The 109,671-nt window shown below is 69.8% G+C and carries 116 protein-coding genes and 2 tRNA genes (2 of these 118 only partly in view); 56 read left to right on the plus strand and 62 right to left on the minus strand.

The window, feature by feature from the left end:
* The 5 genes from crtY to DM480_RS06150 all read left to right on the plus strand — a co-directional run.
* On the plus strand, positions 1–1,015 hold the 3' portion of the coding sequence (gene crtY, locus DM480_RS06130) for a lycopene beta-cyclase CrtY (protein ID WP_115378045.1). The gene continues 152 nt to the left of window position 1, outside the view; 1,015 of the gene's 1,167 nt are visible here — the last part of the coding sequence; its start codon lies off the left edge, out of view; its stop codon occupies positions 1,013–1,015.
* Positions 1,015–2,496, plus strand: coding sequence for a phytoene desaturase (locus DM480_RS06135; RefSeq protein WP_115378046.1), 1,482 nt, complete (start codon positions 1,015–1,017; stop codon positions 2,494–2,496). Before crtY ends, DM480_RS06135 begins: the two co-directional genes overlap by 1 nt.
* 54 nt (positions 2,497–2,550) lie before the next feature.
* Complete coding sequence (locus DM480_RS06140) at positions 2,551–3,267, plus strand: MgtC/SapB family protein (protein WP_115378047.1); 717 nt, start codon at positions 2,551–2,553, stop codon at positions 3,265–3,267.
* Positions 3,268–3,516: 249 nt separating this feature from the next.
* Positions 3,517–4,098, plus strand: coding sequence for a TIGR00730 family Rossman fold protein (locus tag DM480_RS06145; protein ID WP_115378048.1), 582 nt, complete (start codon positions 3,517–3,519; stop codon positions 4,096–4,098).
* The gene (locus DM480_RS06150; protein WP_115378049.1) at positions 4,095–5,045 is read left to right on the plus strand and encodes a phytoene/squalene synthase family protein; all 951 of its coding nucleotides are present in this window, start codon (positions 4,095–4,097) and stop codon (positions 5,043–5,045) included. The genes DM480_RS06145 and DM480_RS06150 overlap by 4 nt, the downstream gene beginning before the upstream one ends.
* A gap of 180 nt (positions 5,046–5,225) precedes the next feature.
* On the opposite strand, the gene DM480_RS06155 is transcribed toward DM480_RS06150, so the two are convergent.
* Positions 5,226–5,456 carry a hypothetical protein gene (locus DM480_RS06155; RefSeq protein ID WP_115378050.1) on the minus strand — a complete coding sequence of 77 codons (231 nt, stop codon included), beginning with the start codon at positions 5,454–5,456 and terminating at the stop codon, positions 5,226–5,228.
* 94 nt (positions 5,457–5,550) lie between these two features.
* On the opposite strand from DM480_RS06155, the gene DM480_RS06160 reads away from it, so the two are divergent.
* On the plus strand, positions 5,551–7,383 hold the full coding sequence (locus DM480_RS06160; RefSeq protein ID WP_115378051.1) for an ABCB family ABC transporter ATP-binding protein/permease: 1,833 nt from the start codon (positions 5,551–5,553) through the stop codon (positions 7,381–7,383).
* 20 nt (positions 7,384–7,403) lie between these two features.
* On the opposite strand, the gene DM480_RS06165 is transcribed toward DM480_RS06160, so the two are convergent.
* The 7 genes from DM480_RS06165 to sucC all read right to left on the minus strand — a co-directional run bounded on the left by DM480_RS06165 (position 7,404) and on the right by sucC (position 13,239).
* A complete protein-coding gene (locus DM480_RS06165) occupies positions 7,404–7,673 on the minus strand; it encodes a GNAT family N-acetyltransferase (RefSeq protein WP_115378052.1) in 270 nt (89 codons plus the stop codon).
* Positions 7,674–7,843: 170 nt separating this feature from the next.
* Positions 7,844–8,782, minus strand: coding sequence for an alpha/beta hydrolase (locus DM480_RS06170; RefSeq protein ID WP_115378053.1), 939 nt, complete (start codon positions 8,780–8,782; stop codon positions 7,844–7,846).
* 25 nt (positions 8,783–8,807) lie between these two features.
* Positions 8,808–9,467: an SdpI family protein gene (locus DM480_RS06175; RefSeq protein WP_115378054.1), complete on the minus strand. Its 660-nt coding sequence runs from the start codon at positions 9,465–9,467 to the stop codon at positions 8,808–8,810.
* On the minus strand, positions 9,449–9,772 hold the full coding sequence (locus DM480_RS06180; RefSeq protein ID WP_115378055.1) for a metalloregulator ArsR/SmtB family transcription factor: 324 nt from the start codon (positions 9,770–9,772) through the stop codon (positions 9,449–9,451). The genes DM480_RS06175 and DM480_RS06180 overlap by 19 nt, the downstream gene beginning before the upstream one ends.
* A gap of 285 nt (positions 9,773–10,057) precedes the next feature.
* Positions 10,058–10,987, minus strand: coding sequence for an electron transfer flavoprotein subunit alpha/FixB family protein (locus DM480_RS06185; protein WP_115378056.1), 930 nt, complete (start codon positions 10,985–10,987; stop codon positions 10,058–10,060).
* Between the two features lie 111 nt (positions 10,988–11,098).
* A complete protein-coding gene (locus DM480_RS06190) occupies positions 11,099–11,845 on the minus strand; it encodes an electron transfer flavoprotein subunit beta/FixA family protein (protein WP_115378057.1) in 747 nt (248 codons plus the stop codon).
* Positions 11,846–12,039: 194 nt separating this feature from the next.
* Positions 12,040–13,239 (minus strand): ADP-forming succinate--CoA ligase subunit beta, encoded by a 1,200-nt coding sequence (sucC, locus tag DM480_RS06195; RefSeq protein ID WP_115378058.1) that lies wholly within the window; start codon positions 13,237–13,239, stop codon positions 12,040–12,042.
* A gap of 131 nt (positions 13,240–13,370) precedes the next feature.
* On the opposite strand from sucC, the gene DM480_RS06200 reads away from it, so the two are divergent.
* Together DM480_RS06200 and DM480_RS06205 are read left to right on the plus strand one after the other, a co-directional pair.
* The gene (locus DM480_RS06200) at positions 13,371–13,889 is read left to right on the plus strand and encodes a sterol desaturase family protein (RefSeq protein WP_115378059.1); all 519 of its coding nucleotides are present in this window, start codon (positions 13,371–13,373) and stop codon (positions 13,887–13,889) included.
* 25 nt (positions 13,890–13,914) lie between these two features.
* Entirely contained in the window at positions 13,915–14,247 is a 333-nt protein-coding gene (locus DM480_RS06205) for a pilus assembly protein PilZ (RefSeq protein ID WP_115378060.1), read from the plus strand.
* Positions 14,248–14,445: 198 nt separating this feature from the next.
* Here DM480_RS06205 and DM480_RS06210 read toward each other — a convergent pair whose 3' ends face one another.
* Positions 14,446–15,381: a ribose-phosphate pyrophosphokinase gene (locus DM480_RS06210; protein WP_115378061.1), complete on the minus strand. Its 936-nt coding sequence runs from the start codon at positions 15,379–15,381 to the stop codon at positions 14,446–14,448.
* A 203-nt stretch (positions 15,382–15,584) separates the two neighbouring features.
* Between DM480_RS06210 and gltX the strand changes: the two genes are divergently transcribed.
* The 10 genes from gltX (at position 15,585) to DM480_RS06260 (ending at position 23,014) form a co-directional block, all read left to right on the plus strand.
* On the plus strand, positions 15,585–16,919 hold the full coding sequence (gene gltX, locus DM480_RS06215) for a glutamate--tRNA ligase (RefSeq protein WP_115378062.1): 1,335 nt from the start codon (positions 15,585–15,587) through the stop codon (positions 16,917–16,919).
* A 74-nt stretch (positions 16,920–16,993) separates the two neighbouring features.
* Positions 16,994–17,512 carry a hypothetical protein gene (locus DM480_RS06220; protein ID WP_115378063.1) on the plus strand — a complete coding sequence of 173 codons (519 nt, stop codon included), beginning with the start codon at positions 16,994–16,996 and terminating at the stop codon, positions 17,510–17,512.
* Positions 17,513–17,649: 137 nt separating this feature from the next.
* Positions 17,650–18,327, plus strand: coding sequence for an energy transducer TonB (locus DM480_RS06225; RefSeq protein WP_115378064.1), 678 nt, complete (start codon positions 17,650–17,652; stop codon positions 18,325–18,327).
* Positions 18,328–18,422: 95 nt separating this feature from the next.
* Positions 18,423–18,770, plus strand: coding sequence for a hypothetical protein (locus DM480_RS06230; RefSeq protein ID WP_115378065.1), 348 nt, complete (start codon positions 18,423–18,425; stop codon positions 18,768–18,770).
* 20 nt (positions 18,771–18,790) lie between these two features.
* On the plus strand, positions 18,791–19,864 hold the full coding sequence (gene ribD / locus DM480_RS06235) for a bifunctional diaminohydroxyphosphoribosylaminopyrimidine deaminase/5-amino-6-(5-phosphoribosylamino)uracil reductase RibD (RefSeq protein WP_115380912.1): 1,074 nt from the start codon (positions 18,791–18,793) through the stop codon (positions 19,862–19,864).
* Positions 19,849–20,472, plus strand: a complete 624-nt coding sequence (locus DM480_RS06240; RefSeq protein ID WP_115378066.1) for a riboflavin synthase — start codon at positions 19,849–19,851, stop codon at positions 20,470–20,472. The genes ribD and DM480_RS06240 overlap by 16 nt, the downstream gene beginning before the upstream one ends.
* A complete protein-coding gene (gene ribB, locus DM480_RS06245; RefSeq protein ID WP_115378067.1) occupies positions 20,456–21,586 on the plus strand; it encodes a 3,4-dihydroxy-2-butanone-4-phosphate synthase in 1,131 nt (376 codons plus the stop codon). Before DM480_RS06240 ends, ribB begins: the two co-directional genes overlap by 17 nt.
* 21 nt (positions 21,587–21,607) lie before the next feature.
* Positions 21,608–22,027: a 6,7-dimethyl-8-ribityllumazine synthase gene (ribH, locus tag DM480_RS06250; RefSeq protein WP_115378068.1), complete on the plus strand. Its 420-nt coding sequence runs from the start codon at positions 21,608–21,610 to the stop codon at positions 22,025–22,027.
* A 40-nt stretch (positions 22,028–22,067) separates the two neighbouring features.
* Positions 22,068–22,574: a GNAT family N-acetyltransferase gene (locus DM480_RS06255; RefSeq protein ID WP_232834141.1), complete on the plus strand. Its 507-nt coding sequence runs from the start codon at positions 22,068–22,070 to the stop codon at positions 22,572–22,574.
* Entirely contained in the window at positions 22,571–23,014 is a 444-nt protein-coding gene (locus tag DM480_RS06260) for a hypothetical protein (RefSeq protein WP_125471482.1), read from the plus strand. Before DM480_RS06255 ends, DM480_RS06260 begins: the two co-directional genes overlap by 4 nt.
* Positions 23,015–23,053: 39 nt before the next feature.
* On the opposite strand, the gene DM480_RS06265 is transcribed toward DM480_RS06260, so the two are convergent.
* On the minus strand, positions 23,054–24,127 hold the full coding sequence (locus DM480_RS06265; protein ID WP_115378071.1) for an alkene reductase: 1,074 nt from the start codon (positions 24,125–24,127) through the stop codon (positions 23,054–23,056).
* 54 nt (positions 24,128–24,181) lie between these two features.
* On the opposite strand from DM480_RS06265, the gene DM480_RS06270 reads away from it, so the two are divergent.
* From DM480_RS06270 to DM480_RS06295, 6 genes are all read left to right on the plus strand, one after another.
* Positions 24,182–25,165 (plus strand): DMT family transporter, encoded by a 984-nt coding sequence (locus tag DM480_RS06270; RefSeq protein WP_115378072.1) that lies wholly within the window; start codon positions 24,182–24,184, stop codon positions 25,163–25,165.
* A 95-nt stretch (positions 25,166–25,260) separates the two neighbouring features.
* Positions 25,261–25,815: a COQ9 family protein gene (locus DM480_RS06275; RefSeq protein ID WP_443026402.1), complete on the plus strand. Its 555-nt coding sequence runs from the start codon at positions 25,261–25,263 to the stop codon at positions 25,813–25,815.
* A gap of 177 nt (positions 25,816–25,992) precedes the next feature.
* Positions 25,993–26,253, plus strand: a complete 261-nt coding sequence (locus tag DM480_RS06280; RefSeq protein WP_232834142.1) for a FeoA family protein — start codon at positions 25,993–25,995, stop codon at positions 26,251–26,253.
* A gap of 2 nt (positions 26,254–26,255) precedes the next feature.
* Positions 26,256–28,121, plus strand: a complete 1,866-nt coding sequence (gene feoB / locus DM480_RS06285; protein ID WP_115378075.1) for a ferrous iron transporter B — start codon at positions 26,256–26,258, stop codon at positions 28,119–28,121.
* Between the two features lie 9 nt (positions 28,122–28,130).
* Positions 28,131–28,721, plus strand: coding sequence for a single-stranded DNA-binding protein (gene ssb, locus DM480_RS06290; RefSeq protein WP_115378076.1), 591 nt, complete (start codon positions 28,131–28,133; stop codon positions 28,719–28,721).
* A 2-nt stretch (positions 28,722–28,723) separates the two neighbouring features.
* A complete protein-coding gene (locus tag DM480_RS06295) occupies positions 28,724–30,265 on the plus strand; it encodes a sensor histidine kinase (protein ID WP_232834143.1) in 1,542 nt (513 codons plus the stop codon).
* Here the strand turns inward: DM480_RS06295 and DM480_RS06300 are convergent.
* The 3 genes from DM480_RS06300 to metX all read right to left on the minus strand — a co-directional run bounded on the left by DM480_RS06300 (position 30,252) and on the right by metX (position 32,458).
* Positions 30,252–30,656, minus strand: a complete 405-nt coding sequence (locus DM480_RS06300) for a response regulator (protein WP_198665909.1) — start codon at positions 30,654–30,656, stop codon at positions 30,252–30,254. The two genes, DM480_RS06295 and DM480_RS06300, sit on opposite strands and share 14 nt — an antisense overlap.
* A gap of 72 nt (positions 30,657–30,728) precedes the next feature.
* Positions 30,729–31,328 carry a methionine biosynthesis protein MetW gene (metW, locus tag DM480_RS06305; RefSeq protein WP_115378079.1) on the minus strand — a complete coding sequence of 200 codons (600 nt, stop codon included), beginning with the start codon at positions 31,326–31,328 and terminating at the stop codon, positions 30,729–30,731.
* Positions 31,325–32,458, minus strand: a complete 1,134-nt coding sequence (metX, locus tag DM480_RS06310) for a homoserine O-acetyltransferase MetX (protein WP_115378080.1) — start codon at positions 32,456–32,458, stop codon at positions 31,325–31,327. Before metX ends, metW begins: the two co-directional genes overlap by 4 nt.
* A gap of 186 nt (positions 32,459–32,644) precedes the next feature.
* Between metX and hisC the strand changes: the two genes are divergently transcribed.
* Together hisC and DM480_RS06320 are read left to right on the plus strand one after the other, a co-directional pair.
* The gene (hisC, locus tag DM480_RS06315; protein WP_115378081.1) at positions 32,645–33,736 is read left to right on the plus strand and encodes a histidinol-phosphate transaminase; all 1,092 of its coding nucleotides are present in this window, start codon (positions 32,645–32,647) and stop codon (positions 33,734–33,736) included.
* Between the two features lie 2 nt (positions 33,737–33,738).
* A complete protein-coding gene (locus tag DM480_RS06320; RefSeq protein WP_115378082.1) occupies positions 33,739–34,644 on the plus strand; it encodes a prephenate/arogenate dehydrogenase family protein in 906 nt (301 codons plus the stop codon).
* Between the two features lie 116 nt (positions 34,645–34,760).
* Here DM480_RS06320 and DM480_RS06325 read toward each other — a convergent pair whose 3' ends face one another.
* From DM480_RS06325 to ftsE, 4 genes are read right to left on the minus strand one after another with little or no spacing between them, the layout of a single operon-like run.
* Positions 34,761–35,447: a lysophospholipid acyltransferase family protein gene (locus tag DM480_RS06325; RefSeq protein WP_115378083.1), complete on the minus strand. Its 687-nt coding sequence runs from the start codon at positions 35,445–35,447 to the stop codon at positions 34,761–34,763.
* On the minus strand, positions 35,444–35,980 hold the full coding sequence (locus DM480_RS06330) for a YdcF family protein (protein WP_115378084.1): 537 nt from the start codon (positions 35,978–35,980) through the stop codon (positions 35,444–35,446). The genes DM480_RS06325 and DM480_RS06330 overlap by 4 nt, the downstream gene beginning before the upstream one ends.
* Positions 35,977–36,867, minus strand: coding sequence for a cell division protein FtsX (locus DM480_RS06335; RefSeq protein ID WP_115378085.1), 891 nt, complete (start codon positions 36,865–36,867; stop codon positions 35,977–35,979). Before DM480_RS06335 ends, DM480_RS06330 begins: the two co-directional genes overlap by 4 nt.
* The gene (ftsE, locus tag DM480_RS06340; protein ID WP_115378086.1) at positions 36,864–37,574 is read right to left on the minus strand and encodes a cell division ATP-binding protein FtsE; all 711 of its coding nucleotides are present in this window, start codon (positions 37,572–37,574) and stop codon (positions 36,864–36,866) included. Before ftsE ends, DM480_RS06335 begins: the two co-directional genes overlap by 4 nt.
* A gap of 177 nt (positions 37,575–37,751) precedes the next feature.
* Here ftsE and DM480_RS06345 point away from each other — a divergent pair, with 177 nt between their 5' ends.
* Entirely contained in the window at positions 37,752–38,507 is a 756-nt protein-coding gene (locus DM480_RS06345) for an MJ0042-type zinc finger domain-containing protein (RefSeq protein ID WP_115378087.1), read from the plus strand.
* Here the strand turns inward: DM480_RS06345 and DM480_RS06350 are convergent.
* Positions 38,431–39,849 carry an MATE family efflux transporter gene (locus tag DM480_RS06350; protein WP_232834144.1) on the minus strand — a complete coding sequence of 473 codons (1,419 nt, stop codon included), beginning with the start codon at positions 39,847–39,849 and terminating at the stop codon, positions 38,431–38,433. The two genes, DM480_RS06345 and DM480_RS06350, sit on opposite strands and share 77 nt — an antisense overlap.
* Positions 39,850–39,978: 129 nt before the next feature.
* Here DM480_RS06350 and DM480_RS06355 point away from each other — a divergent pair.
* Positions 39,979–40,065: transfer RNA gene (locus DM480_RS06355), tRNA-Leu, on the plus strand.
* Between the two features lie 93 nt (positions 40,066–40,158).
* Here the strand turns inward: DM480_RS06355 and DM480_RS06360 are convergent.
* The 3 genes from DM480_RS06360 to DM480_RS06370 all read right to left on the minus strand — a co-directional run bounded on the left by DM480_RS06360 (position 40,159) and on the right by DM480_RS06370 (position 41,994).
* A complete protein-coding gene (locus DM480_RS06360; protein ID WP_198665910.1) occupies positions 40,159–40,677 on the minus strand; it encodes a homogentisate 1,2-dioxygenase in 519 nt (172 codons plus the stop codon).
* Positions 40,678–40,769: 92 nt separating this feature from the next.
* Positions 40,770–41,375: a PilZ domain-containing protein gene (locus DM480_RS06365; RefSeq protein WP_198665911.1), complete on the minus strand. Its 606-nt coding sequence runs from the start codon at positions 41,373–41,375 to the stop codon at positions 40,770–40,772.
* A 151-nt stretch (positions 41,376–41,526) separates the two neighbouring features.
* Positions 41,527–41,994, minus strand: coding sequence for a hypothetical protein (locus DM480_RS06370; protein ID WP_115378089.1), 468 nt, complete (start codon positions 41,992–41,994; stop codon positions 41,527–41,529).
* A gap of 243 nt (positions 41,995–42,237) precedes the next feature.
* On the opposite strand from DM480_RS06370, the gene DM480_RS06375 reads away from it, so the two are divergent.
* Genes DM480_RS06375 through DM480_RS06395 form a run of 5 tightly spaced genes read left to right on the plus strand, consistent with a single transcriptional unit; the run spans position 42,238 to position 47,660 of the window.
* Positions 42,238–43,287 (plus strand): type III polyketide synthase, encoded by a 1,050-nt coding sequence (locus DM480_RS06375; protein WP_115380919.1) that lies wholly within the window; start codon positions 42,238–42,240, stop codon positions 43,285–43,287.
* Positions 43,284–43,973: a methyltransferase domain-containing protein gene (locus DM480_RS06380; protein WP_115378090.1), complete on the plus strand. Its 690-nt coding sequence runs from the start codon at positions 43,284–43,286 to the stop codon at positions 43,971–43,973. The genes DM480_RS06375 and DM480_RS06380 overlap by 4 nt, the downstream gene beginning before the upstream one ends.
* Positions 43,952–45,028 carry an NAD(P)/FAD-dependent oxidoreductase gene (locus DM480_RS06385; protein ID WP_115378091.1) on the plus strand — a complete coding sequence of 359 codons (1,077 nt, stop codon included), beginning with the start codon at positions 43,952–43,954 and terminating at the stop codon, positions 45,026–45,028. Before DM480_RS06380 ends, DM480_RS06385 begins: the two co-directional genes overlap by 22 nt.
* A gap of 37 nt (positions 45,029–45,065) precedes the next feature.
* Positions 45,066–45,470, plus strand: coding sequence for a peptide-methionine (R)-S-oxide reductase MsrB (msrB, locus tag DM480_RS06390; RefSeq protein ID WP_115378092.1), 405 nt, complete (start codon positions 45,066–45,068; stop codon positions 45,468–45,470).
* Positions 45,471–45,515: 45 nt separating this feature from the next.
* Positions 45,516–47,660: a transglycosylase domain-containing protein gene (locus DM480_RS06395; protein ID WP_115378093.1), complete on the plus strand. Its 2,145-nt coding sequence runs from the start codon at positions 45,516–45,518 to the stop codon at positions 47,658–47,660.
* On the opposite strand, the gene DM480_RS06400 is transcribed toward DM480_RS06395, so the two are convergent.
* The 3 genes from DM480_RS06400 to DM480_RS06410 are packed head-to-tail and all read right to left on the minus strand — an operon-like array spanning position 47,633 to position 49,348.
* On the minus strand, positions 47,633–48,307 hold the full coding sequence (locus tag DM480_RS06400; protein WP_115378094.1) for a M48 family metallopeptidase: 675 nt from the start codon (positions 48,305–48,307) through the stop codon (positions 47,633–47,635). The two genes, DM480_RS06395 and DM480_RS06400, sit on opposite strands and share 28 nt — an antisense overlap.
* A gap of 10 nt (positions 48,308–48,317) precedes the next feature.
* Positions 48,318–48,746, minus strand: coding sequence for a YcgN family cysteine cluster protein (locus DM480_RS06405; protein ID WP_115378095.1), 429 nt, complete (start codon positions 48,744–48,746; stop codon positions 48,318–48,320).
* Positions 48,743–49,348, minus strand: a complete 606-nt coding sequence (locus DM480_RS06410) for an SCO family protein (protein WP_232834145.1) — start codon at positions 49,346–49,348, stop codon at positions 48,743–48,745. Before DM480_RS06410 ends, DM480_RS06405 begins: the two co-directional genes overlap by 4 nt.
* A gap of 61 nt (positions 49,349–49,409) precedes the next feature.
* Here DM480_RS06410 and DM480_RS06415 point away from each other — a divergent pair, with 61 nt between their 5' ends.
* Positions 49,410–50,021, plus strand: coding sequence for an ankyrin repeat domain-containing protein (locus DM480_RS06415; protein ID WP_115380921.1), 612 nt, complete (start codon positions 49,410–49,412; stop codon positions 50,019–50,021).
* 44 nt (positions 50,022–50,065) lie between these two features.
* On the opposite strand, the gene DM480_RS06420 is transcribed toward DM480_RS06415, so the two are convergent.
* On the minus strand, positions 50,066–50,731 hold the full coding sequence (locus DM480_RS06420) for an HAD family hydrolase (protein ID WP_115378097.1): 666 nt from the start codon (positions 50,729–50,731) through the stop codon (positions 50,066–50,068).
* Positions 50,728–51,399, minus strand: a complete 672-nt coding sequence (locus DM480_RS06425) for a YggS family pyridoxal phosphate-dependent enzyme (protein WP_115378098.1) — start codon at positions 51,397–51,399, stop codon at positions 50,728–50,730. Before DM480_RS06425 ends, DM480_RS06420 begins: the two co-directional genes overlap by 4 nt.
* Positions 51,400–51,420: 21 nt before the next feature.
* Here DM480_RS06425 and DM480_RS06430 point away from each other — a divergent pair, with 21 nt between their 5' ends.
* From DM480_RS06430 to recQ, 5 genes are all read left to right on the plus strand, one after another.
* Complete coding sequence (locus DM480_RS06430; protein WP_232834146.1) at positions 51,421–51,993, plus strand: thiamine phosphate synthase; 573 nt, start codon at positions 51,421–51,423, stop codon at positions 51,991–51,993.
* A gap of 85 nt (positions 51,994–52,078) precedes the next feature.
* Positions 52,079–53,050, plus strand: coding sequence for a serine O-acetyltransferase EpsC (epsC, locus tag DM480_RS06435; RefSeq protein WP_115378099.1), 972 nt, complete (start codon positions 52,079–52,081; stop codon positions 53,048–53,050).
* Positions 53,050–53,832, plus strand: a complete 783-nt coding sequence (locus DM480_RS06440; protein WP_198665912.1) for a gamma-glutamyl-gamma-aminobutyrate hydrolase family protein — start codon at positions 53,050–53,052, stop codon at positions 53,830–53,832. Before epsC ends, DM480_RS06440 begins: the two co-directional genes overlap by 1 nt.
* Before the next feature lie 8 nt (positions 53,833–53,840).
* Complete coding sequence (locus DM480_RS06445) at positions 53,841–54,071, plus strand: hypothetical protein (RefSeq protein WP_157968777.1); 231 nt, start codon at positions 53,841–53,843, stop codon at positions 54,069–54,071.
* 110 nt (positions 54,072–54,181) lie between these two features.
* Positions 54,182–55,948 (plus strand): DNA helicase RecQ, encoded by a 1,767-nt coding sequence (recQ, locus tag DM480_RS06450; RefSeq protein WP_115378101.1) that lies wholly within the window; start codon positions 54,182–54,184, stop codon positions 55,946–55,948.
* Between the two features lie 166 nt (positions 55,949–56,114).
* Here the strand turns inward: recQ and DM480_RS06455 are convergent.
* Together DM480_RS06455 and DM480_RS06460 are read right to left on the minus strand one after the other, a co-directional pair.
* Positions 56,115–56,875, minus strand: a protein-coding gene (locus tag DM480_RS06455; protein WP_115378102.1) for an IS5 family transposase whose coding sequence is annotated in 2 segments (ribosomal slippage) — positions 56,115–56,542 and positions 56,542–56,875 — 762 coding nt in all. Because the reading frame shifts where the segments join, the coding sequence is not laid out codon by codon here.
* Positions 56,876–56,944: 69 nt separating this feature from the next.
* The gene (locus DM480_RS06460) at positions 56,945–57,376 is read right to left on the minus strand and encodes a hypothetical protein (protein ID WP_115378103.1); all 432 of its coding nucleotides are present in this window, start codon (positions 57,374–57,376) and stop codon (positions 56,945–56,947) included.
* A gap of 348 nt (positions 57,377–57,724) precedes the next feature.
* On the opposite strand from DM480_RS06460, the gene DM480_RS06465 reads away from it, so the two are divergent.
* Together DM480_RS06465 and DM480_RS06470 are read left to right on the plus strand one after the other, a co-directional pair.
* Entirely contained in the window at positions 57,725–58,204 is a 480-nt protein-coding gene (locus tag DM480_RS06465) for a TIGR01244 family sulfur transferase (protein ID WP_115378104.1), read from the plus strand.
* The gene (locus DM480_RS06470) at positions 58,201–58,611 is read left to right on the plus strand and encodes a hypothetical protein (RefSeq protein ID WP_115378105.1); all 411 of its coding nucleotides are present in this window, start codon (positions 58,201–58,203) and stop codon (positions 58,609–58,611) included. Before DM480_RS06465 ends, DM480_RS06470 begins: the two co-directional genes overlap by 4 nt.
* Before the next feature lie 140 nt (positions 58,612–58,751).
* Here DM480_RS06470 and DM480_RS06475 read toward each other — a convergent pair whose 3' ends face one another.
* From DM480_RS06475 to DM480_RS06485, 3 genes are all read right to left on the minus strand, one after another.
* Positions 58,752–60,191 carry an ammonium transporter gene (locus DM480_RS06475; RefSeq protein WP_198665913.1) on the minus strand — a complete coding sequence of 480 codons (1,440 nt, stop codon included), beginning with the start codon at positions 60,189–60,191 and terminating at the stop codon, positions 58,752–58,754.
* Between the two features lie 10 nt (positions 60,192–60,201).
* On the minus strand, positions 60,202–60,540 hold the full coding sequence (locus tag DM480_RS06480; protein WP_115378106.1) for a P-II family nitrogen regulator: 339 nt from the start codon (positions 60,538–60,540) through the stop codon (positions 60,202–60,204).
* 140 nt (positions 60,541–60,680) lie between these two features.
* Positions 60,681–60,881 (minus strand): putative signal transducing protein, encoded by a 201-nt coding sequence (locus DM480_RS06485; protein ID WP_115380929.1) that lies wholly within the window; start codon positions 60,879–60,881, stop codon positions 60,681–60,683.
* 48 nt (positions 60,882–60,929) lie between these two features.
* Between DM480_RS06485 and DM480_RS06490 the strand changes: the two genes are divergently transcribed.
* Together DM480_RS06490 and DM480_RS06495 are read left to right on the plus strand one after the other, a co-directional pair.
* Complete coding sequence (locus tag DM480_RS06490) at positions 60,930–61,187, plus strand: type II toxin-antitoxin system CcdA family antitoxin (protein WP_115378107.1); 258 nt, start codon at positions 60,930–60,932, stop codon at positions 61,185–61,187.
* Positions 61,175–61,471: a CcdB family protein gene (locus tag DM480_RS06495; protein ID WP_157968778.1), complete on the plus strand. Its 297-nt coding sequence runs from the start codon at positions 61,175–61,177 to the stop codon at positions 61,469–61,471. The genes DM480_RS06490 and DM480_RS06495 overlap by 13 nt, the downstream gene beginning before the upstream one ends.
* Here DM480_RS06495 and tldD read toward each other — a convergent pair.
* Together tldD and DM480_RS06505 are read right to left on the minus strand one after the other, a co-directional pair.
* Positions 61,465–62,892: a metalloprotease TldD gene (gene tldD, locus DM480_RS06500; RefSeq protein ID WP_115378108.1), complete on the minus strand. Its 1,428-nt coding sequence runs from the start codon at positions 62,890–62,892 to the stop codon at positions 61,465–61,467. The two genes, DM480_RS06495 and tldD, sit on opposite strands and share 7 nt — an antisense overlap.
* Before the next feature lie 199 nt (positions 62,893–63,091).
* Positions 63,092–63,334 (minus strand): zinc-finger domain-containing protein, encoded by a 243-nt coding sequence (locus DM480_RS06505; protein ID WP_115378109.1) that lies wholly within the window; start codon positions 63,332–63,334, stop codon positions 63,092–63,094.
* Positions 63,335–63,429: 95 nt separating this feature from the next.
* On the opposite strand from DM480_RS06505, the gene DM480_RS06510 reads away from it, so the two are divergent.
* Genes DM480_RS06510 through nadB form a run of 3 tightly spaced genes read left to right on the plus strand, consistent with a single transcriptional unit; the run spans position 63,430 to position 66,469 of the window.
* Complete coding sequence (locus DM480_RS06510; RefSeq protein ID WP_115380933.1) at positions 63,430–64,374, plus strand: ABC transporter ATP-binding protein; 945 nt, start codon at positions 63,430–63,432, stop codon at positions 64,372–64,374.
* 43 nt (positions 64,375–64,417) lie between these two features.
* A complete protein-coding gene (locus DM480_RS06515) occupies positions 64,418–64,885 on the plus strand; it encodes an endonuclease domain-containing protein (protein ID WP_232834147.1) in 468 nt (155 codons plus the stop codon).
* Positions 64,886–66,469: an L-aspartate oxidase gene (nadB, locus tag DM480_RS06520; protein ID WP_115378111.1), complete on the plus strand. Its 1,584-nt coding sequence runs from the start codon at positions 64,886–64,888 to the stop codon at positions 66,467–66,469.
* Positions 66,470–66,478: 9 nt separating this feature from the next.
* On the opposite strand, the gene DM480_RS06525 is transcribed toward nadB, so the two are convergent.
* The 7 genes from DM480_RS06525 to DM480_RS06555 all read right to left on the minus strand — a co-directional run bounded on the left by DM480_RS06525 (position 66,479) and on the right by DM480_RS06555 (position 72,942).
* Positions 66,479–67,186, minus strand: coding sequence for a GIN domain-containing protein (locus tag DM480_RS06525; protein WP_115378112.1), 708 nt, complete (start codon positions 67,184–67,186; stop codon positions 66,479–66,481).
* Positions 67,187–67,251: 65 nt separating this feature from the next.
* Positions 67,252–67,977, minus strand: coding sequence for a head GIN domain-containing protein (locus DM480_RS06530; RefSeq protein ID WP_115378113.1), 726 nt, complete (start codon positions 67,975–67,977; stop codon positions 67,252–67,254).
* Positions 67,978–68,073: 96 nt separating this feature from the next.
* A complete protein-coding gene (locus DM480_RS06535) occupies positions 68,074–68,808 on the minus strand; it encodes a head GIN domain-containing protein (RefSeq protein ID WP_115380936.1) in 735 nt (244 codons plus the stop codon).
* A 118-nt stretch (positions 68,809–68,926) separates the two neighbouring features.
* Positions 68,927–69,460 (minus strand): CarD family transcriptional regulator, encoded by a 534-nt coding sequence (locus DM480_RS06540; RefSeq protein ID WP_115378114.1) that lies wholly within the window; start codon positions 69,458–69,460, stop codon positions 68,927–68,929.
* A gap of 252 nt (positions 69,461–69,712) precedes the next feature.
* Positions 69,713–70,054 carry a ferredoxin FdxA gene (gene fdxA / locus DM480_RS06545; RefSeq protein ID WP_115378115.1) on the minus strand — a complete coding sequence of 114 codons (342 nt, stop codon included), beginning with the start codon at positions 70,052–70,054 and terminating at the stop codon, positions 69,713–69,715.
* Positions 70,055–70,133: 79 nt separating this feature from the next.
* Positions 70,134–70,454 carry an RNA-binding S4 domain-containing protein gene (locus DM480_RS06550; RefSeq protein ID WP_232834149.1) on the minus strand — a complete coding sequence of 107 codons (321 nt, stop codon included), beginning with the start codon at positions 70,452–70,454 and terminating at the stop codon, positions 70,134–70,136.
* Positions 70,447–72,942, minus strand: a complete 2,496-nt coding sequence (locus DM480_RS06555) for a helicase-related protein (protein ID WP_115378116.1) — start codon at positions 72,940–72,942, stop codon at positions 70,447–70,449. The genes DM480_RS06550 and DM480_RS06555 overlap by 8 nt, the downstream gene beginning before the upstream one ends.
* Positions 72,943–73,187: 245 nt before the next feature.
* Between DM480_RS06555 and DM480_RS06560 the strand changes: the two genes are divergently transcribed.
* Entirely contained in the window at positions 73,188–74,717 is a 1,530-nt protein-coding gene (locus DM480_RS06560) for a M23 family metallopeptidase (RefSeq protein ID WP_115378117.1), read from the plus strand.
* A gap of 148 nt (positions 74,718–74,865) precedes the next feature.
* Here DM480_RS06560 and DM480_RS06565 read toward each other — a convergent pair whose 3' ends face one another.
* The 8 genes from DM480_RS06565 to DM480_RS06600 all read right to left on the minus strand — a co-directional run bounded on the left by DM480_RS06565 (position 74,866) and on the right by DM480_RS06600 (position 86,449).
* Positions 74,866–76,554 (minus strand): ATP-binding protein, encoded by a 1,689-nt coding sequence (locus DM480_RS06565; protein ID WP_405053254.1) that lies wholly within the window; start codon positions 76,552–76,554, stop codon positions 74,866–74,868.
* Positions 76,555–76,658: 104 nt separating this feature from the next.
* Positions 76,659–77,429: a TIGR02186 family protein gene (locus tag DM480_RS06570; RefSeq protein WP_115378119.1), complete on the minus strand. Its 771-nt coding sequence runs from the start codon at positions 77,427–77,429 to the stop codon at positions 76,659–76,661.
* The gene (locus DM480_RS06575) at positions 77,426–78,340 is read right to left on the minus strand and encodes a sulfite exporter TauE/SafE family protein (protein ID WP_115380940.1); all 915 of its coding nucleotides are present in this window, start codon (positions 78,338–78,340) and stop codon (positions 77,426–77,428) included. Before DM480_RS06575 ends, DM480_RS06570 begins: the two co-directional genes overlap by 4 nt.
* A 42-nt stretch (positions 78,341–78,382) precedes the next feature.
* On the minus strand, positions 78,383–79,381 hold the full coding sequence (locus DM480_RS06580) for a hypothetical protein (RefSeq protein WP_232834150.1): 999 nt from the start codon (positions 79,379–79,381) through the stop codon (positions 78,383–78,385).
* Positions 79,378–80,760, minus strand: a complete 1,383-nt coding sequence (locus DM480_RS06585) for a glycosyl transferase family protein (RefSeq protein WP_332871313.1) — start codon at positions 80,758–80,760, stop codon at positions 79,378–79,380. Before DM480_RS06585 ends, DM480_RS06580 begins: the two co-directional genes overlap by 4 nt.
* Positions 80,761–80,863: 103 nt before the next feature.
* A complete protein-coding gene (locus DM480_RS06590; RefSeq protein WP_115378121.1) occupies positions 80,864–84,244 on the minus strand; it encodes an error-prone DNA polymerase in 3,381 nt (1,126 codons plus the stop codon).
* Complete coding sequence (locus DM480_RS06595; protein WP_232834151.1) at positions 84,241–85,794, minus strand: Y-family DNA polymerase; 1,554 nt, start codon at positions 85,792–85,794, stop codon at positions 84,241–84,243. The genes DM480_RS06590 and DM480_RS06595 overlap by 4 nt, the downstream gene beginning before the upstream one ends.
* Positions 85,688–86,449 (minus strand): hypothetical protein, encoded by a 762-nt coding sequence (locus DM480_RS06600; protein ID WP_115378123.1) that lies wholly within the window; start codon positions 86,447–86,449, stop codon positions 85,688–85,690. The genes DM480_RS06595 and DM480_RS06600 overlap by 107 nt, the downstream gene beginning before the upstream one ends.
* A 140-nt stretch (positions 86,450–86,589) precedes the next feature.
* Here DM480_RS06600 and DM480_RS06605 point away from each other — a divergent pair.
* Both DM480_RS06605 and DM480_RS06610 read left to right on the plus strand, forming a co-directional pair.
* Positions 86,590–86,664 (plus strand) — tRNA-Gly (locus DM480_RS06605).
* A 123-nt stretch (positions 86,665–86,787) separates the two neighbouring features.
* Positions 86,788–87,774 (plus strand): hypothetical protein, encoded by a 987-nt coding sequence (locus DM480_RS06610; protein WP_125471483.1) that lies wholly within the window; start codon positions 86,788–86,790, stop codon positions 87,772–87,774.
* A gap of 60 nt (positions 87,775–87,834) precedes the next feature.
* Here the strand turns inward: DM480_RS06610 and DM480_RS06615 are convergent, their stop codons facing one another.
* The 3 genes from DM480_RS06615 to DM480_RS06625 all read right to left on the minus strand — a co-directional run bounded on the left by DM480_RS06615 (position 87,835) and on the right by DM480_RS06625 (position 89,441).
* The gene (locus DM480_RS06615; RefSeq protein WP_115378125.1) at positions 87,835–88,539 is read right to left on the minus strand and encodes a hypothetical protein; all 705 of its coding nucleotides are present in this window, start codon (positions 88,537–88,539) and stop codon (positions 87,835–87,837) included.
* A 126-nt stretch (positions 88,540–88,665) separates the two neighbouring features.
* On the minus strand, positions 88,666–89,256 hold the full coding sequence (locus tag DM480_RS06620; protein WP_125471484.1) for a hypothetical protein: 591 nt from the start codon (positions 89,254–89,256) through the stop codon (positions 88,666–88,668).
* A complete protein-coding gene (locus DM480_RS06625) occupies positions 89,235–89,441 on the minus strand; it encodes a VOC family protein (protein WP_115378127.1) in 207 nt (68 codons plus the stop codon). Before DM480_RS06625 ends, DM480_RS06620 begins: the two co-directional genes overlap by 22 nt.
* A 185-nt stretch (positions 89,442–89,626) precedes the next feature.
* On the opposite strand from DM480_RS06625, the gene DM480_RS06630 reads away from it, so the two are divergent.
* Positions 89,627–90,427 (plus strand): DUF72 domain-containing protein, encoded by an 801-nt coding sequence (locus DM480_RS06630; RefSeq protein ID WP_115378128.1) that lies wholly within the window; start codon positions 89,627–89,629, stop codon positions 90,425–90,427.
* Between the two features lie 17 nt (positions 90,428–90,444).
* Here the strand turns inward: DM480_RS06630 and DM480_RS06635 are convergent, their stop codons facing one another.
* From DM480_RS06635 to hemC, 3 genes are read right to left on the minus strand one after another with little or no spacing between them, the layout of a single operon-like run.
* Entirely contained in the window at positions 90,445–91,362 is a 918-nt protein-coding gene (locus DM480_RS06635; RefSeq protein WP_232834152.1) for a hypothetical protein, read from the minus strand.
* Entirely contained in the window at positions 91,359–92,042 is a 684-nt protein-coding gene (locus DM480_RS06640; RefSeq protein ID WP_115378129.1) for a uroporphyrinogen-III synthase, read from the minus strand. Before DM480_RS06640 ends, DM480_RS06635 begins: the two co-directional genes overlap by 4 nt.
* A complete protein-coding gene (gene hemC, locus DM480_RS06645; protein WP_232834153.1) occupies positions 92,042–92,956 on the minus strand; it encodes a hydroxymethylbilane synthase in 915 nt (304 codons plus the stop codon). The genes DM480_RS06640 and hemC overlap by 1 nt, the downstream gene beginning before the upstream one ends.
* Before the next feature lie 185 nt (positions 92,957–93,141).
* Here hemC and tsaD point away from each other — a divergent pair, with 185 nt between their 5' ends.
* On the plus strand, positions 93,142–94,170 hold the full coding sequence (tsaD, locus tag DM480_RS06650) for a tRNA (adenosine(37)-N6)-threonylcarbamoyltransferase complex transferase subunit TsaD (protein WP_115378131.1): 1,029 nt from the start codon (positions 93,142–93,144) through the stop codon (positions 94,168–94,170).
* On the plus strand, positions 94,167–95,138 hold the full coding sequence (locus DM480_RS06655; RefSeq protein WP_115378132.1) for an NAD(P)H-dependent glycerol-3-phosphate dehydrogenase: 972 nt from the start codon (positions 94,167–94,169) through the stop codon (positions 95,136–95,138). Before tsaD ends, DM480_RS06655 begins: the two co-directional genes overlap by 4 nt.
* A gap of 164 nt (positions 95,139–95,302) precedes the next feature.
* Here the strand turns inward: DM480_RS06655 and DM480_RS06660 are convergent, their stop codons facing one another.
* Both DM480_RS06660 and DM480_RS06665 read right to left on the minus strand, forming a co-directional pair.
* Positions 95,303–97,135, minus strand: a complete 1,833-nt coding sequence (locus DM480_RS06660) for an AsmA family protein (protein WP_115378133.1) — start codon at positions 97,133–97,135, stop codon at positions 95,303–95,305.
* A gap of 130 nt (positions 97,136–97,265) precedes the next feature.
* Positions 97,266–97,427 carry a DUF1674 domain-containing protein gene (locus DM480_RS06665; protein ID WP_115380946.1) on the minus strand — a complete coding sequence of 54 codons (162 nt, stop codon included), beginning with the start codon at positions 97,425–97,427 and terminating at the stop codon, positions 97,266–97,268.
* 60 nt (positions 97,428–97,487) lie between these two features.
* On the opposite strand from DM480_RS06665, the gene DM480_RS06670 reads away from it, so the two are divergent.
* The 4 genes from DM480_RS06670 (at position 97,488) to purH (ending at position 103,024) form a co-directional block, all read left to right on the plus strand.
* Positions 97,488–98,801, plus strand: a complete 1,314-nt coding sequence (locus DM480_RS06670) for a transcription antitermination factor NusB (protein WP_198665914.1) — start codon at positions 97,488–97,490, stop codon at positions 98,799–98,801.
* A 74-nt stretch (positions 98,802–98,875) separates the two neighbouring features.
* The gene (gene rpe, locus DM480_RS06675) at positions 98,876–99,535 is read left to right on the plus strand and encodes a ribulose-phosphate 3-epimerase (protein ID WP_115378135.1); all 660 of its coding nucleotides are present in this window, start codon (positions 98,876–98,878) and stop codon (positions 99,533–99,535) included.
* Entirely contained in the window at positions 99,532–101,268 is a 1,737-nt protein-coding gene (locus DM480_RS06680; protein ID WP_115378136.1) for a heparinase II/III family protein, read from the plus strand. Before rpe ends, DM480_RS06680 begins: the two co-directional genes overlap by 4 nt.
* Positions 101,269–101,461: 193 nt before the next feature.
* Positions 101,462–103,024 carry a bifunctional phosphoribosylaminoimidazolecarboxamide formyltransferase/IMP cyclohydrolase gene (gene purH / locus DM480_RS06685; protein ID WP_115378137.1) on the plus strand — a complete coding sequence of 521 codons (1,563 nt, stop codon included), beginning with the start codon at positions 101,462–101,464 and terminating at the stop codon, positions 103,022–103,024.
* Positions 103,025–103,050: 26 nt separating this feature from the next.
* Here the strand turns inward: purH and DM480_RS06690 are convergent, their stop codons facing one another.
* From DM480_RS06690 to DM480_RS06715, 6 genes are all read right to left on the minus strand, one after another.
* On the minus strand, positions 103,051–104,211 hold the full coding sequence (locus tag DM480_RS06690) for an MFS transporter (protein ID WP_232834154.1): 1,161 nt from the start codon (positions 104,209–104,211) through the stop codon (positions 103,051–103,053).
* Between the two features lie 46 nt (positions 104,212–104,257).
* Complete coding sequence (locus tag DM480_RS06695; RefSeq protein ID WP_115378139.1) at positions 104,258–105,262, minus strand: histone deacetylase family protein; 1,005 nt, start codon at positions 105,260–105,262, stop codon at positions 104,258–104,260.
* Positions 105,259–106,458, minus strand: a complete 1,200-nt coding sequence (nhaA, locus tag DM480_RS06700) for a Na+/H+ antiporter NhaA (RefSeq protein WP_115378140.1) — start codon at positions 106,456–106,458, stop codon at positions 105,259–105,261. Before nhaA ends, DM480_RS06695 begins: the two co-directional genes overlap by 4 nt.
* Positions 106,455–107,669, minus strand: a complete 1,215-nt coding sequence (locus DM480_RS06705) for an MFS transporter (protein WP_115378141.1) — start codon at positions 107,667–107,669, stop codon at positions 106,455–106,457. The genes nhaA and DM480_RS06705 overlap by 4 nt, the downstream gene beginning before the upstream one ends.
* A gap of 99 nt (positions 107,670–107,768) precedes the next feature.
* On the minus strand, positions 107,769–109,349 hold the full coding sequence (locus tag DM480_RS06710; protein WP_115378142.1) for a lysine--tRNA ligase: 1,581 nt from the start codon (positions 109,347–109,349) through the stop codon (positions 107,769–107,771).
* Positions 109,350–109,523: 174 nt separating this feature from the next.
* Positions 109,524–109,671: the end of a hypothetical protein gene (locus tag DM480_RS06715; RefSeq protein WP_115378143.1), read on the minus strand. It continues 158 nt past the right edge of the window; the window shows 148 of its 306 coding nt (coding positions 159–306); the start codon falls outside the window, past its right edge; it ends in the stop codon at positions 109,524–109,526.

A 109,671-nucleotide genomic window follows, 5' to 3' on the forward strand; every position in this document is an offset into this window, starting at 1 on the left:
CTTCGGCAGCGACGTCGCGGACGCCGACCGCGCGTTGCTCGCGCCGCTCGTCGTCCATGCGTGGCGTGCGTACGACATCGCCTTTCCGGCGCATGCCCGCACGCTGGATGCGACCTATTATTCGATCACCAGCGACCGGCTGGACGCGGTGGTGCGCGAACGGTTGCCCGCACACGCGGTGATGACCGGGCGGCGCGTGCTCGCCTGTTCCGCCACCGCGGTCGTGCTCGCCGACGGCGACCGGGTGGAGGCGCGCGGCGTCATCGACGCGCGGGGGCCGGGCGACCTCACGTGCCTCGACCTCGGCTGGCAGAAGTTCGTCGGGCGCGCCCTCGACCTGTCCGAACCGCACGGGATCGAACGCCCGACGGTGATGGACGCGACCGTCACGCAGATCGACGGATACCGGTTCGTCTATTGCCTGCCCTTCTCCGCGACGCGGATGTTCGTCGAGGATACCTATTACAGCGACACGCCCGACCTCGACGTGCCGGTGATCCGCGGCCGGATCGACGCTTATGCGACGCAGCGCGGCTGGCACGGCAACGACGGCGGCGCGCATGAGGAGACGGGGGTGCTGCCCGTCGCGATCGGCGGCGATTTCGACGCTTATTGGCGATCGGGCGGCGCGGGGGTGGCGAAGGTCGGCATGCGCGCCGGCCTGTTCCACCCGACGACGGGCTATTCGCTGCCCGATGCGGTGCGTACCGCGGCGCTGCTCGCGGCGACGCGCGACCTGTCGGGCGCGGCGCTGCACGCGACGACATACGGCCACGCAAAGGCCGTCTGGCGTTCGCGCGGCTTCTACCGCATGCTCGACGCGATGCTGTTTCGGGCGGCAGAACCGGAGGAACGCTACCGCGTGCTGGAGCGCTTCTACCGGCTCGATGCGGGCCTGATCGGCCGATTCTATGCGGGACGTTCGACGATGATGGACAAGGCCAGGGTATTGATCGGCAAGCCGCCGGTGCCGATCGCACGCGCGGTGCGCGCGCTCGCGGGGGGCGCGCGCTGATGGCCAAGCCGCGCCGCGCCATCGTCGTCGGATCGGGTTTCGGCGGGCTCGCGCTCGCCATCCGGCTGCAATCCGCGGGCGTCGAGACGACGATCGTCGAGGCGCGCGACAAGCCGGGCGGCCGCGCCTATTTTTGGGAGAAGGATGGCTTCACCTTCGACGCGGGGCCGACCGTCATCACCGATCCCGCCTGCCTTGCCGAATTGTGGGCGCTGACCGGGCGCGACATCGCCGACGACGTGGCGCTGGAGCCGGTGACGCCCTTCTACCGGCTGAACTGGCCCGACGGCACCAATTTCGACTATTCGAACGACGACGTCGCGCTGAAGCAGGAGATCGCGCGCCTCAACCCGGCGGACGTCGCGGGCTATGCGCATTTCCTCGATTACGCCGCGGGCGTCTATCACGAGGGGTATGAAAAGCTCGGCCATGTCGCCTTCCTCGACTTCGCGTCGATGGTGAAGGCGGCGCCCGCGCTGGCGAAATACCAGGCGTGGCGATCGGTCTATTCGATCGTGTCGAAGTTCGTCAGCGACGAACGGCTGCGCCAGGCGCTGAGCTTCCACACCCTGCTCGTCGGCGGCAATCCGATGACGACCAGCGCGATCTACGCGTTGATCCACAAATTGGAGCGTGACGGCGGCGTCTGGTTCGCCCGCGGCGGCACCAACCGGCTGGTCGCAGGGCTGGTGTCGCATTTCGAGCGGATCGGCGGCACGCTGCGCCTGGGCGATCCGGTCGTGCAGATCGAGACGCTGGGCGACCGCGCGACGGGGGTCGCCTGCGCGAGCGGCTGGCGCAGCGACACCGATGCGGTCGCATGCAATGCCGACATCATGCACAGCTATCGCGACCTGCTCGCCACCTCGCGCAGCGCGCAGCGCACGCGCGCGCGGCTGGAGCGCAAACGCTATTCGCCGTCGCTGTTCGTCGTCCATTTCGGCATCAAGGGCACGTGGCCGGGCATCCCGCACCACATGATCCTGTTCGGCCCGCGCTATAAGGGCCTGCTGGAGGACATTTACGACCATGGCGTGCTGGCGGAGGATTTCTCGCTCTACCTGCACCATCCGACCGTCACCGATCCGGCCCTCGCGCCCGAGGGGCATTCGACCTTCTACGCGCTCGCGCCGGTGTCGCACCTGGGCAAGTTTCCGGTCGACTGGGACGAGATCGGGCCGATCCTGGAAAAGCGCATCCTCGACGAGGTCGGCCGCCGCCTGATCCCCGACATCCACGAACGGATCGTGACGAAGTTCAGCTATGCGCCGTCGGATTTCGCGAGCGACCTCAATGCGCACATGGGCTCTGCGTTCAGCCTGGAGCCGATCCTGACGCAGAGCGCGTATTTCCGCGTCCACAATCGCGACGATGCGATCCCCAATCTGTTCTTCGTCGGCGCGGGCACGCATCCGGGCGCCGGCATCCCCGGCGTCGTCGGCAGCGCCAAGGCGACCGCCGCGCTGATGCTGGAGGGGTGACCGGCTGACCGGCCGCCGCTATAGGGCCGCCGCGGTTCTGCCGGGGCGGCCCTTATGCACTTTACCCAGACGTTCGACCTTCACGCCTATCTCGACACGCTTGTCAGCTATGCCGCGGCGCTGATCCTCGGCGCGCTGATCGGGGCGGAGCGACAGTATCGCCAGCGGACCGCGGGGCTGCGCACCAATGCGCTCGTCGCGCTCGGCGCCGCCGCCTTCGTCGACCTGTCGCAGCGGCTGGCGGGCAATGCGGAGGCGATCCGCGTCATCGCCTATGTCGTCTCGGGCATCGGCTTCCTCGGCGCGGGCGTCATCATGAAGGAGGGGATGAACGTGCGCGGCCTCAACACCGCCGCGACGCTCTGGTGCTCCGCCGCGGTCGGCGCGGCGGCGGGGACCGACATGGTGGCAGAGGCCGCGACGCTGACCGTCTTCGTCATCGCGGGCAACACGCTGCTGCGCCCGGTGGTCAATGCGATCAACCGCATCCCCTTGGTCGGGGGCGTGCTGGAGGCGACCTATTCGGTGACGGTCAGCACCGATCCCGAACGCGCGCCCGCGGTGCGCGATCTGCTGGTCGATCACCTGGAACTGATGCGCTATCCCGTCGCGGACACCGATCTGGTCGAGCGGACGGCGGAGCATGTCGACATCGTCGCGACCCTGGTCAGCACCGCCGCGATCGACGCCGACCTCGACGCGATCGTCGCGCATCTGGCGGCGCACCACGGCATCGACCATGCGACGTGGGAGGTACAGACGCACGATTGAGGGGGGATGCACAGGCCTTTGGAAGGCGGCGCATTATCAAGGGCCGTTTGCCCCTCCACGATCGTCATCCCCGCGCAGGCGGGAATCCAGAGACGCTGACGTCCATGATGGAGCCGCCGCCGTCCGCGCGTCTGGATCCCCGCCTGCGCGGGGATGACGAAGGGGCTTAGGCGCGACGGTGTCCATCGATGACGTCGCACGCCGCGGTCGCGCTTGCCCCGCGCCCGCCCATCGCCTAGCGCCGGGGGCATGAAGCGCCTTGCCATTTACTGCGGGTCCGCGACCCCTGCCGACCCGCTCTACATCGACACCGCGCGCGCGATCGGTGCGACGCTGGCGCAGCGTGGCATCGGCGTCGTCTACGGCGGCGGGCGGCTGGGGCTGATGGGCGCGGTCGCCGACGGGGCGCTGGCGGCGGGCGGCGCGGTGATCGGCGTCATCCCCCAGGCGCTGGTCGACGCCGAGGTCGCGCACCGCGGCCTGACCGAACTGCACGTCGTCGACGGCATGCACAGCCGCAAGGCCGCGTTCACCGACCTGTCCGACGGCTTCGTCACCATCCCCGGCGGCACCGGCACGATGGACGAATTGTGGGAGGCGCTGAGCTGGGCGCAGCTGGGCTATCACGCCAAGCCGGTCGGCCTGCTCAACACCGCGGGTTATTACGACCATCTGATCGCGTTCTGGGAAAAGATGGGCGAGGTCGGCTTCCTGCGCCCGCAGCATCGCGACCTGCTGATCGTTGGCGATACGCTGGATGGGTTGCTGGACGGCATGGCGGCGCACGTGCCGACGCAGCCGATCGTCCGCATGAGCCACAGCGACCTTTGAGCGGCGTCGGCGCCGCGCCTTCGCGCGACGCCATCGTCGCGACCGCGCACGAGTCGATCGCGCGCGGGTCGAAGAGCTTCGCCGCCGCAAGCCTGTTGTTCGACCGCCCGACGCGCGAGCGCGCCTGGCTGCTTTATGCTTGGTGCCGCGCGTGCGACGACATCGCCGACGGGCAGGACCACGGCCATGGCATGACCGTCGTCGACGACGCGCCCGCGCGGATCGCGGCGATGGCGACGCTGACCGATGCGGCGCTGGCGGGCCACACGATCGGCATCCCCGCCTTCGACGCGCTGCGCATCGTCGCCGCCGAGACCGGGCTGCCGGCGCGGTTCGCGCACGATCTGATCGCCGGCTTCCGCCTGGACGGCGATGGGTGGCGACCGCGCACCGAGGACGACCTGTACCTTTATTGCTACCACGTCGCTGGCGTCGTCGGGTGCATGATGGCGGTCATCATGGGCGTCGCGCCGGACGACGAGGCGGTGCTCGACCGCGCGTGCGACCTGGGGATGGCGTTCCAGCTCGCCAATATCGCGCGCGACCTCAGCGAGGATGCGGCGGCGGGGCGGTGCTACATCCCGCAGGACTGGCTGGCCGAATTCGGCGTGCCGCACGACGATTACATGGCATCCGCGCATCGGCCGGCGCTGGTTGCGATGGCGCGGCGGATGACCGATACGGGCGCCGCGTTCGAGGCGAGCGCACGAGTGGGGACGCGCGCGCTGTCGATGCGCTCGGCATGGGCGGTGCTGGCGGCCGCGCATATCTATGGCGCTATCGGACGGACGGTCGCGGCACGCGGGAGCGCGGCATGGGACCGGCGCGTGACGACGTCGAAGGCGGAGAAACTGGCGTTCATCCTGCGCGCGCGAGGCGAGGCGGCGCGACGGATGGACATCGCGGAGACGCCGCGGCCCGCGGGGTTGTGGCGGCGGCCGCGGTAATCGCCCTACTCTCTGCCCGAGAACGGGATTTCTGCGGACATCCTTGTCCGTTATGCCGGACGTGTTCCGGCATCCACCGCGCCGCGTACGCACGGCAGTTTGCGTTTGCGGGACAGTCGAGCCCGGAACCAGTCCGGGGTGATGCGTTGTTAGTGTTCGGAGCGACGTCGCTGCGCGGCGTTATGACCGTGCGGGCTTCGTATCCGCCTTGGCGACCTGCGCGCCCGCCGAGCGGCACAGCGCACTGATTTCCGGAAAGTCGATGTCGGTGTTGCGCGACAGCTGGACCGGCAGTGCGGCGCGGCATTCGGCCATGGAATGGTATTGCACCGGGACGACCCGAGCCTCGCTGCACTGGACGTTGCCGTCGCCGCAGCCCATGATCGCCATGACGTAGAATACAGCCTGCATAACCGCCTCCACTCGCTGGGAAAAACCAACGAGGGCCGCCTTCTGTTCCGCCCGCGCTTTCGTAAGGGAGGCGCGCATCCTACATGCAGGTGCGATGCCGCCCGATCCCACCGTCCAGACGCGCGCCGACCAGCCGCTGCTCCCCACGCTCCGCCGCTTCCTCCCCTACCTCTGGCCCGCCGGGCAGACGGCGTTGAAGGCGCGCATCGTGGGCGCGATGCTGCTCGTCGTCGTCAGCAAGTTCGTCCAGGTGTTCGGCGTATCCTATTCGCTGAAATATGCGGTCGACCGGCTGGCCGCGGGCGATCGCAGCGCGACGACGCTGATCGTGCTGCTCGTCTTCGGCTATGCCGCGGCGCGGTTCGGCACGACGCTGTTCGACAATCTGCGCAACGCGGTGTTCGAGCGCGTCGGCCAGGACGCGACGCGGCGTCTGGCCGCCGCGGTGTTCCGCCACCTGCACGGCCTGTCGCTGCGCTTCCACCTCGAACGGCGCACCGGTGCGGTGACCAAGGTGGTGGAGCGCGGCACCAAGAGCATCGACACGATGCTCTATTTCATCCTGTTCAACATCGCGCCGACGATCCTCGAGCTCGCACTCGTACTATCGATCTTCGGCAAGAGCTTCGGCTGGCAATTGGTGCTGGCGACGATCGCGATGGTCGCGGCCTATATCGTCTTCACGCGGATGGTCACCGACTGGCGCAACGCGCTGCGCGCGCGGATGAACGACCTCGACACCGGCGCGGTCGCGCATGCGGTCGATTCGCTGCTCAATTTCGAGACGGTGAAATATTTCGGCGCCGAAGAGCGCGAGGCGCGCCGGTACGAGGCGGCGGTGACCGCCTATGCGCAGGCGGCGACCAAGTCGGAAAACAGCCTGGCGTGGCTCAACATCGGCCAGGCGCTGATCACCAACCTGATGATGGGCGCCGGCATGGCGTTCGTCGCGTGGCGCTGGTCGCAGGGGCAGGCGTCGTCGGGCGACGTCGTGCTGGTGTCGACGCTGCTCAGCCAGCTGTTCCGGCCGCTCGACCTGCTCGGCATGGTCTATCGCACGATCCGCCAGGGCGTGATCGACATGGCGGCGATGTTCGAGCTGATCGACACGCCCGCCGACGTCGTCGACGCGCCCGGTGCGGCGCCACTGGTCGTGACCAGCGGGCATGTCCGCTTCGAGGGCGTGCGGTTCGGCTATGATGCGGATCGCGGCATCCTCAATGGCCTCGACCTCGACGTACCCGCCGGGGCGACCGTCGCGGTGGTCGGTCCGTCGGGCGCGGGCAAGTCGACGCTCGCGCGGCTGCTGTATCGCTTCTACGATATCGGCGGGGGGCGGATCACGATCGACGGGCAGGATATACGCGACGTGACGCAGGCGAGCTTGCGCGCCGCGATCGGCATCGTGCCGCAGGACACGGTGCTGTTCAACGACACGATCGGCTATAACATCGCCTATGGCCGCGCCGGGGACGAGGGGGGCGCCGACGCGGCGGAGGTCGCCGCCGCCGCGCGCGGCGCCGCCATCGCCGGGTTCATCGATCGCCAGCCCGACGGCTATGCGACGCGCGTCGGCGAACGGGGCCTCAAGCTGTCGGGCGGCGAGAAGCAGCGCGTCGCGATCGCCCGCACGCTTCTCAAGAACCCGCCGATCCTGATCCTGGACGAGGCGACGAGCGCGCTCGACAGCCGGACGGAGGACGAGATCCTCGGCACGCTCGAGGCGATCGAGCGCGGGCGTACGACGATCGTCATCGCGCACCGGCTGTCGACGATCGTCCATGCCGACCGTATCGTCGTGCTGGACGGCGGCCGCGTGCGCGAGAGCGGTACGCATGCCGAGCTGTTGCAGCAGGGGGGCCTGTATGCCGAAATGTGGGCGCGCCAGGCGCAGGAACGCCGGACGCAGGCGCTCGCCGCCGAATAGGCGTCAGGCCCCGACTGGCGTCAGACGACGTCCGCCGCATCGGGGTGCCGCCTGAGGTATGCGGCGACGAACGCGCAGGCGGGCACGACCTTCAGCCCCGCGGCGCGCACCTGCGCAAGCGCGCCGGCGATCAGGCGGCTGCCGATCCCCCGTCCCTCCAGCGCCGCCGGTACCTCGGTATGCGTGAAGACGATCGTATCGCCGCGCCGGGTGTAGGCGGCGATCGCGGTGCCGCCCGGGACGGCGAGTTCGAAACGGTGCGCGGCGCGATTGTCGATGACGTCGGTCATGGCGGCGTCAACGCCCGGCGGCGGCGCGGGCTCCGCATGCGTCAGGCGCAGCTCAACCGGATGACGCCGCCCGGGCGATCGAACACGATCGACGAACAGCGCGCCATCCTGCTCTCCCGACCGTCACCGGCGGCAGGAGCGCGCCGGCACGAGTCGTTTCGGCGGCGCAATCATCGCCGATCCGGCGCGGAGACGAATTTGGCGACCGTATCGACGACCCCGGGTGCAAGCGGCAGGTTGGGGTCGGCATAGGTCGCAAGGTTCGCACCGCGCGCATCGCCGTCGACGTGCTTCAGCACATGGTTGACGTCGGGCAGCAGCGCCAGCGTGGCGCGCGGCGCCGCCGCCTTCAGCATTTGGGCGTCGGCGACCGATACCTGCAGGTCGCGCGTTCCCTGCACGATCAGCATCGGCAGCGTGACGCGCGCGGCGCGTGCCGCCGGGTCGACGCCGAGCACGCTGATCAGATAGCCCTGCACCGCGGCGGAAAACAGCATCGGCAGCGGCGCGGGCAGACTCGCCGGATCGACGCGCTTGCCGGCGACCAGCGAATCGATCGCGGCATCGGCCGCGGCGAGCAGCGGCGCGTTCGCCGGATTGGCGCGGAGCTGCGCCTTCATCACCACGCCCAGCGGCCGCCCCGGCGTCGCGACCAGCACCAGCCCACAGATGTCGCGCGTCCCGCCCGCCGCGGCGGCGAGCGCGATCAGCCCGCCCTCGCTATGCCCGAGCAGCCAGACGCAGCGCGCGCCGGTGCGCGCGCGCGTCACGGCGATCCAGGCGGCGGTGTCGCGGACGTAATCGTCCAGCGTCACGGCATTGCCGTCCGCCACCGCGCCCGCGCTGGCGAAGGCGCCGCGTTTGTCGATGCGCACGGTGGAGACGCGCTGCGCCGCCAGTCCTTCCGCGAGCAGGCGGTACGGCGCGGCCTTGATCCCCATCGGGTTGTTGCCGTCGCGATCGGTCGGACCCGATCCCGGGAGGATCAGCACGACGGGCGCGCCCTTGCCCGCGTCGACGTACGTCCCCTTCAGCGGCCCCTGCGGCCCGGCGGCGGCGATATCGGCACCCGTGACGGATGCGGCCAGCGCCACGGCGATCAGCAACATGCTTTTCCTCCCCCTCTAGCAGCGATCAGCCACGCACCGCGCGGCGCCGCCAGAACCACCATGAAAAGACGACCGGCGGCACCACCGCGACGCCGATCGCGGCGAACAGCAGCGCCATGCGCGCATCCGCCGACACGGGCAGCATCGCCGCCGCGATCAGCAGCACCCCGCCCAGGATCATCGTCCGCCCGCCGAGCCGGTGCGTCGCCACCCAATTGTCGGTGTCGGTCAACGTCCACGGCGTGCGGATCCCGACGAAGAAGCTGGGCCGCGACTTGGGCAGCACATTGCCGATGACGATCAGCAGCAGCCCCGCGCCCGCCAGCGGCAGCATCGCGGGCAGATCCCAGCCGAACGCCGGCGCCGCGATCTTCGCCTCCACCACCGCCATCAGCCCCAGCGTCCCTGCCCAGGCGGCGCGATAGACGGGCGCGCTCGCCGCCATCCTGTCCTGCAACGGTTCGAGCGCGGGCACCGCGGCGAGCACCAGGCTGATCGCCGCGGTGACGCCGACGCCGAAGAACAATGCGGCGGCGGCGGGCATCGTGCCGTTGACCGTCCCGTCCATGTCCCAATGCGTCGGCAATTGCGTCCCCGGCGGCAGGCGGTGCAACGCGAGCGCGGCGACCAGCGCCATCCCTGCGACGACGAGCGCCGATGCGGTCTTCAATCCCCGGTATGCCATGCGTCCTCCTGCGTCCTGCCCGCCGTCCCCGCCGCGGGATCGCCCGCGCCCACGCCCAGCCGCGCCATGAAGGCCATCATCACCTCTTCCAGCGTCGACAGGTTGAGCGTGTAAATCGTGCTGGTGCCGCGCGTTTCCGCCTGCACCAGCCCCGCGGCGCGCAGCTTGGCGAAATGCCCCGACATCGTCGGCTTCGACACGTCGAACCGCTCCGCGATCGCACCCGCACTCATCCCACCGCCCTTCAACAGTTCCAGAATGCGGCGGCGCGTCGGATGCGCCAGGGCTTCGAAGATGGTGTCCACGTCGGCAGCAAATCGTTAGGGATTTGCCTAATAAGCTGATCGCCTAACGATGGCAAGGGGGATGAGTGTGGGTTTCTGAGAAGGTCGCAGGCGGACAGGGCACTGGTGCGGCAACCGCATCGGCTTCGAGCGATCGAAAAGAGGCTGCCGCCAAACAAAAACGACGCGGGGGTGAATCCCGCGTCGCATGACGTCAGACGGCGCTGCAGCGCCGCTGGCCGAGCCGGCGGCTGGCAGCGAGGCTACGCCCGCTGCCATCGGCGGGGCGTGGCCCGCCCGCCGCCGTCAGAGCTTCTCCGTCAACTCTGGCACGACCTTGAACAGGTCGCCGACCAGGCCGATGTCCGCGACCTGGAAGATCGGCGCGTCTTCGTCCTTGTTGATCGCGATGATCGTCTTCGAATCCTTCATGCCGGCGAGGTGCTGGATCGCGCCGGAGATGCCGACGGCGATATAGACTTCGGGGGCGACGATCTTGCCGGTCTGGCCGACCTGATAGTCGTTGGGGACGAAGCCCGCGTCGACCGCGGCGCGGCTGGCACCGACGCCCGCACCCAGCTTGTCGGCGAGCGGTTCGATCAGCGCGTGGAAGTTCTCGCCGTTCTGCAGCGCGCGGCCGCCCGAGACGATGATCTTCGCGCTGGTCAACTCGGGCCGCGCGTTCTGCGCGATCTCGGCGCCGACGAACTTGGACACGCCCTTGTCGCCCGTCGTGGCGACCGGCTCGATCGTCGCCGATCCGCCGTCTGCCGCCGCCTTTTCGAAGGCGGTGCCGCGCACGGTGATGACCTTCTTGGCATCCGACGTCTGCACCGTCGCGATCGCGTTGCCGGCGTAGATCGGGCGGGTGAACGTATCCTCGCCCTCCACCGACAGGATGTCGCTGATCTGCATGGCGTCGAGCAACGCGGCGACGCGCGGCGCGACGTTCTTGCCCGTCGTGGTCGACGGCGCGACGAACGCGTCGTGGTGGCCCATCAGCTCGACGACGAGGGGCGCGACATTCTCCGCGAGCGCATGCGCATAGGCCGCGTCGTCGGCGACGTGGACCTTGCCGACGCCGGCGATCTTCGCCGCACCTTGCGCGACGGCATCGACACCCTCGCCCGCGACGAGCAGATGCACCTCGCCCAGCTTCGCTGCGGCGGTGACTGCCGACAGCGTGGCGTCCTTGACGGCGGCGCCGTCGTGTTCGACCCAAACCAGAGTCTTCATCGTTTCGATCCTCTCACCCCGTTCGGGCTGAGCTTGTCGAAGCCCTGCCCTTTTCGAACCGGTGTCTAAGTACAGCCCTTCGACAAGCTTAGGGCGAACGGAAAAGGGTGCCTATTTGGCGATGCCCATTGCATGCAGCTTGGCGACGAGCTCGTCGACGTCGGCGACCTTGATCCCCGCGCTGCGTTTCGCCGGCTCGACGACCTTGAGCGTCTTCAGTCGCGGCGTCACGTCGACGCCGTAATCGGCCGCCGTCTTCTGCGCGAGCGGCTTCGACTTGGCCTTCATGATGTTGGGGAGCGACGCATAGCGCGGCTCGTTGAGGCGCAAGTCGGTGGTGACGATCGCGGGGAGCGTGAACGTGTCCGTCTCCAGCCCGCCGTCGACCTCGCGCGTCACGGTGACGCCGTCGGCCGAAAGCTCGACCTTGGACGCGAAGGTGCCCTGGCCCCAGCCTAGCAGACCGGCGAGCATCTGGCCGGTCTGGTTGTTGTCGTCGTCGATCGCCTGCTTGCCGAGGATGACGAGTTGCGGCTGCTCTTCCTCGACGATCTTGGCGAGGATCTTGGCGACGCCGAGCGGCTCGACCTTTTCGTCGGAGGTCACCAGAATGCCGCGGTCGGCGCCCATGGCGAGCGCGGTGCGGATCGTTTCCTGCGCCTTGGGCTCGCCGATCGACACGACGACGATCTCGGTGACGCCCTTATCCTTCAGGCGGATGGCTTCCTCGACGGCGATCTCGTCGAACGGGTTCATGCTCATCTTGACGTTGGCGAGGTCGACCCCCGTCCCGTCCGCCTTCACCCGGGGCTTCACGTTATAGTCAAGCACGCGCTTGACCGGGACCAGCACCTTCATCAGCGTCCTTCCAGTCTTGCCGCCGGAGCCGTTCGAAGGCTCCGTATCGACGGCCGATATGGCGGTTTTCCGCCGTTTTCGCAAGTTCAGTATGGAAAAGCCTGCCGCTACGGCATCCTTGCCGCCCCAAACGCATTGGGCCCGGACATGGTGTCCGAGCCCGCGCGATTTCACCTGTCAGAGGGCGGAGACGATCACGCCGCCTTCTGGACCTCCGCGACGATCTTCTTCGCCGCATCGCCCAGGTCATTGGCCGGCACGATGGCGAGGCCGGAATTGGCGAGGATCTCCTTGCCCTTCTCGACGTTCGTGCCCTCGAGCCGGACGACGAGCGGGACCTGCAGGTTCACCTCCTTCGCCGCCGCGACGATGCCGTCGGCGATGATGTCGCAGCGCATGATGCCGCCGAAGATGTTGACCAGGATGCCCTTCACGTTGGGATCCTTGAGGATGATCTTGAACGCGGCCGTCACCTTTTCCTTGTTGGCGCCGCCACCGACGTCGAGGAAGTTGGCCGGGAACATGCCGTTGAGCTTGATGATGTCCATCGTCGCCATGGCGAGGCCGGCGCCGTTGACCATGCAGCCGATGTCGCCGTCGAGCTTGATGTAGGCGAGGTCGTACTTCGACGCCTCGATCTCGGCCGGGTCTTCCTCGGTCTCGTCGCGCAGTTCGGCGAGGTCCTTGTGACGGAACATCGCGTTCGAATCGAAACCGACCTTGGCGTCGAGCACCATCAGCTTGTTGTCGTCCGTGACGGCGAGCGGGTTGATCTCGATCTGCGCTGCGTCGGTGCCGAGGAACGCGGCATAGACTTTCGACGCGAGGCTCTGCGCCTGCTTGGCCAGATCGCCGGTCAGGCCGAGCGCCTTGGCGACGGCGCGGCCGTGGTGCGGCTGGAAACCCGTCGCCGGATCGACCGCGAAGGTGTGGATCTTCTCCGGCGTCGAATGCGCGACCTCTTCGATGTCCATGCCGCCCTCGGTCGAGACGACGAAGGCGACGCGGCCGGTGGCGCGGTCGACGAGGAGCGCGAGGTAGAATTCCTTGGCGATGTCCACGCCGTCGGTGACGTACAGGCGATTGACCTGCTTGCCGGCCTCGCCCGTCTGGATCGTCACCAGCGTGTTGCCGAGCATCTCGGTCGCGGCGTGGCGGACCTCGTCCTCGGTCTTGGCGAGGCGGACGCCGCCCTTCGCCTCGGCGGGCAGTTCCTTGAACTTGCCCTTGCCGCGGCCGCCGGCGTGGATCTGCGCCTTCACGACGTAGAGCGGTCCGGGCAGCTTCTTGGACGCCTCGACCGCCTCCTCGACGCTCATCGCGGCGAAGCCGGCCGGAACGGGCACGCCGAACTTCGCCAGCAGTTCCTTGGCTTGATATTCGTGAATGTTCATGGCCTGCCTCGCCTCATGCTACTATATGGAGAGTTGGCGACGCCCTTCGCACAGGCGGCCAGATGAATCCACCCCGGATTTGCGGGCGCGCCCCGCCTTAATGCAAGTGCATCGCAATAGACGGAACATCTATGGCCTGGCCGTTCGGCATTCTCCTCTTCCTTGGCACGGTGACCGGCATGGAGGCGTTCGCCTATGCCGCCCACCGCTGGATCATGCATGGGCCGGGCTGGTTCCTGCATGAAAGCCATCATCGGCCGCGTCACGGCAACTGGGAACTGAACGATCTGTATGCCGCGATCTTCGCGGTGCCGTCGTTCGTGCTGCTGCTCGGCGGGGTGCAGCTGGGCTGGTGGCCGGGCTGCGCGTGGATCGGCTCGGGGATCGCGGCCTATGGCGCGATCTATTTCGGGTTCCACGACGTCATCGTCCACAGGCGGCTGCCGACGCGATACCTGCCCAGATCCGCGTACATGAAGCGGATCATCCAGGCGCACCGGCTGCATCACGTCGTCGAGACGAAGGAGGGCACGGTCAGCTTCGGCTTCCTCGTCGCGCCGAAGCCCGAGGCGCTGAAGGCGGAGCTGAAGCGGCGCCAGCGCGCCGGCGTGCGCGCGCCGGCGCGCGAGGCGTCGTTGGCAGAAAAGTAACCTTCGCAGGCCTATACCGGGCGCCATGGAACAGCCGAGCTTCAACGGGCCGATCGAATCGCTGGATGGCGGCGACCATCGCCAGTCGCTGCGCAAGGCCGTGCGGATGCGCGCGCACCTGCGCGACCGGGGACAGACCCGCTTCGAGATCGACGTCACCGACCTGTCGCTGTCGGGCTTTCGCGCGGAAACGAGCTTCACGTTGTGGCCGGGCACCGTCGTGTGGCTGACGCTGCCGGGCCTCGCCGGGCTGGAGGCGGTGGTCGCGTGGCGCGACAAGTCCCAGTACGGCTGCGCCTTCGCCAAGCCGCTGCACCCGGCGGTGTTCGAGCATATTATTGCGCTCAGCCAGCGCTAGGCGCGGCCACGCCCGCGCCGATGCGCGATAGCGCAAGCGCTGGCTCGGCCGGCGGGTCGGCCTCAGCCGAGCCCGTCCGACGTCATGACGACGGCTTCGCCGGCGTCGTCACGTCAGACGGATCGCGCTTTCGCGCGCCCGCTGGCCGGACTGACCGCTGCGCTTTGCGCATCGGCGCGGACGTGGCCGCGCCTGCGGTCAGTCGAACAGACTGCTCACGCTGGTTTCGTCCGCGATCCGCTTGATCGCCTCGCCGAGCAGCGGCGCGATCGGCAGGTGGCGGATCTTGCCCGCTTTTCCGATCGATTCGTGGTTGCCGATCGAATCGGTGATGACGAGTTCGCGCAACGCCGATCCCTCGACCCGCGCGACCGCGCCGCCCGACAGCACGCCGTGCGTCACATAGGCGACGACGTCCTCCGCCCCCGCCTCGCGCAGCGCCGCCGCCGCGTTGCAGAGCGTGCCGGCCGAATCGACGATATCGTCGATGAGGATGCAGAAACGCCCCTCGACGTCGCCGATGATGTTCATCACCTCCGATTCGCCCGCGCGCTCGCGGCGCTTGTCGACGATCGCGAGCGGCGCGTTGTCGAGCCGCTTGGCGAGCTGGCGCGCGCGCACCACGCCGCCGACGTCGGGCGAGACGACCATCAGGTTCTTGCCCGAAAAGCGCGCGTGGATGTCCGCGCTCATCACCGGCGCGGCGTAGAGATTGTCGGTCGGGATGTCGAAGAAGCCCTGGATCTGCCCGGCGTGCAGGTCGACCGACAGCACGCGATCGGCGCCTGCGACGGTGATCAGGTTGGCGACGAGCTTCGCCGAGATCGGCGTGCGCGGCCCAGGCTTCCGATCCTGGCGGGCATAGCCCATGTACGGGATGACCGCGGTGATACGCTTTGCCGACGCGCGCTTCAGCGCATCGATGATGATGAGCAATTCCATCAGATTGTCGTTCGCGGGAAAGCCGGTCGACTGGATGACGAACACGTCCTCGCCGCGCACATTCTCCTGGATCTCGACGAAAATCTCTTCGTCGGCGAAACGGCGCACCAGCGCCTCGGTCAGCGGCAATTCCAGATAGCCCGCGATCGCCTTCGCCAGCGGAAGGTTCGAATTGCCGGTCATCAATTTCATGCGCTACGCTCCCGCCCGAGATGCGAGGCGCCTTAGTCGTCGAATCGCAATTGCGCAAAGGGAAGGGTATCGCGTGGCGGGACAGGCGACGTTCCGGATCGGCGAGGCCGACCGGCTGGTCGCGACGGTGCGCCGGCCTGCGCGCGACCGGCGTTGAGCGGCACGCTTGTCCATGCGCGCCGCGCTGATAAGGCGCTGGCGGTATGACCGTCACCCGCTTCGCCCCCTCGCCCACCGGCCTGCTGCATGTCGGCAACATCCGTGCCGCGCTTCACAACTGGATGCTGGCGCGGCAGGGGGGCGGGCGGTTCGTGCTGCGTATCGACGATACCGATGCGGAACGGTCGGAGGAGCGGTACGTCGACGCGATCCGCGCCGACCTTGCCTGGCTGGGGCTGACCCCCGACCTGGAAGTGCGCCAGTCGGAACGGTTCGCGCTGTATCAGGCGCGGTTCGACGCGCTGGTCGCGGCGGGGCGCATCTATCCGGCGTATGAAAGCGCGCAGGAGCTCGACCTGAAGCGAAAGGTGCTGCTGGGGCGCGGCCTGCCGCCCGTCTACGACCGCGCCGCGCTGTCGCTGACGCAGGCGGAGCGCGACCGGCTGGAGGCGGACGGCGTGCGCCCGCACTGGCGATTCCGGCTCGACCATGACGCGCCGCTGGCGTGGGACGACCTGATCCGCGGGCCACAAAGGTTCGACCCGAAGACGATGAGCGACCCCGTCGTGCGCCGCGCCGACGGATCTTGGCTGTACATGCTGCCCTCCGCGATCGACGACGCCGACCTCGGCATCACGCATGTGGTGCGGGGCGAGGACCACGTCTCGAACACCGCGCTGCAGCTGCAGATGTTCGCCGCGATGGGCGTCGCTCCGCCGCGCTTCGGCCATGCCGCGTTGCTGACCGGGGCGGAAGGCAAGTTGTCGAAGCGGCTCGGCTCGCTGGGCGTCGATCATTTCCGCGAACAGGGGATCGAGCCGCAGGCGGTGATCGCGCTGCTCGCGCGGATCGGCACGAGCGATCCCGTCGAGCCCGTGATCGACCCCGCGCCGCTGATCGAAAGCCTCGACTTCGCGCGCTTCGGCCGCGCGCCCGCGCGCTTCGACGAGGCGGAACTGGCGCAGGTCAATGCGCGCATCATCCATCAGCTGCCGCATGCGGCGGTGGCGGACCGGCTGCCCGCCGGAATGGGCGCAGCGGAATGGGATGCGGTGCGCCCCAATCTGTCGCGCGTCGCCGACGCCGCCGACTGGTGGCACGTGATCGAGGGGCCGGTCGATGCCCCAGCCTTCGACGCGGAAACGCGCGCTTTCCTGGCGCAGGCGGCCGAGGCGGCGGAGTCGATCGACTGGGGCGGCGACCCGTGGCACGCGCTGACCGATACGCTGAAGGCGCGGACGGGGCGCAAGGGCAAGGCGCTGTTCCTGCCGCTGCGCCAGGCGCTGACCGGCCGCGACCAAGGCCCGGACATGGCGGCGCTGTTGCCGCTGGTCGGGCGCGACCGGGCGGTGGAGCGGCTGCGCGGCGCCGCTACGTGACGCGATCGTCATGGAGCGCGCACCGCCGCGGCACGTTGGGCGCGATATCGACCCTTTGCTTTGCGGAGCCCGCCATGCGCCACCGTCTTGCCGCTGTCCTGCTGTCCGCCGGCCTCCTTGCCACAGCGCCCGCGAAGGCGGCCTGCCTGCCCGGTCCGCTGTGGGTCGACCTGCCGCCGCAGCGGATGGACAGCCGGCTGCAGGACGTCGCGCACAAGACGGGGTGCTTCGTACGCTTCGACAGCGCCCGCATCGGCAGCGTCATGGCGCCGCGCGTCCGCGGGCGGCTGACCAGCCCGGCGCTGTTCGTCCGCTCGGTGCGCGGCACCGGGCTGGAGGCGAACCGGACCGGCGGCGCGTGGCACGTCGACCGGATGCAACAGGATCGGTTCGGGCAGCGAATCGCCGCCCTGTCGCATGCGATCGACGCGCGGCGGCTGCCGCCGCATCGCGCGGCGATGCTCCACCGCGACCTGCGCCGGGTACGCGACGGCGTCGCCGGCGCAGTCCGGGCGCAAGGTTTCCTGAGCGCGGCGGAGCAGGCGGGCTATCAGCGCGCGCTGGATGGCGTAGCGGCGCGCCTGCGCGGCTAGGCTCTTTCAACACGACAGCGGACGAGATCGCGGTCGCCCGATGACGAACACGCATGTCTTGACGATGATACGTGATGATGTAACATTATATGTCCTGCAGGAGAATGACCCGCCATAAGATCGTCAGGAGAGGTTCCATGTACGCAGACCGCTACGCCAGACCGACCCGCTTCAGCCCGACCGGCCTCACCGCCGCCGTGGCGATCAACGCCGCGCTCGTCGCGGCCCTGATCTTCGCCGCCCCGCACGTCCTGCCGACGCCGCCGGCCGACGGCCCGCTCGACACCTACACCGTCCCCAGCGACCCGCCGCCGCCCCCGCCCACGCCGCAGCCCGAGCCGCACGAGAAGAGTGCGCGCGTGCCCGACGAGGTCATCGTCGCGCCGCGGCCGGACGTGCCCGTCATCCGCGACACGATCGTGCCGACGGTCGATCCGACCTTTGCTCCGCCGACGTACGGCGACCGGATCGGCGCCGACCCCGTCGTCCGCGTCGATCCGGGTCCGGTCGCGACGCCGCTCCCGCCGCTGGTCGCGCCCAGCATCGACCCACGCTACGCCGACGCGCTGCAGCCGCCCTATCCCGCCGCCGAGCGGCGCGCCAATCGCGAGGGCCGCGTCACCGTACACGCGCTGATCGGCGTCGATGGCCGGGTGAAGCAGATCGAGCGGGTCGACGCGACCAGCGACGCCTTCTGGAAGGCGACCGAGGCGCAAGCGCTGTCGCGCTGGCGCTTCCGTCCCGGCACCCGCGGCGACGTGCCGGTCGAGGCGTGGCGGACGATGACGCTGCGCTTCGTGCTGGAGGACGATTGATACCGCACGTCCGGCCGGCGCCGGGCGGATCGGATCGGATCGGATCGGATCGGGAGGGCTGGTCGCGGCGCGCCGGTCCTCCTATCTTTGCTGCCATGCAGTTCTTCAGCCGCTTTTCGCCGGTTCGCGCCTACAAGGATCTGCGCCTGTTTCTGGCAGGCCGGCAGCGGCACGAACTGGGCTTCCTCGCCGCCGCGGTCGCGATCACCGGCTTCTTCATCTACGCCTTTGCGCGCAACGATTACGACATTCCGCCCAAACCGCCGGAGATCATCTACGTCCAGCAATGGACCGCGGACCGGACCGACGCGCAGATCAAGGCGCAGCAGGCGATCGACAAGTTGAAGAAGGACAAGGAGATCGACGCCTATAACGCGCGCGTCGACAAGATGCGCGCGCAGTTCAAGGCGGTCGACGACACGATGAACAAGTGGGGGCTGTAGGCGCGGACGACCGGCGCTGGATGGCCGCCGCGCTGACGCTCGCCGCGCGGTCGCGCGGTCGCACGGCGCCCAACCCCAACGTCGGCTGCGTCATCGTCCTGAACGGCCGCGTCGTCGGCCGCGGCTGGACGCAGCCGGGCGGCCGCCCCCACGCGGAGGCGATGGCGCTGGCAGAGGCCGGCGACGCGGCGCGGGGCGCCACCGCCTATGTCACGCTCGAACCCTGCGCCCATGAAAGCGCGCGCGGTCCGGCTTGTGCGTCCCTGCTCGTCGCGGCCGGTGTCGCGCGCGTCGTCGCGGCGCTGCGCGATCCCGATCCGCGCACCGATGGCGACGGCTTCCGACGCCTGCGCGCCGCGGGAATCGCGGTGGCCGACGGGGTGGGCGGCGACGACGCGCGCCGCAGCATGGCGGGTTTCCTGACCCGGCGCCGGCTCGGTCGCCCGTTCGTGACGCTGAAACTCGCCACCTCGCTCGACGGCCGCATCGCGCTTCCCGACGGGGCGAGCCGCTGGATCACCGGCCCCGAATCGCGCGCGCATGCACACCTCGAGCGCAGCCGACATGAGGCGATCCTGGTCGGACGGAGGACATGGGATGCGGACCGGCCGGCGCTCGACGTGCGGCTGCCCGGGCTGGCGGCACGGAGCCCGCTGAGGGTGGTGCTTTCCTCCACTCGCTCTGATGTCATTCCGGCGGACGCCGGGACCCATGGATCCGGTATGGCCGGAGGCGAAAGCACGCCGCCATCCGTCGGTCCCAGCGTTCGCCGGGATGACGAGGGATTGGCAGATGATGGATTGGGCAGCGTGGTCGTCATCCCCTCCCCCCATGCCATCGCCAGCCTTCCCGGCGACCACATCCTCGTCGAGGGCGGTGCCGGGACGGCGGCCGCGTTTCTCGCCGCCGACCTCGTCGACCGCCTGCTGCTCTATCGCGCGCCCGTCATCGTCGGCGCGGGGCTGGCCGCGATCGGCGACATCGGCCTGACCGACCTCGCCGCCGCGCACGGGCGCTGGCGCTGCATCGACGCGCGCCCGCTTGGCAGCGATCGGCTCGAGGTCTACGAGCGCATCCTATGTTCACCGGCATAGTCAGCGACGTCGGCACGATCGACGCGGTCGAGCACCGCGGCGACACCCGCGTCCGCATCCTCACCGCCTACGATCCCGCCGGCATCGACCTCGGCGCGTCGATCGCCTGTTCGGGCGTCTGCCTGACCGTCGTCGACAAGGGCACCGATACGGGCGGCGCGCACTGGTTCGCGGTCGACGTCTCGGGCGAGACGATCGCGCGCACCGCCGACCAGTGGCGCGAGGGGCAAAGGCTCAACCTCGAACGCGCGATGAAGCTGGGCGACGAACTGGGCGGCCATATCGTCACCGGCCATGTCGACGGCGTCGCGACCGTCGTCGGAATCCGTCCCGACGGCGATTCGCACCGCATCGGCTTCGCCATCCCCGCGGACCTCGCGCCCTTCGTCGCGACCAAGGGGTCGATCACGGTCGACGGCGTCTCGCTCACCGTCAACGCGGTCGAGGACAAGGGCGACACAACCCATTTCACGGTCAACCTGATCCCGCATACGCAGGCGGTGACGACGCTGGGCGATCTTGCCGAGGGCCAGCGCGTCAACATCGAGATCGACGTCCTTGCCCGCTACCTCCAACGCATGGAACATTATCGTGGCCAGTCCCGCTAAGGTGGCATCGCTCCGCCACGCCTTCCTCTCCAGCCCCGAGGAGATCATCGACGAGGCGAAGAACGGCCGGATGTTCATCCTGGTCGACGACGAGGATCGCGAGAACGAGGGCGACCTCGTCATTCCGGCGCAGATGGCGACGCCGGAGAAGATCAACTTCATGGCGACGCACGGCCGCGGCCTGATCTGCCTCGCGCTGACCAAGCGGCGGGTCGAGGAACTCGGCCTGTCGCTGATGAGCCGCAACAACGGCACGCGCTACGAAACCGCCTTCACCACCTCGATCGAGGCGCGCGACGGCGTGACGACGGGCATCTCCGCCGCCGACCGCGCGCGCACGGTCGCGGTCGCGATCGACGCGTCGAAGGGTCGCGAGGAGATCGTGACGCCGGGCCACGTCTTCCCCCTCGTCGCGCGCGACGGCGGCGTGCTGGTGCGCACCGGCCATACCGAGGCGGCGGTCGACGTCTCGCGCCTCGCCGGGCTCAACCCGTCGGGCGTGATCTGCGAGATCATGAACGACGACGGCACGATGGCGCGGCTCGACGACCTCGTCGCCTTCGCACAGCGCCACAACCTGAAGATCGGCACGATCCGCGACCTCATCGCCTATCGCCGCCGCCACGACCATCTCGTCGAGAAGCGCGCGGAAGCCCGCTTCAGCAGCGAATGGGGCGGCGAGTGGACCGCGATGACCTTCTGGAACCGCGCCACCGGATCCGAGCAGATCGCGCTGGTGAAGGGCAAGGTCGATCCGGCGACGCCGACGCTGGTGCGCATGCACGCGCTCTCCCCGTTCGCCGACATCTTCGGCGAGGGCGGCGGGCGCGCCGAATTGCTGCGCCGGTCGATGGAGATCATCGGCGAGGAAGGCGCGGGCGTCGTCGTCGTCATCAACCGCCCCCGCCCCGACCAGTTCACCGTCGCGCTGCAGGCGAAGGCGGGCACGCTGCCGCCGGCGGAGATGGAGGAATTGCGCGACTATGGCGTCGGCGCGATGATCCTGACCGAGCTGGGCGTCGAGGAGATGGTGCTGCTTACCAACACGCATCACACGCTCGTCGGCCTCGACGGCTACGGCCTGTCGATCGTCGGCGAACGGCCGATCGACTGATCTTTCGAAAGACGAACGCTCATGGCCCATATCCTCATCGTCGAGGCGCGCTTCTACGACCATCTGAACGACATGCTGCTCGCCGGCGCGCGTGCCGCGATCGAGGCCGCCGGCCACAGCCACGCGACGGTGACCGTCCCCGGCGCGCTGGAGGTGCCCGGCGCGATCGCGATGGCCGCGGAAACCGGCCAATATGACGCCTTCGTCGCGCTCGGCGTCGTCATCCGCGGCGAAACCTATCATTTCGAGATCGTCTCGAACGAGAGCGCGCGCGGGATCATGGCGCTGACGATGGATGGCCTGGCCATCGGCAACGGCATCCTGACGACGGAGAACGAGGACCAGGCGATCCGCCGGGCCGACCCCGCGCAGCTCGACAAGGGCGGCGGCGCGGCCGAGGCGGCGCTTGCGATGCTCGCGCTCAAGCACCGGCTCGGCTGAGGCGATGCGCGCAGGCCCGGTTCTCTTCACGCCGCGGCTGATGCTCAGGCCGCTTAGCGGGGAAGATTTCGAGGGCTGGGCCGCGTTTCATGCCGACGCGGAGACGATGCGCTTCCTCGGCGGCGTGCAGTCGCGCGAAGTCGCCTGGCGCAGCCTTTGCGGCATGGCAGGCGCGTGGATGATCCGCGGCTTTTCGATGTTCGCGGTGATCGAGCGCGACAGCGGCGACTGGGTCGGCCGCGTCGGCCCGCATCAGCCCGAGGGCTGGCCGGGAACGGAAATCGGCTGGGGCATCCAGCGCGGATTCGCCGGCCGCGGCTATGCCTATGAAGCGGCCTGCGCGGCGATGGACTATGCGGTCGACGTGCTCGGCTGGACGCGCATCATCCACACGATCGATCCCGACAACCACGCCTCGATCGCGCTCGCACGGCGGCTGGGCGCGAGCAACGGCGGACCCGTGACGCTGCCGCCCCCGCTCGCCGATTTCCGCGTCGACGCCTGGGGCCAGAGCGCCGCCGACTGGCGCGCGCGGCGCCGCGCATGATGACGCCGCCGCCCTCGCGCTGGAAGGTGGTGGAGCGCGGGCGACGGCTCGAGGTGATCGACACGCATACCAGCGCGCGGGCCACGTCTCACGCGCGCGCCGCGCCTCCATCGACACCGCGCGCCACACCTCTGACGACGCCGGGGTCGCCCCATGCCTGGCTGCGCAAGGTCAGCTTCGACGGCACCGCCGATCTGACCACCCATCGGCTTTATGACGACCACGGGCCGCGCACGATCCGCCTCGATCCCGGCAGCGCGCGGATCGTCAACGGAGCTTTTGCGGGCCTGATCGCGCTCGCGGTGGCGTTGGTCGTCGCCGCGGTATTCTGGCCCGCTATCCTCCTCGTCCTGGCCGCGCTGGCGCAGAACAAGGTGCGAGCTGGTGTGCGTCGGCGGGTGACAGAGTGGCTGGATCGGGTGGCGCGGGAAGCGTCGTGAAAAATGATATCCTCCCCGCAAGCGGGGAGGATTAGATCGTCAGGCCGCCTCGGTTTCCAGCGCGGGATAGTCGGTGTAGCCTTCCGGGCCCTTCGTATACCAAGTCTTGGGATCGTCCTGGTTGAGCGGCGCGTCGCGGCGCAGGCGCTCGACGAGGTCGGGGTTGGCGATGAACTTGCGGCCGAAGGCGATCGCGTCGGCGACCCCCGAATCGAGATCGGCCTGCGCCGTGTCCTTCTCGTAATCCTGGTTGAGGATCAGCGGGCCGGTGAACACCTTGCGGATTTCGGGGCTCAGCTTGGGCACGTCGGTCTTGCCGAACGTGCCGTCCGGACCCTGCTCACGCAGTTCGAGGAAGGCGATGCCGAGGTCGTTCAGCGCCTTGGCCGCAGGTACGAACACGCTGGCCGGATCGCTGTCGTCCGCGCCTTGCGTCTCGCCGTTGGGCGACAGGCGAATGCCGGTACGCCCCGCGCCGATCGCATCGACGACGCGCGCCACCGCCTCGCGCATGAAGCGGATGCGGTTTTCCGGGCTGCCGCCGTAATCGTCGTCGCGATGGTTGGTGCCGTCGCGCAGGAACTGGTCGATCAGATAGCCATTGGCGCCGTGCAGCTGCACCCCGTCGAAGCCGGCGCGGATCGCCGCGCGCGCCGCATCGGCATACTCATCCTGCGCGCGGGCGATGTCGTCCAGCGTCGCCGCCTTCGCCTCGGCATAGGGGTTTTCCGGTTTGTGATAGGGCGCGCGCGTCGCCGACGACGACAGGGGCTGCTGCCCGGTGACGTCGGGCCGTGCGAGACGCCCCATGTGCCATATCTGCGCGACGATCTTGCCGCCGGCCTGATGCACCGCCTCGGTCACGGGCTTCCACGCTTCGACCTGTTCGTCCGTCCACAGCCCCGGCGCGTTGGGCCAGCCGAGGCCCAGCCGGCTCACCCCCGTGCCTTCGGTGACGATCAGGCCGGCGCCGGCGCGCTGGCGATAATAATCGATCATGATCTCGGTCGGCACGTGATCGTCGGTCGCGCGGCCACGCGTCAGCGGCGCCATCACCACGCGGTTGGCGGCGGCGATATCGCCGTAGCGGATAGGGTCGAACAGACTCGTCATCGAACACTCCGTTTTGTTGCCTGACGCGGGGCAGATAGGACGCTACAGGGAGGCATGCACCAGGATAGGTCGCAAAGAAAAACTGTTGGCCCCCTAACGCAGATCGGCGGAGCCGGGTCCGTCGCGGCGACACCGGCGCCGGCGACGCCGCCCGCGCACCCGCTCGCCTTCGCCGCGCTGGTGCTCGCGAACGTCGCGCTCGCCTTCGGGCCGTGGTTCGTGCGGCTGGCGGACGTCGGACCCGTCTCCGCCGCCTTCTGGCGGATCGCGCTGGCGGTCCCCTTCCTCGCCGCACTGGCCATCGCCAGCGGCGCGCGGCCGGCGCGCCTGCCGCGCGGGCTCGTCGTGCTGCTGATCGTATCGGGCGTCGCCTTCGCCGGCGATCTCGGCAGCTGGCATCTCGGCATCGTGCGCACCACGCTCGCCAACGCCACGCTGTTCGGCAATTGCGCGATTCTGATCTACCCGCTGTACGGGTTCCTCGTCGCGCGCGCCTGGCCGACGCGGGGGCAGGCGGTCGCGCTGGCGCTCGCCGCGGCGGGGGCGGCTTTGCTGCTCGGCCGCTCATACCAGCTCGATCCGCGCAATCTCGCGGGCGACCTGCTCTGCATCCTCGCCGGGCTGCTCTACACGCTCTACATCGCGATGATGGCGCGCATTCGCGTGCGCATGGCGCCGCTGCCGACGATTGCGCTGGCCAGCGCGACGAGCGTGCTGCCGCTGCTGCTCTACGCCTGGGCACTGGGCGAGACGATCCTGCCGCATCACTGGACGCCGCTGATCGCGCTGGCGCTGGTCAGCCAGGTGATCGGCCAGGGCCTGATGATCTTCGCGATCGGCCAGCTGTCGCCGCTGGTCGTCGGCATCGCCCTGCTCATCCAGCCGATCGTCGCGGGCACGATCGGCTGGATCGCCTATGGCGAGCGGCTGCACGGAGCCGACTGGGTCGGCGTCGCGTTGGTGGCGGCGGCATTGGTGCTGGTGCGCCGCGGCGAGGTTGCGCCCCGCCCGCAGGAAGCGCAGGAGGAACGGGCATGACCGAGGACATGACACTCGACGAAATCCGACTGGCGCTGGCGCCGGGCATCGCCGCCAACGCCGCATTCGACGGCTGGGGCGATGCGGCGCGCGACATGGCGGCGGATGCGGCCGGCGTCGACCGCGACATTGCGCGACTCGCCTTCCAGGACGGCGCGGTCGGCATGATCGACGCATGGTTCGCCCACGTCGATGCGGCGATGACCGCGGCGCTCCCGGCCGAGACGCTGAAAGCGATGCCGATCCGCACGCGGATCAACGAACTGGTCACCGCGCGCCTGACCGCGATGGCGCAGGATCGCGAGGCGCTGCGCCGCGCGCTCGCCATCCTCGCGATGCCGCAGAACGTCGGCCGCGCCGCGAAGCTAGGCTGGCGCAGCGTCGATGCGATGTGGCGGCTCGCGGGCGATACCGCGACTGATTACAACCATTACACCAAGCGCACGATCCTGCTCGGCGTCTATGCCGCGACGTTGACGGTGTTCCTCGATGACGACAGCGATGGCTTCGCCGACACGCGCGCCTTCCTCGGCCGGCGGATCGAGGGGATCATGCGATTCGAGAAGGCGAAGGCCGGGATGATCCGCCGCGCCGAACACCGGCCCAGCCTGTCGCGGTTCATCGGCCGGTTGCGGTATCCGGTGGTGTAATTCCCCCTACCCTCCCCGCTCGCGGGGAGGGGGACCAGCGAAGCTGGTGGAGGGCGGCCGCCACGCAGCGCAACGCCTGCCGCACGCCCCCTCCACCGCCTGCGGCGATCCCCCTCCCCGTGCCGGGGAGGATAAACGGTAATTGATAATCAATCGCACCGCGCTTATAGAGGTGTGGTGTTGTCCAAGCTGAACCTCGAGACGCTGCCGCGCCATCACGCCGCCACGGTCGATGCGATCGACTGGACCCGCCTGTCCCAGCCGGAGGCGCGCCGTCTGCGCGAGCTCGGCTTCGACGAGGGCGTGCCGGTGGAGGTGCTGCATCGCGCGCGCCTGGGCGGCGGGCCGATCGCGTGCCGCATCGGCCGGATGACGGTGGCGCTGCGCCGCGCGGTCGCCGCCGCGATCCAGGTCTCGGTCCCGCTTCCCGCCGAATAGGGATGAACCAAGCGCCGCTGGTCGCGCTGGTCGGCAATCCCAACGCCGGCAAGAGCGCGCTGTTCAACGCGCTGACGGGCGCCCGGCAGAAGGTCGGCAATTATCCCGGCGTGACGGTGGAGCGCCATTCCGGCCGACTAGCGCTCGACGACGGTCGCCCGGTCGAGCTGATCGACCTGCCCGGCGCGTACAGCCTCGATCCGTCCAGCCCCGACGAGCGCGTGACGCGCGACGTCGTCACCGGAAAGAGCGGGCTCGAGCGGCTGCCCGACGCCCTGGTCGTCGTCGTCGACGCCGCCAACCTCGACAACCATCTGCGCTTCACGCTGCAGCTGATCGCGCTCGGCCTGCCCGTCGTCGTCGCGCTCAACATGATCGACCTTGCCGAACGCGACGGGCTGACGCTCGACCCGGCGGTGCTGGAGCGCGAGCTGGGCGTGCCGGTGATCCCGACCGTCGCGGTGCGCCGCCGCGGGCTCGATGCGCTGCGCGCCGCACTCGGCCGCGCGATCGTGCCGACGACCGGCGTCGTGCCCCTGCGCTCCTCCGACGGCAGCGTGCAGGACGATATCGTCACGCTGCAACGCCGCGCGCGCAAGATCGCGAGCGCGGCGACCGTGGCGGAGACGAGCGGACGGCGCTGGATGCACCTGCTCGACGCGGTGGCGCTGCACCCCGTCGCCGGGCCGTTGCTGCTCGCGACGATCCTGTTCGTCATGTTCCAGGCGGTTTTCAGCTGGGCGAAGGTGCCCGCCGACGCGATCGACGCCGGCTTCGCGGGGCTGCAGGGTCTGGTGACGACGCATCTGCCCGACGGCTTCTTCCGCTCGCTGCTCGCCGACGGCCTGATCGCCGGCGTCGGCGCGGTGGTGGTGTTCCTGCCGCAGATCCTGATCCTGTTCCTGTTCATCCTGATGCTCGAATCGTCGGGCTATATGGTCCGCGCCGCCTTCCTGATGGACCGGCTGATGGCGACGGTCGGCCTGTCGGGGCGCGCGTTCATCCCGCTCCTGTCCAGCTTCGCCTGCGCGGTGCCCGGCATCATGGCGACGCGCACGATCGAGGACGAGAAGGACCGGCTGACCACGATCCTGATCGCGCCGCTGATGACGTGCAGCGCGCGCTGGCCGGTCTACACGCTGATCATCGGCGCGATGATCCCCGACGTGCAGGTGCTGCCCTTCGTCCGCCTGCAGGGACTGGTGATGTTCGGCCTGCTGCTGATCGGCATCGTCGGCGCCTATGTCGCCGCGCTTATATTGCGCCGCACGGTGACGAAGGGCGCCTCGTCCGGCTTCATGATGGAGATGCCGAAGTATCAGGTGCCGCGGATCGGCGACATCGCGCTCGGCCTGTGGCAGCGTGCGCTCGTCTTCCTGAAGCGCGCAGGGACCACGATCGCGGCGACGACGATGGTGCTGTGGTTGCTCCTCTCCTTCCCCAAGCCTCCGCAAGGCAGCGGGATCAGCCCGGTCGATTATTCGATCGCCGGGCGGATCGGCCACGGCATCGAACTGGTGGTGAAGCCGATCGGCTTCAACCGCGACATCGCGCTCGCCTTGCTGCCCGCGATGGCGGCGCGCGAGGTCGCGGTATCCGCGATCGGCACCGTCTATGCGATTGACGACACCGACGGGAAGGGGACCGACCGGATCACCGACCAGATCCGCGGTCGCTGGACGCTGCCGACCGCGCTCGCCTTCCTGATGTGGTTCGTCTTCGCGCCGCAGTGCATTTCCACCATCGCGGTGACGCGGCGCGAGACCAACGGCTGGAAGTGGCCGCTCTTCATGGTCGGCTACCTTTTTGCGGCGGCCTATGTCATGGCGGGGATCACATTCTGGCTGGCAACGTTGGCCGGCCTCTAAGAGGGTTTCATGGCAGGCAGCGTCAACAAGGTCATTCTCGTCGGCAACCTGGGGCGCGACCCCGAGTCGCGCACGTTCCAGAACGGCGGCAAGGTGGTGAACCTGCGCATCGCGACGTCCGAATCGTGGAAGGACCGCAACACCGGCGAGCGCAAGGAAAAGACCGAATGGCATTCGGTCGCGATTTTCAACGAAGGCCTCGCCAACGTCGCCGAACGCTTTCTGCGCAAGGGGTCGAAAGTCTATATCGAAGGCCAGCTGCAGACCCGCAAATGGCAGGATCAGCAGGGCAACGACAAATATTCGACCGAGGTCGTGCTGCAGGGTTTCAACTCCGTGCTGACTATGCTCGACGGGCCCGGCGGCGGTGGCGGCCAGGGCGGCGGCAGCCGTAGCGGCGGCGGCGACGAATGGGGTGGCGGTGACGATTTCGGCGGCGGCGCCGCGGGCAGCTATGGCGGTGGCGGTGGCAACCGCGGCGGTGGCGGCTTCGGCGGCGGCCAGTCGGGCGGTAACCGGGGTGGCGGCAATGCCGGTGGCTTCGGCGGTGGTCAGCCGGGTGGCTTCGCCGACGATCTCGACGACGACGTACCGTTCTGATCGTGGACCCCGCTCCTACGCCTAGCGCACCGGGCTGGCGGATCGACGAGCGCGCGCGGCTGGCGCTTCTGGCCAGCTACCAGCCCCGCTCGCTGCGCGATTCGGCCGCGCTCAAGCAGATCACCGACTTCGCCGCCGCCTTGTGCGAGACGCCGATCGCGCTCGTCACGCTGATCGAGGACGATGACCAGCTGTTCCTCGCCAAGACCGGGCTGGCAATGGAGAGGACGCCGCGCGCCATCTCCTTCTGCGACCACACGATCCGCATGGAACGGGCGCTCGTGGTGCCCGATACGCACGACGACCTCCGGTTCGCCACCAACCCGCTCGTCACCGCGGCGCCGTTCATCCGCTTCTACGCCGGGGTTCCGTTGCGGGGCGACGGCAACGTGCCGCTCGGCGCGCTGTGCGTGCTCGACGATCACCCGCGCGCAGGGCTGACCCCCCTGCAGCTGCAGGGGCTGGAGGTGCTCGCCGCCAACGTCATGGCGCGGCTGACCGATCACCGCGACGCGACGCAGCGCCGCGACCAGGCCAATGTCGCGGCACGCGCGCTGACCGACAGCGAGGACCGGTTCCGCACGCTGGCCGACACGATGCCGCAGATGGTCTGGTCGACGCTGCCCGACGGCTATCACGATTATTACAATGCGCGCTGGTACGAATTCACCGGTACCCCGCCGGGGTCGACCGATGGCGAGGGGTGGAACGACATGTTCCATCCCGACGACCAGGATCGCGCGTGGAGCGTCTGGCGGCACAGCCTGGCGACGGGCGATCCCTATCAGATCGAATATCGGCTGCGCCATCGTGACGGCACGTACCGCTGGGTGCTGGGCCGCGCGCTGCCGATCCGCGATGGCGAGGGGCGGATCACGCGCTGGTTCGGCACCTGCACCGATATCCATGAGCAGAAACTGGCGCTCGAGGAGCGGGAGATCGTCAGCCAGGAGCTGTCGCACCGTATCAAGAACATCTTTGCCGTCGTTTCCGGCCTGATCTCCTTCGCCGCGCGTGGCAAGCCCAACTTCGCCGCGACCGCCGCGGACCTGCGCGAACGCATCACTGCGCTCGGCCGGGCGCACGATTTCGTGCGCCCGCACAGCGCGACCAGCGCACGGCCGTCTGTCCGCCAGGACAGCCTTCACGGATTGCTCGCCGAACTGTTCGAACCCTATCGCCGGGACGGGCGGCTGCCGATCGCGATCGAGGGCGAGGACATCGTCATTGACGATCGGTCGACGACACCGCTCGCGCTGCTGTTCCACGAGCTGGCGACCAACGCGAGCAAATATGGCGCGCTGTCGACCGACGGGGGCACGGTGACGCTGACCGTGAGGCGCGGTGACGAGGCCGTGACACTCGCCTGGGTGGAGCGCGGCGGACCGCGGGTCGAGGTGCCCGAAAAGTCCAATGGCTTCGGCAGCCAGCTGATCGAACTGGCCGCGGTGCGTCAGCTCGGCGGCGAGGTCCAACGGGATTGGGACGAGGGCGGGTTCGCCGCGACCGTGACGATCCCGACCGCCGCGTTCAGCCGGCGCTAGGGCGCAGCATCACGACTCCGTCGGTCGCGCCGGCGGCCGGCGTGCCGTCGGTCGCCATGGCGGCGGCGGCCAGGATCGCCGCTTCGCTGAACGGCTTGCGGATGTAGCCGAGCGCGCACTCGCCCGCGTCGTCGATCTGCGCGGGATTGGCGGTGACGAACACCACCTTGACGCCGTAATCATTCGCGATGCGGCGTGCGATCTGCGGGCCCGTGGGCCCATCGCGCAGGTTGACGTCGACGAAGGCAAAGCCGCAGGCGGGCGCCGCCTCGAGCGCACTTGCGCTGTCCGCCGCGATCGCTGCGACCTGATAGCCGGCGTCGAGCAGGATCCGCTCGAGATCGAGCGCGACGAAAATCTCATCTTCGACGATCAGGGCGGTCTTGCTCATCACACTTTCCGGCTTTGGCTTTGCCAAACCCATGTTAAGCTCATTTGTTCCGCAGCCCCGCGCATATGTCCGTCAATTCCGGCCCGGGCGTTGCAGCAGGAACACGGCATGCTGCGCAAACAGATTGGCGGCGGCGGAGCTGCGCTGGCGGTCGCCTGACAGGAACCACGCACCCTCGACGCGAATGCCGCGATCTTTCAGAAAGGCGCGGAAATCGTCGATCGTCAGATGATGGATGTTGGGCGTATCGTACCATTGCTGCGGCAGCTGGCGCGTCACCGGCATCCGCCCGCCCCAGAGCAGCGACAGCCGCACGCGCCATTGCGCGAAATTGGGAAAGCTGACGAAGGCGCGCCGGCCGATGCGCAGCAACTCGTCCAGCACCAGGTCGGGCGCGCGCGCGGTCTGCAGCGTCTGGCTAAGGATCGCATAGTCGAAACTGTCGTCGGGATAGCCGGCCAGGTCGACGTCGGCGTCGCCCTGGATCACCGACAGGCCGCGCGCCACCGCGGCGGCGACGTTGCCGGCGTCGATCTCCAGCCCGCGCGCGTCGCAGCCGCGTTCGTCGCGCAGCGCCGCCATCAGCGCGCCGTCGCCGCAGCCGACGTCGAGCACGCGCGTGCCGCGGGCGACGTGGCGCGCGATCATCGCAAGGTCGGGGCGCAAGGTCATGCCCGCCCGCCCTTCAGGAAGCCGTCGACGACGCGGTTCATCTCGGGCGCGTCGAGCAGGAAGGCGTCGTGGCCATAGGGGCTCGACAGTTCGACGAAGCTGACCGCTGCGCCCGCGGCATTGAGCGCATGGACGATGTTGCGCGATTCGAGCGTCGGATACAGCCAGTCGGTATCGAAGCTGACCAGGCAGAAACGCGTGCGCGTGCCCCGGAACGCGTTGGCGAGCCGCCCGCCATGCTCCTCCGCCAGATCGAAATAATCGAGCGCGCGGGTGATGTAGAGATAGCTGTTGGCATCGAACCGGTCGACGAAGGCGAGGCCCTGATGGCGCAGATAGCTTTCCACCTGGAAATCGGCGTCGAAGCCGAAGCTCTTCGCGCCGTCCTGCCTACCGGGGCGCGCCTGCAGGCGGCGGCCGAACTTCTCGGTGAGCCCGGCTTCGGACAGATAGGTGATGTGCGCCGCCATCCGCGCGACCGCAAGGCCCGCGGCGGGCGGCTCGCCGTCGTAATAGTCGCCGGCGTTCCACTTGGGATCGGCCATGATCGCCTGGCGCCCGACCTCGTGGAACGCGATATTCTGCGCCGAATGGCGCGCGGTGGCGGCGATCACCACCGCCGCGCGCACGCGGGCCGGAAAGGTCGCGGCCCAGCTCAGCGCCTGCATGCCCCCCATCGACCCGCCGACCACCGCCTTCAGCGTCGCGACGCCCAGATGATCGAGCAACAGCGCCTGCGCCCGCACCATGTCGCGGATCGTAATGACAGGAAAGCGCATCGCCCATGGCCGCCCGGTCGCGGGGTCGATCGTCGCGGGGCCGGACGATCCCATGCAGCTGCCGATGACGTTGGTGCAGATGACGAAGTCGCGCGCCGGATCGATCGGCCTGCCCGGCCCGACCATCCGCGTCCACCAGCCCGGCTTGCCGGTGCGCGGATGGACGGAGGCGACATGCTGGTCGCCGGTCAGCGCATGGCAGACGAGCACCGCATTGCCTCCGTCCGGGGCGAGCGTGCCGTAGGTTTCGTACGCGATCTCGACCGGCGACAGCAGCGCGCCGCCGTCGAGCCGAAGCGGCCCGGGCAGCGTCGCGTGGCGCTGCGGACCGAAGCGCTGGTCGTCAGACATGCAAGGTTCGCTAGGGCGCGGCGGCCGGCAACACAAGGCGCACGACTCTCCTCCTGCTCTCCCCGCCTGCGGCTGCAGCGCCTTCTGCTCCTCCCGCAGGCGGGAGGGGAGCTTTGCCGTTCCGGCGGTCGGCGAGCGCGCCCCGGCCATTGGCTTGCCCGCCATTCCCGCCTAGAGCACGCGGCCATGAACGCTCCTGCTCCCAAGCCCTGGATCCTGGGCATCGCGCCCTATATTCCCGGCCGCGCGACCGCGGACGATGGCCGCAAGGTCATCAAGCTGTCGTCGAACGAAAACCCGCTCGGCACGCCCGAGGCCGCGCGCGAGGCCTATCGCAGCGCGGCGGGCGAGCTGGAGCGCTACCCGGACGCCGCCGCGGTCGAATTGCGCGCGAAGCTCGCCGCGCATTACGGGATCGAGGCGGATCGGATCGTCTACGGCACGGGCAGCGACGAAGTGCTGCACCTCGCCGCCGGCGCGTTCGCGGGGCTGGGCGACGAGATCATCCACGTCCGCTACGGCTTTGCGGTCTACGAGATCGCGACGCGCCGCGTCGGCGCGACGCCGGTGATCGCACCTGACAAGGATTATGCGACCGACGTCGACGCGATCCTCGCGGCGGTCACCGACCGGACGCGCATCGTCTTCGTCGCCAATCCCAACAATCCGACCGGCACGTATACGTCCCGCGCCGACATCGCACGGCTGCACGCGGGCCTGCGCAAGGATATCCTTCTGGTTCTCGACCAGGCCTATACCGAATATCTCGACGCCGAGGACGACGACGGCGGACTGGAGCTCGCGCGTACCGAACCAAATGTCCTCGTCACGCGCACCTTCTCGAAGATCTTCGGCCTCGCTGCGGAGCGGATCGGCTGGGGCTATGCCGCGCCTGCGATCATCGATGCGATGCACCGGATCCGTGCGCCCTTCTCGTTCGGGATCGGAGCGCAACGCGCCGCGATCGCCGCGCTGGCCGACACCGATTTCGTCGCGCGCAGCCGCGAGCACAATCGCGAATGGCGCGGCTGGTTCGCGCGTGCGGTGGACGCGATCCCCGGCCTGCGCGCCGTGCCGTCCAAGGCGAATTTCGTGCTGGTGACGTTCGACGGCGCGCTGACCGCCGAAGTGGCGTATCAGGCACTGATGACGGCGGGCTATGCGACGCGCTGGCTGCCGGGGCAGGGCCTGCCGAACGCGCTGCGCATCACGATCGGCACGGAGGCTGAGATGCGCGCGGTGGTCGAGGTGCTGCGCACCGAGGCCGCCCGGGCCTGACCATGCTGCCGTTTGCGCGGGTCACCGTCATCGGGCTGGGGCTGATCGGATCGTCGATCGCGCGGGGCTTACGCGCTTATGCGCCGACGGTGCGCGTCACCGGCTATGACGCGGACCCTGCGGTGCGCGAGGTCGCGGTGCGCATCGACCTGTGCGACGATGTCGCGGACACCGCCGGCACCGCGGTGATCGACGCCGACCTCGTCGTCCTGTGCGTACCCGTCGGCGCGATCGGCGCGGCGGCGGCGGCGATCGCCGACGACCTGCCGCCCGACGCGATCGTCACCGACGTCGGCGGCGCGAAGGCGATGCCCGCGGCGGCGATGCGCGCCGCTTTGCCCGATGCGACGATCGTCCCCGGCCATCCCGTCGCGGGCACCGAGCACAGCGGCCCCGAATCGGGGTTCGCCAGCCTGTTCCGCGGGCGCTGGTGCATCCTGACGCCCGACGAGGCGACGTCCGACGTCGCGACCGCGCGCGTCCGCGCCTTCTGGGAATTGCTGGGCGCGAAGGTAGAGACGATGACCGCGGAACATCACGACCGCGTGCTTGCCGTGACCAGCCATGTGCCGCACCTCATCGCCTATGCGATCGTCGGCACCGCATCGGACCTCGAACAGGTGACGCAGAGCGAGGTGATCGCCTATTCCGCCGGCGGTTTCCGCGATTTCACGCGCATCGCCGCGTCGGACCCGACGATGTGGCGCGACGTCTTCCTCAACAATCGCGACGCGGTGCTGGAAATCCTGCAGCGGCTGACCGAGGATGTGACGATGCTGCAGCGCGCGATCCGCTGGGGCGACGGCGACGCCTTGTTCGACCTGTTCACCCGCACCCGTGCGATCCGCCGGGCGATCATCGACCAGGGCCAGGACGACCCCGCGCCGGACTTCGGCCGCAGCCATTAGAGTTTGATCCACTGACGTGGAGACGGCACCGGCCCGCTCCCCACCCGACCTCCCACAGCGTATCCTGATTGGGAGGTCGGGTGGGGGAGCGGGCCGGTGCCGCGCCTCAACAAGCCTCAAATATCCAGCGCGTTGATCGCGGCGTGGACGCGCGCCTCGATCTCGGCGCGCGGCAGGCCGGGCGGGATCGGGTCGCCGATCCGAATCGTGACGACGCCCGGCCGCTTCGCACCCCGGCGCGGCCACACCCGGCCGGCGTCGAGCGCGACCGGCACCACCGGCAGGCCGAGCGTGCGGTACAGGCCCGCGAACCCCGACTGGAGCGGCGGCCGCTCGCCCGGCGCGACGCGCGTGCCCTCCGGATAGATCAGGATCGATCGCCCTTGCGCGGTCAGCGCGCGCGCATCGCGCATCATGCTGCGCAGCGCCGCGGCCGACGCATCGCGATCCGCGACGATCGCGCCGTATCGCTGCGCCGCCCAGCCCCACAGCGGAATGCGCGTCAGCTCGCGCTTCAGCACCATCGCCGGGCCATGCAGGATCAGCTGTAATTCCAGCGTCTCGAACATCGCCTGATGCTTGGCGGCGTAGAAGACGGGGCGATCGGGCACCACGCCTTCCACCCGCACGCGGATGCCGAGCAGGCGCCGCGTCAGCACGCGGTGCACCCGCGCCCAGGCGTGCGCATGCGCCATCATCGCGCGCCGTCCGAACAGCGCGGAGATCGGCGTCGCGAGCACGATCGGCACCGACAGACCGTAAAAGGCGACGCGGAACGCCAGGGTGCGCAGCGTCGCGGTCACAGCCCCACCCCCAGCCACAGCGCGACCCGGCGCAGCAGCAGCTTGTTGTATTCGTTGACCACCGTTCCCATCCGCGGGCTGCTCGGCACGCCGTCGCCCAGGATCGTCACCTTCGGCCCCAGTACCGCAGCGAGCTCCATCTTCGCGCGCGGCACGTGCCAGTCGGAAGAGACGAGGCGGATCGTGCGATAGCCGTGCGCCGCGACCCACGCCTTCGTCTCCTCCGCATTGGTGCGCGTATCCACCGCATCGGCGCCGAGGTCGATGCAGCAGGCGAACAGCGCGGGCGACGTCCGGTATTCGTGCGCAAGGTCGATCGGCCGCACCCCCGGCGCGACGCCCGTCACCAGCATGCGCCGCGCCTGATGCGCCTCGAGCAGCGCGATGCCGCGGTCGATCCGCCCCGCGCCGCCGGTCGGCACCACGATCGCATCGGTGGTATAGCCGTCGAGCGGGCGCGGCAGCAGCAGCATGAACGCGGCAAAGCCCAGGCACCAACCGAGCGCGACGAGGCCGAGCGCACGGACGATCACAGCGTCCGCCTCAGCGCGGCGAGCACCGCGATCCGCGCCGCCAGCGTCGCCAGCGCGACGAAGCCGAACGGCAGCGCGACCAGCACCGCCCAGTCGCCCGGCGCGAGCGCGGTGCTGCCGAGCAGGTCCGATCCCACCGCCGCGACGCGCGCGGCGACCAGCGCGAGCACGCCGAGCGCGGCGATGCCGCCGACGCCCGCGCCCAGCACCGCGTCGCGCGCGATGCGGCGCTGGAACAGGCGCGCGACCTGCACGTCGGTGCTGCCCAGCATGTGCATCACCTCGATCGTCGCGCGATGCGTCTCCAGCCCCGCCCGCGCGGCGAGCACGACGACCGCCGCGGTCGCCGACAGCATCAGCACCACGAGGCCGAGCGCCAGCCAGGTCAGCGTCGCGAGCAGGCCACTGACAGGGGACATCCAGCTTTCGTGACGGTCGACGCGGCTCGCCGCGCTCACCCGCCGCACCGCCGCGGCGACGGCGGCGGCGTCCGTGCCGGGGACAAGGTCGACGTCGATCATCGCGGGCATCGGCAGGTCCGCGTCCGCCCCCGCCGCGCCGAGCCACGGCGCGAGCAGGCGGGTGAGCTCCGCGCGATCGACGGGGACGGCCCGCCGCACCGCGGGCAGCGTGCGCAAGACGGCGACGGTGCGCGCGGCGATCGCGTCGCGCGTTTCGGGGCTGCCCTCCACCACCTGCACCGTCAGCCGCCCGGCGAGCTGGCGTTCCAGCACGACCGCCGCCTGCCGCGTGCCGAGCCCGGTCGCGGCGGCGAGCAACGTCAGGAACAGCATGATCGCCATCACCCAGGTCATCGCGCGCAGCGACCCCGCCTCGTCGAGCACGCGGCGATCCGCGCTCCCGCGCCGGACGGCGCCCACACTCATGCCTCGCCCCGCGGCGGCGGCGGATAACGCAGCGCGCCGGTCGGATCGAGCAGCCGCCCCTTGTCCAGCCGCATCATCTGCGCGCCGGGTACGCGGCTGAGCAGCTGGAAATCGTGCGTCGCGACGACGACGGTCGTGCCCAGCCGGTTGAGCGAATCGAACAGATGGATCAGCCGGTCCGCCATGTCCGGATCGACGTTGCCCGTCGGCTCGTCCGCGACGAGGATTTCCGGCCGGCCGATCACCGCGCGCGCGATCGCGACGCGCTGTTGCTCGCCGCCGGACAAGGTGGCGGGCTTCGCCTGCGCCCGCTCACCCAGCCCGACCCAGCCCAGCATCTCGCGCACCGGCTGTTCCAGATCCTCTTCCGCGACCCCCGCGACGCGCAGCGGCAGCGCGATATTGTCCCAGGCGGACAGGTGCGGCACCAGCCGGAAATCCTGAAAGACGACGCCGATGCGTCGGCGAAAGCCGGGCAAGCGACCGCGCGGCATCGTCACCGCATCCTCGCCGAACAGGCGAATGACGCCGCGGCTCGGCCGCTGCGCCAGATAGAGCAGCTTGAGCAGCGACGTCTTGCCCGCGCCGCTCGCCCCGGTCAGGAAGTAAAAGGCGCCGCTGCCCAGCGTGAAGCTGATGTCGGACAGCGTCTCCGCCCCCGTGCCGTAGCGGAGCCCCACATTCTCGAACTGGACGATGTTCGCCATGCGCTTGGGCGGGACCGCTTCTCTCAAAAGGTGCCGTCGCAGGCCGTCCTGCCGGTTTCGCCAGCCTTCGCATGCCCGGCGTGCGGCTTCAAGCTTGCCACGGGGCGCAGACGCGTGCTTAGATTCGTACCGTTCGTGGCCACTTGCGGCCGCCGGTTCCCGTAAAGCGCAGCTCGCATGATCCTCGAATGTCCCGAATGCCGCACGCGTTATCTGGTGCCCGACAGCGCGATCGGCATCGAGGGGCGCACGGTGCGCTGCGCGAACTGCCGCCACAGCTGGTTCCAGGACCCGCCGCCGCCCGCCGCCGCCCCGCAACCGATCGCCGTCGATGCCGAACCGGTCGCCGCAGCGCCGCTTGCCGCGCCGGGATACGCGGACCAGCCGCAGGGCATGTCGCCGCTGCCCTTCGCCCCGCCGCCGCCGATCGCGCCGACCGACCCCGATCCGATCGTGACCGCGCCCGCCTATGACGCCTTCGCGCATCGGCCGCCGTTCCGCCCGCGCCGCGACCCGTCGAAGCGGCGCACGCTGATCGCGATCGTCGCAGGGTTGCTGATGCTGGCGGGCGTCGTCGCGATCGTCTGGGTCGGCGCGCCGGGCCTGCTGTCGCGGGCCGGCCTGCCCGTCGCCGCCGAATCGCCGCTGAAGATCAAGGACAATCCGATCGAGCGGCGCGAGCTGGAGAACGGGTCGGAACTGTTCGCGGTCAGCGGCCAGATCACCAATCCGTCGGGCGAGCGCCAGCGCGTGCCCGACATCCGCGCCGAATTGCGCGATGCGCAGGGGCGGATCGTCTACAGCTGGACGATCACGCCGCAGCAACGCACGCTCAACCCCGGCGCCGCGCTCGACTTCAACTCGGCGAAGCTGGATGTGCCGTCGAACTCGAAGCGGCTGGAGCTGAGCTTCGCCGGCGAAGACGGGCGCTGATCACCGCAAAGCGCGCGCCGTGCAGGATCGCGGCGGTCAGCATCCCCGCGCCCGACGCCCACACCAGCGCCATCGGCCCGGCGCCGGCATGGACCAGCCACCAGCCGAGCCCGCCCGAGACCGCGAAATAGGCGAGGATCGAATTGACGCCCGCCGCCACCTGGTCCCCCAGGCTGCGCAGCGCATAGACCAGCACCACCTGCACCCCGTCGAAGACGACGAACGGCGCCCAGACGGCCAGCATCGCGGCCGCCATCCCGTGCACCGCCGCCGCCGCGGGGAATAGCGTCGCGATCGGCGCCGCGCACAGCGCGAGGATCGCGGCGCCCAACCCGAGCGCCGCGATCGTCAGCATCACTGCGATCAGCGTCCGGCCGATTGCGGCGACCGGCGCACCCTCGCCCACCGCATTGCCCGCGCGCACGCCGGCGGCGGAGCCGAGGCCGATCGCCGTCGCGAAGGTGACGTTGTGGATCGAAAAGACGATCTGGAAGGCATGCGCACTCGCATCACCCAGCTGCGTCGACAGCGCGATCAGGATCGAGAAGCCCGCCAGTTCCAGCCCCGACGCGATCGCCGGGACGATGCCGAACCGCGCCAGCCGCCACGCGCCCGCCGGCACACCCGCCCAGGCCGCGCGATCGAACCGTCGGATGCCGCGCGGGCCCGCGCGCGGCAGCGTCAGCACGCTCGCCACCATGCCGACCGCGCCGAGCAACGACGCCGCGCTGGTGCCGAGTGCCGCGCCCGTCGCACCCAGCGCGGGCAGGCCGCATTGCCCCGTCGCGAGCAGCCAGGTCAGCAGCGCATTGACCGGCAGCACCGACAGGTTGACCAGGGTCACCCGCCCCGGCCGGCGCACGCCCTCCAGGAAATAAGCGGCGGCGACGTTCACCAGCTGGCACGGATAGGCGACGGCGAAGGCGCGCGTCACGCGCGCGCCTTCCGCGATCCGGTCGGGCGCGACGCCGAGCAGCGCGAGCAGCGCTTCTGCGAACAGCAAAAACGCCACGCCGATCGCCAGCCCCAGGAGGAGGCCGAGCAACACGCCCTCGCGCAGCACCGCGCCGGTGCGCGGCAGGTCGCCCGCGCCGTCCGCGCGCGACGTCATCACCAATACGCCCGACAGCCACGACAGGCCGGTGACGATCCCGACGAAGCCGAGCGCGCGCGCCGCGCCGAGCGCCGCCACCTCCTCAGCCGATACCGTGCCGACGACGACCACGTCGGTGACCTGCAGCAACGTCCAGTTGAGGCTGGTCAGGATCACCGGCCACGCCAGCGACAGCAATAGCCGCGTCTCGGGGCCGATCGTGCGGAGGCGGGGCGCGATCATCGCCATCGCGCTACCCCATTTCGCAGCCTTGGCAAAAACGAAGCCCGCGGACAAAACGGGCGTTGCGCTACCCGATCGCCTTTGCTAGGGGCCTGCGCCTGCCAGACGCCGGTCGATCCGGTGTTCTTTTCACGTGCGGTCGTGGCGGAACTGGTAGACGCGCAACGTTGAGGTCGTTGTGGCCGAAAGGCCGTGGAAGTTCGAGTCTTCTCGACCGCACCATTCTCTTCGCCGGCGGCGAGAGAGAGCGAACAGGCCGGGCGATCGGGATATGATCGGCCCGGCGTTTTCGTCTTTGGGCAGATGCGATCGGTGTCAGCCCGGCAATCGCACGATCATCAGCGGCAAGGTCGCGGCATCACCCGTCACCTGTATCAGATAGCGGCCGGGCGACAGATCGAAATCGACCATCTTGCGGATGCCGCTGCACGCGGGCCCGTGGCTGTGCGCGACGCTGGTGAGCGGCCGCCCGTCGGCGGCGACATCGATCCACGCCGCCGAGCCGGCCGCGATGCGATACCGCCCCGCCGCGCTGACGCTCACCGCGAACAGCCCGCCCTGCTCCGCCGGCTTGGCCGTCCGGGCAGACGCGGCGGCGGTCGTGACGGTGGCGACCGGCGACAGCGTCGCGGTCACCGCCTGCCCCGGCGCCAATGTCGGTGCATGCGCGGCGTCCCGCCCGGCGACGAGGGGAACGGGACGAACCCAGCCGGCAAGGTCGGCGGGCGGCGCGACCGGGGTTTCGGGACAGGAATGGGCTTCATGCCCCGTTGCCGGCGCGCCGGCCTGAGCGGCGGACAGCATCAGCGCGACCGATGCGAGTACGGACATCATGGCAATCTTCCCTCAACGTCCACGCGGCGATCCGTCGTGGCCGGGCAAGATTACAGGATCGTGCCGCGCTGCCCAGTAGGATCCGGGCGCGATCAGTGGCAGCCGAGGACGCGGGCGAGCTTGTCGAGCGACAGCGGCGTCGAGAATTTGAACCCCAGCCGGTCGCCGGCCGCCCAGCAGACGACGCCGAACACGGGCTCGCCCAGGTCGGGCAAGGTGATGCTGCCCGCCTGGCCGATCTGCACCGCCGCATCGCCGCCCAGCTTCGCGCCGCCCGGCGACACGTCGAGGATATCGACCGCGAACCGCCGCTCCAGCACGCGCAACGTGCCGCTCGCCTCCATCGCGAAACGGGGCGTGCGCATGACATGGCCGGTTTCGTCGCGCGTGCAGAAGACACGGGAAATGTCCTGCGGCGTGTCGAATTCGACACCCGCCTTGCACCCGTTGACCCAGCGTACCGTACCGCGCACCGCGGGCAGACCGCGCACCTCGATCTGCAACCGGCCGCCGACCTGATGCGGTTCGGTGAATCGCACCTTCAGGCCGCCGGTGGAAATGTCGTGGACCAGGCACGCCGCCTCGCGACCCGCCTGGCGGACCTTGCCGATCAGAAGGACCAGCGCGTGGCGCTGCCCGCTGCGGCGGTCGCCCGCGTCCTGCCCGTCGGGCACGATATTGTGCAGCGGCGCGGTCATGCCGAACATCCGATCGTTGCCAGAACCATCATGCGCGCCATGATCGCCGCTCGGGCTTAAATAAACGCTACCGTACCGACGACTGGTGATTCGTGTCGCATGGAGAGCATGCGCGCTTACCGAATGCGTGAGCCGGCGCCGGAATCGGTCGTCAATGCCCGGCCGCGCCCAGCCGCCGGAGATAGGCCAACACCGCCGCATGACCGGTATCGCTGAGCGAGATTTCCATCCGCCGCCGGTCGGTCGGATCGATGACGCGATCGATCAGCTTCAGCTTGTGAAGATGATCGATCCAGCGCTGCGACGTGGTGACCGGCGCATTGGCACTGCCGACCAGCGTCTTCACGTTCATCGTCTGGCGTTCCTCATGCGCGACGAACAGCGCCAGCAGCATGTCCCAAGCGGGTTCGTGGAACAGTTCCGCAGGAAAATAGTCGAAGCGCGCGCTGCGTTGTGCGAGCAGCTGGCGTGCGACGTCGGACGCATCGCGGTTGTGCCCGGAGGATGCCAGCGACGTCTGCTGCGCCAACCTATCCGCCCGATGGCCGAACTCGACCGCGATCGCAGACAATTGCGTGCTAAGCTGTCTGACGAGCACCGCGATCGATTCTTCCGCCACGAAGCACTCCCCAGTTGCAAGCGTGATGCTTACCTATTCACGGGACGCACAAAAAAACAAGTTCCTCCCGATATATCGCCATTGTGCCCGATGGTTCCACTTGCATCATAATGGAGGTTGTTGGGTGCCCGGGCGACGGTTGCGTACCCGCCGAAACGATGCGGCGTTCCGCGCGGCGGCGCGTTATAGCACCGGCGCGTGGCGATCGCCGCCTTTTCCGCGCTGAAATTCCGTCATGAAAGGATCGCGTTGTCCGCCTATCTTCACGCCGTCGGCACCGCGACGCCGCCGCATGATATCCACGCGGCGTTCGCGAGCTGGGCGGCGACGCGTCTTGCGCCCCGGGACCGTCCCCTGTTCGCACGGATGGCGGCGCGGGCGGGCATTGCGCATCGCTGGTCGGTGCTTGCCGACCCGGTCGGGCCCGACGGTTTCTACGCCGGTCCGATGCCCGGGACGGGCACGCGCATGCAGGTCTACGCCGAACACGCGCCCACGCTCGCGCTCGCTGCGATCGCCGCGCTGCACCGCCGCGCCGACTGCGCCGGCATCACGCACCTGGTGGTGGCAAGCTGCACCGGTTTCGTCGCGCCGGGCATCGACCAGTTGCTGGCGGCGGCGCTGGGCCTGTCGCCCGAGGTCGAGCGCACGCTGATCGGGTTCATGGGCTGCTACGCCGCGGTCGCCGCGCTGCGCACCGCCCGCCACATCGTCCGCTCCGAACACGCGGCGCGCGTGCTGGTCGTCACCGTAGAACTGTCCACCCTGCACCTGCAGGACATTGCGGAGGTCGCACCGCTGCTCGCGATGCTGCAGTTCGGCGATGGCGCCGCGGCGGCGCTGGTCACCGGCGAGCCCGGCGGCATCATGCTCGGCCAGCCGTTCGCGACGACACTGGCCGACAGCGCCGACCTGATCCGCTGGACGATCACCGACCAGGGTTTCGCGATGCATCTGGACGGCGCGGTGCCCGGCCGCATCGGCCAGGCGCTCGCCGATCCCGCGCTCGTCGCACGCATCACACAGGGCGCAGTGCCCGCCGACCTGTTCTGGGCGGTGCATGCCGGCGGGCGGTCGATCCTCGATGCGGTGGAACAGGCGTTGGGCCTGTCGCCCGACGCGCTCGCCGCCTCGCGCCGCGTGCTGGCGGAGCGCGGCAACATGTCGTCGACGACGCTGATGGCGGTACTGGAGGCGATGCTCGCCGACCCGCCCGCGCAGGATCGCGGCGTCGCGCTCGCCTTCGGACCGGGCCTCGCCGCCGAGGGGCTGGCGCTGGAGCGCGTCGGATGACCCTGTCGCGCCGCGCCGAAGCGGAAGAGCTGATGGATGCCGACGACCTGCCCGTGGACACCTATGCCGCGGTCGTCGCCGATCTCGCGCGGGTCAACACGGTCACGCTCGCGCGCCGTCCGACGCTCGCCTTCCTCGCCCGCGCCGCGCGGGGCCGCGACCGTCTGCGCGTGCTCGACGTCGGTTTCGGCGACGGCGATATGCTGCGCGCGATCGCGGTCTGGGCGCGCCGGCGCCGGCTCGCGGTCGATCTGGTCGGCGTCGATCTCAACCCGCGCAGCGAGGCGGCGGCGCGACGCCACACGCCGGCCGACGCGCCGATCCGCTACGTGACGGGCGACTATGCCGACCTCGCCGGCCAGCGATGGGACGTCGTCGTCAGCAGCCTCGTCGCGCATCACATGACCCGCGAGCAGCTGATTGCGTTTTTGCGCTTCATGGAGGCCGAATCGCGGATCGGCTGGTTCGTCAACGACCTCCATCGCCACGGCGTCGCGCATGCGGGCTTTCCGCTGCTCGCCCGCCTTGCCCGCTGGCACCCGATCGTGCGCCACGACGGCCGGTTGTCGATCGCGCGCAGCTATCGCCCCGCCGAATGGCCGCCGCTGCTCGCCGCCGCAGGCGTTGCCGACGCGCGCGTCTTTCGCGCCTTTCCGTTCCGGTTATGCGTCGAACGCCGGCGCTGATCGTCGGCGGCGGGCCCGCGGGCAGCGCGGCGGCGATCACGCTGGCGCGCGGCGGCGTGCGGCCGCTGGTGCTCGAACGCTATGCGGCGGCCGATGCGATCTGCGGCGGGTTCGTCAGCTGGCGCACGCTCGCGCGGCTGGAGGCGCTGGGCGTCGACCCGGCCGCGCTCGGCGGTGATCCGATCGATCGCGTGACGCTGTTCGCCGGGCGCCACCGCCGCACCGCGCCGCTGCCCGGCGGCGGCATGGGCGTATCGCGCCGCCGCCTCGACACGATGCTGCGCGCCGCCGCGGCGCGGTCCGGCGCCGCGATCGAGGCGGGGGTTACGGTACGCACGATCGCGGACGGCATCGCGCGCCTCGCCGACGGCGCGGACATCGCGGGCGAGGCGATCTTCCTCGCCACCGGCAAGCACGACCTGCGCGGCCTGGCGCGCCCGGCACAGGCGCGGGGCGAAGACCCGACGCTCGGCCTGCGCGTCCGCCTGTCGCCTTCGCCCGCGAATCGCGCCGCGCTCGCCGGGCGGGTCGAATTGCACCTGTTCGATCGCGGCTATGTCGGCATCGTGCTGCAGGAGGACGGCAGCGCGAACCTGTGCCTCGCGGTCCACCGCTCGCGTCTTGCGGCCGCGGGCAGCCCCGCCGCGCTGCTCGCCAGCCTCGCGGCCGAGGCGCCCGTGCTCGCCGAGCGGCTCGCCGATCTCGACGACGACCTGCCGATCGATGCCATCGCCAACGTCCCCTATGGCTGGCGCGCGCGCGGGACGGAGCCCGGCTTGTACCGGCTGGGCGATCAGGCGGGCGTCATTCCCTCGCTCGCGGGCGAGGGCATGGGCATTGCGGTCGCCAGCGGTGTCGCCGCGGCGGACGCCTGCCTTGCCGGCGAATCCGCCCCGGACTGGCAGGCGCGCTTCGCCCGCCGCCTTGCGGCACCGATCGCGATCGCGGGCGCCGCGCGCACGCTGGCGGAAAGCCGCTGGGCCGCGCCGTTCGTGCCGCTGCTGCCGCCCGGACTGATCGGCATGGTCGCGCGCGCGACGCGCGTCGGACGATGATCTTGACGCGCTGCCCCGCGCCCGGAACAACCGACGCATGGACCAGCTGAATCTGTCCGAGGTGGAGTGGCGCAAGCGCCTGTCACCCTCGCAATATCATGTCCTGCGCGAGGCGGCGACGGAGCCCGCCTTTTCCGGCACGCTGACCGATCACGCCGCCGACGGCCTCTACCATTGCGCCGCCTGCCACCTGCCGCTGTTCGACGCGGCGGACAAATACGATTCGGGATCGGGCTGGCCCGCCTTCACGCAGCCGATCGATGCGGAGCGGACGACGGACCACGTCGGCGAGTATCAGGGGACGACCCGGACGGAGACGCGATGCGCGCGATGCGACAGCCACCTCGGCCATGTCATCGCCGACGGGCCGCCGCCCACCGGCCTGCGCTATCGCATCAACAGCATCGCACTGGAATTTCGCGGTCGCCCGGCGACCGCCTGATCGCTTGCCGCCGTACCCGTTAACGCGTATTCGCCACGACTGCTCATGGCCCGTGCGCGTACTCCCCGCTCCGCCCCGCGATCCCCCTGGCGCCGCCGGCTGATCGTCACGCTGCAATTGCTGGTCGGCCTTGCCGTGCTCGCCATCGGCGCGCTCGTCATCGCCGTCTATGTCGCGCGCTCGCAACTGCCCAGTTTCGACCAGCTCAAATCCTCGCCGAACGGCCAGATGATCCGCGTCCACGCCGCGGACGGGACGGTGATCGCCGCGCTCGGCCCCAGCTACGGCGAATGGCTGACCTACGGCCAGATCCCGCAGGTGATGCGCGAGGCGACGGTCGCGGTCGAGGATCGCCGCTTCCGCAGCCATCCCGGCGTCGACCCGATCGGCATTCTGCGCTCGGTTCAGGTCCGCTACGAACGCGGCCGCTGGGTGCAGGGCGGATCGACCATCACGCAGCAGCTCGCGCGCAACGTCTTCCTCAACAACCAGAAGAAGTTCGGCCGCAAGTTCCGCGAATGGATCCTCGCGCTCGCGCTCGAACGCAAATTCTCGAAGGACGAGATCCTCGAGCTGTACTTGAACAAGATGTATTATGGCGGCGGCACCTATGGCATCGACGCCGCGTCTCGGAAGTTCTTCGGCCACAGCGCGAACAGCCTGAGCCTGGGCGAGGCGGCGGTGATCGCCGGCCTGGTCAAGGCGCCGTCCAACTATTCGCCGACCGCAGACGTCGACGCCGCCAAGGGCCGCGCGGGCGTCGTGTTGCAACAGATGGTCCGCGCCGGCGACATCACGCAGGCCGAGGCCGACGGCGCCGATGTCGCCGACCTCAAGTTGACGCCGGAGAAGCAGCAGAATTCGGCGCGTTACTTCACCGACTGGGCGCTGCCGCAGCTCGACACGCTGATCGACGAGACGCAGGCGCCGCTGGAGGTGTGGACGACGCTCGACCCGGCGATGCAGCGGTCCGCCGACGCCGCGATCCGCGCCAATGCCCCCGACGGTGTGCAGGGCGCGCTCGTCAGCCTCGATCGCGACGGCGCGGTGCGCGCGATGGTCGGCGGCAAGGACTATATCACCTCGATCTACAACCGCGCGACGCAGGCGGTGCGCCAGCCCGGGTCGGCGTTCAAGCTGTTCGTCTACCTCGCCGCGCTGGAGGCGGGGCACAAGCCTGAGGATACGATCGTCGACGAACCCGTCACGATCAACGGCTGGAGCCCGCGCAACGATTCGCGCCGCAATTCCGGCCCGGTCAGCCTGCGCACTGCCTTCGCCTATTCGCTCAACACGGTCGCGGCGAAGCTGGGGCAGGAGGTGGGCTTCACCACCGTCGCCGACATGGCGCGCCGGTTCGGCATCACCACGCCGATCAACACGCATCCCGCGATGGTGCTCGGCACGTCGGACGTGCGGCTGATCGACATGACGCGCGCCTTCGCCAGCGTCGCGGCAAAGGGCGTCGCGATCGCGCCTTATGGCATCACCCGCGTCACCGCGAACGGCCAGACGATCTACACGCACGAGGTCGATCGCAGCCACGTGCTCGTCGCGCCCTATGTCGCCGCCGAGATGATCGACCTGCTTCAGACGACGGTCAACACGGGCACGGGCCGCGCCGCGCAGATCGGCCGCCCGGTCGCGGGCAAGACCGGGACGACCACCTCCTTGAAGGACGGCTGGTTCCTCGGATTCTCGTCGGGGCTGACGACGGGGGTGTGGATGGGCCGCGACGATGCGCGCCCGGTCACGGGCCTGCACGGCGGCACCGCGCCCGCCCGCGCCTTCGCCGATTTCATGAAGCAGGCGGTCGCCAATCGCCCGATTGAACAATTCGACACGCAGGTGACGCTGCCCGAATGGCAGCTGGAGCCCGACGAGGAGAGCTATTTCGGCCAGCCCGACAACGGCGCCGCGATGGTCGATCCCGACGGCAACCCGCTGCCCCCGCAACAGCCGGTGGTGGGCGACGAGCAGGACGGCGACGGGACCACGCCGCCCGCGCCGGGTCAGCCGCAACAGCCGCGCAGCCAGCCGCAACAGCAGCTCGACGATCTGATCGATCGCGTCACCGGCCGCGACGGCCAGCCGCGCGACGATCGGCGCGACGTGCCGCCCGGCCGCCAGCCGCTACCGCGCGGCGAGTTGCAGCAGCAGCGTCAGCCGGACGACCGCCCGACCCAGTGAAGCGCCGCGCCGTGGCTGCGCAGCCACGCGCGCGCCGCGCCCGCATCGCCTTCGAAGATGCGCGCGACCACGCCGTGGAAGGCGGGCGAATGGTCCATATGGACCCGGTGCGCGACCTCGTGCGCCACGGTCGCGCGCCGCACCCAGCCGGGCGCAAGGATCAGCCGCCAGCTGTAACGGATCGCCCCGTCGCCTGCGCAGCTGCCCCAGCGCCCGCGCGGATCGCCGACCGCGACGCTGGCGACGGAAACGCCGGCGCGGGCGGCATATTCGCCGGTCTCGTCGGCGAGCACCGCAAGCGCGCGCTTGCGCAGCCAGCTCTCGACGCGGCGCGGCACCGTCTCGACCGGCCCCGACAGCGACAGCGTATCACCGATCCGCTCGACGCGCCGTCGGCTGCCCGACGTCCAGGCGATCGTCAGCCTCTCGTCAGCGACGGTCAGTGTCGCGCCCGGCGCGAACGGCACCGCCTGCGGCAAGGCCGCCCGCTGCGCCGCGATCCAGTCCGCCTTGCCTTCCGCCCAGGCGAGCGCGGGCTTCAGCGCTGCACGCCTGGGCAGCACGAGGCGCACCGCCCCACTCGCCGGATCGACCACCAGCCGGATGCGCCGCGCGGTCGGGTGGCGGACGACGTCGATCCCGGTCATTTCGGCCGCCTCACAATTCCCGATCGACGACGTGGTTCTCCATATCGCCGACATCGTCCTCGCTCACCGTCCAGCCGCGCACCGACTGGCCGGCGGCGTGGACGCTCTCGCGATCCCCGGAAATCAGATAATGCCAGTCGGGCAGCGGTCGCCCGTCGGCACGCAGACGATAGGCGCAGGTCGACGGCAGCCAGTCGATGTCGCGCACATTGCCCGCGGTCAGTCGCACGCATTCGGGCACATAGGCGCGGCGATGCTTGTAGTCGGAACAGAAGCCGGTGCGCCGGTCGAGCAGGCGGCAGGCGACGTTGGTCGGATAGACCTCGCCCGTCTCCTCGTCCTCCAGCTTGTGGATGCAGCATTTGCCGCAGCCGTCGCACAACGCTTCCCACTGCCCGCGGTCGAGCTGCTCGATCGGCAGCTCCCAGAATTTGGTCATTTCGCCCAGCGTTCGATCTCGTCGGCCACGGCCTGCGGCCCCTTGTCGGCGGGCAGCAACGCCAGCGGCTTGCCGTCCGTATCCATCAGATAGGTCGCGCGGCTGTGGTTCACCAGATAGCCGCCGCCAGGCTGCGTCGCGCCCTTGCCGGAAAAGACGCCGAAGGCCTTCGCGACCGCGGCGATCGTCTGCGGGCTGCCGGTCAGCCCGACCATTTTCGGCGAGAAGGCCGCGACGAACCGCTTGAGCACCGGCGGCGTGTCGCGTTCGGGATCGACGCTGACGAAGATCGGGACGATCCTTCCCGCCAGCGCCGGATTCTTCTTTTCCAGCAACGTCATCGCCTGGCCCACCGTCGCCATGTCGGTCGGGCAGACATCGGGACAGAAGGTATAGCCGAAATACATGATGCGATATTTGCCCGCGAAACTGCGGTCGGTGACGGTGCGCCCGTCCTGATCGGTCAGCGTGAACGGCCCGCCGATCCTGGCCCCCGCCAGCGGCGGCGCGGTCGGCGTCGTGCCCGCATCGTGGCAGGCGACGAGCAGCAGCAGGGCGGCGATCGGGGTGCGGCGCAGAATGTTCATGACCGTGCCAGCCATGATCTGTTACCGGGGCACGAGCAAGCCTGCTTCACCGCTCATGCCTTTCAAGGGATCATCGATGCACGCCCGCCGCCTCAGCCTCGCCCTGTTCCTCGCCGCTCCCCTTGCCCTCGCGACCGCCGTTCCTGCCGCGGCGCAGCAGCAGTCGGAAAGCTACAAGTTCCTGTCCGCGATCGACAAGGAGGACGGCAAGGTCGTCACCGACATGATCGAGGCGCCGGGCAGCACGATCATCAACACGAAACAGGTGACGACCGGCAAGGGCGCGCTCCACATCCTGACCAGCCACGCCGGCTCGCTCTACATGCAATATCTGCTGCAGCATAAGGCGGACCCGAACATCCGCGACGCGAAGGGCAACACGCCGCTGATCCTCGCGACGATGGCGGGGCGCGAGGACCTCGTCTCGCTGCTGCTCACCTACAAGGCGAACCCCAACCTCGCCAACGGCCAGGGCCAGACGCCGCTGATCCTCGCGGTCAACAACCGCGACGTCGACCTCACCCGCCTGCTGCTGAGCAAGGGCGGCGACCCCGACCAGACGGACAATCTGGCGGGCATGTCCGCGCGCGATTATGCGATCCGCGACGCGCGCAACCCGGCGCTGGTCGCGCTGTTCAAGGACCTGCCGAAGAAGACCCGCGCCGCGGTGGCGGGCCCGAAGCTTTAGGCCCCTCTCGGTTATCCCGGCCCATTAGCCGGGCTAACGGCAAGTCAAACCCCGACGAGCGCCGCCACTTCGCCGAAGTCGCTGGCGATCGCATCGACGCCGATCGCGCGCAGCCGGTCGGCATGGTCGACCCCGCAATGCGTCCCCGCGCACAGCCCGATGACGAAGCCGCCCGACGCGACCGCACCCGTCGCACCGACCGGCGAATCCTCCAGGATCGCGCAGCGTTCGATCGGCACGCCGATCGCCGTCGCCCCATACCAATAGAGGTCGGGCGCGGGCTTGCCCTTCGCGACATGCTCGCGCCCGCTGTAGACATGGTCGCCGAACACGTCGGCAAGGCCGATATGGTCCAGATGCCGGCGGATCCATGTGGTGTAGCTCGAGGATACAACCGCCTTGGGCAGGTCGCGCGGCAACGACCGGACGAAGGCGACCGCGCCGGCGACCGCATCGACCCCGTCCGCCATCGCACGCGCATCCTCCGCCGCACGCGCTTCCTCGAAATGCGCCGGCAGCGGCCCGCCGATCCAGCGGCGGATCGCGTCGCGGAAATCCTCGCCGGCGAGGCCCATGAAATGTGCCATCGAATCTTCCGGCGTCGTCGGATGGCCCGCCGCGGTCAGCAGGTCGGCGAGATGCCGGTTGCCGGCAAATTCGCTTTCGATCAGCACGCCGTCGAAGTCGAAGAGGATGCCGTCGAACCTCATGCCACGTTCCCCCGCGCCCCGAACAGCGCGCTGCCGACGCGCACGTGCGTCGCGCCCAGCGTCACCGCAGTCGGATAGTCTGCGGACATGCCCATGCTCAGGCGGTCGAGGCCGTGGTCGCGCGCCAGCTTGGCGAGCAGGGCGAAATAGGGCGCGGGCTCGACGTCCGCGGGCGGTACGCACATCAGCCCGGCGACGGGCAGCCCCACCGCCTTCGCCTGGCCCAGCAGGCCGGGCAGATCGTCGATCGCGCAGCCGCCCTTCTGCGCCTCGTCGCCGATGTTGACCTGGACGAAGCACACGGGGCGCCGGCCGGCCTTGTCCATCGCCTTGGCGAGCGCCGCGACCAGCGACGGGCGATCGACACTGTGGATCGCGTCGAACAGCGCCACCGCCTCGTCCGCCTTGTTCGACTGCAACTGGCCGACGAGGTGGAGTGCGACGTCGGGATAGGCCGCGCGCAGCGCCGGCCATTTCGCCGCCGCCTCCTGCACGCGATTCTCGCCGAACACCCGGTGGCCGGCGGCGAGCAGCGGTTCGATCGCAGGCGCGTCATGCGTCTTGGACACCGCGATCAGCGTCACGTCGCCCGGCGCGCGGCCGGCGGTCTTCGCGGCCTGCGCGATGCCGGCCCGGATCGCGTCGAGGGGAGAATTGGTCTCGGTCATGCGCGCCGCTATAGCGGCAGCGTGCGCGATCTGAACCGCAATCTGAACCCGAAACGCGCCGCCTGGCTGATGACCGACCCGCGCATGGCCGGCGACCTGTTCGCGGCCCTGCACGCGCTGCCGCCGGGCGCAGGCGTCGTCTTTCGCCACCAGCACCTTCCGCGCGCGGAGCGGCATGCGCTGTTCCTGCGCGTTCGCCGCTTGGCGAAGGCACGGCGGTTGCGGGTCAGCGTGGCGGGCGACCTGCCCGGCGCGGGGGCGCACAACCGCCCGCGCGCGCTGACCCATGCCGCGCACGACCGGCGGCAGGCGGTCGCCGCCGCCCGCGCCGGCGCGCGCCATCTGTTCGTCTCCCCCGTCTTCCCCACCCGCTCGCATCCGGGCCATGCCGCGCTCGGCGTCACCCGCGCGCTCTCCGTCGCCCGCAGCCTGCCGGCGCAGGCGGTCGCGCTCGGCGGGATGACGCCGCGCCGCTTCCTGCGACTACGGCACCTGGGCTTTGCGGCATGGGCGGCAATCGATGCGCTCGCGCCCCGCTCGTCATCGGCGGGTCGTGATCCGCAGGTGATCGACGCCGTGCCGTCTCGCCCCTGATCCAGCCGCGAAACCGAGTCGGCCTTGATCCGGCTAAAGCTTTTCTTCCTATTCCGACTATTCCGATAGGATAAGCTCGGCGGCAATGGCGACCGCTTTACCTTCCGCTGCCGCAGCCCCCTATGCCGGGGCGTCGATCAGCGATGCGGTGGCCGCGCTCGGTCAGGCCCGCGACGCATGGCGGGCCCGGCAGAACGCGGCGCATCGCGAGGCGCGCTTCCCTTCGCTCGACGCGATCGACCGGATCGTCACCCTGCTGTCGGAGGCGCTCTACCCGCGCCGCATCGGCCAACTGCGCGGCACGCGGGCGGAGGAGGATCGCTTCGTCGCGGCACGCATCACCGCCGCCTTCGCCGAGCTGGAGCGCGAGGTCGCGCACGAGCTCGGCTATTGGCAGGCCGAATCGGACGCGCGCTTCGATGCCGATCAGCCCGCGACGATCGTGCGCCTGTTCGCCGCGCAGCTCGCCGACATCCGCCGTCTGGTCGACAGCGACATCGACGCCGCGTTCGTCGGCGATCCCGCCGCGCGCAGCACCGACGAAATCCTGCTCTGCTACCCCGGCGCGATCGCCAGCCTGCATCACCGGATCGCGCATCCGCTGCACACGCTCGGCGCGCCGATCGTCGCGCGGCTGATCTCCGAACTCGCCAATGCGCGCACCGGCATCGACATCCATCCCGGCGCGACGATCGGCGAGCGGTTCTTCATCGACCACGGCACCGGCGTCGTGATCGGCGAGACCGCGATCGTCGGGGATCGGGTGCGGCTCTACCAGCATGTCACGCTCGGCGCGCGTACGCCGCTCGGCCTTGGCGGTGATGGCCCGCGCACCCGCTACGCCCGCCACCCGATCGTCGGCGACGACGTCGTCATCTACGCCGGCGCGACGATCCTCGGCCGCGTCACGATCGGCACGGGCGCGACGATCGGCGGCAACGTCTGGCTGCTGTCCGACGTGCCGGCGGGCGCGGTGGTGACGCAGCCGGAGGCGCACGTCCTGCCGCACGGCGCCGCGCATGCCCTGCTCGGCACGCTGGCGGAGCCCGCCGCCTGATGGCCCGCGCCATTCCCTCCGGCCACCGGTCCGAAGGACGCGCGCGCCCGCTCGTCGGCATCGTCTGCTGCAACGAACAGGCGGGCCGCCCGGTGCAAGCGGTGGCGAGCCGCTTCGTCGCCCCGCTCGCGCAGCTTTCCGATGCCGGCGTGTTGCTGATCCCCGCCGTCCCCGAGGCGGTAGACCTCGCCACGCTCGCCGCGATCCTCGATGGGCTGCTGCTCACCGGCGCGCGTTCGCACGTCGCCCCCGCCCGCTACGGCGGCGCCGCGCTGCCCGACGGGCAGCACATCGATCCGGACCGCGACGCGGTCGCGCTCGGGCTTGCGGCGCGGATGATCGAGGCGGGCAAGCCCGTCTTCGGCATCTGCCGTGGTCTTCAGGAGATCAACGTACTGTTCGGCGGATCGCTCGCCCCCACCGCGCGCCATCACCCCGGATCGTGGGACGGCGATTACGATGCCCTGTTCGGCCATGGTCACGACGTCCGGCTCAGCCCCGCCGGCCATCTCGCCGGGGCAACCGGCACGCACCGGCTGCGCGTCAATTCGGTGCATCAGCAGGGGATCGACCGTCTCGGTACCGGCCTGTCGGTCGAGGCGACGGACATCGACGACGGGCTGATCGAGGCGGTGTCCGCCCGCCCCTGCGGCGGCGCGGTACTCGGCGTGCAATGGCATCCCGAATGGGACGTCGACCGCTCGCCCGCCAGCCGCGCCTTCTTCACCCTGCTCGGCGCCGGCGTGCGCGGGCAATGCTTTCACCACGGAGACCAATTATGAAGACACGCATGATCCTGCCGCTCGCGCTCGCGACGACATTCGGGCTCGCCGCCTGCAACGGTGGCAGCAGCGCTGCGAACAACGCCGCCGCGGCGGACGAGACGGTGACGCTCACCGAAGAGGGCGGTGCGGGCAACGACGCGATCGTCGCCGACACGGGCAACCTCGATGCGCCCGCCGACAATCTGGTCCTCCCTGCCGACACGCCCGGCAACACCGGCGCCACCAACGCGCTCTGACCTTTTCACGGACACGCCAAGGATAGCTCCCTAGGCGTCACTGGCGGCCCGGCAATGCTGGTGCCGGGCCGCCTTTTTCCTGCCGCCGCGCCCCTCTATATCGCCGCGCGATGGATCCCCTCCCCACCCTGCAACGCGTGTTCGGCTTCCCCGCTTTCCGGGGGGTGCAGGAGGCGGTGGTCAGCCGCGTCCTCGCCGGCGAGCGCACGCTTGGCGTGATGCCGACCGGCGCGGGCAAGTCGCTCTGCTATCAATTGCCCTCGGTAATGCTGGACGGCACGTGCGTGGTGGTCAGCCCGCTGATCGCGCTGATGCACGACCAGCTCCGCAGCGCGCAGGCGGTCGGCATCCGCGCGGGCACGCTGACCAGCGCCGACGACAATCGCGCCGAAACGATCGCCCGCTTTCGCGCCGGCGAGCTCGACCTGCTGTATGTGGCGCCCGAACGCGCTTCTTCGGGTCATTTCCGCGACCTGCTGGCCAGCGCGAGGCTCAGCCTGTTCGCGATCGACGAGGCGCATTGCGTCAGCGAATGGGGCCACGACTTCCGCCCTGATTATCGCCTGCTCGAACCGTTGATGGATGCGTTTCCCGACGTGCCGCGCCTCGCGCTCACCGCGACGGCGGACGCGCATACCCGCGCCGACATCCTGCAACAGCTCGGCATCCCGCGGGACGGCCTGATCGTCTCCGGCTTCGACCGGCCCAACATCCGCTACACGATCACCCCCAAGGCCAACACCAATAAGCAGATCGCCGACGTCATCGCCGCGACGCCCGGCCCCGGCATCGTCTATGCGCAGACGCGCGCCGCGACCGAGAAACTGGCCGAAGCGCTGGGCCGCACCGGCCGCCCGACGCGCGCCTATCATGCCGGGCTGGAGCCGCACATCCGGGCGAAGAACCAGGCCGATTTCGTGGCATCCGAAGACATGGTGATCTGCGCCACCGTCGCGTTCGGCATGGGGATCGACAAGCCCGACGTCCGCTTCGTCGCGCATGCCGGCCTGCCCAAGTCGATCGAGGCTTATTACCAGGAAACCGGCCGCGCCGGGCGTGACGGCGACCCCGCGGTCGCGCATCTGTTCTGGGGCGCGGAGGATTTCGCGCGCGCGCGCCAGCGGATCGGCGAGGTCGAGCCCGAGCGGCAGGTGGGCGAGCGCACCCGCCTCACCGCGCTCGCCGCGCTCGTCGAAACCGCCGGCTGCCGCCGCCGTATCCTGCTGCGCCATTTCGGCGAGGAGCTGGCGGAGGATTGCGGCAATTGCGACAACTGCCTGGGCTCGCCCGATGCGGTCGATGCGACGACGACCGCGCAGAAATTCCTGTCGGCGGTGTTCCGCACCGGCCAGATGTTCGGCGCGGGCTATATCGAGCAGGTGCTGCTTGGCCAGTCGACCGAGCGCAGCCTGACGAACGGCCACGAAAACCTGTCCGTCTGGGGGATCGTGGAGGGCGAGGAGGCGGCGCTGGTCAAGCCCGTCCACCGCGCGCTGCTGCTGCGCGACGCGCTGCGCACCAATGCGCATGGCGGGCTGGAGTTCGGCCCCGGCGCGCGCGGGTTGCTCAAGGGCGGCGAGCGGCTGTCGCTCGTCATCCCGCCCAAGCGCGTGCGCTCGAAAAAGCGCGGCGAGGCGCCCCCCGTCGCCAACCCCGCCGACCATCCGTTGTTCGAGGCGCTGCGCGCCTGCCGCCGCGATCTCGCCAAGGATGCGGGCGTCCCCCCGTACGTCATCTTCCACGATTCGGTGCTGCGCGACATGGCGGCGCAGCGCCCGACCAGCCGCGCCGCGCTCGCGCTCCTGTCGGGCATCGGCGCGCGCAAGCTCGACGCCTATGGCGAGGCGTTCCTGACCGTGATCCGCGACGCGGCCTGACCGGTGTTCGCGGGCGCGGCGTTTCGCGCGGACCCAGCGTGGCAAATGGGCCGCCGGCCGACCCGCATGGGATGGACCAAACCTCCGGCCCTTTCCCCGATCCTTCCCGACTTGAAGGCGTCACCTTCCCGATCGTTACCGTCCTGCTGGCGTCTAGGCTCAGGACTCATTGGTTGATCCAGAAGATGACGGTTGCAGCGAGAGCGATGGCGGACATGAAGGCGTGAGCGCATCGGTCGTAGCGGGTGTGGATGCGTCGCCAGTCCTTGAGGCGGCCGAACATGTTCTCGATCCTGTGGCGACGCCGGTAGAGGACGGCATCATGCGGGATCGGTGCCTTGCGGCCTTTGCGTGACGGGATGCAGGCGGCAGCGCCGCGTGCGGCGAGCGCCTGACGGAACCAGTCGGCATCGTAGCCGCGATCGGCGAGCAGCACCGGGGCGGGTGGCATCGCCTCGAACATGAGGGCCGCGCCCTTGTAGTCGCTCATCTGCCCTTCGGTGAGCAGCATGACGCGCGGGCGACCACGATCATCGCAGACGGCGTGCAGCTTAGAGTTCAGGCCGCCCCTGGTGCGTCCGATACATCGGGGAAGAGCCCCTTTTTGAGCAGGCTGGCCGCCGTCCGGTGCGCTTTCAGATGCGTGGCATCGATCATCAACTGGTCCGGCGCTCCGCCCTCAGTCGCCAGTCCGGCAAATATCCGGTTAAAGACACCCATCCGGCTCCAGCGGATGAACCGGTTGTAGATCGTCTTGGGCGGGCCGTAAGCCGCTGGCGCATCCCGCCAGCGCAGGCCATTGCGGATCACGAAAATGATCCCGCTGACGATCCGCCGATCATCCACACGCGGCACGCCATGCGACAGCGGAAAGTACGGCTCGATCCGCTGCATCTGCTTGTCCGTCAGCCAGAACAGGTCACTCATTGGCGGCTCCTCCAACGCCAATGAATCAACCCGCAACCCCACACGCAAGCGATTTAATAGGTCCTGATCCTAGAAGGGCAGCGTCGCGAGATCGGGTTCGATCCAACCCCGTCGCGCCGGCACGCTGAACAGCCTCTCGCGGCTCCAATACGCGAAAAGCCAGTCTGGATGACCAAAGCGAGACGCCATCAAGCCTGCATGCACGACATGAAGGGGCGTGTTATCCGGGTGGCTGGCCAAATAGTCGGCCGCGCCGCGCATCGACGCCAAAGTGATCGTATGGTGATAACCGCCCATATCGGTGTTCGCGGTGTTGGTCGCCTCGTTGTACCGGGAAATGAGCGTTCGTATTTCGTCTGCTTCGGTAAGCGCGCGTCGATAGCGACAGAGCCAAAGTGCCGCAGCGAATTGACCCGCATGTGTCCATTCGCTCTTCGGCAGGGTGCGATCGATCACGCCCGACGCGACACGTTCAATCGCGGCTTCGTCCAGAATATGCATTGCCCTGTCGTCTTTGTAAGTAGGCCCAACCGGCATAAAAAAACCCCGCCGATCGGGCGGGGTGGTCAGCGTTTCGTGCTAAGGGATAAGGTCTTCAGCTATCCCATGAGCCGAACGCGCGCGCAAACACCGCCGTATTATTGCGGCCGTGTTGTTGAGCGTTTGCGGTGACGCGGATCATGAGAACCGCGTAACATCGCTCGATGCCGCGCTCAAGCCGATACCAATTCCCCATGCCAACGGGGACGGTCGCGGGGCTTCGCATATGGTTTCGACCATCCTTATCGCTCACCCCGCTGCCCCCCAATTTCGGCTGACGCCCTTCGACCGATCGCGTAAAGGGCTCGCATGGCCGACATCCGCACGATCAACGACAGCATCAGCGTCGCTCCGCAGATCACTCCAGACGACATCGCCGGGCTGAAGGCGGCGGGGTTCGTCGCGATCGTCAACAACCGTCCCGACGACGAGGAGCCCGGCCAGCCGTCGGGCGAGGCGATCCGCGTCGCGGCCGAGGTCGCCGGCCTCGGCTACACCGCGATCCCCGTGACGCATGCGGGCTTCTCGCATCCGCAGCTCGACGCGATGGCACAGGCTTTGGTCGCTGCCGACGGCCCCGTCCTCGCCTATTGCCGGTCGGGCACGCGCAGCTGCAACCTGTGGGCTCTGGCTGCGGCCAAAGCGGGGCGCAATCCGGAATTGCTGGTGATGCAGGCACGCGCCGCGGGCTACGACCTTGGCGGTATCCGCCCGACGCTCGACGCGCTCGCCGCCGCCGCGCCCGCGACCCCCGTGTCCGCGACTGACGCGACGCCGCGCCCGGCATGACCGACCCTGCCTTGCCGATTGCCGCCGCCGGTGCGGGCGCGGCGGTGCCGATCCTCGTGCTCGCCGTCTGGCTGTGGCGTCGCAACCGGCCGGGGCGGCTGTCGACCCCCGAAGAGGCGGCGGCCGCCGCCGACGCCGCGCTCCCCGGCTTTGCGACGCAGGGGGCGGTGATCGGCGCGGACGGCGGCGCCGCGCTCGCGGTCGATGCGCATGGCCGCGTCGCCGCGATGCGCCGGCTAGGCAAGCGGATTATCGTGCGCGAGACGCCGTGGGACAGGTTGCGATCGACGCCGGCGGGGATCGTCGTCGAAACCGGCGACCGCATGCTCGGCACCGTGACGATCGCGGGCGTCGACGCACTCGACATCCGCCGCCTCGCGCCCGCCGATCTGCGCAAGACGGGCTGAGCGCCGGCGCGCCGGCCGCCCGCAACGACCGCTTTTCACGCACGACAAAAAAAGACCCGGTACGTCGCCGTACCGGGCCAAGGTCGTCCGCAGGAGGAACGTCGTGGGGGCGGGGCTCTTTCGGCCCCGCGCCCGATCCGTCAGTAATTGTAGGCGCGCTCGCCATGCTCGTTGATGTCGAGCCCTTCGGCTTCGACTTCCGCCGTCGGGCGCAGGCCCGTCGTCAGCTTGAGCGCGTAGAACAGCACCGCCGAGACGCCGCCCGACCAGACGAGCGTGATGACCACCGCCTCGAGCTGCTTCACGAACTGCGCCGAGATGCTGTAGCTCGCCGCGTCGAACGCCGCCGGGAAGACGGTGTAGTCGAACACGCCCTGGCCGCCGAGCGCCGGCGAGGCGACGACCGCGGTGCCGAGCGCGCCGACGATGCCGCCGACGCAGTGGACGCCGAACACGTCGAGCGTGTCGTCATAGCCGAACTTGTTCTTCACCGTGGTGACGAAGAAGAAGCAGACCGCCGAGACGACGAAGCCGAGGACGATCGAGGTCATCGGTCCGCCGAAGCCCGAGGCCGGGGTGATCGCGACGAGGCCGGCGACCGCACCCGTCGCCGCGCCCAGCAGCGAGGGCTTCTTATGCACGACCTGCTCGATCACCGCCCAGGCGACTGCCGCCGCCGCCGTGGCGACGAAGGTATTGATGAAGGCGACCGCGGTGACGCCGTTCGCTTCCAGGTTGGAGCCCGCGTTGAACCCGAACCAGCCCACCCACAGCAGCGAGGCGCCGATCATCGTCATGGTCAGCGAGTGCGGAGGCATCGGATCCTTCTTGTAGCCCAGCCGCGGCCCCATGATGAGGCAGCCGACCATGCCCGCGATCCCGGCGTTGATGTGCACCACCGTGCCGCCCGCGAAGTCGAGCGCGCCCAGGTTGAACAGGAAGCCGCCATCCGTCTTCGCATCGGGCAGGAAGTCCGGGCCCGCCCAGTACCAGACCATGTGCGCGATCGGGAAATAGACGATCGTCAGCCATGCGACCACGAACAGGATCAGCGGCGTGAACTTCACCCGTTCCGCAAACGCGCCGACGATCAGCGCCGGCGTGATGCAGGCAAAGGTCATCTGGAAGCAGACATAGGCGAATTCGGGGATGTAGACGTTGTTCGAGAAGGTCGCGGCATAGGTCGTGCCGCTGACACCCATCAGAAACGCCTTGGACAGGCCGCCGAAGAAGTGGTTGTCCCCGCCAGAGGTGAAGGCGATGCTGTAGCCCCAGCACACCCAGACCAGGCTGGCGACGCTGACGATCATGAACACCTGCATCAGCACGCTGAGCATGTTCTTGGTCCGCACCAGGCCGCCGTAGAACAGCGCCAGCGCGGGAACCGACATCATCAGCACCAATGCCGACGAGATCAGCATCCAGGTGGTGTCGCCCTTGTTGACCATCGTGGCCATCTGCGTGGCGGTAGGCGCCTTGATCGGCGCGGCCGCGGCGGCGGCCTGCGCCCAGGCGGGCGCGGTGGCCAGCAACCCGGCGAGCGTCGCGCCGGCCGCTGCGATTCTGTGCATCAACGTCATCTTACCCCCCTCAGAGCGCCGAATCGTCGGTTTCGCCGGTGCGGATGCGCACCGCCTGACCCACGTCGAGCACGAAGATCTTGCCGTCGCCGATCGCGCCGGTGTTCGCTGCCGCCTGGATCGCCTCGACCGCACGGTCGGCGAGGCTGGCGGCGCAGACCACCTCGATCTTGATCTTGGGCACCATGTTGGTGCTATATTCCGCACCGCGGTAGATTTCGGTCTGGCCCTTCTGTCGGCCGAACCCCTTGACCTCGGTGACCGTCATCCCCGCCACCCCCAACGTGGTGAGCGCTTCCCTCACCTCGTCGAGCTTGAACGGCTTGATGATCGCAATGACCAGCTTCATCCACGCCCCCTCGCGTTGCACGTCGTGCTGCGTCGCAACGATCGTGCCATTTACGATTTGGCAGGAATTGCGCGGTTTTCGTGCGCGCGGTCGCGCAATCCCGTCAGATTATTGTGCAGATCGCGTCGACTGCCCGAAAATCAGGCAGTACCGACGATCGCCTGCGCCGCGTCCAGCTCGTCCGCGTCGACCATCACGCGTACCGGGATCAGCAGATAACTGCCGTCGGCGATGCTTGCCCCGCCGTCGAAAGCGATCGCCGCAATCCCCTCCGCCGCCAGCCGCCCGACCAGGATGTTGGCAAGGTTGCGGTCGTAGCGACCGAGTTCCACGAGGGCCATGGATGCGCTTTCGTTGACGCGCATCAATCATGCGCATAGTTCTGCCGCATGAAGCACGATCCGATCCGCACCGGCAAGCGAAAGGCCGTGAATTTGTCCCTCGACACGGGCATCGTCGACTTCGCACGCGAACAGGGCATCAACCTGTCGCAAGTGAGCGAAGCGGCGTTGCGCGAGGCGGCCAAGCAGGCGCGCGACAAGCGCTGGATCGAAGAAAACCGGACGAAGATGGAAGGCTGGAACGCCTGGTTCGAGGCGCACGGCATGCCCTTCGAGGAGTTGAGGGTGTGGCCGTGGCGCGACTAGACGTCGTCCGGCTGAAGGGAGGGTCGATCGCAATCGACTGTCAGGCGGATATCCTGAGCCACCTGTCGACGCGTTTCACCGTCCCTCTGCTCCCGCCAGAGCAACTTCCCGACCGGATCGTCGGGCTGCATCCAAGCTTCGACGTCGCGGGACGTCAGTGGATCATGGCCTCGCATCTCGCCGGTGCGATACCGGCGCGCGCGGTAGAAGCGACGATCGCTTCGCTACGTGGTGAAGAATATGCCGTGCAACGCGCACTGGACATGCTGACCGGCAGTTACTGAGCCGTCCCGCCCACCGTCAGCCCCTCGACCAGCAACGTCGGCTGGCCGACGCCCGCCGGGACGCTCTGCCCGCCCTTGCCGCATACGCCGATGCCCTCGTCGAGCGCGAAATCGTTGCCGATCCCGGTCACCTTGGTCAGCACCGTCGGGCCGTCGCCGATCAGCGTCGCACCCTTGATCGGCGCGCCCAGTTTGCCGTCCTCGATCCGATACGCCTCGGTGCAGGAAAAGACGAACTTGCCCGACACGATATCGACCTGCCCGCCGCCGAAGCTCTTGGCGAAGATGCCCGTCTTGACGCGCGACAGCAGCTCGGCGGGATCGTCGCGGCCCCCCTTCATGAACGTGTTGGTCATCCGCGGCATCGGCGCGTGCGCGAAGCTCTCGCGGCGGCCGTTGCCCGTCGCCGCGACGCCCATCAGCCGCGCATTGAGCCGGTCCTGCATGTAACCCTTGAGGATGCCGTCCTCGATCAGCACCGTCTCGCGCGTCGGCGTGCCCTCGTCGTCGATCGACAGCGAGCCGCGCCGGTCGGGAATCGATCCATCGTCGACGATGGTGATCCCCGCCGCGGCTACGCGCTCACCGATCCGGCCCGAAAAGGCGCTGGTGCCCTTGCGGTTGAAATCGCCCTCCAGCCCGTGGCCGATCGCCTCGTGCAGCAGCACGCCCGGCCAGCCCGGCCCGAGCAGCACCGTCATATCGCCCGCCGGCGCCGCGACCGATTCGAGGTTGACCAGCGCCTGCGCCAGCGCCTCGTCGATCGCGCGGTTCCACGTCGCCGGGTCGACCAGCCGGTCGTAGAGATACCGCCCGCCGATCCCGAAGCTGCCCGTCTCGCGCCGGCCGTTGGACTCCGCGACGATCGTCACGTTGAGCCGCACCAACGGCCGCACGTCGGTGGCGACAAAGCCGTCGGGGCGGACGATCTCGACGACGCTCCAGCTGCCCGACAGGCCGACCGAAACCTGCGCGACGCGCGGGTCGCGCGCGCGCGCCGCCGCGTCGATCGTCTGGCACAGGTTCACCTTGTCGACGAAGGGCACGAGGTCAAGCGGATCGGCATCAGTGTAGAGCCGGTGGTTGGTCCCCTGCGGCGCGGGTGCGCGCGCGGCGGTCGAGGGATCGATCAGCGCCATCGTCTCGCCTGCGCGGCGGATCGCCGCCTCGGACAATTCGTTGGCATGCGCGAAGGCGGTCATCTCACCCGACACCGCGCGCAGGCCGAAGCCCGCACCCGTGTCGTAGCTCGCCGTCTTCAGGCGCCCGTCGTCGAAGCCGAACGCCTCCGACCGGCGATATTGCAGATAGAGTTCGCCATCGTCGGCGCGGCCCAGCGTCTCGGCGGTCAGCCGCAACGCCGCCTCCGGGGTCAATTGGTCACGATAGAGGAACGAGCGCGGGTCGGCGGTGACGGTCATGCCCGCCAATATAGGGTGACGTTCGCGCGCGGCTAGCGTTCATGAAGCGGAGCGGACTTTGGGGACGCCGGTCGCTCACCTCGTGTTCCTGCGAAAGCAGGAACCCAGAGCCAAGCAACGCAGCGCATCCGGCCCTGGGCTCCTGCGTCCGCAGGAGCACGGCGGAGGGCTATCGTGACGATCGGCGCGCCAGTCGCGCTCAGCGCAATTCGGGGCTCGCGCCTTCGGAAATGTCGGGCAGGCGCGCCGGATCGACGCCGTCCGCCGGGCCGCCGATCAGCACGAAGCGCCGGTCGCAATAGCCGCAGTCGATATAGCCATGCTCGTCGATCTGCAGAAAGACACGCGGGTGGCCGAGCGCCGCCCCGCCGGGAATGTCGGTGGCGCCGTCGCAGGCGACGCGGCGGTGGGAGACACGGACGACTTCGGGCGGCGGCAGCATGGCGCGCGCGATAGCGCGTTCGCCCCCGCCCTCGCAAGTCCCCGCGGATGCCCGAGCGCTTCCACCGCGCCGCGCTTGCGCCTATGCGAAGCGCCATGACCGAGCCAACCGAAGCCGCCATCTCGATCCGCGGCCTTTGCAAGACCTACGCCGGGGTGAAGGGCGGCCCGCCCAAGCAGGCGCTCGACGGCGTCACCTTCGACGTGCCGCGCGGCCAGATCTTCGGCCTGCTCGGCCCCAATGGCGCGGGCAAGTCGACGCTGATCAACATCCTCGCCGGCCTCGTCAACAAGACGAGCGGGTCGGCGAGCATCTGGGGCTTCGACATCGATGCGCACCCGCGCAACGCCAAGGCGTCGATCGGCATCGTCAATCAGGAAATCCTGTTCGACCCCTTCTTCACGCCGGTCGAGACGCTGGAGATCCAGGCCGGCCTCTACGGCGTGCCCAAGGCCGAACGCAAAAGCCTCGACCTGCTGCGCGCGGTGCATCTGGAGGACAAGGCGAACGCTTATGCCCGCACCTTGTCGGGCGGCATGAAGCGGCGGCTGATGGTCGCCAAGGCAATGGTCCATTCGCCCCCCGTCCTCGTCCTCGACGAGCCGACCGCGGGCGTCGACATCGAATTGCGCCAGCAATTGTGGGCTTACGTGCGCCAGCTCAACGACGCCGGCGTCACCGTGGTCCTGACCACGCACTATCTCGAGGAGGCGGAGCAATTGTGTGATCGCATCGCGATCATCAACCAGGGCCGCCTCGTCGCCAACGAACCGACCCGCGACCTCGTCGGCAAGGCGCAGGAAAAGCTGGTCGCGGTGACGGTCGACCGCGACCTCGCCGAAGCGCCCGCCGCGCCCTGTTTCGAGAAGATCGTGCTGAAAGGCGCGCGCACGCTCGAGATCACCTACAGCAAGGACAAGGTCAACGCGGGCGAAGTGCTCGCCGCGGTGACGCGCGAGGGCCTCGGCATCGTCGACGTGACGACGCGCGAGGCGGACCTGGAGGACGTGTTCCTCAGCCTCACCCGGTCGCATGGGTAAGGGCGAACCCAAAAGCTCCTCCTGTTCAGGGCCCCAGGTCGGCGTGAACGACGATCCGGCGGGTGAGCACGAAGCCAGAAGCCCCTCCCCTTCAGGGGAGGGGTTGGGGTGGGGAACGCCCGCGGACTTAGATGCGCGGGCAAAGACGATGCGCCGTCAGCCGACTGAACCGGAAATGCGGCTGTGGCGGCAACTATCGAACAGCCAACTTGGCGGCTTCAAGTTCCGGCGACAGGCAAAGCTCGGCTGGCGCATCGCCGACTTCTTCTGCCCCTCGCTCGGGCTGATCGTCGAGGTAGACGGCCATACACATGATTCGGAAACCGACGCACGCAAGGACGCGATCGCTCGGCAACGGGGATTTCACGTCATCCGTTTTACCAATACGGATGTCTTGCAGAACATGGAGGGCGTGCTGACTTCGCTGCTGATCTTCGCGCAGACATTGCCACCGCGCGCTCGATGGCGACTGCCCCACCCCAACCCCTCCCCTGAAGGGGAGGGGCTTTAAGTGGCTAACCAATCCGACATCCTCATCGTCGGCTCCGGCGCCGCCGGGCTTACCGCGGCGCTGACGCTCGCCGATCGCTTCCGCGTCACCGTGCTCGCCAAGGGCGCGCTCAACGAAGGATCGACCGCCTGGGCGCAAGGGGGAATCGCCGCGGTGCTCGAACCCGGCGACACGTTCGACCATCATGTCGAGGATACGATGGTCGCGGGCGCAGGGCTCAACGACCGCGACATCGTCGAATTCGTGGTCGAGAACGCGCCCGCCGCGATCGAGCGGCTGATCCAGCTGGGCGTTCCCTTCGCCACCGAAGGCAATGCGCTCCACCTGACGCGTGAGGGCGGCCATTCGCACCGCCGCATCGTCCATGTCGCCGACGCCACCGGCTGGGCGGTGCAGGAGGCGCTGCAGCGCGCGGCGGAGGCGCATCCCAATATCACGCTCGTCCCCGACCAGATCGCGATCGACCTCGCCACCAGCCGGCACGAGGAACGCTATTCGGGCGCGGGCAACGTCTGGGGCGTCTATGCGGTCGATCGCGGCACGGGCCGCGTCAACCTCTACACCGCGAAGGCGACGATCCTCGCCACCGGCGGCGCGGGCCGCACCTATCTCTTCTCCACCGCGCCGCGCGGCGCGACGGGGGACGGCATCGCGATGGCGTGGCGCGCGGGCGCCCGCGTCTCCAACATGGAGATGATGCAGTTCCACCCGACCTGCCTCTACAATCTCGAGGTCAAGAACTTCCTCATCACCGAGGCGGTGCGCGGCGAGGGCGGTCGGCTGATCAACCCGACCACCGGCAAGCGCTTCATGACCTATTACGACGCGGCGCGGATGGAGCTGGCGCCGCGCGACGTCGTCGCCCGCGCGATCGATGCCGAGATCAAGCGCTACGGCCTCGACTACGTCCATCTCGACATCAGCCACATGCCCGCCGATTTCATCCGTGGCCATTTCCCCAACATCTACGACAAGTTGATCGGCCTGGGCATCGACATGACGACGCAGCCGATTCCCGTCGTGCCCGCGCAGCATTACACCTGCGGCGGCATCGTCATCGACCGCGACGGGCGCACCGATCTGCCCGGCCTCTATGCCGCCGGCGAATGCACCGAAAGCGGGCTGCACGGCGCGAACCGGCTGGCGTCCAACTCGCTGCTCGAATGTTTCGTCTTCGGCGAGGCGGCGGCGAACCATATCGCCGCGCACTGGGACGCATTGCCGCCGGTGCCGAAGATCCGCGGCTGGGACGAAAGCCGCGTCACCGATTCGGACGAAGAGGTGGTGATCAAGCAGAACTGGACCGAGATCCGTCGCTTCATGTGGAATTACGTCGGCATCGTGCGCACCACCAAACGGCTGGAGCGCGCGCAGCATCGCATCAAGATGCTGACCGAAGAGGTCGCCGATTATTACGGCCATTTCCGCGTCACGCCCGATCTGATCGAGCTTCGCAACCTGCTCCAGACCGCCGAGCTGATCGTCCGATCCGCGCTCCACCGCCACGAAAGCCGCGGCCTGCATTACACGCGCGACTGGCCGGAAACGTTGCCCGAGGCGGTCGACACCGTGCTCGTGCCCTGACCGCCGTCGCTACCGCTCCGTTCCACAGGTGACGGTGCCCGTCGGCTGTCCGACCAGACGGCATTTCGGCTGGCCCGCGACGCTCACCATGCCCAGCCCTGCGTTGGACACCGTCGCGGTATAGCGCGCCCGCGCGGCGATCGCGCCCGATCCGGCAAGATGCACGACGGCGTCGCCCGCATCGATGCTCCCCGCGTCGATCCCGCCCGTTCCGCTCGCGGTGAGACGCAGTGTTCCGACCTTGCCCGCGCCGAAACGGATCTGCCCGTCGCCGATCAGCTGCGCGTTGAGCTGGTCGCCCGCTACCGTGTCAATCGCGATCCGGCCCGAACCGCCCAGCGTCACGTCGATCCGCGGCGCCGCCATGCGGGTGACGCTCACCTCGGCGCCTCCGGCTGCGGACAGGCCGGCGAGCGCGGGCGTGGTCAGCGCGACGGTCACCGGGCCGCCCGCCGCCGTGCGCCGCTCGCCCCAGCCCGCACTGGCCGCACGGCGCAGCATCAGCGTCCCGCTCTCGTTATGCAGTTCGACGCCGTCGAGGCTGCCGTCGCTCCGCAGCACCGCGCCCGGCGATCCGCCCGTCGCGATCGTCACGCGATACGGCCCTTCGATCCGCACGCGGTCGAAACTGCCCAGCCCGACGCGGCGCTCCTCCGCGTCGGCAGATACGGGCAGCAACAGCAGCAGGGCGAGCGTGAAAGGCTGGCGGATCGTCATGGCCGCCAGCCTCGCACCACCCCTGCCCCCCGGCAAGCCTTTGCGGCGTCGGTTCCGGGTCGGCGTCAGCGGCCGCAGCGCACCGAGCCCGATCCCATCTTCGACACCTGGCACTTCGCCGCCGCGCCCAGGTCGACATCGCCGGACCCGACCAGGTCGACCTTCGCCGATCCGGTCACCGCAGCGCGTACGTCGCCCGATCCCGCGACGCTGACGGTCGCCTCCTCGGCGCGCAGACCCGCCGCATCGAGGCTGCCCGATCCCGCGACCGCTACCTTCAGCCGCTTCACCGCGCCCGCGGCGTGGACGTTGCCCGATCCCGCGACGGACAGGTCGACCGCGTCACTGGTCAGTGCGGCGATGTTGAGGTCGCCCGACCCGGCCACGTTGCCGTCGAAGCTGCCACCCTCGATCCGATCGACCGCCATCGTCGCCGATCCGGCCAGCGTCGCCTCGGCAAGACGCGGCATCGTGACATAGACCTTCACGTCCCGCGCGCCGCTCTGCCATCCGATGCCCAGCCGCTGGCGTCGCCCGATCACCAGCGTGTCGCCGTCGCGCGCGATGCGCACCTGGTCGAGCGCCTTGCCCGGCCCCTCGGCACGCACCGAGAAGCCGGTGCCGACGCGCACGTCGATATCGTCGCCACCCGTCACCAGCAGCTTGGTGAAATCCTGCGCCGCATAGCTGCGCGACGGCCCGCTGCCCGATGCGGCGATCTCGTCACCCTTGTCGTGCGCCGAACAGGCCACCACCAGGCCTGCCGCCATCAGCATCGCAACCGTCCGCATCGTGTATCTCCTAGCGTGTATTGTACTTATAATACACGCTAGGAGCGTACGCAAGCGTACTCAGGCCGTTTCGGCAAAGCCGATGCGGATCGAGCGCTAGCGCGCGCAGCGCACCGTGCCGCTGCCGATCTTGCTGACCTGGCACCGCGCCTGCGGGCCCAGATCGACGTTGCCGCTGCCGGCCATCGACACGTTGGCCGGACCGGCGACGTGTGCGCGTACGCTGCCCGATCCGCCGACGCTGACCTCGGCGCGTGTCGCGCGCAGCCCTGCCGCATCGATGCTGCCGGAACCGCCCAGATTGGCCTCCAGCGTGCCGACCTCGCCCGCCGCGGTGAGCGATCCCGATCCGCCGACGTTGAACTCCGCCGTCTTCGCCTCGACCCGGCCGATCGCGACGCTGCCCGATCCGCCAACGCTCACCGACGCCTTGTCGCCGCCGACGCGGTCGACGCGCATGCTGCCCGATCCGCCCAGCGCGACGCTGGCAAGGCGCGGCGTCGTCACGCGCACGACGATCTGCTTCTGCAGCGCGCTATCGTCGCGCCCTTCGTAGCGGCGGCCGAGTTCCAGATTGTGGTCGCGCACCGCGACGCGGAAATTGGCGAGCGCCGCGGCCGGGCCTTCCACCGTCACCGACCAGGCCGGGCCGCTGCGCACCTCGACGCGCGACGCGCCGCCCAGCGTGACGCCGTCGAAGCCGCGCGCCTCGGGATAGACCAGCCCGGCCCCCTGGCGCTGCCCGGCCAGGCCGGGCCCGCGATCGCGCTCCGCGGCGGCAGCGCCGGCAAGCGGCAGGGCGACGGCAAGAAGCAGGGTCACGGCACGCATCATCATGGGCACTCCAGCTGTTATAGACAGATAGTACAGCTCGGATTTACGCGTGTAAACGAAAAAGGCGGCCCCTCGCGGGACCGCCCTTTTCATCGTTCGGGGAACGGCGCGCAGCTCAGGCCGGCACCTTCTCCTTGTTGTAGATCGCGGCGGCGGCGCGCAGGATTTCCAGGATCTTCTCCTGTGCCTTGGGCTCGTCGATCTGCTCCATCGCGGCCAGTTCGCGCGCCAGGCGGCTGCACGCCGCCTCGAAAATCTGGCGCTCGGAATAGCTCTGCTCGGGCTGGTCGTCCGCGCGGAACAGGTCGCGCACCACCTCGGCGATCGACGCGAGGTCGCCCGAGTTGATCTTCGCTTCATATTCCTGCGCGCGGCGCGACCACATGGTGCGCTTGACCTTGGGCTTGCCCTTCAGCGTTTCCATCGCCTCGCGCATCGTCTTGTCCGACGACAGTTTGCGCATGCCGACCGATTCGGCCTTGTTGGTCGGAACGCGCAGCGTCATGCGCTCCTTTTCGAAGCGGAGCACGTAGAGCTCCAGACTGGTCCCGGCGATCTCCTGCTTCTGCAGTTCGATCACACGGCCGACGCCATGCTTCGGGTAAACAACGTAATCACCGACATCGAAGGACAATGCCTTGGCAGCCATGAACGGGCCTTTCTACAAAGTCCCATCGCCCGCAAAGGAAAGCCGCCCGGCCCCGTGGGAAAATCCGTGGAGCCAAACGGCGCGAGGATGGTTGGTACGAACGTCTCCGGCGGGCGGCGCGTAAACTCGCGCCCGTCGCGGACCATTTAACACGCCCGCAACAAAATTACCAGCGTCGATGAGACAGATCGCCTGTCTCACCGCCGGTTTTGCTCCATAATCCGATGGCTTGGCGCCGAAAAAACGCGGCGGTCAGTCGCCCTTGCCGGGCTCGGGCGAGAAGAATTTGTCGTACTTGCCCTCGACGCCCTTCATCGCATCCGCGTCGGGCGGCGTCTGGTCGAGCTTGCGCGTGACGTTCGGCCATTGCGCGGAGAAGGTGGTGTTGAGCTCTAGCCATTGTTCCAGCCCGCTTTCGGTGTCGGGCAGGATCGCTTCGGCCGGGCATTCCGGCTCGCACACACCGCAGTCGATGCATTCGGACGGGTTGATGACGAGCATGTTCTCGCCCTCGTAGAAACAGTCGACCGGACAGACCTCGACGCAATCCATATACTTGCAGCGGATGCAGGCATCGGTGACGACGTAGGTCATGGGGACTCCCTCATGCGCCCGAACCCGATGGGCGCCTTGTTCACGAACGGCCGGCTGCTATGCCGCGTTCCGCGATCCGTCAATCGATCGCGCTCGCTTGCGAGACGTTAGCAGCATCGCCCGTCACCAGATCCTGGTAGCACGCGCGCGCTTCGGGGGCTGGCCCACGCCGCGCGGGCAGCGCCTCCACGCGCAGCACGCGCACCTCGCCGTTGAGCGCGAAGGTCAGGATGTTGCCGACGCGCACCGGCGCATGCGCCCGGTCGATTGCGCGCCCGTCGATCCGCAGATGGCCGTCGCACGCCATGTCCTGCGCGCGCTCGCGCGTCTTCGCCAGGCGGACGAACCACAGGAACCGGTCGAGCCGCATCGCCACGCTGGCGTCGCCCCGTTCAGCCATGCCGTCCTCCCGCCTGCTCCCCCGTCTGCCCCCATCCGGCGAGCGCCGCGAAGGCGCCCGTCGCGGGCGGCGGCGGGCGCAGGTCGCGGCGCGGCGCACGCCGCCCGCGCCACACCCAGGTCGCCCCCTCGCCCCGCGCCGGCTGGAAGCCCAGTTCCGCCATCAGCCGCGCCAGCGTCGCCGGCTCCAGCCCCATCGACGTCGCCAGCGCCGGATCGGGCGCGAAGGGCTTGCGCCCCTCGCGCGCGTCATGCGCGGCGCGCGCGATCCGTTCGACCAGGTCGACGCGCACCGCCTGCGCCGCCAGCGGCCGGAATCCCGTCGCCAGCATCGCCCCCGGCGCGCCGCGCACCAGCACCGTCGCGCCCTCGGGGGGCAGCATCGGAACCGGTCCGCGCAGCCCGATCAGCGTGCGCCGCCACGCCGCCGCCGCAGGCTTGAGCAGCCGCGGATCGAACAGGTCGAGCGCCCCGATCGTCACCCCCGCCTTGCGCAACCTTTTGCGCTCGTCCGGCGTCAACGCGGCGAGCGGCTCGTGCAGCGCGACGCGCGGCGCGAGGCCGCCTGCCGCCTCCAGCTCGCCCGCGACGACGCGCAGCGCCGGCGTCGCCGCCGGATCGCGCGCCAGCGTCGCGAGCGCGACGAGCGCGGGGACATGCCGCGCCAGCATCGCCGTCAGCCATTGGTCCAGCCGTGTCTGCACGCCGCCGCGCTGCGCCTTGTCGAGACAGTCGAGATCGCGGTCGAGCTTCAGCATCGGGCGCGCGGGCGACGGCCCCGCGACCAGCCGCGCGACCGGATGCCCGCGCCACAGCACCGAATCGTCGACCAGCGTGAAGGCCGCATCCTCCGCCTCCGACAGGGCCTGCACGCGCCGCCCGCGCTCGCCGACCAGCCGTTTCTCCGCCGCCGCGAGCAGCAGGCGCCGGTCGCCCGCCCGCGCCGCGGGATCGACGGTGAAGCGAAAGCCGTCGAGTCGGCCGATCGCATGGTCCTCGACCAGCACCTCCCCCTCCGGCCCGATCGTCACCGGCAACGCGCCCGCGTCCGCGCCGATCTGGCGGATCAGCGCGGTCGTGCGCTTGTCGACGAACCGTTGCGTCAGGCTGGCGTGCAGCCCGTCGGACAGACGCTCCTCGATGCTGCGCGTCCGCTCCGCCCACAGCTGCGGCTCGGCCAGCCAGTCGGGGCGGTGCGCGATATAGGCGAAGGTGCGGATCGCCGCGATCCGGCCCGCGATCGTCTCGACGTCGCCCGCGATCGTATCGAGCCGCGCGATCTCGTCCGCGAACCATTGGTGCGGCGCGACCATCCGCCCCTCGCTGAGATAGCCGAACAGCCGCGACACGAACCGCGCATGCGGATCGAGGCCCAGTTTGCGGAAATCGGGCAGGCCGCACGCCGCCCACAGCCGTTTGACCATCGCGGCGCCCCGCGCGCGGTCGCGCACCCACGCCTCCTCGGCCAGCCGCTTCAACACCGCCAGGTCCATCGCCTGCGGCGCGGCGATCAGCACGCCGGGCTCGGGCCGCCGCTCCAGGCTGGCGATCAGCGCATCGACGCTCGAAAAATCCGGCTCGCCGCTGCGCCAGTACATCTGCTCGATCGGCTTGAAGCGATGCTCCTCGATGGCGAGCACCTCTTCGGGCAGGAACGCGCCCGGCCCGTCTTCAGTGATCGCGCCGAACGTGCCGTCGCGCTGGTGCCGCCCGGCGCGCCCGGCGATCTGCGCCATCTCCGCCACTGTCAGCCGCCGCTGCCGCCGCCCGTCGAACTTGGTGAGCCCGGCGAAGGCGACGTGCGCGACGTCCATGTTGAGGCCCATGCCGATCGCATCGGTCGCGACGAGATAATCGACCTCACCGGCCTGGAACATCGCGACCTGCGCGTTGCGCGTGCGGGGGCTGAGCGCACCCATCACCACCGCGGCGCCGCCGCGCAGCCGGCGCAGCATCTCGGCGACGGCATAGACTTCCTCGGCGCTGAACGCGACAATCGCGGATCTCTTGGGCAGGCGGCTGATCTTCTTCGCGCCCGCATAGGTCAGTTTCGAAAAGCGCGGCCGGCCGATGATCTCCGCATCGGGCACCAACGCGCGCACCATCGGGCGCAGCGCCTCCGACCCCAGGATCATCGTCTCCTCGCGCCCGCGCCGGCGCAGCAGGCGGTCGGTGAAGACGTGGCCGCGTTCCGGATCGGTGCCCAGCTGCGCCTCGTCGAGCGCGACGAAGGCGGCGTCATGTTCGGGCATGCTCTCCGCGGTGCACAGGAACCAGCGCGCGTTCGCGGGAACGATCTTTTCCTCGCCGGTCACCAGCGCGACCTGGTCCGGCCCCTTCTGGGCGACGACGCGGTCGTAGACTTCGCGGGCGAGCAGCCGCAACGGAAAGCCCATGATACCGCTCGAATGACCGCACATCCGCTCGACCGCGAGGTGGGTCTTGCCGGTATTGGTCGGTCCCAGGACCGCGGTGACGCCACCTGCCATGGCGGCAACATCGGCATTCGCGCGGACGAACGCAATAACGCAGAGCTACTCAGCCGCCTTCCGCGCCCGTCCCGACCGGCCCGACCGATACGCGCGCTCGTATCGCCGCAGCCCCGCCACGCCCCACCGCAGCGAACCCCGCGGATTCGCGCGGTTAATTTGACTTTAGCACCTGCGCGCCACAACGATTCGACCCACGCCGGGGGGAAACGCGGCGACCTTAAGGCTCTCGGGGCGTCGCACGCGTGTTCCTGCGCAACGATCATGGTCTGGAACTCGCCGGTGGCGGCGCGTCGCGCGCGCTGCCGCACCTTGCGGCGTCCGGCAGGGCCGCCGACCGCCCGTTGCTCGCCCGCCTCCACACCGCCGCGCTCGACGCGACGCACGACATCGACTGGGTGCCCGACCTCGGCTCGCAGATCGGCAGCCGCGCCTGGTGGCGCGGGCTTGCGACGCTCGCCGGCCTTGTCGGCGCCGCCTGGATGCTGTCGCCCGGCTTCGACCGACCGCTCGTCGGCGCCGTCCCCGCGCCGCTCGCCGGCACCGCATGGGAGGAAACGCGTGCGCAGGGGATCGCCCCGCTCGCCTGGGGCGCGGACACCGGCCGGCGCATGGCGGCGAGCGACCTCGTCGTTCCGCTCGCCGAGGCGCCGGAACGGCCGCAGGTCGAACTCAGCGCGACGCTGGGCGAAGGCGATACGCTTGATCGCGTCCTGATGCGGGCCGGCGTCGGGCGCGCCGACGCCCGCGCCGCCGCCGACCTGATCGGCGGCACCACCGACCTCAACCAGATCGCGCCGGGCACGCGCATCGCGCTGACGCTCGGGCGCCGCGCGTCGAAGACGGTGGCGCGCCCGCTGGACAGACTCGCGATGCGCGCGCGCTTCGACCTCAACGTCACGCTCAACCGGGCCGGCGACGGCCTCGCGATGACGCGCCAGCCGATCGCGATCGATACGACGCCGCTGCGCATCCAGGGGCTCGTCGGGTCCAGCCTGTATCGGTCCGCGCGCGCCGCGGGTGCGCCCGCGCGCGTCGTCGAAAGCTATGTCAAGGCGCTGGCGACGCGGCTGTCGATCGGCCGCGACATCCGCGCCGTCGATACGTTCGACCTGATCGTCGAGCGCGAACGCGCCGCGACGGGCGAGGTCCGGCTCGGCCAGTTGCTGTTCGCCGGCATCGACCAGCCGCACCGCGCGGTGCGGCTCGTTCGCTGGCGGCAGGGTGGCGACTATGGTGCGGGCGGCGGGGACGGCGACCACGCCGGCTGGTTCGACGCCAACGGCCAGACGGAGCGCCGCGGCACGATGGGGATGCCCGTCGCCGGGCGCATCACCTCCTCCTTCGGGCTGCGCATGCACCCGCTGCTCGGCTTCATGCGCATGCACAAGGGGCTCGATATCGGCGCCCCCTATGGCGCGCCGATCTATGCGGTGCTCGACGGCGTCGTCCAGTCCGCGGGACGGTCGGGCGGCTACGGCAATTTCGTCCGGCTCGCCCATCCTGCCGGCCTCGCCAGCGGCTACGGCCATATGAGCCGCATCGCGGTGGCGCGCGGCCAGCATGTGCATCAGGGACAGGTGATCGGCTATGTCGGGTCGACCGGCCTGTCGACAGGCCCGCACCTCCATTGGGAAGTGTGGCGCAACGGCCAGACGATCAATCCGCGCTCGATCTCTTTCGCGACGGTACAGACGCTGTCCGGCGCCGAGCGTCGTCGCTTCCGCAACTGGGTCGCGGGCCTGCTGTCGGTGCGGGTCGACCACGCCGGCTGAACCGCGGGCGGCCGGCGGCGTCGCGATTTTCCTACATCGACGCGCTATGCTACAGGGGCTTTGCTCTTTCTCATCACGCAATAAACCTATCGCCGGACTTGGCGAAGATTGCATGAGTTGGTGTCAATTTTGTCAAGACTCGCGCCGGTCAGCGTCCCTGCGCGCGCCAGCGGCGGATCGTCCGCTGCAGGATCGCGTCCTCGTCGCCGACGTCGCGCCACAGTTGCGAGAACAAAGGATCGCCCGAGGCGGGACGCTTGTTTTCCTCGAGCGGATCGAAACCGACACGGATCGGCACGGACACGCCCTCGCCGCAGATGATGCACTCGCGGTTGCGCAGCGCGGGGATCGCATCCAGGAAGCCGCGCGCGCCTTCGGGCATAGCGGCGCGGACGAAAGCCTGGTCGCGTTCGTTGTTGAGGCGCATGGCGATGATCGTGCCGCATTGCGACAGCACGCCTTCCTCAAGGTCCGACGGTCGCTGCGTGATCAGGCCCAGGCTGACGCCGTACTTGCGCCCCTCCTTGGCGATACGGCTCAGGATACGGCCGACCGCGGTGCCGCGGTCGTTGCGCCCTGTCGGGATGTAGCGATGCGCTTCTTCGCAGACGAGCAGGATCGGCCGCTGCGGCTCGTTGCGCGACCAGATCGCATAATCGAACGTCATCCGGCTCAGCACCGCGACGACGACCGCGGTGATCTCCGACGGCACGCCGGACACGTCGACGATCGAGATCGGCCGCCCGTCGCCCGGCATGCGGAAAATGCGCGCCAGGAAATCGGCCATCGTGTCGGCGACCAGCATACCCGAAAACATGAACGAATACCGCGGATCGCCCTTGATCTCGTCGATCTTGGTTTTCAGCCGCAGATAGGGCGCGGTGTCGCCCGCGCGGTCCAGCTTGCCCATTTCCGCCTGGATGATCTGGGTCAGGTCGGACAACAGATAGGGGATCGGCGCATCGACCGTCAGCTTGGCGATCTCCTGCCCCAACCGGTTCTTGGCGCGGGCGGCGAGCAGGCATTTGGCAAGGATGTCGGCATCGATCTGCCGTTCGGCCTCGCTGCTCGTCACGAAGACCTCGCAATGCTCCTCGAAGTTCATCAGCCAATACGGCATCGCGAGGTTGCCGACGTCGAAGATCGCGCCCGTGTTGCGGAACGCCGCCGCATATTCGCCGTGCGGATCGATCATCACGATATGCCCCTGCGGCGCGAGCGCGCAGATGCGATGCAGGATCAGCGCCGCCGCGGTCGACTTGCCCGTACCCGTCGATCCGACCAGCGCGAAATGCTTGCCCAGCATCGCATCGACGTACAGCGCGGCGCGCACGTCGCGGGTGGGATGGACGTGGCCGATCTCGACGTGCGGCTGGTCGGTCGCGGAATATATCTGGCGCAGGTCCGCGGTGCTGATCGGAAAGACCTCGCACCCCGGCACCGGATAGCGGGTGACGCCGCGGCGGAAATTGTAGAGCTTGCCGGTCAGCCGCTCTTCGTCGCCCTCGCCCAGGAAGTCGATGTCCGCGACGATCCAGTCCTGCCCGCCCTGCTGAAGCGACAGGTTGCGCACGTTCGCGATCAGCCAGGCGCCGGCGACGCGCATCTTGATCTGGCCGCCGACCTGCCCCGCCGCCGCGACCACCGGGTCGCCGTCCTGCGCGACGAGGTCGAGGCTGGCACGGTCGAGCAGCACGCGGCTGCCGCCGCCACCAACGGCGGTCACGCAGCCGACGGGGGTCAGCGGGCCCGCCGCAATGCCCGTTCCGGCAACGGCCGGCGACGATCCCAGCGGCATCGCACCATCGAATGCCCGTGGGCCCGGCATGTCACTCATCCTGTCGTGCCTCTGAAGCATTACGACCGCGAGCTATGCCTGCCGAGCGGTTAAGATAGAGTAAGTCAGGATCGGACAGCAGCACCCGCCCGCGGGACCAAGGCTCAGACCCGCCGGGCGACCATCCCCGCGGCATAGCCGAGCGCGACCGACAGTGCGACCGCGGTCAGGCCGTAGAGGATGGACGCACGATCCGCGGCGCGCGCGACGAACCGCTCGAACCCCGATTTGCGGATGTCGATCTCGCGCACCGCCGCCGCCAGCACGCGACCGTCGCGGATCAGGAACGTCTCCGCGGTGAACCGCCCCACCGGCACCCGCGCCGGGATCGTCAGCCGCGCGCGATACAGCACGCCATCGGTGATCTCGACCGCGCGCGGCGCCTCGACGTACAGGCCGGTGCGCCGCTTGAGGTCGACGAGCCCCTGCTGAAAGCGCGCCTGCACGTCGCTCAGCGTCCCCGCGCCGGGCGAAAGCTGCAGACTGCCGAGGCCCAGTTCGTAGATGGCGCGCGTCCGCTCGTCGACGATCCGCTCGATCGGCCGCGACGAGGCGAGCGCATAGAAGGACGGCGCCGAACTGTAGCGCTGGCTCTTCGCATTGACCCAGATGCCGGCGACCTTCTCCTTCTCGCGCACCAGGATCGACTGCGTCGGACCCTTGACGACGACGACGATGTCGGTCGGCGACTGCCCCGCCGGCCGGCGACCGCCAGGGTAGAGGATCGCGCCGAACAGCAGCAGTTCGGCCCCGGTGAAACTGTAGGCGATCTCGATATTGCGTTGCGAGACGTCGGGGACGAGCTCGGGTTTCGCATCGGGTGCGGCCTGTGCCATCAACAGCGGCGCGAGCAGGATGGCGGCCCAGGCCCTCATGTCAGTTCGACCGAAAAGATATCCTCCGGCCGCCAGACGAGGCCGAGCAGGATGCGCAGGCCGACGAGCAGCACCATGATCGCGAGCGCGAGCCGCAGATATTCGGGCTTCACCTTGGTCGCGAACCGCGCACCGAGCTGCGCGCCGGTCACCGATCCGATGAGCAGCAAGGCGGCAAGCACGATGTCGACCGCCTTGGTCGTCGTCGCATGCACCATCGTCGCGATCGCCGTGACGAACAATGTCTGAAACAGGCTGGTGCCGACGACGACATTGGTCGCCATGCCGAGCAGGTAGATCATCGCCGGCACGAGGATGAAGCCGCCGCCGATTCCCAGCAGGATGGTCAGGATGCCCGTACCGAAGCCAAGGAGCAGCGGCGCGAGCGGCGAGATATAGAGCCCCGACGCATAGAATCGCGTGCGCAGCGGCAGCGCGGCGACCAGAGGGTGGTGGCGGCGCTTGCGCGGTCGCGGGCGCAGGCCGCCGCGACTGACTCCGATCGCGACGATCGATTCGCGCGCCATGGTAAAGCCGATGAAGCCGAGCATCAGCACGTAGATGACGCCGATCACCGTATCGATCTGGCCACTGCGCTGGAGCAGGCGAAAGATCCAGGCCCCCGCAAAACTGCCCAGGATACCGCCCGCAACCAGCACGCCGCCCATCTTCACGTCGACGCCGCCGCGGTGGAAATGCGCGAACACACCCGACACGCTCGCGCCCGTCACCTGGCTGGCGGACGATGCGGCGGCGACTGTCGGTGGGATGCCGTAGATGATGAGCAACGGCGTCGTCAGGAAGCCGCCACCGACCCCGAACATCCCCGACAGCAGGCCGACGCCACCACCGAGCAAGACGATGACCAGCGCGTTGACCGACAGGTTGGCGATGGGAAGGTAAAGGTCCACGACGCGTCCAGTATTGGCACGCGCGCGGCGCCGCCGCACCCCCTAAAAGTCGCTGCCCACGCTGACCGCGGGGCCCGACCCCGGCCGGGCGTCCCCGCCGATCCGCGCCCGCCAGTCGGCGGTGAGACGCAGCTGCCGGGCGCCGACCGGTACCCAAACGCCCACCGTCGGTCCGACATCGAGGCGGCGCGCGCCGCGCTGGACACCGCCCCAGGCGCCCGCGCCGATGTCGACGCGTATCTGACCATGATCGACCAGTGAGCGGGTCAGCCGCAGCGAGCCGTCGGCGAACCCCTCGACCGCGTCGCGCCGGATCCCGCCCGTCTGCGCATAACCTTCGGCGTGCCATGCTCCGCCAACCGGAGTCGGGCCGAAACCGCCGATGACGCCGACCACTATGCCCCCGCGCCCGCCACCCAGTGAGAAGCGCCGTTCCGCGATCAGATGCACCGGTACGGCAAGTGGCTGCCAGTCGATACCGATCGCGGCCTCGCGACCATCGCCGTCGAGCGGGGTCGACAATCGCGCCGCCAGTGCGACGCGGCGCGAAGCGCCGAGTGCGTAGGTCAGTCGCACACCCGCCTGCGACGCGCCGAGCTGGCCGCCGAGCAGCGCCGCGCTCGACCCGCCGCGCACGATCCCCCAAACACTGCCGTGCAGCCTCGATCCGCCGGAGGCGATCGGCGAGGGCGCGACGGGCGGAGGCATGGTCGGCGGCTCGTCTTGCATTTTGAGCGCCGGAACGGCGCGTTGGCGCGGGTCGTGGATAGGGGCGTCGGCCACCGAAGGCGACGATGGTTCTTGGCGCGCTGGTGGTGCGCCGGGGGCGGTCGATGCCTCGCGCAATCCCGTGCGCCGGCCCGGCGGTGTGACGCCGGGGGCTTTGGGGATCATCGCCATGGTCGCCGCGGCGGCCGCCGCGATGGGCGCCGGGCTGCCAATCGCGTCCGCGATCTCGTCGACGGGCCACAAGGCGACGCCGCGGGCCATGCCCCATATGCCGAGCGCCGCGACGAGGAAGCGGAGCGGCCGGCCCTTCACGCGGGCAACGTCGCGACATCCGGGAAGGCGTGACTCGTCTTGTCCCACGCCACGGCATGCCCCCGCAGCAGGCGCAGATAGCGTATCATCGCCAGTGGCGCGGCGGCGAGCGCGACGACGTTGCCGATGAAGAAGCGCGGGATCGACCGCCAGCTCTCCGCGCGGCCGTACATCCGCCGGGTGCAGGCGATCCGCATCGCCAGACGCCAGATCAGCAGCATCGTCGTCGCCATCGCGAGCCAAGTCGCCAGTCGAGGATCGTCGGCGCCACGCCGGCCCGACACCTCGTGGAGCGCCACGCTCACGCCCCATAGCACGATCGCGGCATAGGCGACCGCGAGCACCAGCACCGACAGGAGCGCGCGCCGGTCGCGCATCCGCATCCAATGGTCGCCCAGCGCATGCGGCCGTGCCCAGCCGGTGCGATCCCATCCGGCCAGCGCGATGCCGGTCATCCATCGCGCTTTCTGGCGCATCGCGGCGACCAGCGTCTCGGGAAAATAGGCGCGGATCGCGATCAGCGATCCGTCTTCGGGATCGCGCAGCCGCACGAACAGCGACGATTGGCCCAATTCACCGATTCGCAGGCCCATTTCGTAATCCTCGGTCAGGCTGGTCGCGTCGAACGGGTCGCCGCCGCGATCCTCGGCGAGGCGCGCGACGATGTCGCGGCGCAGCGCACACCCGGTGCCCGCGAGCGGCATCGCGGCACCCAACCGGTGGCGTACGACCTGCTGCACGCCATGCGCATAGGCGAATTCGTCGGCATAATGGCCCGAGACGAGCGAGCCGGCCCGGATCAGCGGCAGCACCGGCAATTGCACCACCGCATGCCGGTCGATGAGAGCGTCGAACAGGGCGAGTTCGCGGGGATGAACGACATCCTCGGCATCGTGGAGGACGATCGCGCGCGCCCGAAATCGCTGGCGGCGCTCGTCGTCGCATAAGGCTCGCCAGATCGTATTGAGACACCCCGCTTTCGTGGTCGGCCCCGGCGTGTCCCCGACGACCAGCCGGACGCGCACGTCGATGGAGGCGACCGCGCGTGCCGCCGCAATCGTCGCCGGATCGTTGGGGTACAGGCCGACGTAGATGCGGTAATTGGCGTGATCGAAGCGCGCGAGCGCCGCGGTCAGCATCGCGCCGATGACGGCCACCTCGTCCCAGGCCGCGATGAACACGATGATCGGATTATCACCCGGAGGCGGCGCAGCGTGAAACAGTCGCGGCGTTCGCCCGCCGCCGCCATGCAGATACCAGCCGAGAAAGCAGAGATCGACCAGTACATCATCGATGCCGCCGATCAACAGTCCCGCGGCCGCGAACAGCATCGTCTCGCGCGCGAGCGCATCGATCGCCGTGATTACTTGATCCCACACCACGTCGCCCCCGCCTCATGGAGCCGCGAGTATCGCCATATCGGCGATATTCTCCATCCGATTCGGTCGCGATCGACGAAGAACATGGTTCAGTATGAACCGATCAGTGGAAGTCGCGCGATCTGGGCAGGATGCGGACGTCGCGCGGGTGGCGACCCCGAAGGTCCTGGCTGACGATCGGTTTGGGTCGGATCACCTCGTCGACGGGCAGCAAGGGCGTTTCGGCAATATAGTCCGACGACAGGCGCCGCAGCTCGCCGGTCCGGTCATACGCCTTGACCGTCATCAGGTGGCAGACGCCCTCCTCGCTGCGCTGGATCACCCCCTCCAGCACCAGCAGCCGCGCCGCCATGATCGCGCGGCGGTTCGCCTCGAAATCGCGCGCCCACAACAGCGCGTTGGTGATGCCCGTCTCATCCTCGATCGTCACGAAGATCGCATTGCCCTTGCCCGGCCGCTGGCGGACCAGCACGACCCCGGCGACGCGCGCACGGCGACCATCCTTCGCCCGCGCCGCCTGCGCGCTCGACAGCACGCCTTCCGACGCGAACAGCGGGCGCAGGAAGCGCATCGGATGGCCTTTCAGCGACAGTCGCGTCGTCTGGTAATCGGCCGCCACCTCCTCGCTCGGCGGCATCGCGGGGAGACGCGCGTCGACCTCCTGCCCCAGTTCGGGCGCGTCGGCCGCGGTGAACAGTGCGAGCTGCCGCGCGGGCGTGCGCCGCACTTCCCACAGGGCATCGCGGCGCGGCAGCCCGATCGAGCCGAACGCATCGGCATCGGCAAGCAGGTTGAGGCCCCGCGTCGGCAACCCGGCGCGCGCGGCAACCTGTTCGACATCGGCGAAGGGCGTCTCTCCCCGTGCCGCCACCAGGCCGTCCGCCCATTCCTGCCGAAAGCCGTCGATCTGGCGAAAGCCCAACCGGATCGCGAGCGTGCCGTCGTCGAGCCGTTCGAGCCCATTGTCCCACAGGCTTGCGTTGACGTCGATCGGCCGCACGACCACGCCATGCGCGCGCGCATCCTCGACGAGCTGCGCGGGCGCGTAGAATCCCATCGGCTGGGAATTGAGGATCGCACACCCGAACACCGCGGGGTGAAAGCATTTGATCCACGACGACACATAGACCAGCCGCGCAAAGGACAAAGCGTGGCTTTCGGGAAAACCGTAGCTGCCGAACCCCTCGATCTGGCGGAAGCAGCGCGCCGCGAAATCGCGCTCATAGCCGCGGCGGACCATGCCCTCGATCAGCTTCTCCTCGAAATTCTCCATCCCGCCGACGTTGCGGAACGTCGCCATCGCCCGGCGCAGCTGGTTCGCCTCGCCCGGCGTGAACCCCGCGGCGACGATCGCGAGCTTCATCGCCTGTTCCTGGAACAGCGGCACGCCATAGGTTTCTTTCAGCAGCGTACGAAGCTCGTCAGGGGGCCCGTGATCGGGGTGCGGCGAGGGAAAATCGACCGGCTCCTTCCCCGCCCGACGGCGCAGATAAGGGTGCACCATGTCGCCTTCGATCGGCCCCGGCCGCACGATCGCGACCTGCACGACGAGATCGTACAATTTGCGCGGCCGCAGGCGTGGCAGCATGTTGATCTGCGCACGGCTTTCGACCTGGAACACCCCGATCGAATCGCCCTTGCAAAGCATATCGTAAACGGCGGCATTCTCGTCCCCTGCGATCGTGTCGAGGCGATAAGACCCCAGGTCATGCCGCTCCATCAGGTCGAACGCCTTGCGGATGCAGGTCAGCATGCCGAGCGCGAGGACATCGACCTTCATGATCCGCAGTTCGTCGAGGTCGTCCTTGTCCCATTCGATGAAGGTACGGTCCGCCATCGCGGCGTGGTGGATCGGCACCGTCTCATCGAGCCGCCCCTGCGTCAGCACATAGCCGCCGACATGCTGCGACAGATGGCGCGGAAATTTAAGCAGCCGGTCGACGATGTCGCGCAGCCGCGCGATCTCGGGATTGTCGGTGCTGAAACCGGTTTCGTCGAAACGCTTCTGTTCGAACCGGTCGGAAAAGCTGCCCCAGACGGTGCTCGTCAGCCGCTGCGTCACGTCCTCGCTGAGGCCCAGCGCCTTGCCCGCCTCGCGCACCGCACTGCGCGGGCGATAGTGGATCACCGTCGCCGCGATCGCCGCGCGATGGCGGCCGTAGCGGCGGTAGATGTACTGCATCACCTCCTCGCGCCGCTCATGCTCGAAATCGACGTCGATGTCGGGCGGCTCGCCCCGCTCCTCCGACACGAACCGCGAAAACAACAGATCGTAGCGCATCGGATCGACCGACGTGATGCCCAGCAGCCAGCAAACCGCCGAATTGGCCGCCGAGCCGCGACCCTGGCACAGGATCGGCGGCACGCATTCCTCGCGCGCGTAGCGGACGATGTCGTGGACGGTCAGGAAATAATAAGCGTAACGCTGGCGCGCGATCAGCGGCAGCTCTTTGTCGAGCAAGGCCTGCAGGCGTTTCGGGATACCGTCCGGAAAGCGCGCCCGCGCCGCTTCGTAGGTGATATGCTCCAGCCAGCCCTGCGGGTCCCATCCCTTGGGCACCGGCTCGTGCGGATATTCGTAGGCGAGATCGCCCAGCGTGAAGGCGATCCGGTCGAGGATCGCGCCGCTTTCCAGCACCGCCTGCGGCTCGTCCGCGAACAGGCGCATCATCTCCTCGCCGGATTTCAGATGGCGTTCGGCATTGGCGGCGAGCCGTCGTCCCGCCGACGGCAGCGTCACGCCCAGGCGGATACAGGTCAAAACGTCGTGCAACGGGCGCGCCTGCCGGTCGGCATAAAGCGCGTCGGTGGTGGCGAGCAGCGGCACGCCCGCCTCCGATGCGATGCGCCGATGGTGATGGAGGCGACGGCGATCGCGACCGCCGCGCCCCATCGCGACGCCCAGCCAGACGCGCTGCGGCGCGGCGGCGGTCAGGCGGCGCAGCGTGGTGTCGAGCCCCGGATCGCTGCGCACCGGGGGCACCATGGCATCGGGCCGCGCACGCGCCGGCGACGCGCTCGATTCGGCCAGGACGATCAGCAGCAGATCCTCGCAATGGCGCAGCAGGTCGCCGATGCCGAGGATGCAATCACCCTTTTCGGCGCGCAGGTTGCCGACGGTGAGCAGCCGCGTCAGCCGCCCCCAGCCGCGGCGCGTCTGCGGATAGGCGACGATGTCGCTCGTCCCGTCCGCGAAGACCAGCCGCGCGCCCACCACCAGCCTGAACGGCACGTCGGCATGCCCGGCGGCCTGCGCATCCTCGCGCGCCTCGCGCAGGGCGCGATGCGCCCGCACCACGCCGGCGACGGTGTTGCGGTCGGCGATGCCGATCCCGGTGTGGCCGAGCGCGATCGCACGGCCGATCATGTCCTCGGCATGGCTCGCCCCGCGCAGGAACGAATAATTGGTCGCCGCGACCAATTCGGCGAAGCGCGGCGCCCCATCCTGGCCGCCCTGTTCCCCTGCCTGGCCGTCGCCGGTCATGCGAACAGGCCGTGCAGGTACCAGCGCGGGTGGTCGACCTCTTCGTGCAGGCCGTGGCGGAATATCCAGAAACGGCGTCCGCGGCGATCCTCGATCCGGTAGTAATCGCGCGTCGGGATCGCCGCATCATGGCGACGCCACCATTCGCCCGCGATCCGCTCCGGCCCCTCCGCGCGCGCGACCTCGTGGATGCGGCGGCGCCAGCGGAACCGGTGCGGCGGGCCATCGGGCACTTCGGCCATCACGCTTTCGATCGGTTGCGGCGGATCGAACAGATAGATGGGCCGCGACGGCGGCTCGCCCGCCTCGGGCTGCGTCCATGCCGTCGCAGCCGGCGGCGCCGCGGCGGCGGGCAGCATCAGTTCGGCCTGTTCGGGGATGTGGCTGTCGCGCGGCGCGAACCGCCGCACCCGGCCGCGTCCCAGCCGCGTCGACAGGCGATCGACGAGCGCCGCGACCTGTTCGCCGCCGCCCTCTCCGCCTTCCAGCTTGAGCTGCGTCGCATCGAGCCGCTCGGCCAGCCCCACATCGAGCCGAACCAGGTCATAGCCGAAACCCGGGTCGAGCGGATCGGCCAGCGCGTCGATCCGCTCGGCGAACAGCCGCATCAGCAACGGCACGTCGCGCGTCGGCTTGCCCGTCTCGATGGCGAGCGGCTGGACATGGCCATCCGCTCTGAACAGCCGCGCGGTCCACCGGCGGCCGCCCTGGTGGCGCGTCTCCAGCATCGTCGACGCCTCGGCCGCGAGGTCCGCGATCACCGCCAGCACATGTTCGGTCCGCGCGATCGGTTCGGCGAAGCGGCGCTCCGTCACCAGTGACGGCTGGCGGACCCAGGGTTTGACCGGCGTCTGAAGCTCGCCCGACAGGCGCCGCACCGCATTCGCCGCCTCCGCCCCGAAGCGTGCGGCGATGCCAGCCAGCGGTCGCACCATGACGTCGCCGACGGTCTTCAGCCCGGCGCGGGCCAGCGCGGTCGCATCGTCCGGGTCGAGTTCTAGCGCCGCGACGGGCAGACGGCGCACCGCGCTCTTCTCGTCGGGCGCGGGCGAGCCGGCATGGCGGGCGAGCGCCAGTGCGATCTCCGCGGTATCGCCGAACGCATGGCGCACGCGGATGCCGCGCCGCGCCATCCGCGCCTCGACATCGGCGGCAAGCGGGCGCTCGCCGTCGAAGGCATGCGTACACCCGGCGATATCGATGACCAGCGCAGAGGGCGGCACCAGCGCGATCGTCGGGCTGTAACGCGCGCAGCCTTCCGCCAGTCGTTCCAGCCAGTCGAGATCGGCGTGCGGATCGGCGGGATAGGCTTCCAGCGCGGGTACCCGTGCGCGTGCATCGGCAAGCGTCAGTCCCGGCTCCAGCCCCGCGCGCACTGCAACCGGGTCGACCGCGGCAAGGCGGATCGCCTGGCCCACCGTCTCGGTCAGGGCGATCGGCGCCTCATCCCGACCGGCGAACAGGTGCGACCGGGTGGTGCGCAACCGCTCGATCGGCAGCCACGGAAAGACCAGCGCCAGATAACGGCGCGCCACGGAAACTCTTGGCATCTCGATCCCATTCCACCTGCCAGCATTGCCCCGCCGGACCGCCGCGCCGGCGCAGACATTCGACCTCGAACGCCGGTGCGCCCGGCGCCCCTGCCGCCAGCGCCGTCGAGGGGGCGGCGCGAACGCCCCAGCGGCTGGCCGCGGCACTGGGGCTGGGCGTCGCGGCAACGCGCAGCGACAGGACGGTGACGCCTGACGCTTCCGCGGCCAGCATCAGCCGCCGCGTCGTGGTGAGGTCGAGCCCCGGCGCCGGCCCCAGCGTCTCGACCAGCAGCGTGCCCAGACCCGCGCAGCGTGCCGCATCCGCCGCCGCGCGCAGCAGCATGGATTCGTCGCGCAACACACCAAGCACCAGCGAATCGGCATCGAGGCCCAATGCGGCAAGGCCGCCGGCATGCAGCCGCCCCTGTGCGCGCTCGGCACCCTCTGTCCTCAACCAGAACAACGGCAAGGCGCGGGCAGCGATCGCCATGGCGATGCCGAACCCCGCCCCACTGGCGCCATCCTCGACCTGAAGCGCATAGATTTCATGCAGTTGCGCCCGCGCCAGTCCGCGCTTCAGCCACGCCTCAGGGTTGGCCCCCGCGGCTTGCAATACCCCCGTTCCCGCAGCTAGGCGCCGCAGCCGGGCGAGGAGGGCGGTCGATTCGGCCATCGATGTTCTTGTAATGTTCTTGTCGGTGAGTCGCCAAGCGGAAATCTTTCGCTGCAGGCGCACAAGACGCTTGCACACCCCCCGACCCCCTGCTAGTGGCCGCGCCTCACCCAGCCGGTTTGCCGGCTTCAGGCGCCAGAGCGGGCGTAGCTCAGGGGTAGAGCACAACCTTGCCAAGGTTGGGGTCGAGGGTTCGAATCCCTTCGCCCGCTCCAGTCTTTTCGGACATCCTCTTATTCTCGCAGCGGTTCGTATGGACCGTTTTTTGCTTGCCTGCCTTTTTGCTGCATGGCTGGAACAAGGCTCGGCGCGCTGCGCGCAGCTCACTGGCGGGACGGATGATGGAGGCACTCCTAAAACAGGCGGCGGCGATCATTGGCGGATGCATCATCGCCGGCCTAGCTGCAGCCAGTCCTGCCGCTACCACGGGGGCGCCGACGCGCTATGTCGATCTGGCCACGCCGTTCGAACGCGTCGCGATCGCAACGGTCGGCCAGCCCGAGGCGGTTCGGGTCGCGCGGGTGCGCGCGCGGATCGATGCGCTGCTGCCCGGTATCTATCCCGCGGGCGACGGCACCGACCGCGCGATCGCCGCCGCGTTGCGGACATTCCCCGACGATCGCCGCGCCTACGATCGAGTCATCGCCCGCTTTCCTGCGGCCCTGCAGGATGCGATCATCCGCTTCCAGGGCCGTTTCCCCGATTTTGTTTCTCCGCTGCCTGTCTATCTCTATCACTCGCTTGGCCAGAGGGACGGCGGATCCGACTATCTCCAGCCCGGAAAACGGCATGTCATGCTGTTCGGCGCCGATATGATCGCGCGATATCATTCCGACGTCTCGCTCGAACCGTTCCTGATCCACGAGATTTTCCACCTCGAGCATGCCCGCTATTTTGCGGATTGCGATCAGCTCTGGTGCATGCTGTGGCAGGAGGGGCTGGCGGTCGATGCGACCGCGACGGTAGTAGCGGGCGCAACGGACCACCAGTTGCTGCTCGACACCCCCGCTCCCATTCGCGCACCGACCGATCGGCGATGGGCGGAGGCCTTGTGCTTCGTCGCTGCACGATTCGACGACACGCGCAGCGCGGCGACCGCCAGCGCGCTGATGATGGGAGGGAAACCGCCCGCGGGCCTGCCGGATCGCTTCGGCTATTATCTCGGCCTTCGGCTAACGCAGGCAACGGGCATGGACGTGATCCGGCTTTCGCGCCTCGACAACAAGGCTGCGCGCCCCGTTGCCCGCGCGGCGTTGGCGAAGATGATGCAGCAGGCACGAACGAGTTGCGTTGCGCCGCCCGTCGATGCCCCGTCAGCGGGATGATGCCTGGCGCGGGCATCCGCCGGCCAACGCCGCGGACATCCAAGAGACATAGAGCCCTGGTCACCGCGCCACGTCGCTGATCGACCGCGTTACGCGACCCCGATCGTCGAGAAAGTCGATCGTCGCCTGCCCGTCCGCCGCGACCCGCAACTCCAGCCGCTTTCGCCCCGCCGCATCGCGCAGCGCCAGCGCAGAGGCCTTATCCCGCATACGGCCCAGAAACGCCCGCGGCGCGATCCCGACACCGGCGGCGCGTAGCGCAGCATCGCGTTCGGCACCGGCGGGTTGGCGGACGAGCCGGGCAACGGTCGGGAAATCGACGGGGCGATCGGGCCGGTCGTTGATGGCGAGCCCCGCCTGCCGATCGTCGCCCATCTCGTCGCTGCTGAGCGACACCGTCTGGTCCTGCCGCCAGCGGTCGAACGATAGGGCGCCGAGGTTGGTGGGCTTGCCGTCCTTCAGCGCGCCGGAGAACACCAGCCCGCCATTCTCCGTCCCTTCGTCGTTGTAGAAGATCATGCCCGCCTGCGGACGATCGGGATGCGGCGTTTCTCGACCGGCGACGATAATGCCGGGCATACGGTCACGCGACGCGATCGTCATGCGGAGCGTGCCGTCGGGTTCACGGATGTTGATGCGCTGGACGTCGATCGTCGCGAACGTCGCGGTCTTGGGACCCGCGTTCGCGCCTAGCACCAGCCACAAAGTGGCGAACGTCGTGACCGCCGCATAGGCACCGATCGCTCGTGAGGCGTCGATCTTCATGCGTCATCCCCTTGCGATCGTCGTGTCGGACGCCCCGATCATATCGCAATCGGCGCGGGCGAACCATGCGGGCGGAATGCGCAAACGGGGGCCGATTGGACGATTACGCCGAAGGGTTACGGCACGTCAGGACAGGCGCCACCCCTTCGCACGAAGCCAGTGCGCCAGTGCACGCCCGGAATCGCGTCCGTCCGAACCGGGGACCATGGCGACGTCGCGACCGTCGTGCTGGACGATGACGAAGGGGTCGAAGGAGCCGCTGCCCTTCCGCCGGTAGCGATGTTGCTGGACGACGAGGAAGCCGCGCCACGGGCCACTGCGCAGCACCCCGTACAAGGCTCCGTCGGTGACGTAGCGGACCGCGCCGGTGCAGACCGCGACCCGATGGATGGCGGGCGAGGTCGCATAGGCGTCCGCCTTGACATAAATATATCTGCCATCGAGCGAGAAGTCGGGATTGGCGAGACTCGACAGGTCGCGCCTGGGATTTTTGGCGTAGCGGCCACGGTAGAGTTCGCGACTGTGCCCGCTACGCGTGTCGGTCAGCCATAACGATGCGGGCGCCTGGACACTGGCACCGGCAATGCCCTTCGTCGGCCGGGTCGTAGCGACGAACCGGCCGTCGGGCGAACGCGCGCTGGGTCGGTCGGCCGCGCTCGTGGAAACGGCGGATACCATCAGGCCGATGCAGAGAATCATATGCCGCACGAAACGCATGATGTCCTCCTGCACGCCGCGGCATGCGACAGGATGTTGAGCAACCGGCCGAAGGGATCGCGCGCGAAGAAGCGGCGAACGCCCCATGTCTCGTGCACTGGACCATAGACGATGGCGTATCCCGCCGCGATCAGGCGCGCGTGGACCGCGGTGAGGTCATCGACCTCGATCGACAGGTCGGGCACGGGGTACCCGAGCCGCCCTCGTAATGCGCGCCGTTATCCTTTCCACGCTTCGCAAAGGTCGAGGTGCGGCCGACGTTACGGTCTTTCGCTACCGTGGCGGCACATCAGCGGCGAGCGCGCCGCATTCCCGCGGTTTTCGGGCGATACGGCCGACGTCGGCCATCGCACATGGCGACGGAGCGGTTATGATCGTCGCCATGACAATCCGAATCGGAATCGGCGGTTGGACCTATGCGCCGTGGCGCGGGACCTTCTATCCGGACGCGTGGCCGCAGAAACGCGAACTCGACTATGCCGCATCGAAAATGACGGCGATCGAGATTAACGGGACCTATTATTCGAGTTTCAAGGCGCAGAATTTTGCGAATTGGGCCAAAAGCGTCCCCGACGGCTTCGTTTTCACGCTGAAGGCGTCGCGATATTGCACCAATCGCAAGGTGCTGGCGGAGGCGGGGGAATCCGTCGCGCGGTTCGTGGGGCAGGGCATCGTCGAACTCGGCGACCGGCTGGGCCCGATCCTGTGGCAGTTCATGGCGACGAAGCGGTTCGAGCCCGACGACATGCGCGCGTTCCTGGCGCTGCTGCCCAAGAACCATGACGGCGTCGCGCTACGCCATGCGGTGCAGGTGCGCCACGACAGCTTCGCCGACCCGGCATTCGTCGCGATGGCGCGCGCGGCGGGGGTCGCGATCGTCCACGCCGATTCGCCGGACTATCCGGCGATCGCGGACGTGTCGGGCGACTTCGTCTACGCGCGGCTGGAGAATGCGGTGGAGGACGAACCGACAGGGTATAGCGCAGCGGCGATCGACCGATGGGCGACGATCGCGCGCCAGTGGGAGGCGGGCGACCAGCCGGATGGACTGCCCTATGCCAGCACGGAGGGGCCGCCCAAATCACCGCGCGACACGTTCGTTTTCTTCATCAACGGCGCCAAGGTGCGCGCGCCGCAGGGCGCGATGGCGCTGATCGACCGGGTCGGCTGAGCCCACCCGGGGGGCCGTTACAAGCCGTCGGTCGCGGTAACCGCCGGTGCAGTTGCGGACGGCGCGGGCGCGGCCATGGCGGGCGCGGGGGCCGGCGCCGGCATGGTCAGCGCGGTCGTTTCGATCCGGTCGAGCGCTTGGCGCGCGGCGACGTAGCGGTTGGCCGCGGTCAGCCAATTGCCGGCGTTGCGTGCGCCGGGCAGGCGCATCACCTCGGCGCGCGCAGCCTCGACCTGCCCGCCCTCGAGCAGGCGGCGGGCACGGGCGAGGCGATCGGCGGGCCGCGGCGACGGCGTGTCGGCGCGACGCAGCACGATCAGGCTGCCGAGTTCCTGGCGCAGGCTTTCGAGCCAGCTGCCCGCGTCCACCGTCTGGATCTGCGGCGCGATCGCATCCAGCCCCTGGCGCAGATCCTCGAGCGTCACCGGCTGACGCGACGCGCCGATCACCTCTGCCACCGCGCGCGACTGGGTCGCACCGAAACGGGTGCGCAGCTGTTCCTCCAGATAGCCGAGGCCGGTGCCGCGATCGAGCGCGCGGCGGGCGGCGACCGCGACCAGCACGCCTTCCGCGCGCGCGGCCTGCCCCGCAGCGGCATTCGCCTCGCTGGTGACGGCGGCGGTGCGCGCTTCGAGTGCGGTCAGCTGTCCCGCGAGCGCCGCCTCGCGGGAGGCGAGCGCGGCGGCATCGGGCGTCACCACGTCGCCATTGGCGTTGACCGGCTGCGCGGGCGAGAAACCGGTCGGCTCCGCCACCGCCTGCCGCTTCGTCTGCGACGTGCCGCCGCCCAGCCACGCGACGCGCTTCATCGCATAGACGGTAAGGCCGATGCCCGCGACAAAAGCGAGCAGCGCCAACAGGATGACGATACCGGCTTGGATGCCGGTTCGCGGGGCGCGCGAACGCATCGCGTCGATCGGCACAGGGTCGGTCATGCCGTCTTATCCCCGCCCCCCGCCGCAGGGTCAATCGCTAGTGCAAGCGCGACGAGGGCGGCATCGTCGGGCGTGGAAATGGCGGCAACGCGACGCCACCCGTCGCCCGCCGCGGCGGCGACCGCCGCGCTGATCGCGGCGATACTGACGGTGCGCCGCGCGTCGGGTGCGATCAGCGCCGCGACCCGGCGGGCCGCGCGCGCGGAATGGAGCAGCACGACACGGCCCGTCGCCGCCGCCGCGAACCCGTCCGCAGGCAAGACCTCGCTGGCGTAGACGATCGCCATGGCCGCCCCGGTCGCGATATGATCGCGGCCGGCGAGGTGGATCGGGCGGACGAGGCCTGCGTGCCGCGCCGCCGTCAGCACCGCCGCGACATCGCGGTCGCCGACGATCGCGACCCGCAATCCCGCGTCGCGCGCCGCGGCGGCGGTCGCGTCGCCGACCGCGACGACGGGCAGGTGGGCGAGCGCCGCCAGCCCCGCCCCGGCGTGCCGGACCGCCTGCGCGCTGGTCAGCAGCAGCGCGTCGCAGGCGGCGGCATCGGGCGGCGTCCAGGCGACGGGCCGGACCGCGAACAGCGGCCAGCCGATCGCATCGCCGCCGTCCCCAGCCGCCGCGCGCAATCGGGCGAGCGTGCGGGCGTTGCCGGGTTCGGGACGGACGACGAGGAAACCCATCAGCCGCCGAACAGCCGCCGGACCGGGTCGGGCGCGCGCGACAGCAGGTCGCCGGCGAGCCCGGCGGCGATCGCCTCGCCGATCAGCCCCTCGGCATGGCCGTCGACGAAGGCGCTCCCATCCTCCGCGAGCAGTTCGGCACGCAGCGACAGCGTCGCCCCCGCGGCCGAGGCGAGCGCGGCGACGGGCGAATGGCAATCGGCGCGCAAGGCGGCGAGCAGCGCGCGTTCGGCGCGGACGCAGCGGCTGGTCACGTCGTCGTCGATCGCGCCGACGATCGCCTGTGCCGCCGCATCGGCGCTGCGCACCTCGATCCCCACCGCGCCCTGCGCCGGGGCGGGCAGCATCACATCGGTGGGGATGGCATGGCCGATCGTATCGCGCCCCAACCGATCGAGCCCCGCGGCGGCGAGCAGCGTCGCATCCGCCTCCCCCGCCGCGAGCTTGGCGAGGCGGGTATCGACGTTGCCGCGGAACAGCACGATCGACAGGTCGGGGCGCAGGCGCAGCAGCTGCGCGCGGCGACGCGGCGAGCTGGTACCGACGACCGCGCCATGCGGCAGCGCGTCGATCGCGTCCGCGCCGATCAGCCGGTCGCGCACGTCGGCGCGCGGCAGCATCGCGGCGATGACCAGCGCCTCCGGACGGAGCGTCTCGACGTCCTTCATCGAATGGACCGACGCGTCGATCTCCCGGTCGAGAAGCGCGCGGTCGAGTTCCTTGGTCCACAGCGCCTTGCCGCCGATCTCCGCGAGCGCGCGGTCCTGCACGCGGTCGCCGGTGGTGCGGATGACGACCAGTTCGATCGCGTCGACGGGCCAGCCGTGGCGCGCGCACAGGGCATCGCGCACCATGTTCGCCTGCGTCAGCGCCAGCGGCGAGCCGCGCGTGCCGAGTTTGAACTTGATCGCCATCGTTGCATCCATCCACACCCTCACCCTTCCGCGCCTTCGGCGCCCCCTCCCTCTCCCGCCGGGAGAGCGAAGGGGCCCGCCCGGCGCAGCCGGGTGGGAAGGGTGAGGGTCGTCCCTCGTTTCATTAGCCATGCCCAAACCCCCACCCTTCGACAACCTCCGTACGGCGCGATAGAAGGCCGGCCATGCCCCCCCGGATCATCCTTGGCCTCGAATCCTCGTGCGACGAAACCGCAGCGGCGCTGGTCACCGGCGACCGGCAGGTGCTGAGCCACCGGCTGGCGGGACAGGAGGCGCATCACGCGCCGTTCGGCGGCGTCGTGCCGGAAATCGCGGCGCGCGCGCATGTCGAGGCGCTGGAGCCGCTGGTCGCCGCCGCGCTGGCGGACGCGGGGCTGACACTCGATCAGATCGACGCGGTCGCGGCGACGGCGGGGCCCGGGCTGATCGGTGGGGTGATGGTCGGGCTGGTCACCGGCAAGGCGCTGGCGCATGCGGCGGGCAAGCCGTTCGTCGCGGTCAACCATCTGGAGGGCCATGCGCTGAGCCCGCGATTGTCCGACCCCGACCTCGCCTTTCCCTATCTATTGCTGCTCGTGTCGGGCGGGCATTGCCAGCTGCTGCTGGTCGAGGGGGTCGCACGCTATCGCCGGATCGCGACGACGATCGACGACGCCGCGGGCGAGGCGTTCGACAAGACCGCCAAGCTGCTCGGCCTGGGCTTTCCGGGTGGGCCGGCGGTGGAGCGCGCCGCCGCGCTGGGCCGACCGATCGTGCCGTTGCCGCGCCCGCTGAAGGGATCGGCCGAGCCGCATTTCAGCTTCGCGGGCCTGAAGAGCGCGGTCGCGCGCGCGGTCGGCCAGCACACGCCCGAGGATATTGCCGCATCGTTCCAGGCGGCGGTGGTCGATTGTCTGATCGACCGCACGCGGCGCGGGATCGCGGGCATCGACGCGACCGCACTGGTCGTCGCGGGTGGGGTCGCCGCCAATGGCGCGGTGCGCGGGGCATTGCAGGCGCTGGCCGCCGAGCACGGGCTGCGCTTCGTCGCGCCGCCGCTGTGGCTGTGCACCGACAATGCGGCGATGATCGGCTGGGCGGGGGCAGAGCGGTTCGCCGCCGGGCTGACCGACCCGCTCGACACGCCGGCGCGCGCGCGCTGGCCGCTCGACCCCAAGGCGGATGCCGTGCGCGGCGCAGGAGTGAAGGCATGAGGATCGGCGTGATCGGCGGCGGGGCGTGGGGCACCGCATTGGCGCAGGTGGCGGCGTATCGCGGCGAGCCCGTGACGCTGTGGGCGCGCGAGTCGGAGGTCGTCGCGGGGATCAACCGCCATCATGAGAACCAGCTGTTCCTGGCGGGCGTGCCACTGTCGCCGTCGATCCGCGCGACGGGCAGCCTGGGCGATCTGGCGGGATGCGACGCGTTGCTGGTCGTCGCGCCGGCGCAGCATGTCCGTGCGGTGCTGGCGGAGACGGCGGTGGGCACGACGCCGCTGGTGCTGTGCGCCAAGGGGATCGAGGCGGGCACGCGCCTGCTGGTCGGCGAGGTGGCGCGCGCGGTGCATCCGCGGGCGCCGGTCGCCGTCCTGTCCGGCCCGACCTTCGCGCACGAGGTCGCAGGCGGCCTGCCGACCGCGGTGACGCTGGCGGCGGCGGACGAGGCACTGGGCCGCGCGCTCGCGGCGCGGATCGCGGCGCCGCACTTCCGCCCCTATGCCAGCGACGACGTGATCGGCGCGGAGATCGGCGGCGCGGTGAAGAACGTGCTCGCCATCGCGTGTGGCGTCGTCGAGGGCGCGGGGCTGGGCCAGAACGCGCGCGCCGCGCTGATCGCGCGCGGCTTTGCCGAGATGACGCGCTTCGGCCTGGCGCGCGGGGCGCGGGCGGAGACGCTGGCGGGCCTGTCGGGGCTGGGCGACCTCGTCCTAACCTGTTCGTCGACGAGCAGCCGCAATTTCTCGCTGGGCGTTGGCCTCGGCCAGGGGCGCGCGGCGGCGGACCTGCTCGCCGACCGGCGGACGGTGGCGGAGGGCGCGTTCACCGCGCCGGTGCTGCGCGAGGCGGCCGGCGAGGCGAGCGTCGAGATGCCGGTGACCGAGGCGGTGTGCCGGTTGCTGGACGGCGAGCCGCGCGAAAGCGTGATCGGCACATTGCTGGCGCGGCCTTTGCGACGCGAGTAAGTCGCTGGCAACGCGCAGGAATTACCGCGAGTCTTGACAGAATTGACACCTGATCGCGCAATGTCGTTACGCGATCCTGTACGATTGTGATGAGAAAGAGCGGACGCCCTCGTCCTATCACAAAGCGATGATGTAGGAAAATTCTTCGGCGTTGCCCATGACGGTCATCGCAGCGCCTGCCCGGCCAGCGCGCCGCAGTCGGCGTCGGTGGCGAGCGGGCCTTGATGGCCGGTGATCGCGCGGCCGATCGCCTTGAAGATATTGCCCACCGACTTCGTCTCCTTCGGCACCACCAGTCGCGGCGCGCTGAGCGTGCCCGACAGGGTGGCATCGCCGGGCAGACGCAGCAGGCTGTGGCGCTTGGGCGCGCCGGTCAGGCGGATCGCGATGGTTTCGGCGGGGAAGACGATGCTGCCCGTGCCGCGCATCGCGCTGAGGCTGGTGTCGACGACCAGCGGCCGGACGGTGCCGCGCCCCTGCGCGACGGCGAGCCCGAGAACGACGCAGCGCAGCCGCGCGCGGTCGGCATCGTCGGTGGTCAGCGCGCGGCCGGCGTCGAAGCCGAGCGCGGCGGCATATCTGGCGGGCAATGCGCCATCCTGCACGACGAGGCCGATACGGCCATCGGCCCGGCCGATCGCGGCGCGGATCGTGTCGCCGCGCCCAGTCAGCCGGGCGCGCGCGCGAATGCGGCCCGCGACGTCGCCCTGCCCGGCGAGCAGTTCGAGCCGGCTGCCGATCATCGCAAGGTCGAGGCGCAGCGTCGGATGCGCCGCGCCGCCGCGCTGGTCGACGATCGCGCGGCCCGCGGCGCGGCCCCCGGCGAGGCGGATGGCGAGCGGCGCGACGACGAGCCGCTGGTGGTCGAGCGCGAGCGTCCCCGCGAGCGCGGTGACGCCGGTATCGCCGCCGCCGCTGACGACGCGGGCGATGCGCACCGCGATCGTGCCGTCGGTCGAATCCATGTTGGCGAGGCTGATCGGCGTGTCCGGCACGACGCGCGGGCCGATTCGCGCCGCGTCGGCGCGCGCCGCCGCCCGGCCGGCGTCGGAGGCGAGATCATCGAAATCGAAGCGGTGCGACGCGACGGCGCCGTCCAGCTTCGTCCGGCCGTCGCGTTTCAGCACGGTGAGCCGGCCGGCGATGTCGGAGCGGCCGATCGTCCCCTTGAGGTCAGTGATCGTCCAGTCGGGCGCGTCGTGGCGGACGTGCGCGGCGAGCGCGACGGGCTGCGTCCCGAACAACCCCGCCTCGATCACCGCATCGACCAGCTTGAGGTCGGCGGCGCGGGTGGTGAGGTCGATCGTCATCCGGTCGGTGTCGAGTGGGCGGTCCATCGTGCCGCGCGCCGCCATGCGCAGGGCGGGGCCATCGATCCGCGCGGTGAACGGCCATGGGCCCGGCCGCGCCATCGCCACCGATGCGCCGGCGATGGCGAGGCGGACGGGGGTGCCGCGGATCGTGCCTGTACCATGCGCGCTGAGGCCGCGCGCATCCGAGACGAAGGCGACGGTGGCGGCACGGTCACGCTTCGCATCGCGATAGCGGATCGTGGCATTTGTGACGGTGAGGCCCCGAAGGTCGGTTGACGCGCCGCCGCTCTCCGCCGCGCCAGGCCGCGACCAGTTGGTGCGGCCGTCCTTTGCGCGGACGAGCGCGAGCGAAAGGCCGGTGACGCGGATGTCGCGCGGCCTGAACGTGCCGGTTAGCAGCGGCCAGACCGGAAAGGTGACGCGCGCTTCGGCAAGGCGCAGGAAATCGCCCGTCCCCGCCCAGTCCGCCTGCGGGATGCGCACGTCGCGCACCGCGATCGTCGGGGTGAAGCCGATCGTGTCGATCCGTGCGATGCTGCCGATCGCGACGGGACGGCCGAAGCGCTTGGTCAATCGATCCGCGACGACGCCGCGCAGCAGGCCCCACGGGAAGAGCGCGACGAGCAGCAGCGCAAGGGCGAGGATCGCGACGACGATGGCGGCGATCCGCCCGGCCCTGTTCATATCCCCCTGCCCATCGCGACGCGACGCGCGACGCGGGCGTTGGTTCCGGCGCAGCTGTTCGACACGATGGGCGAGCGTCCTGTCAGGGCGCGGGGATTCACCCCGCGGACGCGTCCGCCCCGGCCGCGTGTCAGAAATCGATCGCGATACCCTTCAGCTCCCAGTCGCCGTAGCGGACGGGGTCCTTGCCGAGCGGATCCTCCGCCGGGCGATCGGTCGCCTGCGGCTTGGGCACCGGCGGGTTCTTCGACAGATAGGCGGGCGGCTTCAGGTGCGCGGGGCGTTGGCCCATCATGCGTCTCCGGGCTAAGGGCTGCTGCTTCACATCGGTATTTCGATCAGGAACGCAAGTTTGGCCCGTCCCCCCTTCGGTAAAAATTCCGCCCCGGCGAAGAGCGCCGAACCGCTCGGCACGGCGAGCCGGCGCGCCGCGCTGAGGCTGCTCGACGCGGTACTGCGGCGGGGCGAACCGCTGGAGGCCGCGCTGGTGACGGCGACGCGGCATATCTACGGTCCCGACCGGGGCCTTGCCCATGCGATCGCGGCGGAGGTGCTGCGCCGGCTGCCCGACCTCGACGCGATGATCGATTCGGTGACCGAGCGGCCGTTACCCGACGATGCCAAGGCGCGCATGGCGCTGCGCATCGCTTTGGTGCAGGCGCTGGTGCTCGGCACGCCGCATCATGCCGCGATCTCCACCGTCCTACCGCTGGTCGAGGGGGGACCGCGCAAGCTGGTGCACGGCGTGTTCGGCGCGATCGTGCGCGCGGGCGTGCTGCTGCCCGAGACGCCGACGCTGCCGCCGTCGGTCGAGGCGCGCTGGCAGGGCACATGGGGCGAGGCGATGGTGGCGGGGGCGGAAGCCGCGATCGCCGCGCCGCCGCCGCTCGACCTCAGCCTCGCCGATGCCGGCGAGACCGCGCACTGGGCGGCGGCGCTGGGCGGCACCAGCCTGATGCCCGGCCACGTCCGGCTGCACGACCCCGCGCCCGTCGCCGACCTGCCCGGCTATGCCGAGGGAGCCTGGTGGGTGCAGGATATCGCCGCGTCGATCCCCGCGCGACTGCTCGCCGAGCAGGGCGGCGAAGGGGCGCGCGCGATCGACCTGTGCGCGGCGCCGGGGGGCAAGACGCTGCAGCTCGCCGCGGCCGGTTACGGCGTCGCGGCGGTCGACGTCTCGCCGAGCCGGATCAAGCGACTGCGCGAGAACCTGTTCCGCACGCGACTGAAGGCGGAAGTGATCGCCGCCGACGTCTTGCTGTGGCAGCCGGACGCGCCCGTCGACGCGGTGCTGATCGATGCGCCGTGCAGCGCGACGGGCATCTTCCGCCGCCATCCCGACGTCCTCTACCGCGCGCACGATCGCGTCGTCGCGGAGATGGCGGCGTTGCAGGCGCGCATCTTCGCGCGGGCTGCGGATTGGGTGAAGCCGGGCGGCAGCCTGGTCTATGCGACGTGCAGCCTGGAACGCGCGGAGGGCGAGGACCAGCTGGCGCGGTTCCTGAGCGCGCGCGACGATTATGCGATCGACCCGCCGGGGGCGGAGACGCTGCCCGCCGGGGTGCCGGTGGCCGAGGGCGGTTATGTGCGCACGCTGCCGGGGATGCTGGCGGAGGCGGGTGGGTGCGACGGGTTCTTCATCGCGCGGTTGCGGCGGCGGGGGTGATATCCTCCCCGCTCGCGGGGAGGATATTGGCGCTCCCGGTTGTATTCACCACGTCTGGGACTAGAGAACCCGTCATGCCGCAGCCCGTCCGTATCGCCCCATCGATCCTGTCCGCCGATTTCGCCAAGCTGGGCGAGGAAGTCCGCGCGATCGATGCGGCGGGGGCGGATTGGATCCATATCGACGTGATGGACGGGCATTTCGTGCCCAACATCACGATCGGCCCGGCGGTGGTGAAGGCGCTGCGCCCGCACACGACCAAGCCGTTCGACGTCCACCTGATGATCTCTCCGGTCGATGCGTATCTGGACGCCTTTGCCGAAGCGGGCGCCGACACGCTGACCGTCCATCCCGAGGCGGGGCCGCACGTCCACCGCACCGTCCAGCACATCAAGTCGCTGGGCAAGCGCGCCGGCGTCGTGCTCAACCCGGCGACGCCCGCCAAGATGCTCGATTACCTGATCGACATGGTCGACCTGGTGCTGGTGATGAGCGTCAATCCCGGCTTCGGCGGACAGAGCTTCATCGACAGCCAGCTGAGGAAGATCGCCGCAATCCGCAAGATGATCGATGCGAGCGGCCGCGCGATCGACCTAGAGGTCGACGGCGGCGTCGATGCGGGCCACGCCAAGCGCTGCATCGAGGCAGGGGCGGACGCGCTGGTCGCGGGCACCGCGGTGTTCCGGGGCGGGCCCGGCGCCTATGCGGCGAACATCGCGGCCTTGCGGGGATGAACGAGGACCTGCCGCCGAACCTGGCGCCCGATTCGATCCAGGAGGGCCGGCGGTTGATGCGCGTCGGCGGCGACCGCGGGCTGAGCCTTGCCGAGCGATTGTCGGAGCATTTCCACCGGCTGACGTGGCGCACGCCGATCCACGGCATGCGGCTGAAGGGCCGATACCCGCTGAAGCTGATCGCGGTGCCCGACGATCCGATCCTGGGCGACGTGAAGCGCGGGCAGGCGCTGCTGCGCGGCGAGATCGCGTTCCGCGGCGCGGCGCAGCCGATCGACGGATTCGATTTCCGCCGCCGCGACTGGGGCGCGCCCTTCGCCGATTACGTGCACAGCTTCGCCTGGCTGCGCGACCTGTCGACCGTCGCGACGCGCGCGCAAGGATCGCCGATCGCCGAGCATCTGATGGGCCGCTGGCTCGCCGATTATGCCGACAAGGTCGATGCGCTGGCGTGGCGGCCCGATCTGTGGGGGCGGCGCATCCTGTTCTGGACCGCGCACGCGCCGCTGATCCTGTCGTCGACCGACCTCGTCTATCGATCGAGCGTGCTCAACACGCTGGCGCGCGGCAGCCGGCACCTCGACCGCGGCGCGGACAAGGCGCCGCCGGGCAGCCCGCGGATCGCCGCCTGGTGCGGCGTCGTCGCGGCGGGGCTGCTCATCCCCGGCGGCGATCCGCGCCGGGCGTTCGGCGAGGCGGGGCTGGCGCGCGCGCTCGAGACCGGGCTGAGCGACGATGGCGGATCGGTGTCGCGCAGCCCGGCGATGCTGCTCGACACGATCCAGCTGATCGCGACGCTGCGCGAGGTCTATGCCGCGCGGCGCGAGGATTTGTTCGCCCCGGCGCAGGACGCGATGGCGCGGATGGTGCCCGCGCTGCTCGGCGTGATGCACGGCGACCGCACTTTGTCGAGCTGGCAGGGCGGCGGCCCGGGCACCGCGGACCAGATCGCCGCGATCATCGAGGCGAGCGGCGTGCGCACGCGCCCGCTGCGCCAGGCGCGCGACTGGGGGTATCAGCGGCTGGCGGCGGGATCGGCGGTGCTGATCGTCGACGCCGCGCCGCCGCCGGTGGCGAAGATGGTGGCGGGCGGCTGCGCGTCGACATTGGCGTTCGAATTTTCGGACGGGCCGGCGCGGATCATCGTCAATTGCGGCGGCGCGCGCGCGGCGCTCGCGCAGGTCCCCAAGGACCTGGCGGAAGCGCTGCGCACCACCGCGGCGCATGCGACGCTGACCCTATCCGACAGCAATTCGACCGCGATCCTGCCCGACGGTACGCTTGGCCGCGGCGTCGCGGAGGTCGAATTGAGCCGCCAGGAATCGGACGCCGCCAGCCGGATCGAGGCGAGCCACGACGGCTATGTCCGCCGCTGGGGCTTCGTCCATCGCCGCCAGCTGATGCTGACCGGCGACGGGCGCGAATTGCGCGGCGAGGACGCGCTGTTGCCGCAGGGACGCAAGCGCAAGAGCGGCAACACCGGCTTCGCGATCCGTTTCCACCTGGGTGCGGGGGTCGAGGCGTCGGCGACCGCGGACGGGCTGGCGGCGATCCTGCGGCTGCCGGGGGGTGCTTTATGGCAGTTCCGCTGCCGCGGCGGGACGCTCGGCATCGAGGAATCGCTTTGGATCGACGGCGAGGGACGGCCGGTGGCGACGCAGCAGCTGGTGGTGTCGGGCGAGGCGCCCGCAGGCGGCGCGAACGTCAGCTGGGCGCTGAAGCGCGCGATCTGAACGGCATGGCCCGTCATCCCCGCGGAGGCGGGGATCCAGAGACGCCGATGCTGCGGCTGGAAGCGTGAGGCCAGCCAGTCTGGATCCCCGCCTTCGCGGGGATGACGTCTTTGGAGGCATCATCTGTCGACCTCGCAGCTGTTCCTGCGCGCCATCCGCGGCTAGGGGGACGCGCGACAGCCAAGGAGTCCCCATGTCGACGATCCCCATCCGCCGCGCCCTGCTCTCCGTGTCCGACAAGACGGGCATCGTCGACCTCGCGCGCGATCTTGCGGCGAAGGGGGTCGAACTGGTGTCGACGGGCGGCACCGCCAAGGCGCTGCGCGAGGCGGGTCTGGACGTGCGCGACGTCAGCGACCTGACCGGCTTTCCGGAGATGATGGACGGGCGTGTCAAGACGTTGCACCCGATGGTGCACGGCGGGCTGCTCGCGGTGCGCGACGATGCCGCGCATGCCGCGGCGATGCAGGAGCACGGGATCGGCGCGATCGACCTCGTCGTCGTCAACCTCTACCCGTTCGAGGCGACCGTCGCGCGCGGTGCGGATCGCGACACGGTGATCGAGAATATCGACATCGGCGGCCCGAGCATGGTGCGCTCCGCCGCGAAGAACCACGCCTATGTCGCGATCGTCACCGATCCGGCGGATTATGCCGCGCTGGCGAGCGGCGAGACGAACCTGGCGCAGCGCCGGCGGTTCGCGGCCAAGGCGTTCGCCGCGACCGCCGCCTATGACGGCGCGATCGCGCGCTGGTTCGGCATCGTCGACCAGGGCGAGGCGTTCCCGCGCGTCCTGCCGCTGACGCTGACGCGCGCCGCACCCCTACGCTATGGCGAGAATCCGCATCAGTCGGCGGCGTTCTATACCGCGGGCGACGGCGTCGCCGGGATCGGCCAGGCGCGGCAGGTGCAGGGCAAGGAACTGTCGTACAACAACCTCAACGATGCGGACGCTGCGCTGGAGCTGGTCGCCGAGTTCCGTGACGCGGCGCCGACCTGCGTGATCGTCAAGCACGCCAATCCGTGCGGCGTCGCCACCGCGGACAGCCTGGAGGCGGCCTATGCCGAGGCGTTCGCGTGCGACACGGTGTCGGCGTTCGGCGGGATCATCGCGGTCAACCGCCCGCTGGACGGCGCGACCGCGCGCGCGATCACCGGCATCTTCACCGAAGTCGTCGTCGCGCCGGATGCCGATGACGAAGCGATCGCGCTGTTCGCCGCGAAGAAGAACCTGCGTCTGCTGCTGACCGGCGACCTGCCCGATCCGCGGCGGGGCGGTCTGTTCGCCAAGTCGATCGCGGGCGGCTGGCTGGTGCAGGATCGCGACGCGGGCGTGCCGGGCGACCTGACCGTCGTGACCAGGCGCCAGCCGACGCCGCAGGAGCTGGCCGATTGCCGCTTTGCCTGGACGGTGGCGAAGCACGTCAAGTCGAACGCGATCGTCTATGCCAAGGACGGCGCGACCGCGGGCGTCGGCGCGGGCCAGATGAACCGGCTGGAATCGGCGCGGATCGCGGCGTGGAAGGCGAAGGATGCGGCGGACAAGGCGGGCTGGGCAAGGCCGCGCACGATCGGTTCGGCGGTGGCGTCGGACGCGTTCTTCCCGTTTGCCGACGGGCTGATGGCGGCGGTGGAAGCGGGCGCGACCGCCGTGATCCAGCCGGGCGGATCGATCCGCGACGACGAGGTGATCGCCGCCGCCGATGCGGCGGGCCTGGCGATGGTGTTCACGGGCATGCGCCACTTCCGCCATTGATCCTCTTGCCCCGGGGGACGAACGCGTCATGCCTCGACGGGGGCGACGCGGGGTTCCTCCGGGTCGGGGAGCGGCGGCACGCGGGCGAGCCAGGCGCCGCCCGCGAGCGCGAGCAGGGCAAGCACGATGCAGAAGGCGGTGACGCCCGGCCAGCCGCGGTGCGTCCAGGCGAACCCGCCCGCCGAACCGAGCACGCTGGAGCCGAGGTAATAGAAGAACAGATAGATCGCCGCCGCCTGCCCGCGGTTGCGGCGGGCGCGGCGGCCGACCCAGGCGCTGGCGATCGAATGCGCGCCGAAGAAGCCGATCGTCACCAAGGCGATGCCGATGACGACGAGCGCCAGCGGCGTCGCCGCGCCGATCGCGAGGCCGCCGAGCAGCAGCAGCACGGGCACCCAGAACAATCGCCGCCGCCCGACGCGCCCGGCGAGGCTGCCGAACCAGGCGGAGCTTAGCGAGCCGAGGATGTAGAGCAGGAACACCGCGCCGACCGCCGCCTGGCTGAGCGCATAGGGCGGCGCGACGAGGCGGAAGCCGGCGTAATTGTAGACGGTGACGAAGACGCCCATCAGCACGAACGCCTCCGCATAGAGGATTGGGAGCGCGGCGTCGCGGAACAGCGCGGCGAGCCCACCGCCGCCCCGCGCGCCGGGCACGAACCCGCGCGACGCCGGGGCGAGGCGGCGGAACGTCTCCGCCATCGCCAGCCCTGCGATGCCGACCGCGGCGAGCGCCCAGCGCCAGCCGGCGACGTCGGAGACGAGACTGGCGACGAGGCGGCCGCCCATCCCGCCGATGCCGCTGCCCGCGATGTACAGACCCATCGCCGCGCCGACCGAATCGACGTGCACCTCCTCGGACACATAGGCCATCGCCACCGCAGGGACACCGGCGAGCGCGAGGCCGGTGAACAGGCGCAGGGCGAGCAGACCGTGCCAGCCGGGCACCACCGCGGCGGCGAGCGTCAGTGCGCCCGCGGCGAACATCGCCGCGACCATCATCGGCCGCCGCCCGATCCGGTCGCTGGCGACACCGGCGAAGAGGATGCCGATCGCGAGCGGCCCGGTGGCGAGCGAGACGGCGAGCGACGATCCTTCCGCGCTCAGGCGGAATTCGCGCGCGAACAGCGGCAGCAGCGGCTGCACCGCATAGAGCAGCGAAAAGGTGGAAAAACCCGCGAACAGCATCGCCAGCGTCAGCCGGCGATACGCCGCGCTGCCCCGGCGATGGAGATCAGAAGCCGCTGAGGAAGGCGGCGACATTGGCGCCGAGCGCGTCGACGGCATATCCGCCCTCCATGATGATCGCCGTCGGCCAGCCGCATGCGGCGATGTCCGCCGCGATCCGCGCGTAATCGTGTGTCGCGATGCGGAAGGCGGAGATGGGATCGCCCTCCCACGTGTCCGCGCCGAAGCTGACGACGAGCAGGCCGGGATCGAAGCGCACGATCGCCGCCAGCGCGCGCGCCTGTGCGGTGCGAAAGGCGACGGCGTCGGTGCCGCGCGGCAGCGGCAGATTGAGTGTCATGCCGGCCCCGTCGCCCTCGCCCGTCTCGTCGGCGTGACCCCAGTAGAAGGGGAAGTCGGTCGCCGGATCGGCATGGAGCGAGGCGTAGAAGACGTCGCCGCGCGCCCAGAAGATATCCTGCGTGCCGTTGCCGTGGTGATAGTCGATGTCGAGGATGGCGACACGCGCGACGCCGGCATCGCGTGCCGCCTGCGCCGCGATCGCGGCATGGTTGAGGTGGCAATAGCCGCCGCAATAGTCCGCGCCGGCATGATGGCCGGGCGGGCGGCACAGCGCGAAGGCGGCGCGTTCCCCCGCCAGCACAGCGCGCGTGGCGGCGAGCGCAGTCTGCGCGCTGGCATAGCTCGCCGCCCAGCTGTCGGGTGTCAGCGGTGTGACGCTGTCCATCGCGTGCGCGCCGAGCAGCGCGTCGACCCGCGACAGGGCGAGCGGCCGGCGGCGCGCGACGGGAAAGGCGTAAGGGATGGCATCCCCGCGCCGCCCCGCCTCGCGCCACAATCGCGGCACGGCCTGCAGCGCTGCGCAATAGGCCGGGCTGTGCACCGCGTGGATCGGTGCGATCCCCTCGTCCGCCGGCACCTCTGCCGGGCCGATCGCGGCGAGGATGGTCGCGATCCGCGCCGGCACCTCCGCATACGGGGCGAGCGCGCCATTATGAAATTCGTGGCGCGGCGCGTGGCGCGCCTGATCGGGATGGTGGAAAATCCTCATGCCGCCGCCTTCGCGCGTCTCGCCAGCACCGCCATGCCGGCCAGCCCCGACGCGATCGACCCGGCGAGCACGCCGACCTTGACCCGGTCGAGCATCGCAGGATCGGCAAACGCGAGACCGCCGATGAACAGGCTCATCGTAAAGCCGATCCCGGCGATGAGGGCGAGGCCGTAGAGTTGCCGCCAGCTGACGCCGTCCGGCCGCCGGGCGATGCCGGTCCGGTCGGCGAGCCAGATCGCCGCGAAGATACCCGCCTGCTTGCCGACGAACAGACCGAGCGCGACCCCGAGGACGAGCGGTTCGGCAAGCGTCGCGACGCCGACGCCCGCCAACGGCACGCCGGCATTGGCGAAGCCGAACAAAGGCACGATCGCGAAGGCGACCCAGGGCGACAGCGCATGTTCCAGCCGGTGGAGCGGCGATACGCCGGGATCGGGCCGACCGGGCGGCGCCTTCAGCGGGATCAGCGCGGCGGTGACGACGCCCGCGATCGTCGCGTGGATGCCCGACACGAGGATCGCGAGCCACAAAGCGGCAAAGCCCGCGAGATATGGCGACAGCGCCATGACGCCGCGCCGATTGAGCGCCCACAGGATCGCGACGATCCCCGCCGCGGCGGCGAGCGCGCCGACGTCGATCCGGTCGGTATAGGCGACCGCGATGATCGCGACCGCGCCCATGTCGTCGACGATCGCGATCGTCGCGAGCAGCAGCTTGAGCTGCGGCGGCACGCGCGAGCCGAGCAGCGCGAGGACGCCGATCGCGAAGGCGATGTCGGTCGCGGCGGGGATCGCCCAGCCGGGGCGAAGCGCGGGGCCGGTGCCCGCAACGGCGAGGAAGACGAGCGCGGGCGCGATCATGCCCGCCGCGGCGGCGAGAATGGGCAGGCGACGGTCGGCCGCATCGGCAAGCTGTCCGTCGACGAGCGCGCGCTTGATCTCCAGCCCGACGAGCAGGAAGAACAGCGCCATCAACCCGTCGTTGATCCACAGATGCACGCTCATCGGGCCTAGCGCGGGCGCCAGCACCGGGCCGGTTTGGTGGTGCAGGAATGCGGCATAGCCGGGCGCGGTCGCGGGCCAGTTGGCGAAGACGAGCGCGGCGAGCGCGGCGCCGATCAGGACGATGCCGCCCGTCGCCTCTCCCGACAGGATGGTGCGCAGCGCCGAAGGCGCCCGATGGGGCAGGATGCTCATCCCCCTTCGCGTACCGCCTGCGCGCGTGGAGGCAAGCGCAACCCGCCACGGGCCTGAACCAACGCCAGCGCCCAGACGACGACGCCACCGAGCGCGAGCCCACACCCGACCCAGCCCGTCGCGGTCCAGCCGAGCCCGGCGGCGATCGCGAGGCCGCCGAGCCACGGCCCGATCGCATTGGCGATGTTGAACGCCGAATGGTTGAGCGCGGCGGCGAGCGCCTGCGCATCGCCGGCGACGTCCATCAGCCGCGTCTGCAGCACGGTGGCAAGCGCGCCGCCGAAGCCGATCGCAAAGACGTCGAGCGTCACCAGCGGCAGGCTGTGCGCGGCGAGGGGATAGAGCGCGAGGCAAGCGGCGGACCAGAGCAGCAGCACACCGGCGGTCGGCATCAGCGCACGATCGGCGAAGCGCGGCACGATCAGGTTGCCGAGCGTCATGCCGATACCGAAAGCGGCGAGCACGAACGGCACGACGCTCTTGGGCACGCCCGTCACCGCATCGAGCGTCGCCGCCAGATAGGTGTAGACCGCGAACAGGCCGCCGAAGCCGATCGCGCCCGTGGCGAGCGTCAGCCACACCTGCGGCCGGCTGAGCGCGCCCAGCTCGCGCAAGGGGCTGGCATCGGCGTCGGGCGCCTCAACCGGCGCGAGCGTCGCGACGAGCGCGGCGGTGACGAGCGCGAGCCCGGCGACGAGCGCGAACACCCAGCGCCAGCTCGCGATCTGGCCGAGCCAGGTCGCGAGCGGCACGCCGACGATCGTCGCGACGGTGAGGCCGAGCATCACGCGGCCGACCGCCTGCGTGCGCCGCTCCGCGGGCACCAGCGATGCGGCGACGAGCGCGCTGATCCCGAAATAGGCGCCATGTGGCAGGCCCGCGAGAAAGCGGAAGGCGAGCATCCAGCCGTAGGAGGGCGCGAGCGCGGACAGGCCGTTGCCGATCGCGAACAGCATCATCAGCGCGACGAGCAAAAGCCGCCGCGGCAGTTTCGCCGCCAGCACCGCGATCGTCGGCGCGCCGACGACGACGCCGAGCGCATAGGCGCTGATGACATGACCGACGGTGGGCGCATCGACGCCGAGCCCGCGCGCGAGATCGGGTTCGAGGCTCATCGCGGCGAATTCGGTCGTGCCGATCGCGAAACCGCCGACCGCGAGCGCGAGATGGACGAGGCCGGGATGCTCCGCGGCGTGGGAACGTAAGGTCATAAATGTTGCCCTGGCTGGCTTTGCTGCGATGCAGCAAGCCAACGTGGGCGGAGAGTGGCGGTTCCCCGGTTTCCTTCCCGCAGGCGGGAGGGGAACAGGTCAGGCCGCCTTCGCGAGTGCCTCGGCGATCAGCTTGCGGCTGTTGTCGATGCCGTAGAGCGCGATGAAGCTGCCCATGCGCGGGCCCTGGCTGGAGCCGAGCAGCGTCTCGTACAGCGCCTTGAACCAGTCGCGCAGCTCGGCGAAGCCAGCCGTCTTGCCGATCTCGTAGACGATGTTCTGGATGTCTTCCGCACTCGCGCCGGGCGGCAAGGCGGCGAGATCGGCGTCGAGGCGGCGCAGCGCGTCGACCTCGACCCCCTCGGGTGCGCGGCGGCTGAGCGTCGGCGCGACGAAATCGCGCGCATAAGCGAGCGCGTGGCCGATCAGCCGGTCGAGCGCGGGATAGGCCTCCGGCGTCGCATCGGCGACGTAATTGCCCAGATACCCCCACACCTGCTCGCGCGTCGCATCGCCGCCCATCACGCCGACGAGGTTGAGCAGCAGGCCGAAGGTGACGGGCAGCGTCTCCGTCGGCACGTCGCCGGCGTGGATGTGGTGAACGGGGTTGCCGAGCTTTTGCGGCAGCTCCTGCGTCGGGTAATTGCCGCGAAACTGCCAATAGTCGTCGACCGCGCGCGGGATGACGCCGAAATGCAGCTGCTTCGCCTTCTTGGGCTCGCGATAGGCGAAGAAGGCGAGGCTTTCCTCGGGGCCATAGGTCAGCCACTGGTCGATCGACAGGCCGTTGCCCTTCGACTTGGAGATCTTCTCGCCCTTTTCGTCGAGGAACATCTCGTAGTTGAAGCCTTCGGGCGGGCGGCCGCCGAGCACGCGGGCGATCTTCGACGACTGGACGACCGAATCGATCAGGTCCTTGCCCGCCATTTCATAGTCGACGTCGAGCGCGACCCAGCGCATCGCCCAGTCGACCTTCCATTGCAGCTTGGACAGGCCGCCGAGCGCGGACTGGACGATGCGCTCGCCGCTTTCATCGGTGAAGGCGATCGTCCCCGCCTCGGCATCGACGACCTCGACCGGCACCTGCAGCACGACGCCGGTCGTCGGGCTGATCGGCAGCACCGGCGAATAGGTCGCGCGCCGCTCGGCGCGCAGCGTCGGCAGCATGACGTCGAGGATCGCCTGATAATGGCGCAGCACACCCTTCAGCGCCTCATCGAAGCGGCCTTGCGTGTAATAATCGGTCGACGAGGCGAAGTCGTAGTCGAAGCCGTAGCGGTCGAGAAACTGGCGCAACATCGCGTTGTTGTGCGCGGCGAAACTGTCGAACTTGCCGAACGGATCGGGGATGCGCGTCAGCGGCTTGCCGAGATGCTCGGCGAGCATCGCGCCGTTGGGCACGTTGTCCGGCACCTTGCGCAGGCCGTCCATGTCGTCGCTGAACGCGATCAGCCGCGTCGGCTGGTCGCTCAGTTCCTTGAACGCGTTGCGCACCATCGTCGTGCGCAACACTTCGTTGAACGTGCCGATGTGCGGCAGGCCCGACGGGCCGTAGCCGGTCTCGAACAGGATCGGCGCATCGCCTGGCTTGCCGTCGGGCCAGCGCTTGAGGAGCTTGCGCGCCTCCTCATAGGGCCAGGCCTTGGATGCGAGCGCAGTGGTGCGAAGGTCGTCGGTCATGATGCGCCGGGGGACTAAGCCCCCGGCGTCGCTATCGCAACCCGCTCCTCCCCGGCGCGGGGAGGCAGGGCGCGCGTGCGCGCTGACGGAGAGGATTTCAACGCCGCGTCGCGTTCGCGGCGAACCCCTCCACCAGCTTCGCTGATCCCCCTCCCCGCGCCGGGGAGGACAGGTTCAGCGGCAGCGGCGGTGCGCGGTGATCGAACGATCGATCGCGCGGCCGGCGAGCGCGCCGCCGACACCGCCGGCGATCGTGCCAAGCGCGCCATGGCCGAGGATCGAATTGCCGACGAGCGCGCCACCGACGCCGCCCGCGACGAGG

The sequence above is a fragment of the Sphingomonas sp. FARSPH genome, assembly GCF_003355005.1.
Taxonomy (GTDB): Bacteria; Pseudomonadota; Alphaproteobacteria; order Sphingomonadales; family Sphingomonadaceae; genus Sphingomonas.

What these genes read in the sequence shown, in the direction of transcription:
- DM480_RS06155 (WP_115378050.1), bottom strand. Translation starts at nt 5,456, where the DNA reads ATGCAGGCTGTATTCTACGTCATGGCGATCATGGGCTGCGGCGACGGC.
- DM480_RS06615 (WP_115378125.1), bottom strand. Translation starts at nt 88,539, where the DNA reads ATGAAGATCGACGCCTCACGAGCGATCGGTGCCTATGCGGCGGTCACG.
- gltX (WP_115378062.1), top strand. Translation starts at nt 15,585, where the DNA reads ATGACCGTCACCCGCTTCGCCCCCTCGCCCACCGGCCTGCTGCATGTC.
- DM480_RS06635 (WP_232834152.1), bottom strand. Translation starts at nt 91,362, where the DNA reads ATGACCGACCCTGTGCCGATCGACGCGATGCGTTCGCGCGCCCCGCGA.
- recQ (WP_115378101.1), top strand. Translation starts at nt 54,182, where the DNA reads ATGGATCCCCTCCCCACCCTGCAACGCGTGTTCGGCTTCCCCGCTTTC.
- DM480_RS06550 (WP_232834149.1), bottom strand. Translation starts at nt 70,454, where the DNA reads ATGGCTGAACGGGGCGACGCCAGCGTGGCGATGCGGCTCGACCGGTTC.
- metX (WP_115378080.1), bottom strand. Translation starts at nt 32,458, where the DNA reads ATGTCTGACGACCAGCGCTTCGGTCCGCAGCGCCACGCGACGCTGCCC.
- DM480_RS06535 (WP_115380936.1), bottom strand. Translation starts at nt 68,808, where the DNA reads ATGCGTGCCGTGACCCTGCTTCTTGCCGTCGCCCTGCCGCTTGCCGGC.
- DM480_RS06160 (WP_115378051.1), top strand. Translation starts at nt 5,551, where the DNA reads ATGCCGCCCGATCCCACCGTCCAGACGCGCGCCGACCAGCCGCTGCTC.
- DM480_RS06565 (WP_405053254.1), bottom strand. Translation starts at nt 76,554, where the DNA reads ATGAGTGACATGCCGGGCCCACGGGCATTCGATGGTGCGATGCCGCTG.
- DM480_RS06475 (WP_198665913.1), bottom strand. Translation starts at nt 60,191, where the DNA reads ATGACGTTGATGCACAGAATCGCAGCGGCCGGCGCGACGCTCGCCGGG.
- DM480_RS06480 (WP_115378106.1), bottom strand. Translation starts at nt 60,540, where the DNA reads ATGAAGCTGGTCATTGCGATCATCAAGCCGTTCAAGCTCGACGAGGTG.
- DM480_RS06300 (WP_198665909.1), bottom strand. Translation starts at nt 30,656, where the DNA reads ATGAGCAAGACCGCCCTGATCGTCGAAGATGAGATTTTCGTCGCGCTC.
- DM480_RS06570 (WP_115378119.1), bottom strand. Translation starts at nt 77,429, where the DNA reads ATGAGGGCCTGGGCCGCCATCCTGCTCGCGCCGCTGTTGATGGCACAG.
- DM480_RS06135 (WP_115378046.1), top strand. Translation starts at nt 1,015, where the DNA reads ATGGCCAAGCCGCGCCGCGCCATCGTCGTCGGATCGGGTTTCGGCGGG.
- DM480_RS06380 (WP_115378090.1), top strand. Translation starts at nt 43,284, where the DNA reads ATGACCCTGTCGCGCCGCGCCGAAGCGGAAGAGCTGATGGATGCCGAC.
- DM480_RS06190 (WP_115378057.1), bottom strand. Translation starts at nt 11,845, where the DNA reads ATGAAGGTGCTGGTCCCGGTCAAGCGCGTGCTTGACTATAACGTGAAG.
- DM480_RS06460 (WP_115378103.1), bottom strand. Translation starts at nt 57,376, where the DNA reads ATGCATATTCTGGACGAAGCCGCGATTGAACGTGTCGCGTCGGGCGTG.
- fdxA (WP_115378115.1), bottom strand. Translation starts at nt 70,054, where the DNA reads ATGACCTACGTCGTCACCGATGCCTGCATCCGCTGCAAGTATATGGAT.
- DM480_RS06525 (WP_115378112.1), bottom strand. Translation starts at nt 67,186, where the DNA reads ATGACGATCCGCCAGCCTTTCACGCTCGCCCTGCTGCTGTTGCTGCCC.
- DM480_RS06530 (WP_115378113.1), bottom strand. Translation starts at nt 67,977, where the DNA reads ATGCGGACGGTTGCGATGCTGATGGCGGCAGGCCTGGTGGTGGCCTGT.
- DM480_RS06420 (WP_115378097.1), bottom strand. Translation starts at nt 50,731, where the DNA reads ATGAGGTTCGACGGCATCCTCTTCGACTTCGACGGCGTGCTGATCGAA.
- rpe (WP_115378135.1), top strand. Translation starts at nt 98,876, where the DNA reads ATGCCGCAGCCCGTCCGTATCGCCCCATCGATCCTGTCCGCCGATTTC.
- DM480_RS06205 (WP_115378060.1), top strand. Translation starts at nt 13,915, where the DNA reads ATGGAACAGCCGAGCTTCAACGGGCCGATCGAATCGCTGGATGGCGGC.
- DM480_RS06465 (WP_115378104.1), top strand. Translation starts at nt 57,725, where the DNA reads ATGGCCGACATCCGCACGATCAACGACAGCATCAGCGTCGCTCCGCAG.
- DM480_RS06595 (WP_232834151.1), bottom strand. Translation starts at nt 85,794, where the DNA reads ATGCCAAGAGTTTCCGTGGCGCGCCGTTATCTGGCGCTGGTCTTTCCG.
- DM480_RS06470 (WP_115378105.1), top strand. Translation starts at nt 58,201, where the DNA reads ATGACCGACCCTGCCTTGCCGATTGCCGCCGCCGGTGCGGGCGCGGCG.
- DM480_RS06590 (WP_115378121.1), bottom strand. Translation starts at nt 84,244, where the DNA reads ATGACCGGCGACGGCCAGGCAGGGGAACAGGGCGGCCAGGATGGGGCG.
- DM480_RS06350 (WP_232834144.1), bottom strand. Translation starts at nt 39,849, where the DNA reads ATGGCGATGATCGCGCCCCGCCTCCGCACGATCGGCCCCGAGACGCGG.
- DM480_RS06230 (WP_115378065.1), top strand. Translation starts at nt 18,423, where the DNA reads ATGCAGTTCTTCAGCCGCTTTTCGCCGGTTCGCGCCTACAAGGATCTG.
- DM480_RS06270 (WP_115378072.1), top strand. Translation starts at nt 24,182, where the DNA reads ATGCACCAGGATAGGTCGCAAAGAAAAACTGTTGGCCCCCTAACGCAG.
- msrB (WP_115378092.1), top strand. Translation starts at nt 45,066, where the DNA reads ATGGACCAGCTGAATCTGTCCGAGGTGGAGTGGCGCAAGCGCCTGTCA.
- DM480_RS06165 (WP_115378052.1), bottom strand. Translation starts at nt 7,673, where the DNA reads ATGACCGACGTCATCGACAATCGCGCCGCGCACCGTTTCGAACTCGCC.
- DM480_RS06170 (WP_115378053.1), bottom strand. Translation starts at nt 8,782, where the DNA reads ATGTTGCTGATCGCCGTGGCGCTGGCCGCATCCGTCACGGGTGCCGAT.
- DM480_RS06345 (WP_115378087.1), top strand. Translation starts at nt 37,752, where the DNA reads ATGATCCTCGAATGTCCCGAATGCCGCACGCGTTATCTGGTGCCCGAC.
- DM480_RS06540 (WP_115378114.1), bottom strand. Translation starts at nt 69,460, where the DNA reads ATGGCTGCCAAGGCATTGTCCTTCGATGTCGGTGATTACGTTGTTTAC.
- DM480_RS06485 (WP_115380929.1), bottom strand. Translation starts at nt 60,881, where the DNA reads ATGGCCCTCGTGGAACTCGGTCGCTACGACCGCAACCTTGCCAACATC.
- DM480_RS06400 (WP_115378094.1), bottom strand. Translation starts at nt 48,307, where the DNA reads ATGACCGGGATCGACGTCGTCCGCCACCCGACCGCGCGGCGCATCCGG.
- DM480_RS06410 (WP_232834145.1), bottom strand. Translation starts at nt 49,348, where the DNA reads ATGGCTGGCACGGTCATGAACATTCTGCGCCGCACCCCGATCGCCGCC.
- DM480_RS06140 (WP_115378047.1), top strand. Translation starts at nt 2,551, where the DNA reads ATGCACTTTACCCAGACGTTCGACCTTCACGCCTATCTCGACACGCTT.
- DM480_RS06210 (WP_115378061.1), bottom strand. Translation starts at nt 15,381, where the DNA reads ATGAAATTGATGACCGGCAATTCGAACCTTCCGCTGGCGAAGGCGATC.
- DM480_RS06275 (WP_443026402.1), top strand. Translation starts at nt 25,261, where the DNA reads ATGGCGGCGGATGCGGCCGGCGTCGACCGCGACATTGCGCGACTCGCC.
- DM480_RS06640 (WP_115378129.1), bottom strand. Translation starts at nt 92,042, where the DNA reads ATGGGTTTCCTCGTCGTCCGTCCCGAACCCGGCAACGCCCGCACGCTC.
- DM480_RS06630 (WP_115378128.1), top strand. Translation starts at nt 89,627, where the DNA reads ATGATCGTCGCCATGACAATCCGAATCGGAATCGGCGGTTGGACCTAT.
- DM480_RS06360 (WP_198665910.1), bottom strand. Translation starts at nt 40,677, where the DNA reads ATGATGTCCGTACTCGCATCGGTCGCGCTGATGCTGTCCGCCGCTCAG.
- DM480_RS06255 (WP_232834141.1), top strand. Translation starts at nt 22,068, where the DNA reads ATGCTCAGGCCGCTTAGCGGGGAAGATTTCGAGGGCTGGGCCGCGTTT.
- ribH (WP_115378068.1), top strand. Translation starts at nt 21,608, where the DNA reads ATGGCCCATATCCTCATCGTCGAGGCGCGCTTCTACGACCATCTGAAC.
- tldD (WP_115378108.1), bottom strand. Translation starts at nt 62,892, where the DNA reads ATGACCGTCACCGCCGACCCGCGCTCGTTCCTCTATCGTGACCAATTG.
- hisC (WP_115378081.1), top strand. Translation starts at nt 32,645, where the DNA reads ATGAACGCTCCTGCTCCCAAGCCCTGGATCCTGGGCATCGCGCCCTAT.
- DM480_RS06225 (WP_115378064.1), top strand. Translation starts at nt 17,650, where the DNA reads ATGTACGCAGACCGCTACGCCAGACCGACCCGCTTCAGCCCGACCGGC.
- DM480_RS06265 (WP_115378071.1), bottom strand. Translation starts at nt 24,127, where the DNA reads ATGACGAGTCTGTTCGACCCTATCCGCTACGGCGATATCGCCGCCGCC.
- DM480_RS06145 (WP_115378048.1), top strand. Translation starts at nt 3,517, where the DNA reads ATGAAGCGCCTTGCCATTTACTGCGGGTCCGCGACCCCTGCCGACCCG.
- DM480_RS06385 (WP_115378091.1), top strand. Translation starts at nt 43,952, where the DNA reads ATGCGTCGAACGCCGGCGCTGATCGTCGGCGGCGGGCCCGCGGGCAGC.
- feoB (WP_115378075.1), top strand. Translation starts at nt 26,256, where the DNA reads ATGAACCAAGCGCCGCTGGTCGCGCTGGTCGGCAATCCCAACGCCGGC.
- DM480_RS06600 (WP_115378123.1), bottom strand. Translation starts at nt 86,449, where the DNA reads ATGGCCGAATCGACCGCCCTCCTCGCCCGGCTGCGGCGCCTAGCTGCG.
- purH (WP_115378137.1), top strand. Translation starts at nt 101,462, where the DNA reads ATGTCGACGATCCCCATCCGCCGCGCCCTGCTCTCCGTGTCCGACAAG.
- DM480_RS06185 (WP_115378056.1), bottom strand. Translation starts at nt 10,987, where the DNA reads ATGAAGACTCTGGTTTGGGTCGAACACGACGGCGCCGCCGTCAAGGAC.
- nhaA (WP_115378140.1), bottom strand. Translation starts at nt 106,458, where the DNA reads ATGAGCATCCTGCCCCATCGGGCGCCTTCGGCGCTGCGCACCATCCTG.
- DM480_RS06405 (WP_115378095.1), bottom strand. Translation starts at nt 48,746, where the DNA reads ATGACCAAATTCTGGGAGCTGCCGATCGAGCAGCTCGACCGCGGGCAG.
- DM480_RS06220 (WP_115378063.1), top strand. Translation starts at nt 16,994, where the DNA reads ATGCGCCACCGTCTTGCCGCTGTCCTGCTGTCCGCCGGCCTCCTTGCC.
- DM480_RS06415 (WP_115380921.1), top strand. Translation starts at nt 49,410, where the DNA reads ATGCACGCCCGCCGCCTCAGCCTCGCCCTGTTCCTCGCCGCTCCCCTT.
- DM480_RS06710 (WP_115378142.1), bottom strand. Translation starts at nt 109,349, where the DNA reads ATGACCGACGACCTTCGCACCACTGCGCTCGCATCCAAGGCCTGGCCC.
- DM480_RS06490 (WP_115378107.1), top strand. Translation starts at nt 60,930, where the DNA reads ATGAAGCACGATCCGATCCGCACCGGCAAGCGAAAGGCCGTGAATTTG.
- DM480_RS06425 (WP_115378098.1), bottom strand. Translation starts at nt 51,399, where the DNA reads ATGACCGAGACCAATTCTCCCCTCGACGCGATCCGGGCCGGCATCGCG.
- DM480_RS06260 (WP_125471482.1), top strand. Translation starts at nt 22,571, where the DNA reads ATGATGACGCCGCCGCCCTCGCGCTGGAAGGTGGTGGAGCGCGGGCGA.
- DM480_RS06665 (WP_115380946.1), bottom strand. Translation starts at nt 97,427, where the DNA reads ATGGGCCAACGCCCCGCGCACCTGAAGCCGCCCGCCTATCTGTCGAAG.
- DM480_RS06335 (WP_115378085.1), bottom strand. Translation starts at nt 36,867, where the DNA reads ATGAGTGTGGGCGCCGTCCGGCGCGGGAGCGCGGATCGCCGCGTGCTC.
- sucC (WP_115378058.1), bottom strand. Translation starts at nt 13,239, where the DNA reads ATGAACATTCACGAATATCAAGCCAAGGAACTGCTGGCGAAGTTCGGC.
- metW (WP_115378079.1), bottom strand. Translation starts at nt 31,328, where the DNA reads ATGACCTTGCGCCCCGACCTTGCGATGATCGCGCGCCACGTCGCCCGC.
- DM480_RS06320 (WP_115378082.1), top strand. Translation starts at nt 33,739, where the DNA reads ATGCTGCCGTTTGCGCGGGTCACCGTCATCGGGCTGGGGCTGATCGGA.
- hemC (WP_232834153.1), bottom strand. Translation starts at nt 92,956, where the DNA reads ATGGCGATCAAGTTCAAACTCGGCACGCGCGGCTCGCCGCTGGCGCTG.
- DM480_RS06690 (WP_232834154.1), bottom strand. Translation starts at nt 104,211, where the DNA reads ATGCTGTTCGCGGGTTTTTCCACCTTTTCGCTGCTCTATGCGGTGCAG.
- ribD (WP_115380912.1), top strand. Translation starts at nt 18,791, where the DNA reads ATGGCCGCCGCGCTGACGCTCGCCGCGCGGTCGCGCGGTCGCACGGCG.
- DM480_RS06680 (WP_115378136.1), top strand. Translation starts at nt 99,532, where the DNA reads ATGAACGAGGACCTGCCGCCGAACCTGGCGCCCGATTCGATCCAGGAG.
- DM480_RS06705 (WP_115378141.1), bottom strand. Translation starts at nt 107,669, where the DNA reads ATGACCTTACGTTCCCACGCCGCGGAGCATCCCGGCCTCGTCCATCTC.
- DM480_RS06655 (WP_115378132.1), top strand. Translation starts at nt 94,167, where the DNA reads ATGAGGATCGGCGTGATCGGCGGCGGGGCGTGGGGCACCGCATTGGCG.
- ftsE (WP_115378086.1), bottom strand. Translation starts at nt 37,574, where the DNA reads ATGGCGAACATCGTCCAGTTCGAGAATGTGGGGCTCCGCTACGGCACG.
- DM480_RS06660 (WP_115378133.1), bottom strand. Translation starts at nt 97,135, where the DNA reads ATGAACAGGGCCGGGCGGATCGCCGCCATCGTCGTCGCGATCCTCGCC.
- DM480_RS06240 (WP_115378066.1), top strand. Translation starts at nt 19,849, where the DNA reads ATGTTCACCGGCATAGTCAGCGACGTCGGCACGATCGACGCGGTCGAG.
- DM480_RS06505 (WP_115378109.1), bottom strand. Translation starts at nt 63,334, where the DNA reads ATGCTGCCGCCGCCCGAAGTCGTCCGTGTCTCCCACCGCCGCGTCGCC.
- DM480_RS06620 (WP_125471484.1), bottom strand. Translation starts at nt 89,256, where the DNA reads ATGCGTTTCGTGCGGCATATGATTCTCTGCATCGGCCTGATGGTATCC.
- DM480_RS06440 (WP_198665912.1), top strand. Translation starts at nt 53,050, where the DNA reads ATGGCCCGCGCCATTCCCTCCGGCCACCGGTCCGAAGGACGCGCGCGC.
- DM480_RS06365 (WP_198665911.1), bottom strand. Translation starts at nt 41,375, where the DNA reads ATGACCGCGCCGCTGCACAATATCGTGCCCGACGGGCAGGACGCGGGC.
- DM480_RS06610 (WP_125471483.1), top strand. Translation starts at nt 86,788, where the DNA reads ATGATGGAGGCACTCCTAAAACAGGCGGCGGCGATCATTGGCGGATGC.
- DM480_RS06175 (WP_115378054.1), bottom strand. Translation starts at nt 9,467, where the DNA reads ATGGCATACCGGGGATTGAAGACCGCATCGGCGCTCGTCGTCGCAGGG.
- DM480_RS06695 (WP_115378139.1), bottom strand. Translation starts at nt 105,262, where the DNA reads ATGAGGATTTTCCACCATCCCGATCAGGCGCGCCACGCGCCGCGCCAC.
- DM480_RS06445 (WP_157968777.1), top strand. Translation starts at nt 53,841, where the DNA reads ATGATCCTGCCGCTCGCGCTCGCGACGACATTCGGGCTCGCCGCCTGC.
- ssb (WP_115378076.1), top strand. Translation starts at nt 28,131, where the DNA reads ATGGCAGGCAGCGTCAACAAGGTCATTCTCGTCGGCAACCTGGGGCGC.
- DM480_RS06200 (WP_115378059.1), top strand. Translation starts at nt 13,371, where the DNA reads ATGGCCTGGCCGTTCGGCATTCTCCTCTTCCTTGGCACGGTGACCGGC.
- DM480_RS06395 (WP_115378093.1), top strand. Translation starts at nt 45,516, where the DNA reads ATGGCCCGTGCGCGTACTCCCCGCTCCGCCCCGCGATCCCCCTGGCGC.
- tsaD (WP_115378131.1), top strand. Translation starts at nt 93,142, where the DNA reads ATGCCCCCCCGGATCATCCTTGGCCTCGAATCCTCGTGCGACGAAACC.
- DM480_RS06510 (WP_115380933.1), top strand. Translation starts at nt 63,430, where the DNA reads ATGACCGAGCCAACCGAAGCCGCCATCTCGATCCGCGGCCTTTGCAAG.
- DM480_RS06555 (WP_115378116.1), bottom strand. Translation starts at nt 72,942, where the DNA reads ATGGCAGGTGGCGTCACCGCGGTCCTGGGACCGACCAATACCGGCAAG.
- epsC (WP_115378099.1), top strand. Translation starts at nt 52,079, where the DNA reads ATGGCGACCGCTTTACCTTCCGCTGCCGCAGCCCCCTATGCCGGGGCG.